General features: G+C 66.9%; 105 protein-coding genes, 2 tRNA genes and 6 pseudogenes (1 of these 113 only partly in view). 61 read left to right on the top strand and 52 right to left on the bottom strand.

Annotated elements, in window-relative coordinates; all coding sequences use genetic code 11:
• Positions 1-137: 137 nt before the first annotated feature.
• Positions 138-779, bottom strand: a complete 642-nt coding sequence (locus tag ACFJGT_RS09920) for a protein-L-isoaspartate O-methyltransferase (protein ID WP_377848360.1) — start codon at positions 777-779, stop codon at positions 138-140.
• 192 nt (positions 780-971) lie between these two features.
• Positions 972-1,046: transfer RNA gene (locus ACFJGT_RS09915), tRNA-Asn, on the bottom strand.
• A gap of 170 nt (positions 1,047-1,216) precedes the next feature.
• Here ACFJGT_RS09915 and ACFJGT_RS09910 point away from each other — a divergent pair.
• Positions 1,217-1,290: transfer RNA gene (locus ACFJGT_RS09910), tRNA-Cys, on the top strand.
• A gap of 265 nt (positions 1,291-1,555) precedes the next feature.
• Here the strand turns inward: ACFJGT_RS09910 and ACFJGT_RS09905 are convergent.
• Positions 1,556-1,759 (bottom strand): hypothetical protein, encoded by a 204-nt coding sequence (locus ACFJGT_RS09905; protein WP_377848359.1) that lies wholly within the window; start codon positions 1,757-1,759, stop codon positions 1,556-1,558.
• A 98-nt stretch (positions 1,760-1,857) separates the two neighbouring features.
• On the opposite strand from ACFJGT_RS09905, the gene ACFJGT_RS09900 reads away from it, so the two are divergent.
• Complete coding sequence (locus ACFJGT_RS09900) at positions 1,858-2,007, top strand: hypothetical protein (RefSeq protein WP_377848358.1); 150 nt, start codon at positions 1,858-1,860, stop codon at positions 2,005-2,007.
• A 441-nt stretch (positions 2,008-2,448) separates the two neighbouring features.
• Positions 2,449-3,903 (top strand): cryptochrome/photolyase family protein, encoded by a 1,455-nt coding sequence (locus ACFJGT_RS09895; RefSeq protein ID WP_377848357.1) that lies wholly within the window; start codon positions 2,449-2,451, stop codon positions 3,901-3,903.
• Positions 3,904-3,912: 9 nt separating this feature from the next.
• Here the strand turns inward: ACFJGT_RS09895 and ACFJGT_RS09890 are convergent, their stop codons facing one another.
• Entirely contained in the window at positions 3,913-4,695 is a 783-nt protein-coding gene (locus ACFJGT_RS09890) for an SDR family NAD(P)-dependent oxidoreductase (protein ID WP_377848356.1), read from the bottom strand.
• Between the two features lie 168 nt (positions 4,696-4,863).
• Here ACFJGT_RS09890 and ACFJGT_RS09885 point away from each other — a divergent pair, with 168 nt between their 5' ends.
• The 10 genes and pseudogenes from ACFJGT_RS09885 (at position 4,864) to ACFJGT_RS09840 (ending at position 15,241) form a co-directional block, all read left to right on the top strand.
• Positions 4,864-5,580 (top strand): alanyl-tRNA editing protein, encoded by a 717-nt coding sequence (locus ACFJGT_RS09885; protein ID WP_377848355.1) that lies wholly within the window; start codon positions 4,864-4,866, stop codon positions 5,578-5,580.
• Positions 5,581-5,694: 114 nt separating this feature from the next.
• Positions 5,695-6,552 carry a 3-mercaptopyruvate sulfurtransferase gene (gene sseA, locus ACFJGT_RS09880; RefSeq protein ID WP_377848354.1) on the top strand — a complete coding sequence of 286 codons (858 nt, stop codon included), beginning with the start codon at positions 5,695-5,697 and terminating at the stop codon, positions 6,550-6,552.
• Between the two features lie 12 nt (positions 6,553-6,564).
• Positions 6,565-7,074, top strand: coding sequence for a cupin domain-containing protein (locus ACFJGT_RS09875; protein WP_377848353.1), 510 nt, complete (start codon positions 6,565-6,567; stop codon positions 7,072-7,074).
• Positions 7,075-7,173: 99 nt separating this feature from the next.
• Positions 7,174-7,977, top strand: coding sequence for a molybdate ABC transporter substrate-binding protein (gene modA / locus ACFJGT_RS09870; protein WP_377848352.1), 804 nt, complete (start codon positions 7,174-7,176; stop codon positions 7,975-7,977).
• Positions 7,974-8,678 carry a molybdate ABC transporter permease subunit gene (gene modB, locus ACFJGT_RS09865; RefSeq protein WP_377848351.1) on the top strand — a complete coding sequence of 235 codons (705 nt, stop codon included), beginning with the start codon at positions 7,974-7,976 and terminating at the stop codon, positions 8,676-8,678. The genes modA and modB overlap by 4 nt, the downstream gene beginning before the upstream one ends.
• The gene (modC, locus tag ACFJGT_RS09860; protein ID WP_377848350.1) at positions 8,675-9,769 is read left to right on the top strand and encodes a molybdenum ABC transporter ATP-binding protein; all 1,095 of its coding nucleotides are present in this window, start codon (positions 8,675-8,677) and stop codon (positions 9,767-9,769) included. Before modB ends, modC begins: the two co-directional genes overlap by 4 nt.
• Positions 9,770-9,995: 226 nt before the next feature.
• Positions 9,996-12,482, top strand: a complete 2,487-nt coding sequence (locus tag ACFJGT_RS09855; RefSeq protein WP_377848349.1) for a heavy metal translocating P-type ATPase — start codon at positions 9,996-9,998, stop codon at positions 12,480-12,482.
• 1 nt (position 12,483) lies between these two features.
• Positions 12,484-12,894 (top strand): Cu(I)-responsive transcriptional regulator, encoded by a 411-nt coding sequence (cueR, locus tag ACFJGT_RS09850; RefSeq protein ID WP_377848348.1) that lies wholly within the window; start codon positions 12,484-12,486, stop codon positions 12,892-12,894.
• Positions 12,895-13,060: 166 nt separating this feature from the next.
• Positions 13,061-14,480, top strand: a pseudogene (locus ACFJGT_RS09845) (M20 family metallopeptidase).
• 209 nt (positions 14,481-14,689) lie between these two features.
• Positions 14,690-15,241: a MarR family winged helix-turn-helix transcriptional regulator gene (locus ACFJGT_RS09840; RefSeq protein ID WP_377848347.1), complete on the top strand. Its 552-nt coding sequence runs from the start codon at positions 14,690-14,692 to the stop codon at positions 15,239-15,241.
• On the opposite strand, the gene ACFJGT_RS09835 is transcribed toward ACFJGT_RS09840, so the two are convergent.
• The 10 genes and pseudogenes from ACFJGT_RS09835 to ACFJGT_RS09790 all read right to left on the bottom strand — a co-directional run bounded on the left by ACFJGT_RS09835 (position 15,204) and on the right by ACFJGT_RS09790 (position 24,180).
• On the bottom strand, positions 15,204-15,914 hold the full coding sequence (locus ACFJGT_RS09835) for an ABC transporter ATP-binding protein (RefSeq protein WP_377848346.1): 711 nt from the start codon (positions 15,912-15,914) through the stop codon (positions 15,204-15,206). The genes ACFJGT_RS09840 and ACFJGT_RS09835 overlap by 38 nt on opposite strands.
• A complete protein-coding gene (locus ACFJGT_RS09830) occupies positions 15,914-16,687 on the bottom strand; it encodes an ABC transporter ATP-binding protein (protein WP_377848345.1) in 774 nt (257 codons plus the stop codon). The genes ACFJGT_RS09835 and ACFJGT_RS09830 overlap by 1 nt, the downstream gene beginning before the upstream one ends.
• Positions 16,684-18,552, bottom strand: coding sequence for an ABC transporter permease (locus ACFJGT_RS09825; RefSeq protein WP_377848344.1), 1,869 nt, complete (start codon positions 18,550-18,552; stop codon positions 16,684-16,686). The genes ACFJGT_RS09830 and ACFJGT_RS09825 overlap by 4 nt, the downstream gene beginning before the upstream one ends.
• 157 nt (positions 18,553-18,709) lie before the next feature.
• Entirely contained in the window at positions 18,710-19,915 is a 1,206-nt protein-coding gene (locus tag ACFJGT_RS09820; protein WP_199090422.1) for an ABC transporter substrate-binding protein, read from the bottom strand.
• 393 nt (positions 19,916-20,308) lie between these two features.
• Entirely contained in the window at positions 20,309-20,557 is a 249-nt protein-coding gene (locus tag ACFJGT_RS09815) for a hypothetical protein (protein ID WP_377848343.1), read from the bottom strand.
• Positions 20,558-20,621: 64 nt separating this feature from the next.
• The gene (locus ACFJGT_RS09810) at positions 20,622-21,485 is read right to left on the bottom strand and encodes an energy transducer TonB (RefSeq protein ID WP_377848342.1); all 864 of its coding nucleotides are present in this window, start codon (positions 21,483-21,485) and stop codon (positions 20,622-20,624) included.
• A complete protein-coding gene (gene exbD / locus ACFJGT_RS09805) occupies positions 21,482-21,931 on the bottom strand; it encodes a TonB system transport protein ExbD (protein WP_377848341.1) in 450 nt (149 codons plus the stop codon). Before exbD ends, ACFJGT_RS09810 begins: the two co-directional genes overlap by 4 nt.
• Positions 21,932-21,934: 3 nt before the next feature.
• Complete coding sequence (gene exbB, locus ACFJGT_RS09800) at positions 21,935-22,957, bottom strand: tonB-system energizer ExbB (protein ID WP_377848340.1); 1,023 nt, start codon at positions 22,955-22,957, stop codon at positions 21,935-21,937.
• 345 nt (positions 22,958-23,302) lie between these two features.
• Positions 23,303-23,654, bottom strand: a pseudogene (locus tag ACFJGT_RS09795) (winged helix-turn-helix domain-containing protein).
• A gap of 7 nt (positions 23,655-23,661) precedes the next feature.
• Positions 23,662-24,180, bottom strand: coding sequence for a GAF domain-containing protein (locus ACFJGT_RS09790; protein ID WP_377848339.1), 519 nt, complete (start codon positions 24,178-24,180; stop codon positions 23,662-23,664).
• 146 nt (positions 24,181-24,326) lie between these two features.
• Here ACFJGT_RS09790 and ACFJGT_RS09785 point away from each other — a divergent pair, with 146 nt between their 5' ends.
• The gene (locus tag ACFJGT_RS09785) at positions 24,327-24,752 is read left to right on the top strand and encodes an NUDIX domain-containing protein (protein WP_377848338.1); all 426 of its coding nucleotides are present in this window, start codon (positions 24,327-24,329) and stop codon (positions 24,750-24,752) included.
• Positions 24,749-25,540: a class I SAM-dependent methyltransferase gene (locus ACFJGT_RS09780; protein ID WP_377848337.1), complete on the top strand. Its 792-nt coding sequence runs from the start codon at positions 24,749-24,751 to the stop codon at positions 25,538-25,540. The genes ACFJGT_RS09785 and ACFJGT_RS09780 overlap by 4 nt, the downstream gene beginning before the upstream one ends.
• Positions 25,541-25,819: 279 nt before the next feature.
• Here ACFJGT_RS09780 and ssb read toward each other — a convergent pair whose 3' ends face one another.
• From ssb to ACFJGT_RS09760, 4 genes are all read right to left on the bottom strand, one after another.
• The gene (gene ssb / locus ACFJGT_RS09775; RefSeq protein WP_377848336.1) at positions 25,820-26,383 is read right to left on the bottom strand and encodes a single-stranded DNA-binding protein; all 564 of its coding nucleotides are present in this window, start codon (positions 26,381-26,383) and stop codon (positions 25,820-25,822) included.
• A gap of 146 nt (positions 26,384-26,529) precedes the next feature.
• Positions 26,530-27,387 (bottom strand): ABC transporter permease, encoded by an 858-nt coding sequence (locus ACFJGT_RS09770; protein WP_377848335.1) that lies wholly within the window; start codon positions 27,385-27,387, stop codon positions 26,530-26,532.
• A complete protein-coding gene (locus ACFJGT_RS09765) occupies positions 27,384-28,379 on the bottom strand; it encodes an ABC transporter substrate-binding protein (protein ID WP_377848334.1) in 996 nt (331 codons plus the stop codon). Before ACFJGT_RS09765 ends, ACFJGT_RS09770 begins: the two co-directional genes overlap by 4 nt.
• A gap of 195 nt (positions 28,380-28,574) precedes the next feature.
• Positions 28,575-29,099: a phospholipase D family protein gene (locus ACFJGT_RS09760; protein WP_377848333.1), complete on the bottom strand. Its 525-nt coding sequence runs from the start codon at positions 29,097-29,099 to the stop codon at positions 28,575-28,577.
• 115 nt (positions 29,100-29,214) lie between these two features.
• Between ACFJGT_RS09760 and rpiB the strand changes: the two genes are divergently transcribed.
• The gene (gene rpiB, locus ACFJGT_RS09755) at positions 29,215-29,664 is read left to right on the top strand and encodes a ribose 5-phosphate isomerase B (RefSeq protein ID WP_377848332.1); all 450 of its coding nucleotides are present in this window, start codon (positions 29,215-29,217) and stop codon (positions 29,662-29,664) included.
• A 57-nt stretch (positions 29,665-29,721) separates the two neighbouring features.
• Complete coding sequence (locus tag ACFJGT_RS09750; RefSeq protein ID WP_377848331.1) at positions 29,722-30,063, top strand: hypothetical protein; 342 nt, start codon at positions 29,722-29,724, stop codon at positions 30,061-30,063.
• Between the two features lie 12 nt (positions 30,064-30,075).
• On the opposite strand, the gene argC is transcribed toward ACFJGT_RS09750, so the two are convergent.
• Positions 30,076-31,050, bottom strand: a complete 975-nt coding sequence (gene argC / locus ACFJGT_RS09745; protein ID WP_377848330.1) for an N-acetyl-gamma-glutamyl-phosphate reductase — start codon at positions 31,048-31,050, stop codon at positions 30,076-30,078.
• Between the two features lie 552 nt (positions 31,051-31,602).
• On the opposite strand from argC, the gene ACFJGT_RS09740 reads away from it, so the two are divergent.
• Together ACFJGT_RS09740 and ACFJGT_RS09735 are read left to right on the top strand one after the other, a co-directional pair.
• Positions 31,603-32,166, top strand: coding sequence for a PilZ domain-containing protein (locus ACFJGT_RS09740; RefSeq protein WP_377848329.1), 564 nt, complete (start codon positions 31,603-31,605; stop codon positions 32,164-32,166).
• 161 nt (positions 32,167-32,327) lie between these two features.
• On the top strand, positions 32,328-32,489 hold the full coding sequence (locus ACFJGT_RS09735; RefSeq protein ID WP_377848328.1) for a hypothetical protein: 162 nt from the start codon (positions 32,328-32,330) through the stop codon (positions 32,487-32,489).
• Positions 32,490-32,602: 113 nt separating this feature from the next.
• Here the strand turns inward: ACFJGT_RS09735 and ACFJGT_RS09730 are convergent, their stop codons facing one another.
• Complete coding sequence (locus tag ACFJGT_RS09730; RefSeq protein ID WP_377848327.1) at positions 32,603-33,169, bottom strand: biotin transporter BioY; 567 nt, start codon at positions 33,167-33,169, stop codon at positions 32,603-32,605.
• 296 nt (positions 33,170-33,465) lie between these two features.
• A complete protein-coding gene (locus ACFJGT_RS09725; protein ID WP_377848326.1) occupies positions 33,466-34,134 on the bottom strand; it encodes a GntR family transcriptional regulator in 669 nt (222 codons plus the stop codon).
• A gap of 210 nt (positions 34,135-34,344) precedes the next feature.
• Here ACFJGT_RS09725 and uvrA point away from each other — a divergent pair, with 210 nt between their 5' ends.
• From uvrA to ACFJGT_RS09710, 3 genes are all read left to right on the top strand, one after another.
• Positions 34,345-37,317 carry an excinuclease ABC subunit UvrA gene (uvrA, locus tag ACFJGT_RS09720; protein ID WP_377848325.1) on the top strand — a complete coding sequence of 991 codons (2,973 nt, stop codon included), beginning with the start codon at positions 34,345-34,347 and terminating at the stop codon, positions 37,315-37,317.
• A gap of 546 nt (positions 37,318-37,863) precedes the next feature.
• A complete protein-coding gene (locus ACFJGT_RS09715) occupies positions 37,864-39,429 on the top strand; it encodes a hypothetical protein (RefSeq protein WP_377848324.1) in 1,566 nt (521 codons plus the stop codon).
• Between the two features lie 714 nt (positions 39,430-40,143).
• Positions 40,144-40,470, top strand: a complete 327-nt coding sequence (locus ACFJGT_RS09710; protein ID WP_377848323.1) for a hypothetical protein — start codon at positions 40,144-40,146, stop codon at positions 40,468-40,470.
• 252 nt (positions 40,471-40,722) lie between these two features.
• On the opposite strand, the gene ACFJGT_RS09705 is transcribed toward ACFJGT_RS09710, so the two are convergent.
• The gene (locus ACFJGT_RS09705; RefSeq protein ID WP_377848322.1) at positions 40,723-41,763 is read right to left on the bottom strand and encodes a zinc-dependent alcohol dehydrogenase family protein; all 1,041 of its coding nucleotides are present in this window, start codon (positions 41,761-41,763) and stop codon (positions 40,723-40,725) included.
• Positions 41,764-41,929: 166 nt separating this feature from the next.
• On the opposite strand from ACFJGT_RS09705, the gene ACFJGT_RS09700 reads away from it, so the two are divergent.
• The gene (locus tag ACFJGT_RS09700) at positions 41,930-43,243 is read left to right on the top strand and encodes an O-antigen ligase family protein (protein ID WP_377848321.1); all 1,314 of its coding nucleotides are present in this window, start codon (positions 41,930-41,932) and stop codon (positions 43,241-43,243) included.
• A gap of 9 nt (positions 43,244-43,252) precedes the next feature.
• Here the strand turns inward: ACFJGT_RS09700 and ACFJGT_RS09695 are convergent, their stop codons facing one another.
• Positions 43,253-43,927, bottom strand: a complete 675-nt coding sequence (locus ACFJGT_RS09695) for an acyltransferase family protein (RefSeq protein WP_377848320.1) — start codon at positions 43,925-43,927, stop codon at positions 43,253-43,255.
• Here ACFJGT_RS09695 and ACFJGT_RS09690 point away from each other — a divergent pair.
• The 15 genes from ACFJGT_RS09690 (at position 43,914) to rimO (ending at position 57,284) form a co-directional block, all read left to right on the top strand.
• A complete protein-coding gene (locus tag ACFJGT_RS09690; RefSeq protein WP_377848319.1) occupies positions 43,914-44,441 on the top strand; it encodes a hypothetical protein in 528 nt (175 codons plus the stop codon). The two genes, ACFJGT_RS09695 and ACFJGT_RS09690, sit on opposite strands and share 14 nt — an antisense overlap.
• 88 nt (positions 44,442-44,529) lie before the next feature.
• Positions 44,530-45,504 carry a Gfo/Idh/MocA family protein gene (locus ACFJGT_RS09685; protein ID WP_377848318.1) on the top strand — a complete coding sequence of 325 codons (975 nt, stop codon included), beginning with the start codon at positions 44,530-44,532 and terminating at the stop codon, positions 45,502-45,504.
• A 216-nt stretch (positions 45,505-45,720) separates the two neighbouring features.
• A complete protein-coding gene (locus ACFJGT_RS09680; RefSeq protein WP_349237221.1) occupies positions 45,721-46,035 on the top strand; it encodes a 2Fe-2S iron-sulfur cluster-binding protein in 315 nt (104 codons plus the stop codon).
• Entirely contained in the window at positions 46,035-46,391 is a 357-nt protein-coding gene (locus tag ACFJGT_RS09675; protein ID WP_377848317.1) for a DUF2849 domain-containing protein, read from the top strand. Before ACFJGT_RS09680 ends, ACFJGT_RS09675 begins: the two co-directional genes overlap by 1 nt.
• A 4-nt stretch (positions 46,392-46,395) precedes the next feature.
• Complete coding sequence (locus tag ACFJGT_RS09670) at positions 46,396-48,066, top strand: nitrite/sulfite reductase (RefSeq protein WP_377848316.1); 1,671 nt, start codon at positions 46,396-46,398, stop codon at positions 48,064-48,066.
• Positions 48,053-48,577, top strand: a complete 525-nt coding sequence (locus ACFJGT_RS09665) for a DUF934 domain-containing protein (RefSeq protein WP_377848315.1) — start codon at positions 48,053-48,055, stop codon at positions 48,575-48,577. Before ACFJGT_RS09670 ends, ACFJGT_RS09665 begins: the two co-directional genes overlap by 14 nt.
• Before the next feature lie 2 nt (positions 48,578-48,579).
• The gene (locus ACFJGT_RS09660) at positions 48,580-48,819 is read left to right on the top strand and encodes a hypothetical protein (protein ID WP_377848314.1); all 240 of its coding nucleotides are present in this window, start codon (positions 48,580-48,582) and stop codon (positions 48,817-48,819) included.
• A complete protein-coding gene (gene cysG, locus ACFJGT_RS09655; protein WP_377848313.1) occupies positions 48,816-50,273 on the top strand; it encodes a siroheme synthase CysG in 1,458 nt (485 codons plus the stop codon). The genes ACFJGT_RS09660 and cysG overlap by 4 nt, the downstream gene beginning before the upstream one ends.
• A gap of 188 nt (positions 50,274-50,461) precedes the next feature.
• Positions 50,462-51,502, top strand: coding sequence for a sulfate ABC transporter substrate-binding protein (locus ACFJGT_RS09650; protein ID WP_377848312.1), 1,041 nt, complete (start codon positions 50,462-50,464; stop codon positions 51,500-51,502).
• Between the two features lie 10 nt (positions 51,503-51,512).
• The gene (locus ACFJGT_RS09645; protein WP_377848311.1) at positions 51,513-52,409 is read left to right on the top strand and encodes a sulfate ABC transporter permease subunit CysT; all 897 of its coding nucleotides are present in this window, start codon (positions 51,513-51,515) and stop codon (positions 52,407-52,409) included.
• A complete protein-coding gene (gene cysW / locus ACFJGT_RS09640; RefSeq protein ID WP_377848310.1) occupies positions 52,402-53,292 on the top strand; it encodes a sulfate ABC transporter permease subunit CysW in 891 nt (296 codons plus the stop codon). Before ACFJGT_RS09645 ends, cysW begins: the two co-directional genes overlap by 8 nt.
• Positions 53,293-53,316: 24 nt before the next feature.
• A complete protein-coding gene (locus tag ACFJGT_RS09635) occupies positions 53,317-54,363 on the top strand; it encodes a sulfate/molybdate ABC transporter ATP-binding protein (protein ID WP_377848309.1) in 1,047 nt (348 codons plus the stop codon).
• 203 nt (positions 54,364-54,566) lie between these two features.
• Positions 54,567-55,004 carry an OsmC family protein gene (locus ACFJGT_RS09630; protein ID WP_377848308.1) on the top strand — a complete coding sequence of 146 codons (438 nt, stop codon included), beginning with the start codon at positions 54,567-54,569 and terminating at the stop codon, positions 55,002-55,004.
• On the top strand, positions 55,001-55,861 hold the full coding sequence (locus ACFJGT_RS09625) for a sulfurtransferase (RefSeq protein WP_377848307.1): 861 nt from the start codon (positions 55,001-55,003) through the stop codon (positions 55,859-55,861). The genes ACFJGT_RS09630 and ACFJGT_RS09625 overlap by 4 nt, the downstream gene beginning before the upstream one ends.
• A 103-nt stretch (positions 55,862-55,964) precedes the next feature.
• Entirely contained in the window at positions 55,965-57,284 is a 1,320-nt protein-coding gene (gene rimO, locus ACFJGT_RS09620) for a 30S ribosomal protein S12 methylthiotransferase RimO (protein ID WP_377848304.1), read from the top strand.
• A 156-nt stretch (positions 57,285-57,440) separates the two neighbouring features.
• On the opposite strand, the gene ACFJGT_RS09615 is transcribed toward rimO, so the two are convergent.
• A complete protein-coding gene (locus ACFJGT_RS09615; protein ID WP_377848301.1) occupies positions 57,441-57,767 on the bottom strand; it encodes a hypothetical protein in 327 nt (108 codons plus the stop codon).
• Positions 57,768-58,044: 277 nt separating this feature from the next.
• A complete protein-coding gene (locus ACFJGT_RS09610; RefSeq protein WP_377848299.1) occupies positions 58,045-59,019 on the bottom strand; it encodes a quinone oxidoreductase family protein in 975 nt (324 codons plus the stop codon).
• 134 nt (positions 59,020-59,153) lie between these two features.
• On the opposite strand from ACFJGT_RS09610, the gene ACFJGT_RS09605 reads away from it, so the two are divergent.
• Positions 59,154-60,332 carry a UbiH/UbiF family hydroxylase gene (locus ACFJGT_RS09605; protein WP_377848297.1) on the top strand — a complete coding sequence of 393 codons (1,179 nt, stop codon included), beginning with the start codon at positions 59,154-59,156 and terminating at the stop codon, positions 60,330-60,332.
• Positions 60,333-60,469: 137 nt separating this feature from the next.
• Here the strand turns inward: ACFJGT_RS09605 and ACFJGT_RS09600 are convergent, their stop codons facing one another.
• Both ACFJGT_RS09600 and ACFJGT_RS09595 read right to left on the bottom strand, forming a co-directional pair.
• On the bottom strand, positions 60,470-61,630 hold the full coding sequence (locus tag ACFJGT_RS09600) for a CaiB/BaiF CoA transferase family protein (RefSeq protein ID WP_377848295.1): 1,161 nt from the start codon (positions 61,628-61,630) through the stop codon (positions 60,470-60,472).
• 9 nt (positions 61,631-61,639) lie between these two features.
• The gene (locus ACFJGT_RS09595; RefSeq protein ID WP_377848292.1) at positions 61,640-62,611 is read right to left on the bottom strand and encodes an AEC family transporter; all 972 of its coding nucleotides are present in this window, start codon (positions 62,609-62,611) and stop codon (positions 61,640-61,642) included.
• A 273-nt stretch (positions 62,612-62,884) separates the two neighbouring features.
• On the opposite strand from ACFJGT_RS09595, the gene ACFJGT_RS09590 reads away from it, so the two are divergent.
• Positions 62,885-63,934: an HpcH/HpaI aldolase/citrate lyase family protein gene (locus ACFJGT_RS09590; protein WP_377848290.1), complete on the top strand. Its 1,050-nt coding sequence runs from the start codon at positions 62,885-62,887 to the stop codon at positions 63,932-63,934.
• Between the two features lie 111 nt (positions 63,935-64,045).
• Positions 64,046-64,375, top strand: coding sequence for a heat shock protein HspQ (gene hspQ / locus ACFJGT_RS09585; protein WP_047578680.1), 330 nt, complete (start codon positions 64,046-64,048; stop codon positions 64,373-64,375).
• A gap of 235 nt (positions 64,376-64,610) precedes the next feature.
• Here hspQ and ACFJGT_RS09580 read toward each other — a convergent pair whose 3' ends face one another.
• Positions 64,611-65,396 (bottom strand): invasion associated locus B family protein, encoded by a 786-nt coding sequence (locus tag ACFJGT_RS09580; RefSeq protein ID WP_377848287.1) that lies wholly within the window; start codon positions 65,394-65,396, stop codon positions 64,611-64,613.
• A 269-nt stretch (positions 65,397-65,665) separates the two neighbouring features.
• Here ACFJGT_RS09580 and ACFJGT_RS09575 point away from each other — a divergent pair, with 269 nt between their 5' ends.
• The 3 genes from ACFJGT_RS09575 (at position 65,666) to ACFJGT_RS09565 (ending at position 68,921) form a co-directional block, all read left to right on the top strand.
• Entirely contained in the window at positions 65,666-67,492 is a 1,827-nt protein-coding gene (locus tag ACFJGT_RS09575; protein WP_377848285.1) for an ABC transporter substrate-binding protein, read from the top strand.
• Between the two features lie 319 nt (positions 67,493-67,811).
• Complete coding sequence (locus tag ACFJGT_RS09570; RefSeq protein ID WP_377848283.1) at positions 67,812-68,519, top strand: hypothetical protein; 708 nt, start codon at positions 67,812-67,814, stop codon at positions 68,517-68,519.
• A 90-nt stretch (positions 68,520-68,609) separates the two neighbouring features.
• Entirely contained in the window at positions 68,610-68,921 is a 312-nt protein-coding gene (locus tag ACFJGT_RS09565) for a hypothetical protein (protein ID WP_377848281.1), read from the top strand.
• On the opposite strand, the gene ACFJGT_RS09560 is transcribed toward ACFJGT_RS09565, so the two are convergent.
• Positions 68,893-69,570: a ceramidase domain-containing protein gene (locus tag ACFJGT_RS09560; RefSeq protein WP_377848279.1), complete on the bottom strand. Its 678-nt coding sequence runs from the start codon at positions 69,568-69,570 to the stop codon at positions 68,893-68,895. The genes ACFJGT_RS09565 and ACFJGT_RS09560 overlap by 29 nt on opposite strands.
• 137 nt (positions 69,571-69,707) lie before the next feature.
• Between ACFJGT_RS09560 and ACFJGT_RS09555 the strand changes: the two genes are divergently transcribed.
• The 9 genes from ACFJGT_RS09555 (at position 69,708) to lexA (ending at position 77,774) form a co-directional block, all read left to right on the top strand.
• A complete protein-coding gene (locus ACFJGT_RS09555; RefSeq protein ID WP_377848277.1) occupies positions 69,708-69,989 on the top strand; it encodes a YARHG domain-containing protein in 282 nt (93 codons plus the stop codon).
• Positions 69,990-70,101: 112 nt separating this feature from the next.
• On the top strand, positions 70,102-71,613 hold the full coding sequence (locus tag ACFJGT_RS09550; protein ID WP_377848275.1) for a helicase HerA domain-containing protein: 1,512 nt from the start codon (positions 70,102-70,104) through the stop codon (positions 71,611-71,613).
• A gap of 110 nt (positions 71,614-71,723) precedes the next feature.
• Positions 71,724-72,758: an aldo/keto reductase gene (locus ACFJGT_RS09545; protein ID WP_377848272.1), complete on the top strand. Its 1,035-nt coding sequence runs from the start codon at positions 71,724-71,726 to the stop codon at positions 72,756-72,758.
• 77 nt (positions 72,759-72,835) lie between these two features.
• A complete protein-coding gene (locus ACFJGT_RS09540; protein ID WP_377848270.1) occupies positions 72,836-73,453 on the top strand; it encodes an anthranilate synthase component II in 618 nt (205 codons plus the stop codon).
• A gap of 15 nt (positions 73,454-73,468) precedes the next feature.
• Positions 73,469-74,482 carry an anthranilate phosphoribosyltransferase gene (gene trpD / locus ACFJGT_RS09535; RefSeq protein WP_377848268.1) on the top strand — a complete coding sequence of 338 codons (1,014 nt, stop codon included), beginning with the start codon at positions 73,469-73,471 and terminating at the stop codon, positions 74,480-74,482.
• Between the two features lie 7 nt (positions 74,483-74,489).
• Complete coding sequence (trpC, locus tag ACFJGT_RS09530; protein WP_377848265.1) at positions 74,490-75,296, top strand: indole-3-glycerol phosphate synthase TrpC; 807 nt, start codon at positions 74,490-74,492, stop codon at positions 75,294-75,296.
• A complete protein-coding gene (gene moaC / locus ACFJGT_RS09525; protein ID WP_377848262.1) occupies positions 75,293-75,775 on the top strand; it encodes a cyclic pyranopterin monophosphate synthase MoaC in 483 nt (160 codons plus the stop codon). Before trpC ends, moaC begins: the two co-directional genes overlap by 4 nt.
• The gene (gene glp / locus ACFJGT_RS09520) at positions 75,775-76,986 is read left to right on the top strand and encodes a gephyrin-like molybdotransferase Glp (RefSeq protein WP_377848258.1); all 1,212 of its coding nucleotides are present in this window, start codon (positions 75,775-75,777) and stop codon (positions 76,984-76,986) included. Before moaC ends, glp begins: the two co-directional genes overlap by 1 nt.
• Before the next feature lie 80 nt (positions 76,987-77,066).
• Positions 77,067-77,774 (top strand): transcriptional repressor LexA, encoded by a 708-nt coding sequence (lexA, locus tag ACFJGT_RS09515; protein WP_377848256.1) that lies wholly within the window; start codon positions 77,067-77,069, stop codon positions 77,772-77,774.
• Here lexA and ACFJGT_RS09510 read toward each other — a convergent pair.
• Positions 77,768-80,059, bottom strand: a complete 2,292-nt coding sequence (locus tag ACFJGT_RS09510) for a ComEC/Rec2 family competence protein (protein ID WP_377848253.1) — start codon at positions 80,057-80,059, stop codon at positions 77,768-77,770. The genes lexA and ACFJGT_RS09510 overlap by 7 nt on opposite strands.
• A 59-nt stretch (positions 80,060-80,118) precedes the next feature.
• On the opposite strand from ACFJGT_RS09510, the pseudogene ACFJGT_RS09505 reads away from it, so the two are divergent.
• From ACFJGT_RS09505 to ACFJGT_RS09485, 5 genes and pseudogenes are all read left to right on the top strand, one after another.
• Positions 80,119-80,676 (top strand): annotated as a pseudogene (locus ACFJGT_RS09505) (glutamate--tRNA ligase); the annotation flags it as partial.
• Between the two features lie 22 nt (positions 80,677-80,698).
• A pseudogene (locus ACFJGT_RS09500) lies at positions 80,699-81,094 on the top strand (glutamate--tRNA ligase); the annotation flags it as partial.
• A 189-nt stretch (positions 81,095-81,283) separates the two neighbouring features.
• Positions 81,284-81,655: pseudogene (locus ACFJGT_RS09495) on the top strand (glutamate--tRNA ligase); the annotation flags it as partial.
• Between the two features lie 615 nt (positions 81,656-82,270).
• Complete coding sequence (gene gltA, locus ACFJGT_RS09490; RefSeq protein WP_377848250.1) at positions 82,271-83,560, top strand: citrate synthase; 1,290 nt, start codon at positions 82,271-82,273, stop codon at positions 83,558-83,560.
• 140 nt (positions 83,561-83,700) lie between these two features.
• Complete coding sequence (locus ACFJGT_RS09485) at positions 83,701-84,690, top strand: Bug family tripartite tricarboxylate transporter substrate binding protein (protein WP_377848247.1); 990 nt, start codon at positions 83,701-83,703, stop codon at positions 84,688-84,690.
• A 6-nt stretch (positions 84,691-84,696) separates the two neighbouring features.
• Here the strand turns inward: ACFJGT_RS09485 and lpxB are convergent, their stop codons facing one another.
• From lpxB to frr, 11 genes are all read right to left on the bottom strand, one after another.
• The gene (gene lpxB / locus ACFJGT_RS09480; protein ID WP_377848245.1) at positions 84,697-85,884 is read right to left on the bottom strand and encodes a lipid-A-disaccharide synthase; all 1,188 of its coding nucleotides are present in this window, start codon (positions 85,882-85,884) and stop codon (positions 84,697-84,699) included.
• Positions 85,881-86,753 carry an LpxI family protein gene (locus tag ACFJGT_RS09475; protein ID WP_377848243.1) on the bottom strand — a complete coding sequence of 291 codons (873 nt, stop codon included), beginning with the start codon at positions 86,751-86,753 and terminating at the stop codon, positions 85,881-85,883. Before ACFJGT_RS09475 ends, lpxB begins: the two co-directional genes overlap by 4 nt.
• Positions 86,750-87,559, bottom strand: a complete 810-nt coding sequence (gene lpxA / locus ACFJGT_RS09470) for an acyl-ACP--UDP-N-acetylglucosamine O-acyltransferase (protein ID WP_377848241.1) — start codon at positions 87,557-87,559, stop codon at positions 86,750-86,752. Before lpxA ends, ACFJGT_RS09475 begins: the two co-directional genes overlap by 4 nt.
• 35 nt (positions 87,560-87,594) lie before the next feature.
• Entirely contained in the window at positions 87,595-88,053 is a 459-nt protein-coding gene (gene fabZ, locus ACFJGT_RS09465; RefSeq protein WP_336814670.1) for a 3-hydroxyacyl-ACP dehydratase FabZ, read from the bottom strand.
• 193 nt (positions 88,054-88,246) lie between these two features.
• Positions 88,247-89,308 carry a UDP-3-O-(3-hydroxymyristoyl)glucosamine N-acyltransferase gene (gene lpxD, locus ACFJGT_RS09460; protein WP_377848237.1) on the bottom strand — a complete coding sequence of 354 codons (1,062 nt, stop codon included), beginning with the start codon at positions 89,306-89,308 and terminating at the stop codon, positions 88,247-88,249.
• A gap of 128 nt (positions 89,309-89,436) precedes the next feature.
• A complete protein-coding gene (gene bamA / locus ACFJGT_RS09455; protein ID WP_377848235.1) occupies positions 89,437-91,947 on the bottom strand; it encodes an outer membrane protein assembly factor BamA in 2,511 nt (836 codons plus the stop codon).
• A 217-nt stretch (positions 91,948-92,164) separates the two neighbouring features.
• The gene (gene rseP / locus ACFJGT_RS09450; RefSeq protein ID WP_377848233.1) at positions 92,165-93,313 is read right to left on the bottom strand and encodes an RIP metalloprotease RseP; all 1,149 of its coding nucleotides are present in this window, start codon (positions 93,311-93,313) and stop codon (positions 92,165-92,167) included.
• A 31-nt stretch (positions 93,314-93,344) separates the two neighbouring features.
• Entirely contained in the window at positions 93,345-94,526 is a 1,182-nt protein-coding gene (dxr, locus tag ACFJGT_RS09445) for a 1-deoxy-D-xylulose-5-phosphate reductoisomerase (protein WP_377848230.1), read from the bottom strand.
• Between the two features lie 4 nt (positions 94,527-94,530).
• Complete coding sequence (locus ACFJGT_RS09440; protein ID WP_377848226.1) at positions 94,531-95,358, bottom strand: phosphatidate cytidylyltransferase; 828 nt, start codon at positions 95,356-95,358, stop codon at positions 94,531-94,533.
• Positions 95,355-96,113: an isoprenyl transferase gene (locus ACFJGT_RS09435; protein ID WP_377848223.1), complete on the bottom strand. Its 759-nt coding sequence runs from the start codon at positions 96,111-96,113 to the stop codon at positions 95,355-95,357. Before ACFJGT_RS09435 ends, ACFJGT_RS09440 begins: the two co-directional genes overlap by 4 nt.
• A gap of 75 nt (positions 96,114-96,188) precedes the next feature.
• Positions 96,189-96,752, bottom strand: coding sequence for a ribosome recycling factor (gene frr / locus ACFJGT_RS09430; protein ID WP_377848220.1), 564 nt, complete (start codon positions 96,750-96,752; stop codon positions 96,189-96,191).
• A 248-nt stretch (positions 96,753-97,000) separates the two neighbouring features.
• Here frr and ACFJGT_RS09425 point away from each other — a divergent pair, with 248 nt between their 5' ends.
• Entirely contained in the window at positions 97,001-97,414 is a 414-nt protein-coding gene (locus tag ACFJGT_RS09425) for a VOC family protein (protein WP_377848218.1), read from the top strand.
• Positions 97,415-97,576: 162 nt separating this feature from the next.
• Here the strand turns inward: ACFJGT_RS09425 and pyrH are convergent, their stop codons facing one another.
• The 4 genes from pyrH to ACFJGT_RS09405 all read right to left on the bottom strand — a co-directional run bounded on the left by pyrH (position 97,577) and on the right by ACFJGT_RS09405 (position 101,253).
• Positions 97,577-98,284, bottom strand: coding sequence for a UMP kinase (gene pyrH / locus ACFJGT_RS09420; RefSeq protein ID WP_377848214.1), 708 nt, complete (start codon positions 98,282-98,284; stop codon positions 97,577-97,579).
• Between the two features lie 109 nt (positions 98,285-98,393).
• On the bottom strand, positions 98,394-99,317 hold the full coding sequence (gene tsf, locus ACFJGT_RS09415; protein WP_377848211.1) for a translation elongation factor Ts: 924 nt from the start codon (positions 99,315-99,317) through the stop codon (positions 98,394-98,396).
• A 194-nt stretch (positions 99,318-99,511) separates the two neighbouring features.
• Positions 99,512-100,504 carry a 30S ribosomal protein S2 gene (locus ACFJGT_RS09410; protein ID WP_377848208.1) on the bottom strand — a complete coding sequence of 331 codons (993 nt, stop codon included), beginning with the start codon at positions 100,502-100,504 and terminating at the stop codon, positions 99,512-99,514.
• A 356-nt stretch (positions 100,505-100,860) separates the two neighbouring features.
• A complete protein-coding gene (locus ACFJGT_RS09405; protein WP_377848206.1) occupies positions 100,861-101,253 on the bottom strand; it encodes a pore-forming ESAT-6 family protein in 393 nt (130 codons plus the stop codon).
• 205 nt (positions 101,254-101,458) lie between these two features.
• On the opposite strand from ACFJGT_RS09405, the gene ACFJGT_RS09400 reads away from it, so the two are divergent.
• On the top strand, positions 101,459-102,613 hold the full coding sequence (locus ACFJGT_RS09400; protein WP_377848204.1) for a diguanylate cyclase: 1,155 nt from the start codon (positions 101,459-101,461) through the stop codon (positions 102,611-102,613).
• Positions 102,614-102,627: 14 nt separating this feature from the next.
• Here the strand turns inward: ACFJGT_RS09400 and pncA are convergent, their stop codons facing one another.
• The 7 genes and pseudogenes from pncA to ACFJGT_RS09365 form a co-directional block, all read right to left on the bottom strand.
• Positions 102,628-103,254 (bottom strand): bifunctional nicotinamidase/pyrazinamidase, encoded by a 627-nt coding sequence (pncA, locus tag ACFJGT_RS09395; protein ID WP_377848202.1) that lies wholly within the window; start codon positions 103,252-103,254, stop codon positions 102,628-102,630.
• A gap of 11 nt (positions 103,255-103,265) precedes the next feature.
• Positions 103,266-106,740: pseudogene (dnaE, locus tag ACFJGT_RS09390) on the bottom strand (DNA polymerase III subunit alpha).
• Between the two features lie 696 nt (positions 106,741-107,436).
• Positions 107,437-108,123 (bottom strand): ABC transporter ATP-binding protein, encoded by a 687-nt coding sequence (locus tag ACFJGT_RS09385; protein ID WP_377848200.1) that lies wholly within the window; start codon positions 108,121-108,123, stop codon positions 107,437-107,439.
• 4 nt (positions 108,124-108,127) lie between these two features.
• On the bottom strand, positions 108,128-109,420 hold the full coding sequence (locus ACFJGT_RS09380) for a lipoprotein-releasing ABC transporter permease subunit (protein WP_377848198.1): 1,293 nt from the start codon (positions 109,418-109,420) through the stop codon (positions 108,128-108,130).
• 43 nt (positions 109,421-109,463) lie between these two features.
• The gene (gene proS / locus ACFJGT_RS09375; RefSeq protein ID WP_377848195.1) at positions 109,464-110,795 is read right to left on the bottom strand and encodes a proline--tRNA ligase; all 1,332 of its coding nucleotides are present in this window, start codon (positions 110,793-110,795) and stop codon (positions 109,464-109,466) included.
• 164 nt (positions 110,796-110,959) lie between these two features.
• Positions 110,960-111,460 carry a pantetheine-phosphate adenylyltransferase gene (gene coaD / locus ACFJGT_RS09370; RefSeq protein ID WP_377848193.1) on the bottom strand — a complete coding sequence of 167 codons (501 nt, stop codon included), beginning with the start codon at positions 111,458-111,460 and terminating at the stop codon, positions 110,960-110,962.
• Between the two features lie 59 nt (positions 111,461-111,519).
• The gene (locus ACFJGT_RS09365; protein WP_377848191.1) at positions 111,520-111,819 is read right to left on the bottom strand and encodes a hypothetical protein; all 300 of its coding nucleotides are present in this window, start codon (positions 111,817-111,819) and stop codon (positions 111,520-111,522) included.
• Here ACFJGT_RS09365 and ACFJGT_RS09360 point away from each other — a divergent pair.
• Positions 111,800-111,924, top strand: the beginning of a protein-coding gene (locus ACFJGT_RS09360) for an ABC-F family ATP-binding cassette domain-containing protein (protein ID WP_377848189.1). The gene runs 1,747 nt beyond the window's last position; 125 of the gene's 1,872 nt are visible here — the first part of the coding sequence; it begins with the start codon at positions 111,800-111,802; its stop codon lies off the right edge, out of view. The genes ACFJGT_RS09365 and ACFJGT_RS09360 overlap by 20 nt on opposite strands.

The raw sequence follows: 111,924 nt of genomic DNA, 5'->3' as shown, positions 1-111,924 counted from the left end.
TGAAAGTCGCGCCCAGGCATCGCCCCAGCCTCGGCAGAGTTGCAATTCATACCCGTTTCGGCACCTCCCGCCAACGGACGGAGGGGGCCGGAACGGTTTCGCTCGTGCAGTGCCGTAAAAATGCGACACTGCCGATCTCAGAAAACGAAGGCCGCCGGGCGGCGAAACTCCGAAACGGCAGGCGCCGCCGCATCGAAGACCGGCCGGCCGGACACGACGTCGCTGGACTTCAGATAGAGCTTGACCCGCGCGGCGCGGCCGATGCCCTCGACCACGATGAGCCGGCCTTCCGGCCGCAGCAGCGGGAAGAGCGATTCGGGCGTGATCTCGCAGGACCCGCTGACGAGAATGGCATCGAAGCTGGCGGGGCCGGGTTGCGCGGCGGTCACGGTCACGCCCGGCGCACCGGCGCGGCCCAATGCCGCTTCGGCAAGCGCGCGGGCCGCCGTGTCAGGCTCCCAGAGCGTGGCTTTCGCGCCCATCTGGTTCATCAGCGCCGCGCCGTAGCCGGAACCGCCGGCATATTCGAGGACGTCCTCGCCCGGCTGCGGATCGAGCACCTGGATCATCCGCACGGCGACCATCGGGGTCATCAGCGCACGACCGGTGCCCGGCAGCGCGATGGACTGGTCGAGATAGGCGAGATGGGACAGGCTTTCGGGGACGAAGGCTTCGCGCGGCACGGCATCCGCAGCCGCGAGCGCCGCCCGGTCGGTGATGTCATAGGTGCGCAACTGGCAATCGACCATATTGCGCCGCAGCGAGGTGAAATCGTCCATGACCGAACTCTCCGTCCACGACGCCGGGGCTGCAACGCGCGGCTGACGATCTGGAAGCCGCCGCGAACCGGTGCAGCGATCGCGCCGTTCTTCGGCAGCTTTCTGTTCGACGCCCGCGCAAAAGGCAAGCACTGCCTCGCCGCAGGCATGAACCAGCGGGGGGAAGCGGTCCGTCGATGTTGAGGAGGAGGCTGGCTCCCGGAGCAGGATTCGAACCTGCGACCAATCGATTAACAGTCGATTGCTCTACCGCTGAGCTATCCGGGAACAACGTGGCGGGGTCTTAGCGGCGCTATCCGGATAGCGCAAGCCCCCTTGCGAGCCGACCAAGCAGATTTGTCGTCGTCGCTGTGGAAGATGCGATGCCGGGTTGCGGCGCGGCGCGGCTTGTGGTTATTGCGCTCTCGCTGAAGCGGCCATGGCCGTTTTCGCAGGAAGGCCTCGTGGCGGAGTGGTTACGCAGAGGACTGCAAATCCTTGCACCCCGGTTCGATTCCGGGCGAGGCCTCCAAAATCTCATAGCGCTGATATCGCAGCGCTTTTTCCAGGCTTCATCGCGATTGCGGCCTTTGTCGGCCAACGGGGCCGGATGCTCTCCTGCGTTCGCGGAACCAATCGCCCTGCGCGATGTTCTCCCTGCGGATTTTCAAGTGGTGCCCGCCGGCGGCGGCTAGGCAGGCGAGGGCTTAAAGCCCAGAAGAGCCCCATCGGCGCAGCCGGTGGGGCTCTTTCTTTGGAGCCTGCCTGCTTCGGATCGATTCTCGCATCGACCCCCTTCATTGGGTCGCAGGGCGGGGCTGAAACGAATCCGGCGCGACCCGCTCGGGAAATGTCAGGGACGACACGGCAACGATGATCGTCAGACCGATAACGGCGAGCCAAAGCCAGAAGTCCAGAGGCGGCTTTTTCGGATTTGTCATCATGAAAGGGACGCCCGAGCTGTCGCCAGGTTCCCAATCGTCAGCGATAAAGCTCGCCATTCCCGCTTTTCGGGAAGCCTTCAGCCCTTGAGAACGGCGCCGACGGCTGAAGCCGGAGGAGCTTTCCGCGCCCCCTCGCCTCGCGGCGGACCCGAACCGTGCTTGATCGCCAGGGAGAGAATCGTCCGGCCGACGGCTTCCGGCAGGTCGGCGTCGAGGATCACGCGCAGGCGACCGGCGCCGGCTTCGACGGCCGAGACCTCGAATCCCGCCGGATTGCGGTCATGTCGGGCTCGCGGACGGCGTGAAGCGAACAGGGTGTCCAGCTTCCGGCCGATCTCTCCGAGCTCGAGATCGAGTCCTGCTTCCTCCAATGCATCCATCTTTCAACAGCCGTCCATCTGGAGCCATCGTTCAGGCTGTGATTCGCCTTAAGGATTTCGTTTACAGATCGTTAAAATTTTAGTTAGTGGCAGCCGCCTGTTCGGGGCGGAGTAGCGTCATGGTCGAAGCCATTCTGATAGCGGTCCTCATGGCGGGGACGGCAGGCCTGTCCTGGCTGATCGCCGATTTCCTGCATCTGCCGCTCGAAATCTGAGCCGGCGATCGCAGATTCGGCTGAGACCGGCTTCTCCCCGGTCCTGTCGGGCGACACCCTCCAAAAATCTCTGTTTCCCTCCGAGACCGATCCAGCCCGGCCGCGTTGCTCGGAGATTGCGATCTGTCCGGATCGCGGCTGGGGAGAGACGATGACTGAACGCGCCCTGCACTGGTTCCGCAACGATCTGAGGCTGGCGGACAATCCTGCGCTCGCCGCCGCGGTCGAAGCCGGGCCGGTCTTATGCCTTTACATCCTCGATACCGGTCCCGACCGCCGCCCTCTCGGCGGCGCCTCGCGCTGGTGGCTGTCGCGCTCGCTCGCTGCGCTGGGCGAAGCGCTCGCGTCGGCGGGCGGACGGCTCGTGCTGATGGAAGGCGATCCGGCCGTATTGCTGCCCCGCGTCGTGGCAGAGGCCGGCATCACGCGCGTGACCTGGAACCGGCGCTACGCCGCGGCCGAGATCGCGCTCGACCGCAAGCTCAAGGAGGCGCTCTCCGGAAACGGAATCGATATCCGCAGCTTCAACGGCCAGCTCCTCAACGAGCCCTGGCAAGTGACCACGACGACGGGTCAGCCGATGAAGGTGTTCACGCCCTATTGGCGTGCCGCCCGTCAGAAGGGCGAGCCGGCGGCCCCGATTCCCGCTCCGCCGCGAATCCCTGCGCTCCCCCTGCCCGCTACGATCGAGGCGCTGGCGGTTTCGCTCGATGATCTCGGCCTCAAGCCCCGGAAGCCGGATTGGGCCGGCGGTCTGCGTGAGGCATGGACGCCGGGGGAAGCGGGCGCTGCGGAGCGCCTCGACGATTTTCTCGGCAGCGGGCTTGCCGGCTATGCCGAGGATCGCGACCGGCCGGACCGGGCCGCGACGTCGCGGTTGTCGCCGCATCTGCATTTCGGCGAGATCGGGCCGCGTCAGATCTGGCACGCGCTGCATCATGCGCGTGCGACGGGCGAGGCCGCCGGCTCTGAGCGCGATGCGGAGAAGTTTCTTTCGGAAATCGGCTGGCGCGAGTTCTCCCACCACCTGCTGTTCCACAATCCTGATCTGGCGACGCGCAACTACGATTCGCGCTTCGATGCGTTTCCCTGGCAGCCGGACGAAACCGCACTCAACCGCTGGCAGCGCGGGCAGACCGGCATTCCGCTCGTCGATGCCGGCATGCGCGAGCTCTGGACGACCGGCTGGATGCATAATCGCGTGCGGATGGTCGTCGCCTCCTTCCTGATCAAGCACCTGCTGCAGGATTGGCGGGCCGGCGAAGCCTGGTTCTGGGACACGCTGGTCGATGCCGATGCGGCCAACAACGCCGCGAGCTGGCAATGGGTCGCGGGCTCGGGCGCCGACGCCTCGCCCTATTTCCGCATCTTCAACCCGGTGACGCAGGGCGAAACCCACGATCCCCACGGAGCTTATGTCCGCCAATGGGTTCCCGAGCTTGCTGGACTTTCCGATGGCGATATCCACCAGCCCTGGAAGGCCTCGGAAAAGGCGCTGCGCGAGGCGGGGGTGCGAATCGGCGAGACCTACCCTGCCCCGCTGGTCGACCTTGCCGCCGGGCGCCAGCGGGCGCTCGACGCCTTCGCCACGATCCGCAACCGCTGACGCGCGTTTTCAGCCGTTCCGCTCGGCGAATCGGCTCATCAGCGCGAAATAGACCGGATAGGGCAGAAGGCGCGCGACCTTCAGGATCCAGGCGAGGCGGCGCGGCACCGTGACCTCGAAGCCGCCGCGCTCGAAGCCATCGACGATTCGCCTCGCGCCATCCTCCACCGTCAGCAGGAACGGCATCGGGAAGCGGCGGCCTTCCGTCATCGGCGTCTCGATGAAGCCGGGATTGACCAGTTGCAGGCGGATGCCGGCGGCCTCGCAGTCGAAGCGCATCGACTCGCAGAAATAGATCGCGCCCGCCTTGGCCGCGCCATAGGCGGCCGCGCCCGGCAATCCGCGATAGCCAACGAGCGATGCGTTGACCGCGATCTGCCCCACGCCGCGCGCGACCATCCGCGGTTGCACGGCGAAGAAGCTCTTGGCGACGCCGAGCAGGTTCACTCCGATCACGGCCTCGACCGTCTCGACATCGATCGCCCTGCCCTGGCCGGAGGCGACCCCGGCATTGAGGAAAGCGAGCGCGATCGGCCCGTGGATGCTCTCGATCGCATCGGTGACATCCCGCATGCCCTGCGCATCGGTCACGTCGCCGGCATGGGCGACGATACGGCCGGGCAGTTTCTCGGCACTGCGCGCGAGGCGCTCCAGCGCCTCCAGCCGCCGGGCCGTGACCGCAACCGTCCAGCCGCGAGCGGCCAGTTCGAGCGCGACCGCGGCCCCGATGCCGGAGCTGGCACCGGTAATCCAGGCGACGCCGTCCTGCGGCTTCATGCGGGGCAAGGCCATGGCGGCTCCGGGTTGGCGGGACAGTCATCTAGGCACTGAATCGCCCAGCCGGAAGCCATGCGGGCGAAATCATCCCCGCTATCCCGCCAACGCGGTGGCACCCCGGCGGCAATCGGTGCAGTCTGCGCCGCGAAGGCGCGCTCGCGCCGCCAGCGAAACGACGAGACCATGCCGACCGAACTGCTCTTCCGCCAGGATGCCTATCTCAAGGAAACGCCCGCGACGGTCGAAGCCGTGAACGAGCGCGGCGGCATCATCCTCGACCGCACGAATTTCTACGCGACCGGCGGCGGCCAGCCGGGCGATGCCGGGCATCTGCGCCGCGCCGACGGCAGCCTGATCGCCATCGCCACCACGATCTACGATCCCGAGGACAAGAGCCGGGTCATCCATGTCCCAGCCGAAGGACAGCCCCTGCCCGCGCCCGGCGAGGCGGTGACGGTCGTGCTCGACTGGGAGCGCCGCTTCAAGCGCATGCGCATCCACACCGCGCTCCACCTGCTCAGCGTCGTGCTCGCCTTCCCGGTCACCGGCGGATCGATCGGCGATGGCGACGGGCGGCTCGACTTCGACATTCCCGAAGGCGGGCTCGACAAAGCCGAGATTTCAGAGAAGCTCAATGCGCTGGTCGCGCGCAACGCCGATGTCACCGAGCGCTGGATCACCGACGAGGAGCTCGACGCCAATCCGGGGCTGGTCAAGACGATGTCGGTGAAGCCGCCGCGCGGCTCGGGCCGGGTCCGGCTCGTCGCCATCGGCGATATCGACCTGCAGCCCTGCGGTGGCACCCATGTCCGCAACACCGCCGAAATCGGCGCGGTCGCGGTCACCGATATCGAGAAGAAGGGCAAGCAGAACCGGCGTGTCCGGATCGCGCTCGCCTGAGATGGTTTTCGACGGAACCTCGTCGTCATTCCGGACAAGCGGCGAAGCCGCGCCGATCCGGAATGACCGCGTGGTTCCGGTGATCAGATAAGATCTGCCCAGAGGATATTGCCTATGTCCCGTGAAGACGTCTTCGTTTCGACCGAGTGGCTGGCCGAGCGCCTGAATGCACCGGATATCGTGGTGGTCGACGCCTCCTGGTACCTGCCGGCGCAGAAGCGCGATGGCGCGGCGGAGTATGCGGCGCGGCGCATTCCGGGCGCGGTCCATTTCGATATCGACAAGATCAAGGACACCCGCTCGTCCCTGCCCCATATGCTGCCCTCGGCGCCGGAATTCGCGGCGGCCGTCGGCGCGCTCGGTATCGGCGACGGCATGCGTATCGTCGTCTATGACGGGCTCGGCTTCTTCTCGGCTCCGCGCGTGCGCTGGACCTTCAAGGTGTTCGGCGCGCGCGATGTCGTCATCCTCGATGGCGGCTTCCCGAAATGGCTCGCCGAGGGACGCCCCGTCGAGGAGGACAGCCCGAAGGCACGCCAGCCCCGCGTCTTCACCGCCCGGCTCGACAACAGCGCCGTCGCCAATGCGGATGATGTGGCGCGCGCCACCGCGTCGCAGGCGATCCAGGTGGTCGATGCCCGCGCCGCCGACCGCTTCCGCGGCGAGGCGCCGGAGCCGCGGCCGGGCCTGGCCTCCGGCCATATCCCCGGCTCGCTCAACCTGCCGTCGTCGCAGCTCACCAGCGATGGCCGGCTGAAATCCCCGGAAGAGATCGTCACGTTGTTCCGGGATGCCGGCGTCGATCTCGACAAGCCCTCGATCATGACCTGCGGCTCGGGCGTCTCGGCCGTGATCCTGTCGACGGCGCTCGAGACCGTCGGCAAGCCGGCCAAGGCGATCTATGACGGCTCATGGTCTGAATGGGGCATGGGCGAGCGGCCTGTCGCGACAGGCCCGGCGAAGCAGGACTGATTGGAGACTGCCATGGGCCACGACCACGACCACCCGCACGATCACGCGCATGACGGCGAGCCGCGCTGGAAGCATGACGGCGTGCGCGTCATCACCGGCGACAAGCTCGATCCGAACACGGCGCAGACGCCCGGCATGTTCCGGCAGGCGGCGATCAACCATGCCCGCGTCGGCGCGCAGAAGATCTGGGCCGGCACGGTCGCGATCGAGCCCAATGCCAAGACCGGCGTGCACCATCATGGCGCGCTCGAAAGCGTGATCTATGTGGTGAGCGGCAAGGCGCGGATGCGCTGGGGCGAGCGGCTGGAATTCGTCGCCGAGGCCGGGCCCGGCGACTTCATCTACGTCCCGCCCTTCGTGCCGCATCAGGAGATCAATGCCGATCCCGACAACCCGCTGCAATGCGTGCTGGTGCGCTCCGACAACGAGGCGGTGGTGGTCAACATCACCGATGTCGACCCGGTCGAGAAGCCGGAGGAGGTCTACTGGGTCGACCCGATCCACAAGCACCCGCACGGGTGAGCATGGCCGCAAGGGGCGCCGCTTCTTGACTCGCCGGCGAGGCGCTGCGAGCATCGTTATATTCAATTGGATACAGCGATAAGCGCAGCGAGGAACAGCATGTTGAAGCGTCGTACCCTGCTGGGCATGGGCCTCGCCCTTGCCGTGAGTTTCGCCCCGGCCTTCGACGCCGCGCAGGCGCAGACGAAGGATCTCGTCATCTTCGCCGCCGCCAGCATGAAGAACGCGCTCGACGAGGCCGCCGCCAATTGGGTCAAGGAGAGCGGCAAGCCGGCGCCGAAGATCTCCTATGCCGCCAGCAACACGCTGGCGAAGCAGCTTGAGAACGGCGCCCCGGCCGATCTCTTCGTCTCGGCCGATCTCGACTGGATGGATTATGCGGCAAGCAAGAACCTGATCAGGCCCGACACCCGCGTCAGCCTGCTCGCCAACCGGATCGTGCTCGTCGCCGGCAAGGATTCGACCGCCACGCTCGATCTCAAGCCCGGCGTCGATGTCGCGGGCGCGGTCGGAGCCGGCCGCCTCGCCATGGGCAATGTCGATTCCGTCCCGGCCGGCAAATACGGCAAGGCCGCGCTGGAGAAGCTGGGTAGCTGGGACAAGGTGAAGGACAAGATCGCGCAGGCCGACAATGTCCGTGCCGCGCTGCTGCTGGTCTCGCGCGGCGAGGCGCCGCTCGGCATCGTCTACGCGACCGACGCCGCCGCCGACAGCCAGGTCAAGGTCGTCGCGACCTTCCCCGAGGATTCGCACCCGCCGATCGTCTATCCGGTCGCGGTCACCAAGGATTCGGCCAACCCGGACGCGCAGGCCTTCCTGACCTATCTGCGCAGCCCCGCCGCCAAGCCCGTCTTCGAGAAGCAGGGCTTCACGGTTCTGAACAAGGCCGCCAGCTCTTCGTGACCGACTGGCTGACGCTTTCGCCTGACGAATGGACGGCGGTGAGGCTGAGCCTCATCGTCGCGACGACTGCCATGCTCGCGAGCCTGCCCCTGGGGCTCGCGGTTGGCTTGCTGCTGGCGCGCGGGCGCTTCTGGGGCAAGTCCCTGCTCGACGCCATCGTCCATATGCCGCTGATCCTGCCCCCGGTGGTGACGGGTTATCTGCTGCTCGTCGGCTTCGGCCGGCGCGGGCCGATCGGGCAGTTTCTCTATGACTGGTTCGGGATCGTGCTGTCCTTCCGCTGGACCGGTGCGGCGCTGGCCTGCGCGGTGATGGGCTTCCCCCTGATGGTCCGCGCCATCCGCCTCTCGATCGAGGCGGTCGATCGCAAGCTCGAATCTGCCGCCGGCACGCTGGGCGCGAGCCCGATCTGGGTCTTCCTTGTCGTCACGCTTCCGCTCTGCCTGCCCGGCATCATCGCCGGCATGATCCTGTGCTTCGCCAAGGCGATGGGCGAGTTCGGCGCGACGATCACCTTCGTCTCCAACATCCCCGGCGAGACCCAGACCCTGCCCTCCGCGATCTACACCTTCACGCAGGTTCCGGGCGGCGATGCCGGCGCGATGCGCCTCACGCTGATCTCTATCGTGATCTCCGTCGCCGCGCTTTTCCTCTCGGAAGTGATGGCGCGCATCGTCGGCCGCCGGATCGCCGTCGAATGACTGATGTTCTCGACATCGCCATCCGTCACAGGCTCGGCGACTTCACGCTCGACGCCGCCTTCGCCTCCGACGGGCGCCTGACGGCGCTGTTCGGCAGCTCGGGCTCGGGCAAGACCTCGCTGGTCAATGTCATCGGCGGACTGATCCACCCCGATTCCGGCCATGTCCGCGTCGATGGCGAGACGCTGGTCGATACCGAGCGCGGCATCTTCCTGCCGAAGCATCGGCGCCGCATCGGCTATGTCTTCCAGGAGGCACGGCTCTTCCCGCATCTCACCGTGCGGCAGAACCTGTTGTTCGGGCACTGGTTCGTGCCGCGTGCCCAGCGCAGGCCGGCCGAGCTCGACAAGGTGCTGGACCTGCTCGGCATCGGCCATCTGCTGGGGCGGCGACCGGGCGCGCTCTCCGGCGGCGAGAAACAGCGCGTCGCCATCGGCCGCGCGCTGCTGGCGCAACCGCGCCTTCTCTTGATGGACGAGCCGCTGGCGGCGCTCGACGAAGCCCGCAAAGCCGAAATCCTGCCGCATATCGAGCGCCTGCGCGACGAGGCCGGCATCCCCATCGTCTATGTCTCGCATGCGCTGGCGGAGGTCGCGCGCCTCGCCACCACCGTCGCCATGGTCGAGAACGGGCGTGTCGCGGCTTGCGGGCCGACCGCCGACATCCTGTCCCGGCCCGATCTCGCCGCGCGGCCGGGCGCGCCGGAGGCGAGCACCTTGCTGTCCGCCGAGGTTACCGGCTTCGAGGAGGCCTTCGGGTTGGCGCGGCTGAATACGCCGGCCGGTCCCTTGACCATCGCGCGGGGCGCGCTGCGGCAGGGCCAGCGGATCAAGATCCGCATCCTCGCCAGCGACGTCATGCTCAGTCTCGGCCAGCCAGCCGAGATCAGCGCGCTCAACATTCTGCCCGGAAAGGTGGCCGAGATCGGCGAGCGCAGCGGCGCGGGGGGCAGCACCATGCATCTGCTGATCGCTTGCGGTGAGGCGAAGCTGGCGGCGCGTCTCACGGCGAAATCCGTCGCCCTGTTGGGCCTGGCGCCCGGCAAGCCGGTGCATGCGGTGATCAAGAGCGTCTCGGTCGAGATGCCTTGAACCGGCCTCCCCGCCGCAACCACGCCGTCATTCTCGGGCGGAGCGAAGCGCAGACCCGAGAATCTCAGGCAAGGTGAGGTAAAAGGAGCCTACTTCGGCATGAGATGCTCGGGTCAAGCCCGAGCATGACGGCCAAGCCGACAATGGGCTTTCGAAACCCCGCCCCCTTGACCTTCCCATGATGGGAAGCCCCATATGACTCGTCATCACCAAGAAGGAGACGGCGATGACGGTCATCGACAGAAGCAGGAACGACCTCGAAACCCTCGATCTGGGGGTCGAGGGCATGACCTGCGCGAGCTGCGTCGCCCATGTCGAGCGCGCCATCGCGGCGGTGCCAGGCGTCGATGCGGTCTCGGTCAATCTCGCGACCGAGCGGGCTCACATCAGCTTCACCAAAAGCGGCACCGATCTCGGCCAGATCGAGGCGGCGGTCCGCAAGAGCGGCTACACTCCGGTCGAGAACACGATCGAATTGTCGGTTTCCGGCATGACCTGCGCCTCGTGCGTCGGCCATGTCGAGAAAGCCCTGCGCGCCGTGCCCGGCGTGGTCGAGGCGACCGTGAACCTCGCGACCGAGCGCGCCAGCGTGAAGACGCTCTCCGGCGATGAGATCGTCCCTGCCCTCGTCAAGGCTGTGGCCGGCGCCGGCTATGAGGCGAGCCCGGTCGTGGCCGCCGATGGCGATTCTACGGCTCGGCAGCAGGCTGCCAAGGACGAGGAACAGAGCAAGCTGCTGCGCTCCGTCATCCTCGCCGGCTTGCTGACGCTGCCATTGCTCGTCGTCGAGATGGGCAGCCACATGGTCCCCTCTCTGCACCACTGGCTCGCCGGCACCTTCGGCGAGGGAAACCTGCGCGTCTTCTCCTTTGTGCTGGCGACCATCGTCCAGTTCGGGCCAGGTCTCGTCTTCCTGCGCAAGGGTTTCCCGGCGCTGCTGCGGCTGGCGCCCGACATGAACTCGCTGGTCATGCTCGGCACCGGCGCGGCCTATCTCTATTCGAGCGTCGCGACCTTCCTGCCGGACCTGATGCCGGCCGGCACGGACGGCACCTATTTCGAATCCGGCGCGGTGATCGTGACGCTGATCCTGCTCGGGCGCTGGTTCGAGACCCGTGCCAAGGGCCGCACCGGCGCCGCCATCCGCAGCCTGATCGCGCTCCAGCCCAAGACAGCCCGCGTGCTGCGCGACGGCGCCGAGAGCGATGTCGCGGTCGACAGCGTGCGTCCCGGCGATATCGTGATCCTGCGGCCAGGCGAGCGCGTCCCGGTCGATGGCGAGGTCACGGACGGCAGCTCCTTCGTCGATGAATCGATGATCACCGGTGAGCCCGCCCCCGTCCGCAAGGAAGCCGGCAGCACCGTCACCGGCGGCACCGTCAACGGCTCCGGCGCGCTACGCTTCACCGCGCAAAAGGTCGGCGCCGACACGCTGCTCGCCCAGATCGTGCGGACGGTTCAGGCCGCACAAGGCGCCAAGCTGCCGATCCAGGCGCTGGTCGACCGCGTCACACTCTGGTTCGTGCCGGTCGTGATCGTGCTGGCGCTGATCACCTTCGCCGTCTGGCTGAGCTTCGGTCCGAGCCCCGCCCTGTCGCATGCGCTCGTCAACGCTGTCGCGCTGCTCATCATCGCCTGCCCCTGCGCCATGGGTCTGGCGACGCCGACCTCGATCATGGTCGGCACCGGCCGGGGTGCCGAGCTCGGCATCCTGTTCCGTCAGGGCGACGCCCTGCAGGCGCTGAAGGACGTGCAGATCGTCGCGCTCGACAAGACGGGCACGCTGACCAAGGGCAAGCCCGAGCTCACCGATATCGAGCCGGCGAACGGCTTCGCGGCTGACGATGTGCTGCGGCTCGTCGGCTCGGCCGAGAATCTCTCGGAGCACCCGCTGGCGCAGGCGCTGGTCGCGGCGGCCAAGGCCCGCAATCTTGCGCTCGCCGAGCCGGCCGATTTCACCAGCGATCCGGGCCGCGGCGTCACCGCAACGGTCGAGGGCCGCAAGGTCGCGATCGGCGGCCACCGGCTGATGGAAGAGGCGAAGCTCGACATCGCGCCCTTCGCCGCCCGCGCCAAGGCGCTGGCCGAGGCCGGCAAGACGCCGCTCTATGCCGCGATCGACGGACGGATCGCCGCCATCATCGCCGTCGCCGACGCGGTGAAGGAGACCACACCCGCGGCCATCGCCGCCCTGCACAGGCTCGGCCTCAAGGTCGCGATGGTGACCGGCGACGACCGGCGCACGGCGGAAGCGGTCGCGCGCGGCCTCGGCATCGACGAGGTCTGGGCCGAGGTGCTGCCGACCGACAAGGCCGAGGTGGTGAAGCGCCTGCAGGGCCGCGGCGCGAAGGTCGCCTTCGTCGGCGACGGCATCAACGATGCGCCGGCGCTGGCCCAGGCCGATGTCGGCATCGCCATCGGCACCGGCACGGACATCGCGATCGAAAGCGCCGATGTCGTGCTGATGTCCGGCGACGTGATGGGCGTGCCGCGTGCGATCGCGCTGTCGAAGGCGGTGATTTCCAACATCCGCCAGAATCTCGCCTGGGCCTTCGGCTACAATGCCTTGCTGATCCCGGTTGCAGCCGGCGTGCTCTATCCGGCCTTCGGCATCTTGCTTTCGCCGGTCTTCGCCGGGCTCGCCATGGCATTGTCCAGCGTCAGCGTCGTCAGCAATGCGCTCAGGTTGAAGCGTTTCAAGGTGGAGGCCTGAGATGAATATCGGCGAAGCCGCAACCCGCTCCGGCGTCAGCGCCAAGATGATCCGCTATTACGAGAGCATCGGCCTGATCACCGCGCCGGCCCGCACGGCCGCGCAATACCGGGTCTATGCCGCCGAAGACGTGCATACGCTGCGCTTCGTGCGCCGCTCGCGCGATCTCGGCTTCTCGCTGGAGGAGACGCGCGAACTGCTCGCGCTCTGGCGCGACAAGAGCCGGGCCAGCGCCGATGTGAAGAACCTCGCCATGGCGCATGTGCGCGAGCTCGAAGAAAAGGCGGCCGAACTCAAGGCGATGGCCGACACACTGCGGCATCTGGCGACGCATTGCCATGGCGACCACCGCCCGGATTGCCCGATCCTCGCCGATTTCGCAGCTACCACGCCGACGCAAGGCAAAGCCTGAGACGCTGCTCCGCCATGCGCTGAATGTCTGGACGGAGCGGCGCGGGATTGCTCATATGCCGCTGCCCACCAGAGGCGGGTCCGGCCCGGCCACATCGGCCCAGTCGGGGAATCCGCCTCTCAACAAAAGACGGGGAACGCCCATGCGGTCCCCAGGCGGAACGACAATGGACAATCGAAACGATCTCTGGCGGCATGTCGATGCGAATAAGGAGCGCCTGATCGCGCTCTCCGACCGGGTCTGGGGCATGCCGGAGGTGTGCTACACCGAGAAGCGCTCCGTCGCCGAGCATATCGCGGAGCTGAAGCATCAGGGCTTCAGGATCACCGAGAGTGTCGCCGACATCCCGACCGCCGTGATCGGCGAGGCCGGCGAAGGCGGCCCGGTCATCGCCTTCCTCGGCGAGTACGACGCCCTGCCCGGCTTGTCGCAGGAAGCCGGCGCTTCCGAGCACAAGGAAATCGAGGCTAACGGCCATGGCCATGGCTGCGGCCATAACCTGCTCGGCTCGGCCGCGATGCTCGCCGCCGTGGCGATGAAGGAATGGCTCGCCGAGAACAAGATCCCCGGCCGCGTCCGCTATTACGGCTGCCCGGCTGAGGAAGGCGGCGCCGCCAAAGCCTTCATGGTTCGCGCCGGCGCGTTCGACGACGCCGATGTCGCGATCTCGTGGCACCCGTCGAGCTTCTGGGAAGTCGCTCCGGCCCTCGCCTTGGCCAACACCCGCGCCGATTTCGTCTTCACCGGCCGCGCCTCGCATGCCGCTGCCGCGCCGCATCTCGGCCGCTCGGCGCTCGATGCCGTCGAGCTGATGAATGTCGGCGTCAACTATATGCGCGAGCACATGCCGTCCGACGCCCGCGTCCATTACGCCCTGCTCGACACCGGCGGCATCGCGCCGAACGTCGTCCAGGCCCATGCCCGCGTCCGTTACTCCATCCGTGCGCGTGACCTCCGCGGCATGCTGGAGCTCGTCCAGCGCGTGAAGAAGATCGCCGAAGGCGCCGCGCTGATGACGGAAACCAAGATGGAGATGCGCATCGTCAGCGCCGTTTCCGATCTCGTCGCCAACACGCCGCTCGAAGAAGCGATGCACAAGGTGATGGGCGAACTCGGCGCGCCGCATTTCGACGATGCGGACAAGGCCTATGCCGAGAAGATCCGCGAGACGCTCTCCCCGCAGGAGATCGCCTCGATCTGGCGCACCATCGGCATGCCCGATACCGGCGTCCCGCTCGCCGACTTCCTGGTGCCGCGCGACGCCAAGCGCAACCCGGCGATCGGCTCGACCGATATCGGCGATGTGAGCTGGGCGGTGCCGACCGTGCAGGCCCATGCGCCGACGGTCGCGATGGGCACGCCGTTCCACACCTGGCAGGTGGTGGCGCAGGGCAAGTCCCCCCGCCGCGCACAAGGCGATGGTCCATGTCGCCAAGGCGATGGCCGCGACCGGCGCCGCTGTGCTGAGCGACCCGGCCCTGATGGAAGCCGCCAAGGCCGACCACAAGGCGCGGCTGGGCAAGGAAGGCTACACCTCGCCGCTGCCGCCCGAAGTGAAGCCGCCGCTGACGATGTCGCTGGGCTGATCGCGTCTGACCTGCGGTCATTCTCGGGCGCCGCGCAGCGGCGACCCGAGAATTTCGCGCCGGTCGAAGCGCCCTTCCTTTACGAGATGCTCGGGTCAAGCCCGAGCATGACGGCTGTGGCTGCGTTGCCTTGCCGATTGAACGAACACATATGATCCGGAAGAATGGCCACCTGCCGCACGCCGGCAGAATCGCCACCCGGAGCTAGCATGGATCGCGCAGAGGAAACGGAGGACGGGCTCGGCCGGCATCACCGCACGGCCAGCGGCCAGGCCGATTCCGCGATGCCTGAACCCGTTGATCTCGCCGGCTATGTGCTGGACGAGCAGTTCGGCTTCCTGCTGCGGCAGATGCAGCAGCGCTATGTCGCCATGTTCATGGAGATGATGGGTGCGGACGGGCCGACACCGCCGCAATTCGCGGTGCTGTGCCGGCTCGCCGTCGACGGGCGGATTTCCCAGAACCAGCTCGGCCGCATGACGGCGATGGACCCGGCCACGATCCGGGGCGTGGTGACGCGGCTGGCCGAGCGCGGGCTGGTCGAGCGCCTGCACGATCCCGACGACAAGCGCCGCGTGCTGGTGCAGCTCGGCCAGCGCGGCCGCGAATTGCTCCCGGACTATGTCGAACGCGCCAAGGCGATCACCGTCGCGGCGCTGGACCCGATGGCCGAGCCCGAAGTCGAGCCGCTGCTCGACGTGATGCGGCGCCTGCTTTCTGGCTTCAAACCGCCAGATACTGGCTCCGCGCCGCCTCGTTAGCCTTGAGCGCCGCCATCGTATCGTCGAACCGGATCAGGCCCTTCTCGATGATCACGGCACGGTCGGCGATGCTGCCGGCGAAATGCAGGTTCTGCTCGGAGAGCAGGACCGACAGCCCCTCGCCCTTCAGCACGCGGATGGTCTGCGCCATCGCCTCGACGATCACCGGCGCCAGCCCTTCCGAGGGTTCGTCGAGCAGGAGCAGGCGCGGATTGCCCATCAGCGTGCGGGCGATGGTCAGCATCTGCTGCTCGCCGCCGGACATGGCGCCACCAGGCCGGTCGCGCATGCGGCCGAGATTGGGGAAGAGCTCGAACAGCCGCTCCGGCGTCCAGTGCGGCGCGCCGGTCCGTGGCGGCTGGCGGCCGACCTCGAGGTTCTCCATCACGGTCAAATCCGAGAAGACCCGCCGGTCTTCCGGGACATAGCCGATGCCGAGCCGGGCGATGGCGAAGGGCTCGCGGCCGGCGATCTCCTTGCCTTCGAAGCGGATCGAGCCTTGCGGCTCGGGCACCAGCCCCATCACCGTCTTCATCGTCGTGGACTTGCCGGCGCCGTTGCGGCCCATCAGCGCGACGACTTCGCCAGCCCTGACCGCAAAGCCGACACCGTGCAGGATCTTGGCGCGGCCATACCAGGCCTCGACGCCCGCCAGTTCGAGGAGCGTCGCCATCAATGCCCTCCCGAGGTCGCGCCGGAGCCGAGATAGACCGCGCGCACCTGCGGGTCGTTGCGCACCTCGGCGCTGGTTCCGGAGGCGATCAGGCGGCCGCGATCCAGCACCAGCACGCGGTCGGCATGGGCGAAGACGACATCCATGTCGTGCTCGGTGAAGAGCACGGCGATGCCGCGCTGCCTGGCGATGCGGGCGGTCAATGCCATCAGGGCGATGCGCTCCTGCGGCGCCATGCCGGCGGTGGGTTCGTCCATCAGCAGCAGCTTCGGCTCGTTGGCGAGCGCGACCGCAAGCTCGACGCGCTTCAGATCGCCATAGGCGAGCACGCCACAGGCGCGCTTGGCTTGCCCGGTCATGCCAACCTGCTCGAGCAGCGCATTCGCAGGTTCGAGGCGGCGCTGGTCGGCGCGACCGAACAGGCGCCAGGTCTTCCCGGCATGGGAGATCAGCGCCATCTGGACGTTCTCGCGCACGGTCATCGAGGCGAAGGTCGCGGTGATCTGGAAGGTGCGGCCGACGCCGAGCCGCCAGATTTTGCGCGGCTCTAGCCCAGTGATCGGCTTGCCGGCCAGAAGCACCTCGCCGCGATCGGGCTTGAGCTGGCCGTTCAGCATGTTGAAGCAGGTCGTCTTGCCGGCGCCGTTCGGGCCGATCAGGGCGACCAGTCGGCCGGCTTCGACCGCGAAGGAGACGCCGTCGACCGCCTTCACGCCGCCGAAGGATTTTGCGAGGTCGCGGGCTTCCAGAACAGGGGGCACGGGCGCGTTCATGCGGTTGCCGTTGCTTGCGCGGCGCTCTCGCGCCGGGCGCGCCAGTAAAGCCATGTGCCGACGAGGCCGCGTGGGAACAGCACCACCAGCAGCACGATCGAGAGACCAAGCGCGAAGCGCCAATAGGCTGTCATCTTCGCGAGCTGCTCGTTCAAGCCCATATAGGCGAAGGCACCGACAACCGGCCCCGCCACCGTCTGCACGCCGCCGAGCAGCACCATCAGCAAGGCATCGACCGAGCGCGGGATCGCCATATAGGTCGGGAAGACCGAGCCCTTCGAGAAGGCGAAGAGCCCGCCGGCAATGCCCGCCGCGATCGCGGCGATGACGAAAGCCGCCCATTGCAGGCGCCCGACATCGAGCCCGATCGCCTCGGCCCGCAGGGGGCTGTCGCGGCCGGCACGCAAGGCATAGCCGAAGGGCGCGAAGATGATCACGCGCAGGGCAACGATCACGATCACGGCGGTGGTGAGCGCGAGGTAGTAGAACACCGTCTTGGGCACCGCCCAGGCCGAGGGCCAGACGCCGAGGATGCCGTTATCGCCGCCGGTGAGGTCGACCCATTGGAAGGCGGTCGCCCAGGCGATCTGGGCGAAGGCCAGCGTCAGCATGGCCAGATAGACGCCTGAGAGCCGCACGCAGAACCAGCCGAAGATCGCGCCTGCGATGCCGGCCATCAAGGGCGCCAGCATCAGCGCCTCCTCCATCGGGCTGCCCAGCCATTTCACCGCCAGCGCCGCGCCATAGGCGCCGAGCCCGAAATAGGCGGCATGGCCGAAGGAGATGATGCCGCCCGGCCCCAGCAGCAGGTGCAGCGAAGCGGCGAAGATCGCGAAGATCACGAGATCGGTCAGGGTCAGGATAAGATGATCCGGCACGACCAGAGGTGCAAGCACCAGCAGCCCGAGCGCGACGGCTCCGAACAGCTTGGCAGCGCCATCGGCCGGGCGCAGCAGGAAGAGCTGGCCGGCATGGCCGCGCGGCTCGATGCCGGCCTTGCCGAGCAGGCCATGCGGCCGGACGATCAGCACCGCCGCCATCACCAGGAAGACGAGGACCAGCGTGATCTTGGGCAGGATCAGGATGCCGAAGGCGTGGAGCACGCCGATCAGCACGGCGGCGAGATAGGCCCCCGTCACGCTGCCGAGCCCGCCGACAACCACGACCACGAAGGCCTCGGCGATCATCGACAGGTCCATGTGCAGGTTGATCGCCTCGCGTGGGAGCTGGAGCGCGCCGCCGAGCCCCGCCAGTGCCGCGCCGAAGGCGAAGACCGAGGTAAAGAGCAGGCGCTGGTTGACGCCGAGCGCGCTGACCATCTCGCGATCCTGCGTCGCCGCCCGGATCAGCACGCCCCAGCGCGTCCGGTGGAACAAGAGCCAGATCAGGCCGAGCACGAGCGGCCCGACCGCGATCAGGAAGAGATCGTAGCTCGGGAAGCGGTTGTCGAACAGGATGACGAAGCTGCGGAAGCCCGGCGCGCGCGGGCCGAGCTTATCCTCCGGCCCCCAGGTCGCCAACGCGATATCCTGCAGCATCAGCACGACGCCGAAGGTCGCGAGCAATTGGAACAGCTCCGGCGCCTGATAGATCCGCCGGAGGATCAGCATCTCGACCAGCACGCCGACGAGGCCGGTAAGGAGCACGGAGAGGACGATGCTGCCCCAGAAGCCGAGCGGATCGGCCGGGCCAAGCCAGGTCACCAGCGTGAAGGCCAGATAGCCGCCCAGCATGTAGAGCGAGCCATGGGCGAAGTTCACGATGCGCGTGACGCCGAAGATGATCGACAGCCCGCACGCCACCAGAAACAGCGACGATGCCGAGGCCAGCCCGTTCAGGGTCTGGGTGAGGACGAGATCAAGCATGTCGTCTTGGAGCAAGGCGCCTGGCTGGGTACAAACCTGACCGTCATTCCGGGCAAGCGGCTGAAAGCTGCGCCGATCCGGAATCCATCGTAGAACGCGACACCCTACGATGGATTCCGGGGCAAGCCCGGAATGACGGCGTTGTTCCGTTGGAGGCTCAAACAGCCGGACGCAGCTTGCGGACCTCGTCGTCGCTGGGCAGGTATTTGGCGCCGTCGCGATAGCTCCAGTCGACCATCACGCCCTTGCCGTTCTTCTGCGCGCTCTTGCCGACATAGGCGCCAAGCGTCGACTGGTGGTCGATCTTGCGGAATTCGATCGGGCCGAAGGCCGAGCCGAATGTCAGCCCCTCGAAGGCATCGACCAGCTTCTCGTTGTCGGTGGAGGCGGCCTTCGTCAGCGCCGCCGCGATGGCCTGCACCGTCTCGTAGCCGACGACCGAGCCGAGCCGCGGATAGTCGTTGTACTTCGCCTTGTAGGCGTCGCGGAACTTGACGTGCTCCGGGGTCTGCAGATCGGCATGCGGATAGCCGGTGATGATCCAGCCTTCCGGCGTCTCGGCGCCGAGCGTGTCGAGATATTCCGGCTCGCCGGTCAGCATCGAGACGACCTGGCGCCCCTCGAACAGGCCGCGCGTGTTGCCGGCGCGGACGAAATTGGCGAGGTCGACCGCGAAGGTGACGTTGAAGATCGCCTCGGGCTTAGCGGCCTCCAGCGCCTGGACGGTGGCGCCGGCATCGATGCGGCCGAGCGCCGGGAACTGCTCGGCGACGAAGGTCACGTCGGGGCGCGCCTTCAGCAGCAATTCCTTGAACCATTTCACTGCCGACTGGCCGTATTCGTAGTTCGGCGCGACGATCGCCCATTTCTTCGCCGGGAGCTTGGCCGCTTCCTCGACCAGCATGGCGGCCTGCATGTAGGTCGAAGGCCGCAGGCGGAAAGTGTAGCGGTTGCCCTTCGACCAGACGAGCGCATCGGCCAGCGGCTCGGAGGCGACATAGAGCCGCTTGTTCTGGTTGGCATAGTCGGCGAGCGCGAGGCCGACATTGGAGAGGAAGCCGCCGGCGATGATGTCGACCTTCTCGGCGGTCGCGAGATCGGCGGCATGGCGCACCGCGTCCTCCGGCTTGCCGGCATCATCGCGGAAGACGGTCTCGAGCTTGCGGCCGAGCACGCCGCCGGCCGCGTTGATCTGCTCCTGCGCCAGTTCCCAGGCCTGCCGATAGGGTTTCAGGAAAGCGGGCTGCGCGGTATAGGAGTTGATCTCGCCGATGCGGATCGGCCCGGCGCCCTGGGCGCGCGCGAGCGAGGGGACGCCGAGGGCGAGCGTGCCCGCGACGAAACTGCGACGATCGATCTGCATGAGGGGTAGTCCTTCGCCTCGCTGCGGCTGCAATCCGCGCCGATACCGCTCGCACCGGATCGGGCGAAGCGGATTTCATATGCATACATATGAGTTAGCAAATCCTGACGCTTGTCAATCTGCCATTCTTGCAATGCAGCAGATGAGCAGACGACTGGCGGCAGCTCGCGCAGCCTTACGCGAATCGGCCCAAAATAGTTGATTTCATTGGAGAAACAGGCCGCCTAAAAATAAGTCAGCGATGCTGCCCTTTTGCTCTTGCGAACTGGCCGGAGCTTCCTTAACTAGATTGCAGCGCAGCAGAGATGTTGCGCCGCCCTCCTTGGGCGTTTCCTCCCTAGACTTGGGCTGCGCTTCCGGCGTGGCCCTTTTTTCTTGTCGGGAGTCGGGCGTTCACCAGCGCCGGCCGTAGCCCCATGGCCCGCCAAAGGAGGCGTCGAAGCGGTCGAAGCGATAGCGCCGCTCGGCCGCGCGATCGAGGTCGAGCTGCAGCAGGCAGTTCGAGAAGGCCTCGCCCGGCGCGCGGAAACCGAAGGAGCGGCAGCGCTGCTCGTCCATGGCCCGGTACTCGGCCTCCGTTGTGACGCAGCCGCCCAATGCGAGGGCCAGCATCGCGCCGGCGGCAAGCCTGATGATCGTCACCGTGCTTCTCCTCTCGCTCATGACCGTTCTACGCGCGGACGATAGCTCCGGTTCCCGTGCCAGCCTAGCGCGAGAACTTGATCGGCACGCTCAGCGAAATCGCTCCGCCGCCGAGACCGTCCGGCGGAGCCGGGACCGGGCTGGCGCGACGGATCATCGAGACCGCCTCCTCGTCCAGCGCCGCATCGCCCGAACCGCGGACGAGCCGGGCCGAGAGCACGCGACCGCCGCGATCGATGCTGAAGGCGACCTGGACCGTGCCGGGGCTGGCGCCGCCGGGGAAGCGCTTGTAGCGGTTCAGATGCGCCATCAGCGAGCCGCGCCAGCTCGCCGTCGCGGCCGGTGACGGCGAGGACGCGCCGGAATTCGGAGCAGCCGCGCGTGGAGCCGTCTGCGCCTGTGCCACCGGCGCCGAGGTCTGCTCGGCTTTCGGCTTGTCCGGGCGGATCGGCTTCTTCTTCTCGGCGACCTTGGGTTTCGGCTTCGGCTTGGGCTTCTCCGGCGGAGGCGGCTTCGGCACCTCCTTCGGCGGAGGCGTCAGGATGGCCGCGGCATCCGGCAGCGGCGGCAATTCGGGGATCTTGATCTCGGGCTCAGGGATCGCGACAGGCTCCGGTTCCGGGGGAGGCGGCTCGATCTCCTTGGGCTGCTCGACCGGCTCGGGCGGCGGCGGTTCGGGCTCCGGCTGCGCCTCGGCCATCTCGGGCCCGGGCGCGACCTCCTGCGGAGGCGCTTCCGGCGCGACGGCGAGCGGCGCGAGCTCGATCATCACCGCGGCGGGGGGCGAACCCATCGCCGCCTCGGCGCGCTGCCAGTTCGCGATGACCCAGCCGGCCGTGCCGTGGGCGCTCGCGACGACGAGCGCGGCGAGGCTCCAGCGCAGGGCCGCCGGTGCGAAACGGGAAAGCGACGGGCGCTCCAGGCTCATGGCTTCGGCCCCGCAGCAGCCCCCTGCCCGGTATCCTCCAGACCGACCAGCGCGATCTTGAGATAGCCGGCGTTGCGCAGCAGGTTCATCACATTCATCAGCTCGCTATAGGCAACGCTACCATCGGCGCGCAGGAAGACCCGCTGCTCGCGGTCGCGGTTCGTCTTCTGGTCGAGCGCCGTCTGCAGGGCCTCGCGCGGCACGGGATCATTGCCGAGCGCGAGCGTGAGATCGCCCTTCACGGTCAGGAACATCGGCGTGTCCGGCCGCGGCTGCGGCTGGGCGTTCGAGACCGGCAGGTCGACGGCGACATCGACGGTCGAGAGCGGCGCCGCCACCATGAAGATGATCAGCAGGACGAGAATGACGTCGATGAACGGCGTGACGTTGATGTCGCTGACCTCGCCAAGGTCGCCGTCCTGCGGCTCCTTGAGGGAAACGCCCATGGCTCACTCCGCCGGAACGAGCGGCGCAGAGACCGCGCTTGCAGCCGAAGCCGAGGATGCCGAGGCCGAACGCGGAGCCGGCGCTACGGCGCGCTGGCGGCGCTCCAGATCGCGCGAGAGATGGCGCAGGATCTCGCCCGAGGCATCGGAGAGCGTGGCGCGGTAGCCGGTGATCGCGCGGGCGAAGACGTTGTAGATGATGACGGCGGGGATGGCGGCGACGAGGCCGATCGCGGTTGCCAGCAGCGCCTCGGCGATGCCCGGCGCGACGACGGCGAGATTGGTCGTCTTGGCCTGGCTGATGCCGATGAAGGAATTCATGATGCCCCAGACCGTCCCGAACAGGCCGACGAAGGGGGCGGTCGAGCCGATCGTGGCGAGCAGGCCGGTGCCGCGCGCCATCGAGCGGCCGGCGCGCGCCTCGATCCGCGAGAGCGCGATGGCGACGCGCTCCTTGATGCCGTCCTCGCCGAGATCGGCCGAGCGGCGGGTTTCGGCAAGCGCGGCCGAGAGTAACTGGCCGACGGCGCCGCGCAGCTTGCCGTTCTTGCCGGCAGCGGCGCCGGCGGCCGCGCTCAAGTTCTCGGCGGCCTCGATGCGCCGCAGCGCCCGGCCGGCGGAGCGCTTGGCGGCCGCGAGTTCCATCGCCTTGGCCAGCCAGATCGTCCAGGTCACCAGCGAGGCGAAGGCGAGCCCGAGCATCACGCCCTTCACGACGATGTCGGCCGCCATGAACATGCCCCAGGGCGACAGGTCATGCGGCAGGGTCGCGGTCGCGGCCGGAGCGGGAACCACAGGCGTCGCCGGGGTGCCGGACGTCAGCGGCGGATGGGCGGCGCTCGGCGGGTTGATGCCGAGCTGGGGCAGAGCCGGCGGCAGCGGATTGGTCGGAGTTGTGGGCAGGGTCGGAGAAGCCTGCTGACCGGGGGCGGCTTGCTGTGTCGGCGCTGCGGGCTGAGCCTGCGCCGTCGGCGAAGCGGTGTCGGCCGGCGCCTGCGCCTGCGCCACCACCACGGACAGGCTCATCGCAACAAGAGCCAGACGGAACGCACACATCATCACCAATCAGCCTTCTCTGGAGGAGTGCCACGCCCGGCTTTCGCCGGCTCAACGGCCTGCCGCCCGGCACCTGGGAGCCGGCAGCTTCCTCATTGGAATCATTACAAAAAAAGACTTGCAGCACCGATGCTGCATATGCGATACGCCTGTTCGAATCGTGCGGGCATGTCAAGAAAAAGCGGCTCGCCGGGCATGGCCCCGAATGAGCTTCTGCCGCGCGAAATCAGGCCTGCCCGCGTTCCCGGGTGGCCCTCACATATCCGCTATTCGATGGATGCAGGGCGCCGCCGCCGCGGCGACCGGGTGCGACCGTCAGCCCTGCTCGGGCCGGTCGATCTCGGCCTGCAAGGCAGCGAGATGCGTCGCGGCGGCCTCAGTCGCAGCCTGCTCGACCGCGCGGAAGCGCAGGATGAGCGCTTCGCCGAGTGGGGTGAGTTGCGCGCCGCCACCGTTGCGACCGCCGACCTGGCGCTCGACCACCGGCTTGCCGAAGAGCACGTTCAGCTCCTCGACCAACTCCCAGGCGCGCCGGTAGGACATCTCCATCGCCCGGCCGGCGGCCGAGATCGAGCCATGAGTTCGCGATATTCTCGAGCAGCGCGATCTTGCCGGGGCCGATCCTGCCCTCGGGGTCGAGCTGGATGCGCAGGCTCAGCGAGGGCACCGCGGCCTCAGGAGGCTTTGGCGAGGGTCGCCTGCCCGCCTTCGCCGCAGGCGGCGAGCCAAATCGCGGCGATGCGCTCGATACCGGCCTGGTCGTCGGCGTCGAATCGCGCCGGCGACGGGCTGTCGAGATCGATCACGCCGATGACGCCGTCTCGGCCATGCAGCGGCACCACAAGTTCCGAGCGCGAAGCCGCATCACAGGCGATATGGCCGGGGAAGGCATGGACATCCTCGACCAGCATCGATTTCCCCTGCGCGACCGCCGCACCGCAGACGCCCTTGCCGACGGGAATGCGGACGCAGGCCGGCTTGCCCTGGAACGGGCCGAGCACCAGCTCGCCACCGCGCATGATGTAGAAGCCGGCCCAGTTCAGGTTCGGCATCATCTGGAACAGCAGCGCGGAGGTGTTGGCCGCGTTGGCGATCGGGTCGCTCTCGCCGGTGAGCAGGGCTTCGAGCTGCCCGGCGAGCTCGCGATAGAAGTCCGGCTTGCTGCCGGCGGCGATGCTGCGTGCCTCGAACATGATCCTGACGCCTCGCTCGCGTTCGCTCTCGAAATCCAGCGCCGGTTCCTACCACCATCCTCCCGGCCGCGCCATCGAAGAGGCTCCTTCCCCACCCCCGGCGGATTGTGCCAATCCTCCCCGCGCCAGCCTGAAAGGAATCGGTCTTGAGCGAGGGTCTCCGGCGAATCCGCATCGCAGCCGCCCTGCTGATCGACGCGCGCCAGCGGCTGCTGCTCGTCCGCAAACGCGGCACCGCCTGGTTCATGCAGCCGGGCGGGAAGATCGAGCCCGGCGAAGAGCCCTTCGATGCCCTGCGCCGCGAGTTGCAGGAAGAGCTTGGTCTGGAGGTTCCGCCAAGGGCTGCGCGCCATTGCGGACGCTTCGCAGCTCCGGCCGCCAACGAACCCGGCTTTATCGTCGAGGCCGAGCTCTTCACCCTGCCGCTCGACAGCGAACCGAAGCCCGCGGCGGAAATCGCCGAGATCGCCTGGCTCGAACCCGATACGGCCGCGACGCTTCCCCTCGCCCCACTGACGCGCGATCACGCCCTGCCGCTCTGGCGCTCCATGCTCACGGAGACATCCCGATGAACGACCTGACTTCGAGCCCGCGCCGCGCCGATGGCAGCGCCGGCGATGCCGATTACGGCCGCATCGGGCAGGGCTATGCCTCCTATCGCCAGCCCGAGCCCGCCATCGCCGCGTTGATCGAGGCGGCGCTCGGCCCGGCTCGCCGTATCCTCAATGTCGGCGCGGGCGCCGGGTCCTACGAGCCGCGCGGCCGCGACATGACCGCGGTCGAGCCCTCCGCCGCGATGCGGGCGCAGCGCCCGGCCGATATCGTCCCGGCGATCGATGCCACGGCGGAGGCCCTGCCCTTCCCCGACGGCCATTTCGACGCGAGCATGGCGACCTTCACCGTGCATCAATGGCAGAATCTCGATGCAGGTTTGCGCGAGATGCGCCGCGTGACGCGCGGGCCGGTCGCGATCCTGTCCTGCGATCCCGAGCTGGTGCAGGCCTTCTGGCTCGACCATTACGCGCCGGATGTGCTGGCGACCGAAGCGCGACGCTATCCCTCGCTCGGCCATATCGGCACGGTGCTCGGCGGCGAGGTCGAGATCGTCGCGGTGCCGATCCCGCTTGCCTGCCGCGACGGCTTCAACGAGGCGTATTACGGCCGGCCCGAATTCTTCCTCGATCCCGGTGCGCGCTCGGCCTGCTCGGCCTGGAGCTTCGTCGACGCGGCGCGGAACGCCGCCTCGATCGAGACATTGCGCCAGGACCTGGAAACCGGCGCCTGGGATTCCTGCTACGGCTTCCTGCGGCAGCAGCCGAGCTTCGACGGCTCGCTGAGGCTCGTCATCGCGCGGCCCTGAGCCCGCCGACTTTACACCAAACCACGCCGTCATCCCGGGCCTGGCCCGGGATCCATCGTCAAGCGCCGGGCCTCATGATGGATCCCGGATCGGCGCCGCTTCGCGGCTTGTCCGGGATGACGGTGTGTTTCCGTGAGAAACCGTCATGCTCCTGGCCAACAGCAGAAGGGCCGGGTCTCCTGCGAGAACCGGCCCTTCGAAACGAACTTCCCTCGCTCCGGCATGGATCCCGGGTCACGCCCGGGATGACAGCGCGGTTCCGAGAGGAATTCCCGGGGCCTAGAACGGGATATCGTCGTCCAGATGGCTGGAGGACGAGCGCCCGCCACCGCCGCTGCCGCCGCCCGACATAGCCGGCTGGCGCGAACCGCCGCCACCGCCGCTGCCCATCGCGCTGGAGCGGCCGAACGAGCCTCCGCCACCGCCCGAGCGCTCCTCGCCATAGCCGCCGCTGCTGCCACCGCCCTCGCTATACTCGTCGCCGCCGCCCTGGCGGCTGTCGAGGATGGTGAGCTCGCCGCGGAAACGCTGCAGCACGATCTCGGTGGTGTATTTCTCGACGCCGGACTGATCCTGCCATTTCCGGGTCTGAAGCTGGCCCTCGATATAGATCTTCGAGCCCTTCTTCAGGTATTGCTCGGCGACCTTCGCCAGGTTCTCGTTGAAGATCACCACCGAGTGCCACTCGGTGCGCTCCTTGCGCTCGCCGCTCTGCTTGTCGCGCCAGGTCTCGGAGGTGGCGATACGCAGATTGACGACAGGCTCGCCGCTGCCGAGTCGGCGCACTTCGGGATCGCGCCCGAGATTGCCGACCAGAATGACCTTGTTGACGCTACCAGCCATGACAGGCTCCATTTCCTGCGCACTTCACACAAACCGGCCTCTTGACCGGAGCCGAACCCTATCGGCCGATTGAGGCATTATCAATGATGTTCTTGTTTTGTTCAAGGGTCTGATTCGAGGTTGTCCCCCGCTGATTCGGCCACGCTTCAGCGATGAGGGTGTCGGGCGCCGAGGGTCGCCTGCGCCATCCGGTCGAGCAGCACCGCGAGCAGGACGATGCCGAGCCCGCCGACGAAGCCGAGGCCGGGATCGGCCCGCTGCAGGCCGAGCAGCACGACCTCGCCCAGCCCCTTCGCGCCGATCATCGAGGCGACCACGACCATCGCCAGCGCCATCATGATCGCCTGGTTCAGCCCCTGCAGGATGGTCGGCCGGGCGAGCGGCAGTTCGATCAGCCAGAAGGCCTGCCTCGGCCGGAGGCCCAGCGCCCGCGAGGCCTCGACCAGCCCGGCATCGACGCCGCGCAGGCCGAGCTCGGTCAAGCGCGCGAAGGGCGGCAGCGCGTAGATGAGCGTCGCGACGAGGGCCGGCGCGCGCCCGAGCCCGAGCAGCATCGCGACCGGGATCAGGTAGACGAAGCTCGGGATGGTCTGCATGAGGTCGTAGAGCGGCGCGAGCGCCCTCCCCAGCCGCGGGCTGCGCGCCGCCGCGACGCCGAGCGGCAGGCCCAGCAGCACGACGAAGAGCACGGCGACGGTCACAAGCGCGAGCGACTGCATCGCCTCGCCCCAGACGCCAAGCCCCGCCAAGGCCAGTGGCAGAACCGCCATCGCCAGAGTGAAGCCGATCCGCCGCGTCGCGAGCCAGGCTCCGGCCGCGATGGCCAGCACGAAGGCCGGGACCGGGACATGCTGAAGCAGCGTCTCGACGAGGCGAACAGGCGCCGTCAGCGCCGCACCGACGCCGTCGAGCCTGTCGCCATAGCCCGTGACGAGGGCATCGACCGCCCGATTGACGGCACCTTGCAGCGCCTTGCCGAGATCCGGCACCAAAGCGGTCGTCACAGGCTCGCGGCGACCTTGCTGGCGATGTCGGCCGGCAACCACTTCTTCCAGATATCGCCCTGCGTCTTCAGAAAGACCAGCGCCTGCTGCTCGGGCGTGACGCCCTTCTCGCGCGCCTCGGCGAGCATCTTCGAGGTGACGTCGCTGGTCGTGCCATAGCTCTTGAAGAAACTCGCGAGTTGCGGCGCCTTCTTCGCCAGATCGATATTCGCGCCGATCACGACCTTGCTCGTCGGATAGGCGGTGGCGCGCTTGGGATTGTCGCTGGCCTTGAGCTCGGCCCAGACGCTCGCATCGAAGGGTGCTTCCTCCAGCTTGACGAGATCATAGGCGCCGAGCACCCAGCTCGGCCCCCAGTAATAGAACACGACCGGGCGCTTGCGCTTGAGCGCGGCCTCGATCGCGGCGACCAGCGCCTCGCCCGAGCCGCCGCGCGTATTGGTGAAATCCTCGGCGAGCCCATAGACCGCGAGCTTCTTGGTGTTGATGCCCTCGCAGACCCAGCCGGCGACGCAATTGTAGAAACGCCCCTTTCCCGGCTCCTCGGGATCGGCGAACAACGCCTTGTAGCGCTTGAGGTCCTGCGGCGTCTTCAGGTCCGGCGCCTTGGCATCGGGCCCCGAGACCAGATAACGCGGCACGAACCAGCCCTCGCTCGCATCGGGGAACGTCGTGCCGAGCGGCTCGACCTTGCCGGCCTCGGCCGCCTTCACCCAGGCATCGACCGGGTTGGCCATCCAGATCTCCATGACGATGTCGACATCGCCGCGCGCCAGCCCATTGACCAGCGGGGCGACCACGCCCGGAACGCGCTCGACCTTGCAGCCGAAACCACGCTCGGCGATCGCGCTGGCTACGGCAGTGTGGAAAGCCGCGGAATCATAGTCGAGCCCGGCCATCTTCAAGGGCCGGTCGAGTTCGCAGGCCATGGCCGGCGCGCCGAGGCCGAGGCCGAGCGCGAGGGTTGCTGCTCCAAGAAGGGCTTTCATCATCGTTGCTCCCCCGATCTTTCATGGCTGGCGCCGCCGGGCCGGTGGCGCGGGCGGTTCGCGCTGAAACGCAGAACCGGGCGAATTGATCCGCGATCCCGGCCGCTCGCGATCGAGCATCGCGCATCCGAGGCGGCGAGGCGATGCCGGCCCCTGTCAGGGGCCGTCAGGACCGTGCGGGCCGCCACGCCCTGCTGGCTATCGGCCGCGGTAAGGCACGCCGCCCTCCCACCGGGACTGCCAGTGCGACATAAACCGCGCCGCGATATCCGGCATGTCGCGGATGACGACGACATTCTCCGAGTTCTTCGTCTCGGCGGATGGGGCATAGTTGAACGATCCGGTCTGGACCGTGCCGCCGTCGACGATGATCGTCTTGTCGTGATGGAGGTGGAAGCGGTCGTTCGTGCGCAGTTCCACGCCGTGACGCGCCACGAAATCCATCGCGGCCCTGCTGGCCTTGCCCTTGTTCCGATCCCGGTCGACGACCACGCGAACCGCAACCCCGCGTTTCTTCGCCGCCACCAGAGCATCCATGACGTCTTGCGCCTGGAAGGCATAGGCGAGCACCTGAACACTGCGCCTAGCCTCGCCGATCACCTTCAGTACCAGTTCGCGCGCCGACCCGTCCGGTGAAAAGCCGACCTCCACACCGGGCGCGGCCTGAGCTGCCGGAGAGAAGACCAGCATCGCCGCCAGGCCGAAGATGCGGATCGTTTTCATGACGGCCTCGCTTTCCGATTGCCGTCCCATGGAAAGCGAAACGCATCGACGGTACAAGACGGGCCCGGTCCGACAGGACCAAGCCGCCGATCTTGTGCAACAGGACGCTCCCGCCGTGACTGCCGATAACCGCCTCGTCCTCTCCAGCGACCACGCCGCCATCCCGCTCCGGCAGGCCATCGCCAGGCATGTGGCGGCCCTGGGCTGGGACGTGGTCGATATCGGCCCGACGACGCCTGAGAGCACGCCCTATCCGAAGCACGGCGAAGCCGCGGCGCGCATTGTCGCCTCCGGCGATTGTCGGCTCGGCATCATCCTGTGCGGCACAGGCCAGGGCATCATGATGGCCGCGAACAAGGTCAGGGGCATCCGCTGCGGCGTCTGCTCGGACACCTTCTCGGCCCGGATGATCCGGGAGCACAACGACGCCAACATGCTCTCGCTCGGCGCCCGCGTGGTCGGCGAAGGGCTGGCGCTGGCGATCGTGGACGCGTTCCTCTCCGCCAAGTTCGAAGGCGGCCGGCATGCGACGCGGGTCGAGATGATTTCGGCGCTGGAAGGGTAGCTCTGCCAGCGCCGAACGCTGGCTGGACAGGCCCGCATGCGCGCCGCAAGATGGCGCATGCGGTTCACCAAATGGGACTACATCGCGTTCCCGTTCCTCGCTGCCCTCGGCATCGGGGTGTTCTACGGTGCCATCCGCCTCGTCGGCTATTTCGGGCTCGGCGTCGTGGGCCTCGTCATCGTCTTCATCGTTGTCCGCATGGACCTGGAAAAGGACGGTCCGAGCGGCGTCGATCCCTCGGTCATCGCCGAGCAGTTCAAGGCCCGCGACCGCATGTCGAGAGCCGAGAAGGCCGATCTGCTTGCGGCGCAGCGAACCCGGCTTCAACCGCAGTTCGTTGCGCTCGTCGTCGGCACCGCCTTCGTCATCCTCGGGTTCGGGATGCACTTCCTGCTTTAGGACTTGTCCTCGTCAGGGCCAGACGGGTGCGCCGTCCAGCCCCGCGGTTTCCGGCAGACCGCAGATCAGGTTCGCATTCTGCACCGCCTGCCCCGCCGCTCCCTTGCCGAGATTGTCGACCACGCCCATCGCGATCACCAGATCGCGCTCCGGATCGGCTGCATAGCTGACGAAGGCGAGGTTGGAACCGGTCGCCCATTTGGTCTGCGGCGGCTTGTCGGTGACGCGGACGAAGGCTCGCCCGGCATAGAAGCGTCGGGCCGCGTCCAGGCACTGCTCCGTGCTGGCGCGGCCGCGGCAGTAGATGGTGGCGAGGATGCCGCGGGTCATCGGCACCAGATGCGGCGTGAACACCAACCCGGCCGCGCTGCCGCCGCTCAATCGCTCGATCGTCCTGGCGATCTCGGGCATGTGGGTGTGCCGGAGCAGGCCGTAGGGGATCAGGTTCTCGTTGCTTTCGGCGTAGCCGAACTTGCTGTCGCCGCCCCGGCCGGCACCGGAGATCCCCGTCTTGACGTCGACCACGATATGGCCGGGTTCGATCAGCTTGTCGGCCAGCAGCGGCGCGAGTGCGGTCAGCGTCGCGGCGGGGAAGCAGCCGGGATTGGCGACGCGGCTCTGCCCCTCGATCCGGGCCGGCCAGATATCGGCGAGGCCATAGGCCCACCCCTCGACATAGCGGTGGTCGCCGCCGATATCGACGATCTTCACCTCCCTGGGAACGCGCGCGAGCGCCTCGGCCGAGGCGCCCGTCGGCAGCGATGCGAACAGCACGTCGAGCTGCGGCAGGGCCGCAGGGTCCCATTTCGCAATGACCAGATCCGCCAGCCTGGCCGGTACGCCGGGGAAGCGATCGACCAGACGGCTGCCGGCGCTGCTCTCGCCCGCGGCGTAGACCAGCTCGAAAGACGGGTGGCTCGCGATCAGGCGCAGCGCCTCGCCGCCGCCGAAACCGCTGATGCCGACAATGCCGACGCGAATGCTCATGGTGATGTCCCTCTGGGTTCAGGAAACAGAAAACCCCCGGAGCCGAGGGCTGCGGGGGTTCAGGAACGCGGGTCGGGGCCGCTCCGGCGGTGGGACCTACAATGAGAAAGTCACCGCACGGAAGCACACTGATCGACGCGCAGCCCGAAGAGCCGCCGCTTGGATGCAGCGACGTCGGCGTCGATAAAGGTTCCGGTTAACGAGCATGACCGCAACATTGTCGCGACTGCCCTTCAATCGTCAACCGAGGTGACCGCTTTTGTGTCCGCAGTTGCGGCAATTATCGAGACACGCCCGACGCCTCACTCCTGAGGGCCGGTGATGTAAAAGCCGAAGGCCGAAGCGCAGGCCAGAACGACACTGATCTCGAGCAAGCCCATTGTTCCCTCCTCACTCATGACGGGAGCAGAACTGTTCGACGTTCGATGTTGTTCCTCGGTATGTGGAACCGCCCCTCAAGCTCGATCGGGCGCTTCGAGGCAAACGGCCCTTGGCCAGCTTACCTTGCGTTAACTGATGCCACCTCACAATTCCCTACAAGGAGGGTGCGACATGCCAGAACGGCGAAAGCATCATCGGGTTTCGGTCCGGTTGAACGCGCGATTTTTGCTCCAGGATGGCAGCGAGCATTCTGCGGAAACGATCGACGCCTCTTTGAGCGGCATCAGCTTCCGATCGCGCGCGGTGCCATATCGAGGCCAGCGCGTGGTGGCCTATGTCTCGGATCTCGGCCGCATCGAGGGAACCGCAACCCGGGTCTCCAAGGAAGGTTTTGCGATCTCCGTCTCGGGGACCCGTTATCGTAAAGACAAGATCGCCGGCGCGCTGACCTGGGCAAAGCTGGAACAACTCGGCGGGCGCAGTGCAGACCGGGTTGTGCCGACGGTCAAGGAAGGACGGCTGTTCACGAACAACGCCCTTCACTCGGTCGAGATTCTGAATGTTTCAACAGGCGGAGCCGCAGTGAGATCGGCTGCCTTCCTGCCGCTGGGGACCACTGTGCGCCTTGGCGACCAGCCTGCGATCGTGCTGCGGGTGGAGAACGGCACTTACGCCCTTGCGTTCGAGAAGGAGCTCGATCCAGCCGCCGTCAACGTCGACATTCGCTTCGATTGAACGCCTTGCCGTGGCCGTTTGGGCGAGCGGCGAGGACACTGCGGCACAGCACCTTGACACGCGATGATGCGCAGGCGTCACAATCGTGGGAGACCTTGGCTGCAAGCGGAGCCGTTGGAAGACGCGCCGTGCGCTTTCGGGGTGCAACGAGGGAATTCGCCATGCTCAAACGCTATCTCGCCCTGGCATTCCTGCTTCTCGGACCGGTCGGCTGCGTCACGCAGGACAGCGTCCCCCGCGCCAGAGCCGATGGGCCGGCCTATATGCAGCCCGGCATCGGCGCCCCGACCCGCCAGACGGATTCGTTCGGCACGCTTCGCTAGGTGCCTGCCGGCGAACCGCAGCGTCGCGACCGGGGAATGCCCGTTCCCGAAGCCCAACAAAAAACCCGGCAGGCCAAGCCTGCCGGGTCATTGATTGCAAGCCGTCGTAAAGCTTAGCCGCGCGGCGCGAACGCCTTCAGCGTGGCGGCAGCCAGAGCCGACTTCAGGACGGCGCCGAGGATGAAGGGCACCGCGCCGAGCGCGATCGCCTTGGGCAGGCCGATCAGCACGGCGAGCCAGGCCACGCCGATCACCAGGCAGAGCACGTTGCCGGCGAGCATCGCGGCAAAGGCGAGGCCGATGCGGCTGCCGTTCCAGCCCTGCTGCGCCAGCCAGCCGGTCAGGGCCGCGGCGAAGGGGAAGGCGAGCAGGTAGCCGCCGGTCGGGCCGGCGAAATAGGCCGCGCCGCCGACGGCGCCGGCGAAGACGGGCAGGCCCATGGCGCCCTGCGCCAGCCAGGCGATGACAGTGACCGCGCCGAGGCGCCAGCCATAGAGCGCGCCGACCAGCGTGACCGCGAAGGTCTGCATCGTCATCGGCACCGGATACATCGGCACCTTGATCTGCGAGGACAGCGCCAACAGCAGGCTGCCGACGATCACGGCGCCGGCCTGCCAGGCAAGCGAGCGGCTTTCCAGCCGCAGCGGGCTGAACGGGCGGCTGAGGGCAAGATCGGTCATGGTCACTCCTGGGTCGCGATCAAAATTATCTATAATTTCGATCTTTGATCTATGATGGAGTCCATATCCCGGCGAAAAAGGCAAGCGCGCTTCGTTGCGGTGTCCCCGTTGGCCCAAAATCACGTATCAGGGCAGTGCGTCATTCTCGGGCGTAGCGGAGCGAAGACCCGAGAATCTCTTGCCGGAAGAAGCATGGGGAGCCCTCTTCGGCAGGAGATGCTCGGGTCAAGCCCGAGCATGACGGCCATGGCATGTGCATGTTTACGGAACCCGCATTCGCAGCTTTGGCGCGCCCCTCAGCCGACGATGGCGAAGGCCCCGCGCGTCGCGCCCGACGCGGTGCGAACCGGCCGCTCGCCGATCCACTGGGCGTGCCGCGCCAACGTCGCGATCGCGGTTTCCAGATCGCCATTGCGCAGGGCGTTGAGGATGGCGCGATGGTCGTGGTCCGTGCGAGCCTCCCATTCCGAGCGCCAGGCCGAGAACAGGAAGCGCGCGCTGGCGGCATGGAGATCGTCGATCGTCGCGAGCAGGCGCTTCATGCCGCAGGGCGCGACCAGCGTGCGGTGAAAGCGGCGATTCGCCTCCTCCCAGGTCCGGACATCGGTGGCGGCGTCGCAATCGCGCCGCGCCTGCTCGGCCTTGTCGAGGATGGCGGCGGTGAGATGCGGCGCGGCATGGCGCAAGGCCAGCACCTCCAGCGCCGCGCGCATCGCCGCGACCTCCTTCACCTCCGAGAGGTCGAAGGAGGCGACGCGGACGCCGCGGCGCGGCTCGCCGATCGCCAGCCCCTGCGCCTCCAGCCGGCGGAAAGCCTCGCGCACCGGGACATGGCTGGTCTCGAATTCCGCGGCGATATGATCCTGCCGCAACCGCGTGCCGGGCTCGATCGTTCCGGCGATGATCCGCTCGGCCAGGGCTCTGGCGATGCGGACGGCGATGGTGTCTTCGGCAGGCTTCGTCATGATTTATAGATAATTCGAGCGCACGGCGGAGTCGATTGCGATCGGCCGGATCATCCCCATATCGAGCCCTCGCCGATCCTGACATTTCCTGTCAGGAAGACGGCAGCAGCCGGGACGGCTGCGTGCTATTCATGCCGGGCAGATTGCCGCGAGGCTGGAAAGGCCCGGCATTTGCCTTACATCTAGCGCTTCACCGCAACGGACGCCCCGATGGCCCGCAAGACCGAATCCGCCGCTGCCCAGGCCGCTGCGCTGGAAGACATGTTCGACCGCAACCGCGCGGCCGATCCGAACAGCCGCGCCATCACCGTGCGCGGCGCGCGTGAGCACAATCTCAAGAATGTCGACCTCGCCATTCCCAGAGACAAGCTCGTGGTGTTCACCGGCCTCTCCGGTTCGGGCAAGTCCTCGCTCGCCTTCGACACGATCTATGCGGAAGGCCAGCGCCGCTATGTCGAGTCGCTCTCGGCCTATGCCCGCCAGTTCCTCGAGATGATGCAGAAGCCCGATGTCGACCAGATCGACGGGCTCTCGCCGGCGATCTCGATCGAGCAGAAGACGACCTCGAAGAACCCGCGCTCGACCGTCGGCACGGTCACCGAGATCCACGACTATATGCGCCTGCTCTGGGCGCGCACCGGCATCCCCTATTCGCCCGCGACCGGCCTGCCGATCGAGAGCCAGACCGTCCAGCAGATGGTCGACCGCATGACCGAGCTGCCGGAGAAGACGCGCGGCTACCTGCTCGCGCCCGTCGTGCGCGGCCGCAAGGGCGAGTTCCGCAAGGAGATGGCCGACTGGCTGAAGCGCGGCTTCCAGCGCGTCAAGGTCAATGGCGAGTTCTACGAGATTCCGGACGCGCCGCCGCTCGACAAGAAATTCAAGCACGACATCGACGTCGTCGTGGACCGCATCGTGATCCGGCCCGATCTCGGCGCCCGCCTCGCCGACTCGCTGGAGCAGGCGCTCGAGCTGACCGACGGCATCGCCGTCTTCGAATATGCCGACGAGAAGGAGGAGAACGGCGAGGCGAAGCGCGTCACCTTCTCCTCGAAATTCGCCTGCCCGGTCTCCGGCTTCACCATTCCCGAGATCGAGCCCCGGCTGTTCTCGTTCAACAACCCGTTCGGCGCCTGCCCGGTCTGCGACGGGCTCGGCCACGAGATGCGGATCGATCCGGACATGATCGTGCCGGATCACTCCCTCACCTTGAAGAAGGGCGCGATCGCGCCCTGGGCCAAGTCGACCTCACCCTATTACGGCCAGACGCTGGAAGCGCTCGCCAGGCATTTCGGCTTCTCGATGACCAAGCCCTGGTCGGAACTGCCGGAGAGCGCGCGCAAGGCGATCCTGTTCGGCACCGGCAGCGAGCCCGTTCGGATGGCCTATAACGACGGCCTGCGCAGCTATGAGGTGAAGAAGCCCTTCGAGGGCGTCATCACCAATATGGAGCGGCGCTGGAAGGAGACGGAGTCGGACTGGGCGCGCGAGGAGATCGGCCGCTTCATGTCCGAGACGCCCTGCGCCGCCTGCAACGGCTATCGCCTGAAGCCCGAGGCGCTGGCGGTGAAGATCGACATGCGCCATATCGGCGAGGTCTCGAAGCTCTCGGTCAAGGACGCGCTGGACTGGGTCACCAACCTGCCGTCGCGGCTGTCGAAGAAGCAGAACGAGATCGCCCCGCGCATCCTCAAGGAAATCCGCGACCGGCTGACCTTCCTGCTCGATGTCGGCCTGGAATATCTGACGCTCGCCCGCGCCTCCGGCACGCTCTCCGGCGGCGAGAGCCAGCGCATCCGGCTGGCGTCGCAGATCGGCTCGGGGCTGACCGGCGTGCTCTATGTGCTGGACGAGCCCTCGATCGGCCTGCACCAGCGCGACAACGAGCGCCTGCTCGGCACGCTGCGCCGGCTGCGCGACCTCGGCAACACCGTGATCGTGGTCGAGCATGACGAGGACGCGATCCTGACGGCGGATTACGTCGTCGATGTCGGCCCCGGCGCCGGCATCCATGGCGGCGAGATCGTCGCCAAGGGTACGCCGCAGGACATTCTCGACGATCCCAATTCGCTCACCGGCAAATACCTCACCGGCGAGATGTCGGTCGCGGTGCCGGCCAAGCGCCGCAAGGCCACGAAGGGCCGCAGTCTCAAGATCGTCGGCGCGCGCGGCAACAACCTCCGCAATGTCGATGTCGAGATTCCGCTGGGGATGTTCACCTGCATCACCGGCGTCTCCGGCGGCGGCAAGTCGACGCTGGTGATCGACACGCTCTACAAGGCGGTGGCGCGCAAGCTGAACGGCGCGATCGACCACCCGGCCCCGCATGACCGGATCGAGGGCATCGAGCATCTCGACAAGGTCATCGACATCGACCAGTCGCCGATCGGCCGCACGCCGCGCTCGAACCCGGCGACCTATACCGGCGCCTTCACGCCGATCCGCGAATGGTTCGCCGGCCTGCCGGAGGCGAAGGCGCGCGGCTATCAGGCCGGGCGCTTCTCGTTCAACGTCAAGGGCGGCCGCTGCGAGGCCTGCCAGGGCGACGGCCTCATCAAGATCGAGATGCACTTCCTGCCGGATGTCTACGTCACCTGCGACGTCTGCAAGGGCAAGCGCTACGACCGCGAGACGCTGGAGGTGAAATACCGCGACAAGTCGATCGCCGACGTGCTCGACATGTCGGTCGAGGAGGCGAAGGGCCTGTTCAAGGCGGTGCCCTCGATCCGTGACAAGATGGAGACGCTGGCGCGCGTCGGCCTCGACTATGTCAAGGTCGGCCAGCAGGCGACGACGCTCTCGGGCGGCGAGGCGCAGCGCGTCAAGCTCTCCAAGGAACTGTCGAAGCGCGCCACCGGCCGCACGCTCTACATCCTCGACGAGCCGACCACGGGCTTACATTTCCACGACGTCGCCAAGCTCATGGAGGTGCTGCACGAGCTGGTCGACCAGGGCAATTCGGTGGTGGTGATCGAGCACAATCTCGAGGTGGTGAAGACCGCCGACTGGGTGATCGACTTAGGCCCCGAAGGCGGCGACGGCGGCGGCCAGGTGGTGGCCGAAGGCACGCCGGAGGACATCGTCCGCATCGGCAAGGGCCACACCGCGCGGTTCTTGAAGGAAGTGCTGGAGCGCCGGCCGATCAAGAAGGGCAAGACGGTCGCGAGGCAGGCGGCGGAGTAGAGGAGAAAAAAGCGAACTCCATTGCCCACGCTAACAACACACCGGGCTCTACTTCCAATTGCAAACGCGCGCCCACTGTGCAGAACTTCGCGGCAAATAAAACGCGTGGGGGCGGAATCAAGTGCGGCAGATCGAAGTAACGGTTGAAAACGATCATATTCAGCGGATCACGTCTGCCAAGCCTCTCGCGGCAATCTCCGAATTAATTTGGAATGCGTACGATGCAGACGCGAAATTGGTAACTGTGGAGCTTGAAGAGGGAAACCTCACTAGCTTGGTGTAATTCGTATCACAGATGACGGGACAGGCATTCCCGCAGATCACGTCGAAACATTTTTTCAGTCCCTTGGAGGGTCATGGAAATCGCAGGCAGCCAAGACGAATGGCGGCCGGACTATCCACGGTGAGAAAGGCCAAGGTAGGTTCAAAGCCTTTGCACTGGGTGAGAGAGTTTCGTGGATCTCCCGCAATGGCGGCGTATCGTTCTCGATTACTGGAAACAAAGAAAATCTGAAGCGATTTGCGCTTTCAGATTCAGTACCAACTTTGAAAAGTGGATGCACGGTAGAAATCGAAAACGTCATCCGTGACTTCGAGATTTGGTCAAAGGATGGATTTTCTGAACATATTCGTGATGCTTTCGCACTGCAACTTTATGAAGATTCAGATTTCAGAATTACATACGATGGAACCGTTATCGATGCCCGAGACGCCATCGAAAATGTAACTCAGCATCAAATTGAAGCCACCCTCGATGGGGGACATAAAATTCAAGCCACCCTCGATGTCATCGAGTGGAAAAAGAAGGTCGATAGGAAACTGATGCTATGCCTGCCCGGCCGGTTCAGTTTCCATACAATGGCGGCTGGGATACGCGCTCGCGGCTTCGAGTTTACTGCCTATTTAACAGCGGACCATTTTCAAGAGCTAGCGGACCAAAACACTGAAGGCTTGGTTGAGCTCGATCCAGCTTCGATGGCGCTTGTAGAGGCCGCGAAGAATAAGCTTAGAGAACACTTCCGGGAACGTGAATCGGAACGATCACGAAGCAAGATTGAAGAGTGGAAAGAGGCGAAGATATACCCTTACGAGGGAATGGCTTCTGGACACATCGAAATCAATGAACGACAGGTATTTGATGTAGTTGCGCTCAATCTCTCTGACTATAGCTCAGATTTTGAAAAATCAAATCTCAAACATAAGAAATTTATACTTCAGCTTATAAAAGCAGCGGTCGAAAACGGCCCCAGCATCCTGCCATCGATATTAGAAAAATTTGTTGAGCTTCCAAAAGATAAACAGGAAGAGCTCGCCGAATTATTGCGAAAAACCTCACTAACTGCTGTAATTAATGCTGCAAAAGCCGTTACAGATCGACTTGATTTTATCCGAGCCCTTCAGATTCTGATTTTTGAACCAAAGTCAAAACGTCAACTCCTTGAACGCTCACAGCTTCATCGTATCTTGGCGCAAGAAACATGGATTTTCGGAGAGCAGTTCAACTTGATGAATGACGATGAGGATCTTACGGCGGTATTACAGAGTCATATTAAACTCATGGACGAGAACCGCTGCGAGTTGGCGCCTCTCGAACCAGCGTTTGACGCTGACGGCAAAGTGGCGATCGTCGACTTAATGCTATCGTGCAGGATGCCCACGCCAACGGACAATGAACGCAAACATTTGGTGATCGAATTAAAACGGCCGATCCAACCCATCAACGAGGACGTGATCAATCAGATCAGGAAATACGCGAAGGCCGTCGCCCTTGATGACCGGTTTAAGCATCCGGATGTCGAATGGGATTTCGTCGCTATCTCGAATCGATTCACGAAAGATGCTGAACTCGAAGCGCGACAATCGGGCAAGCCGCGCGGCCTTGTACTTGAACTTTCAGACCCTATCAAAATTAGAGTTTGGGCCAAGACATGGGGAGAGATAATTCAAGAAGCAGAGGGTCGACTTACCTTTTATAAGCGCCGCCTCGAATACCAAGCCAACGATAAGGAAGCCCTCCGGTATCTACGCGCAATTAACGCTAATTACCTCAGCGAGGAAGTTAAAGAAAGAATTTCATCCTTGGAATCCGAGGAAACACAAGTAAATCAATAAAAGTTGTGCGATTACGATGCAGGCGCGCGTAGCGCTACTGGTTCTCACCATCGCCTGAATGGGAGGTGGCGGGATGACGCACGACCGCCGCTCGTTTGAGCGCAACCACACTGCCTCGCCTTCCATTGCAGCGGTACACCCTCATCAGGCCCTCTGGGATACTTTCTCCCCTCTGGGAAAAGGAAAGAAGTCGCGGCTCTCGCGCCTTTCCTCCTGACAGCCAACTTATCCCCGCCCCTTCTCCCCCGCCCTATCCTGCCCTCGCCCATCACCCAAACGGGGCGGCCGTCCGGAGGTATGCTGGAGGTTGGGTGAGGGTCGGCGCCTGCGGGCGGGGGTTACGCCCTGCTCCCGGGAGGCTTCGGGGCACCGCCCTGGGGACACTACGGTCCCTGTGCGAGGAGCTCGCTGGAAGGCTCGGCCGGTGACGGACGGGCATGGCGACGGCGCGACGACCCGCTGAGGGAAACTGGCGCCGAAACCGGCCCATCCTGAACCGCCTTTGCCCGATAAGCGCGGCCCGGAGCCAAAAGTCGCCGGAGGCGGAGCGCCACGGGGCGTGCGACGGGTGGCTCAATCCCGCCGCGCCGCAGCCTGGCTTAACGGTTGCGGATATCCCTCGCGCCTCGCGGCGCTCCGCCAGCCCCGCTCGCTCCCGCCGCGCATCCGCGCGGGCGGATGATCCTGCGTGCCTGACCCCTAGGGAGACCCGCCATGCCGAAACGCCAGAACACCCCCGCCGCCATCCCGCCGATCACCGATTTCGAGAGCTGCCAGAGGGCGCGGCCGCTGATCCTGCGCCGCTTCGCCGACATTCTCGGCGTCTGGGAGGTTTGCGCGAACAAGGCCTGCAGCCGGGCGCGCAGCTGCCAGGGCCAGGACACGGCCTGCCTGCGCGCCTTCATGCAGGCGATTCCGGACGATGATCGCCGGGAGATCCGCTACGCGCTGGACAACCGCGCGGCCGGGCTCTCTCCCGGCGAGGCGATGGAGCAGGCGCAGGCCCGCGTCGCCGGGGAGATCGCGCGGCAGGGGGAGTAACGCCACCGCGTTGCCATTAAAACGCGGGTCATCCCGGACGGAGCGAAGCGGAGATCCGGGATCCATGCCTGAGCCTTGATCGGATAGGCCCAGGCATGGATCCCGGGTCAAGCCCGGGTGACCGCGTGAGTTCGGAGGCCGGCCGGCATCGGAGACGCCGGAGCCTCCTTGTCATGAGATGCTCGGGTCAAGCCCGAGCATGACGCGCGTGGGGGCCGTCGCGACGCTGGCTTACGCCCCTCGCCGCCCTCCTCAGAACCGGTCGATGATCGTCACGCCCGTGCCCTCGAAGCGGTCCATCGCCATCAGGGCGGGGATCGATTCGGCGAGGTCGATGCGGCGGCCGACGAGCTGCTGCGGCGTGAGCTTGCCGGCGCTGATCATGTCGAGCATCGCGCCATAGCGATGCGCCTGCATGCCGTGGCTGCCGAGGATTTCGAGTTCGTGAGCGATGACCTGCGCCATCGGGATCGGCGGCGTCGCCTGCTCCGCCAGCAGCAGCCCGACCTGGATATGCTTTCCGCGCTTGCGCAGGTTCGCCACCGAGTTGAAGCAGGTCTGGGGGTGGCCGAGCGCATCCAGCGAGACATGGGCGCCGCCGCCGGTGACGTCGCGCACGGCGGCGACGACGTCGGCTTCCGTCTTCGCGTTGATCGTCACCGCGGCGCCGACCTCGCGGGCGAGCTTCAGCTTGTCGTCGGAGATATCGACGGCGACCACGTTGGCGCCGAGCGCATTGGCGATCATGATCGCGGAGAGGCCGACGCCGCCGCAGCCATGCACCGCGACCCATTGCCCGCCCGAGACTTGGCCCTGGTCGACCACGGCGCGGAACGAGGTCACGAAGCGGCAGCCGAGGCTGGCGGCCGTGGCGAAATCGATCTCCTCGGGCAGGCGCACGAGGTTGAAATCGGCCCGGTCGATCCGGACATATTCGGCGAACGAGCCCCAATGGGTGAAGCCGGGCTGGAACTGGTCGTCGCAGACCTGCTGGTTGCCGGAATGGCATTGCGGGCAGGAGCCGCAGCCCGCGACGAAGGGCACGGTGACGCGGTCGCCCTCGCGGAAGCGCACGACGCTGCGGCCGACCGCGGCGATGATTCCGGCCAGCTCATGGCCCGGCACATGCGGCAGACGGATATCGGGATCGTGGCCGACCCAGCCATGCCAGTCGCTGCGGCACAGGCCCGTCGCCTCGACCTTGATGATGACGCTGTGCGGCTCCGGGGTCGGGTCCGGCAGGATGCGCAGTTCGGGGGCCTGCCCGAAGGCTTCGTAGACGACGGCTTTCATGGGGCGGGCCCTCCTTGGTCAATCGCCCGTGTCATGGGGCAGCGCAGCGGGAGCGTCAACCGCGACGCGCTGCGGCGGTGAGACGCCCTTAAATTCCGCGCCTAGGGTGCATTCGCGTTCGGCCCGCCCTGCCGGCGGGCTTTTCGAAGACGGCCGCGAACCATCCATGAGCGACAGCGTCCACGGCGCGACGATCAGCGACACGACCCGAGCCGCGGCCGAGCCCGGCATGCTCGGCGGCGTCCTCGCCGGCTGCGGGCTGTTCGTCCTGATGCTGTCGCTGCAGCCCTTCGCCGGCGTGCCGGAGCAGACGACGCCGGGCGAATCGACCGGCAATATCGTCAACCAGATCGGCTGGTTCGGGCTGGGCCTCGTCTTCCTCGTGGCGATTCTCGGGCTGACCCAGCGCGACGTGCTGGCCCGGCTCGGATTCGGCCGCTGGGCCGTCGTCTTCGGCATCGCAGCGCTCTCGATCGCGCAATCGCTTGATCCGACCGCCTCGCTGCGCGGCTTGCTGCTCACCGCGATCGTGATGATCGTCGTCGCGGGCGTGCTCGTCCTGCCCCGTGACGAGCGCAGTTTTGCCGTAGCGGCGGTCAATGCCTGCCTCGTATTGCTGCTGCTGGTCTACGCCATGCTGATCGTGGCGCCGCATCTGGTCGTCCACAGCTCGGAGGGCGCCGAGGGCGTGCATGCCGGCGACTGGCGCGGGCATCTCTCACACAAGAACTTCGCCGCGCCGGTCTTCTCGATCGTGGCAATGATCGGGATCTATGGCTGGCGCAGCGGCCTGCGCTGGCGCGGCGCCATCGTCATCGCGCTGGGCCTGCTCTTCGTCCTCAACAGCGGGTCCAAGACCACGATGGGCTTCCTGCCGCTCGCCATCGGCGTGGTCACGCTGGCCCGCATGACCGGCCGGCCTGGGCTCGCGGTCATGATCCATGTCGTGCTGGTGGCGCTGATCGCGGCGCTGACCATCGGCTCGGTGATGTCGTCGACACTCAACGCCATGCTCAAGGCGGTGATCTCGGACCCGACCTTCACCGGCCGCGACGAGATCTGGAAATTCGCCCTCCAACGCATCGCCGAGAAGCCGTGGTTCGGCTACGGCTATGCCAGCTTCTGGCAGACGCCGGCCGTGACCGGCTTCGAGGAGAACTACGAGGCGAGCTGGGACATCCGCGGCATCGGCTCCGGCCATAACAGCTATCTCGACGCGGCACTGACCTTCGGCGTTCCCGGCGCGGTGCTGGCGATCTGGCTGCTGATGGGCCGGCCGCTGATCGACTACATGCGTAGCCGGCAGATCCCGGCGAATCGGAACCTTGCCGACCTCTTCGCCATGATCCTGGTCTTCATGACCTATGTCGGGATGCTCGAGACCTTTCCGCTCAACCGCGCCGACCCGCTCTGGGTGCTGTTCGCCATGGCGGTGATGGGGCTCGGCCTCACAGCGCGGATGCGGGCGAAAGGCTCCTGACGCCGCGCCTCACTCCGCCGGGGCGAGACGGGGCGCCTTGCCCTTGCGCCACTGCTTCTGGCCGAGCACGTAGGGCTTCACCTTGAGGAAGGGCTTCTCGATCCAGAGCCACGACACCAGCGCGAAGGCGATGACGATCGGCGCCGAGATGGCGAAGAGCAATGGCCCGTTGCCATGGGCGAAATCGGTCTGGCTGACGATCGCCTGCTGGATCGGGAAGCCGTACAGATAGATGCCATAGGAGACGTCGAGCTTCTTGATCCGCGCCGGCAGGTGCAGCGGCAGCAGGCCGAGATAGACCACGCAATAGGTCAGGAAGGGCGGCACGAAGAAGGCGTATTGGCGCGGCGCGGCCATCAGGGCGACCGAGGCCAGGAGCGCCGCAACGAAGAGCAGCCAGTGCATCTTCACATGCTCGCGCCACTGGAAAAACAGGCAGCCGACCAGGAAATAGAAGACCACGACGGTCCAGTGGTAATTGCCCTCGGTGACGCCGAATCCGACCTTGAACGCTGCAACGGTGGCGCCGAGGATGACCGCCAGCGTCAGCGCGGCGAAGGCGAGCCGGCGGTGCAGGATGCCGACCGCGATCATGATCGCCATCAGGATGTAGCAGTAGAATTCCGGCTTCAGCGTCCAGAGGTTCTGGTTGACCACGCCGGCGACGGGGTTGCTCTCGAACACGCCCGGCAATTCGAAAACGGATGCGCCCGACGATATTGCCGAAATACTCCCAGAAACGGATATCGGCGACATAGTCGCGCAGAAGCCAGGTGGTCAGCAGCGGGCCGAGCACCAGCGCAGACAGCGTGATCTCGACGAAGAGGGCCGGCACGATGCGGATGGCGCGCAGCGTGATGAAAGGTCGGACCGCATCGGTGCGCAGGGCGCTGCCGGTGACCAGGAAGCCGCTCAGCGCGAAGAAGGCCGGCACCAGGCTCATCAGGAAGATGCCGTGCAGCCCTTCCCAGTCCCGGCTCGTATCGGCGCCCGCGACCCAGCCCGAATGTACCGCCAGGATGGTCAGGGACAGGATCAGGCGCATCGCATTGAAGCCGGGGCCTTCACCGCCGTTCCGGTTCAGGATATCGGCAGCGCTCGGAAGGGAACGGTAGTGCCGGATCATGCTTCACCTGGATGCGGAACTGCATCATGCGCAGGCGTCGATATGGACCGGCGACCGGGCCGCTTTCAATAAATGCCGGCAGTTAATCTTAACCCATGACTGACCGGATCTTCGAAAAGGGCCAGCGCAAGCGGCCCGGCTTCTGGCGAGTGAGTGACCTATGAGCCCAACCCCGATTTCCCTTGGCCTGATCGGCGCCGGCATCATGGGCGAGCGCATGTTGCGCGCGGCGCTCGACCAGCCGGCGACGGCGCTGCGCGTCTCCGGCATCTGGGACCCTTCCGCAGAGGCGATGGCACGGATCGGAGCCGTGCTGCCCTCGGTGGCGCATAAGCCGGACGCCGCGGCCCTGATCGCGGCGAGCGATTGCGTCTATATCGCTTCGCCGCCCTCCTCCCATCTCGGCCATGCCCGTGCGGCGCTTGCTGCCGGCAAGGCCGTGTTCTGCGAGAAGCCGCTGGCCGTCGATGTCGAGGACGCCCGCGCGTTCGTGAGCGAGGCCGGTGACCGCGGCGCGGTGAACTTCCCCTTCGCGTCCTCGCCTGCCGTCGCGCGGCTGCGGGAGTGGATCGAGTCCGGGGCGGTGGGCACGCCGCAGCGCGTGTCGATCGATGTTGCCTTCGCGAACTGGCCACGCTCCTGGCAGGTCGATGCCGCCGGCTGGCTCGACCGCACGGCGCAGGGCGGGTTTACCCGCGAGGTCGTCTCGCATTTCCTGTTCCTGACCCGCCGCATCGCCGGGCCCTTCAGCGGGCTTGCCGCCAAGGCCGCCTATCCCGAGGCCGGCAAGAGCGAACGCCGGATCGAGGCGACGCTGAGCGCAGGCGCCCTGCCCGTCAGCCTGAGCGGCAGCGTCGGCACGACCACGAAGGACGACCATAACGTCTGGACGCTGGAAGGGGATAAGGGAGCCATCCGGCTCTGCGACTGGTCGCGCGCCGAGCGTCGCCTCGCGGATGGGAGCTGGCAGCCCGACCCGGAAGCGCTCTCCCAGAACGAGGCGCGCCCGCTAGCGCTGCGCCGCCAGCTCGAAGGCGTGGCCAAGCTGACCCGCGGCGAGCCGCATCATCTCGCGACCTTGCGTGAAGCGTTCGATGTGCAGGACATCGTCGAGACGATCCTGAAAAGCGCCTGAGGCGCGAACGGCATCCGAGCGGCCTTACCGCGCGAGGCGCAAGGCCGCTCGAATGGCACAAATTTGCTCAGATCGGCCGAGAATCCCTTCCCTGGGATAATTCTACTCTACTGCGCAGATAATTCGAAAAAACCGACTACCTGATGTGAATTGAGCCGCACCCCGCCCATAGCGTAAAACCTCTGTTCGAAAGACCGAACGGGGATGGGCGTTATCGTGGCAGTTCTGAACGTCATCGATCGACAGGGCCGGAGCCATGAACTCGAAGCCGTCGAAGGCTGGCGGGTCATGGAAATCCTGCGCGACTACAAGGTCGGCATCGAGGGCGTCTGCGGCGGTTCCTGCGATTGCGGCACCTGCCATGTCATCGTCGCGCAGGAATGGGCCGAGAAATTGCCCGAGCCGCGCGACGAGGAGATCGACGCGCTCGACGAATTGCCATTGATCGAGGCGACCAGCCGCCTCTCCTGCCAGATCATCTGGGCTGACGATCTCGACGGGCTGACGCTGACGCTGGCGGAGGCCGCGTGATGGCTGCTCAAGCGAAACGCGTTCCCCTGCCGGCGATCCTGCTCGCCAACGACCTGCTCGACGGCGATGTCGTCTTCGCCTTCGCCGACGGCGCCGGCCCTCTGGCCTGGACGCGGGACCCGGCGCTCGCGCTCGTCGCGGCTGACGACGCGGCCGCCGACCGGCTCGAAGCCTTCGCTGCCGCCGAGCTCCGCGGCAACAAGGTCGTCGACGCCTATCTCGTCGATGTCGCCATCGAAAGCGGCAGCCCGGTTCCGCGCCATTTCCGCGAGCGCTTCAAGACGCTCGGCCCCAGCAATCGTCTCGATCTCGGCAAGCAGGCCGGAGACGGCATCGCCTCCGCGCCGAAGGGCTGATTTCATGTATCGTTACGATGAATTCGACGAGCGTTTCGTCCGGGAGCGGGTGGCCCAGTTCACCGACCAGGTGGCGCGCCGGCTCGACGGCTCGCTGACCGAGGACGAGTTCAAGCCGCTGCGCCTCAAGAACGGCGTCTATCTCCAGCTCCACGCCTATATGCTGCGGATCGCCGTGCCCTATGGCACGCTGAACTCACGGCAATTGCGCCAGCTCGCCCTGATCGGCGAGAAATACGACCGCGGCTACGGCCATTTCACCACGCGCCAGAACCTGCAGTTCAACTGGCCGAAGCTGCGCGACGTGCCTGAAATCCTCGGGCTGCTCGCCGATGTCGAGATGCATTGCATTCAGACCTCCGGCAACTGCATCCGCAACGTCACGGCCGACCATTTCGCCGGCGTCGCGCAGGATGAGATCGAGGACCCGCGCCCGACCGCCGAACTGATCCGGCAATGGTCCTCGGCCCATCCCGAATTCAGCTACCTGCCGCGCAAGTTCAAGATCGCTGTGACGGGTGCCGAGGCCGACCGCGCCGTGATCAAGGCGCACGATATCGGCCTGCGCCTGCGCCGCCATCCCGACACGCACGAGACCTGCTACGAGATCAGCGTCGGCGGCGGCCTCGGCCGCACGCCGATGATCGGCAAGGTCGTCCGCGACTTCCTGCCCAAGAAGGACCTGCTCGCCTATCTCGAGGCGATCATGCGGGTCTATAATCTCGAGGGCCGGCGCGACAACAAGTACAAGGCCCGCGTCAAGATCCTCGTCCACGAGATCGGCGCCGAGGAATTCACCCGCCGCGTCGAGGCTGAATTCGCGCAGCTCGACGGCCCCTCGATCAATGCCGATCCGGAAGAGGTCGCGCGCATCGCCGCCTATTTCGCGCCGCCGGCCTATGAGACGCTCTCGGCCATCAGCAATACGCTGGAGGCGGCCAAGGCCGCGAACCCCGCCTTCGCCCGCTGGGTCGAGGTCAATACGGCGCCGCACAAGGCGCCGGGCTATACGGCGCTGACGATCTCGCTGAAGCCGCAGGGACAGGCGCCGGGTGATGCGACCAGCGAGCATATGCGCCGCGTCGCCGATCTGGCCCAGCGCTATTCCTTCGACGAATTGCGCGTGACCCATGCCCAGAACCTCGTGCTGCCGCATGTGCGCCAGCGCGACCTTTTCACGATCTGGCAGCAGCTCGGCGAGGCGGGCTTGGCCACGGCCAATGTCGGGCTTGTCACCGACATCATCGCCTGCCCCGGCCTCGACTACTGCGCGCTGGCGACGGCGCGCTCGATCCCGATCGCGCAGGCGATCCAGAGCCGCTTCGCCGACGAGGCGCGCCAGCGCGAGATCGGGCCGCTCGGCATCAAGATCTCCGGCTGCATCAATGCCTGCGGCCATCACCATGTCGGCCATATCGGCATTCTCGGCCTGGAGAAGCGCGGCATCGAATCCTACCAGATCACGCTCGGCGGCGATGCCACCGAGAACGCAGCGATCGGCGAGATCCTGGGACCCGGCCTCGCCGCCGAAGAAGTGCCGGACGCGATCGAACGGATCGTCGGCGTCTATCTGGCCGCCCGCGCCGAAGGCGAGAGCTTCATCGACACTATCCGCCGCATCGGCCTCGCGCCGTTCAAGGCCGCCTTCCAGGAGACTGCCCGTGCCGCTGCTTGACCGGACCGGAAGCGCCGAAGACCGCTGGACGCGCAGCGAGGGCGCGGCGATCGGGAATATCCCGGCCGCGCTCGTGCCCTGGGAGGTGCTGGTCGAGGCGCTCGATGCGCAGGAGTCCGAGCAGGTGATCGGCGTGATCCTGCCGAATTCCGTGCCCTTCTCTCCTCTGGCCCCCTTCCTGCCGCGGCTGGCGCTCGTCGCCATCACCTTTCCCGCCTATGCGGACGGGCGCGGCTTCAGCCTTGCCCGCCAGATTCGGCGCGCCGGTTTCGCGGGCGAGATCCGCGCCAGCGGTCCGCTGATCGCCGACCAGTTCGCCTATGCGCTGTCCTGCGGCTTCGACACGATCGAACTGCCGGAGGCGAACGCCGCCCGCCAGCCGGTGCCGCAATGGCTGCATGCCAGGGATTCGTTCAGCGCGACCTACCAGCGCGGCTATGGCGAGACCGGTCGCAACATCCTCGACCAGCGCCGGGCGGCGAGAACCGTAGCCCCCATCGCAGCGGAGTGAGCATGACGATCTCGACCGCGACCCATGGTTCCATCGAGCGCTCCCGCCCCTCCGTGGGCGTCGATGAAGATGGCCCGGACGATGCCTTCGAGATTCTGCCTGCAAGCGAGGCACGCGGGCGCTGGTTCGATCTCGGCTTTCGCCTTATCATCCTGGCACTGGCCGCGCTGTGGCTGCTGATGCCGCCGGCCGGCGGCGGGCACCGCGCGGCAGACGAGAAGGCCGTAGCGACGACCCGATGACCGACAGACAGCCCCAATCCACCGCGGCGCGGATCGAGCCGCTGGCGACGCTGCCGCTCTTCCACAAGCTGGGCGGGCGCAAGGTCGTGCTCGCCGGTGGAACCGAGGGCGCGCTGTGGAAGGCTGAATTGCTCGCGGCGACCGGGGCCGAGCTTCATGTCTTCGCCGCTGGCGAAGAGGCGCTGTTCGCAGGGCTGGCCCAGGGCGAGATCGGCCATCGCGTGCATATCCATGCCCGCGCCTGGCAGGCCGACGATCTCACCGATGCGGCGATCGCGGTTGCCGATCTCGACGATGCCGATGCGATCCGGGCCTTTGTCGCGGCGGCGCGGCAGGCCGGCGTGCCGGTCAATATCGTCGACAAGCCCGAGCATTGCGATTTCGCCTTCGGTGCGCTGGTCAACCGCTCGCCGCTGATCGTCGCGATCTCGACCGATGGTGCCGCGCCGGTCTTCGGCCAGGCGATCCGCACCAAGATCGAGGCGCTGCTGCCGCCCGGGCTGAAGAACTGGGCACAAGCGGCCGCCGACTGGCGCCCGGCAGTCCAGGCGCGCGAACTGCCCTTCGCCCTGAGACGCGCCTTCTGGGAACTCTTCGCCGGCAAGGCCATGGCCGAGCCGGAGCGCGCTCCGAACCGCGATGACGAGGCCGAGCTGTTCGCGAAGCTCTCGAAGATCGAGGCCGCGCATGACGGCAAGGGCCGCGTCACGCTGGTCGGTGCCGGCCCCGGCGATCCGGAATTGCTGACGCTGAAGGCGATCCGCGCCCTGCAGAGCGCCGACATCATCCTCTATGACGATCTCGTCTCGCCGGGCGTGCTGGAGCTGGCGCGGCGCGAGGCCAAGCGCATGCTGGTCGGCAAGACCGGCTACGGCCCCTCGGTGAAGCAGGGCGACATCAACGCGCTGATCGTCTCGCTGGCCTCGCAAGGCAAGCATGTCGTGCGCCTCAAGGGCGGCGATCCCGGCATCTTCGGCCGCGCCGGCGAGGAGATCGAGGCCTGCCACGCCGCAGGCATCCCGGTCGCGATCGTGCCGGGCATTTCGGCGGCGCAGGGGGCTGCCGCCTCGCTTGGCCTGTCGCTGACCCATCGCGACCATGCGCGGCGCCTGCAATTCGTCACCGGCCATTCGCGCAAGGGCGATTTGCCCGAGGATCTCGACTGGCGCGCCATGGCGGACCCCGCCGCCTCGACCGTGATCTACATGGCGCGGGCCACCCTGCCCGGCTTCCGCGAGCGCGCCATCGCCGCGGGTCTCGACCCGCAGACCCCGGCCGTCGCCGTGCTTGCTGCGACGCGGCCGGACGAGAAGCGGGTCGCCGCGACGATCGCGGACCTGCCGGAGCGGCTCGGCGAATTGCCGGCGAGCGGCCCCGTCCTCGTCCTGCTCGGGCATGCCTTTGGCCCGGCGCTTGCTGCCGCCAACCTGACCGAAGATCGCCGCCGGGCCTGATCGCGCCCGGCGTCGCCGCCGGGTGGAACGCCATCGCCGGAGATGCGTTTTCTCCTCCGGCGCCCGAATTTGGAAGGCGCCCATTGCGTTAGGTCATTGAGACAAGGACGACAATTCAGTACGTTTCGTTTGTTTTTCAGAACGGATCGAGGTTTCGAGCCTCGCCGTGAACGCAACGGAGCCCTGACATGACGCGACCCGTGTTTCCCCGCCTTCTCCGGGCCGGCCTTGTTCTGGGGGCCTTCATGCTCTGCTTCGGCGTCGTCGCCGGAGCGCGCGCCCAGACCGAGCTCCTCAACGTCTCCTACGACCCGACCCGCGAGCTCTATCGCGACATCAACGCGGCCTTCATCGCCGAGTGGAACGCGAAGAACCCGGACAAGAAGATCAGCACCATCCGCCAGTCGCATGGCGGCTCGGGCGCGCAGGCCCGCACCGTGATCGACGGGCTCAATGCCGATGTCGTGACGCTGGCGCTGGCTGGCGATATCGACGCCGTCGCCGAGCGCTCGAAGAAGCTGCCGCTCGACTGGCAGAAGCGCCTGCCGCATAATTCCTCGCCCTATACCTCGACGATCGTCTTCCTCGTCCGCAAGGGCAATCCGAAGGCGATCAAGGACTGGGGTGATCTCGTGAAGCCGGGCGTGCAGATCATCACGCCGAATCCTAAGACCTCGGGCGGAGCCCGCTGGAACTATCTCGCCGCCTGGGCCTATGCCGAGAAAGCCTTCAACAAGGACGAGGCGAAGGTGCGCGACTATATCGGCAAGCTGCTCGCCAATGTCCCGGTGCTCGACACCGGCGCGCGCGGCGCGACCACGACCTTCACCCAGCGCGGTATCGGCGACGTCTTCCTGTCCTGGGAGAACGAGGCCTTCCTCGCGCTGAAGGAATTCGGCGCCGACAAGTTCGACATCGTGGTGCCGAGCCTGTCGATCCTGGCCGAGCCACCGGTCGCGCTGGTCGATGCCAATGTCGACGCCAAGAAGACTCGCGAGCAGGCGCAGGCCTATCTCGAGTTCCTCTACACGCCGAAGGGGCAGGCGATCATCGCCCGCAATTTCTACCGCCCCCGCAATCCCGAAGCCGCCGACGCCAAGGACATCGCCAATTTCCCGAAGGTCGATCTGGTGACGATCGACGACGTCTTCGGCGGCTGGAAGAAGGCGCAGCCGACCCATTTCGGCGATGGCGGCACCTTCGACCAACTCTACAAGCCGGCACGCTGAGGACCTGTCCATGACGGCGGCGACGACCACCTTCCGCTGGCGCGAGCCGAGCATCCTGCCCGGCTTCGGCCTGGCGCTCGGCATCACCGTGACGGCGCTGTCGCTGATCGTGCTCATTCCGCTGGCGGCGCTTTTCCTGAAGGCCGCCAGCGCCGGCCCCGCCGATATCTGGGCTGTGGCGAGTTCGCCGCGCACGCTCGCCGCGCTCAAGCTCTCCTTTACGGCGGCCCTGTTTGCGGCGCTGGTCAACGCCGTGTTCGGGCTGATCCTGGCCTGGGTTCTGGTGCGCTACGATTTCCCGGGCCGGCGCCTGATCGACGCCGCTGTCGACCTGCCCTTCGCGCTGCCGACCGCGGTCGCCGGCATCTCGCTCGCGGCGATCTACGCGCCGAACGGCTGGGTCGGCTCCCTGCTGGCGCCGCTTGCCTTCAAGATATCCATCCCCTTCACCGATCTCTCCTTCGGCTTCGACGGCAAGGTCGCCTATACCCCGCTCGGCGTGATGGTGGCGCTGATCTTCATCGGCCTGCCCTTCGTCGTGCGCACCGTACAGCCGGTGCTGGAAGAGCTGCAGAGCGATGTCGAGGAAGCAGCGGCGCTGCTCGGCGCCAGCCGCTCCCGCACGATCTTCCGGGTCGTGCTGCCGCAGGTCCTGCCGGCCCTGATGACCGGTTCCATCCTCGCTTTCGCGCGGGCCGTCGGCGAATACGGTTCGGTGATCTTCATCGCCGGTAATGTGCCGATGGTCTCGGAGATCGCGCCATTGCTGATCGTGATCCGGCTGGAGCAGTTCGACTATGCCGGCGCCGCCGTGGTCGCCACGATGATGCTGCTGATTTCGTTCACGCTGATCCTAGCCGGCAACCTGATCCAGGCCCGTGCCCGCCGGAGGTTCGGCGATGTCTGACGCGACCTTGCCCTCCGCCTCCGCCCCGACGAAGCGTTCCGGCACCAGCCGCGCGCGCGGCGAAAGCCCTGCCGTGCAGATCGTGCTGATCGCGGTTTCGCTCGCCTTCCTGCTGCTGTTCCTGTTGCTGCCGCTGGTCACGGTCTTCGTCGAGGCCGCCGCCAAGGGCTGGGAGGCCTATCGCGCCGCGATCACCGAGCCCGATGCGCAAGCCGCGATCCGTCTTACATTGCTGGTCGCGGCGATCGCGGTGCCGTTCAACGTCGTCGTCGGTATTGCCGCCGCCTGGGCCATCGCCAAGTTCGAATTCCGGGGCAAGGATCTGCTCATCAGCCTGATCGACCTGCCCTTCTCGGTTTCGCCGGTGATCTCGGGCCTCGTCTTCGTGCTGCTCTTCGGCGCCCAAGGTTATTTCGGGCCGTGGCTCCAGGCCAACGACCTCAAGATCGTCTTTGCCCTGCCCGGCCTGATCCTGGCCACGGTCTTCGTCACCTTCCCCTTCGTGGCGCGCGAGCTGATCCCGCATATGCAGTCGCTCGGCTCCTCCGACGAGGAGGCGGCGCTGACGCTCGGCGCCTCGCCCTGGCGCGTCTTCTTCTCGGTGACGCTGCCGAACGTGAAATGGAGCCTGTTCTACGGCGTGCTGCTCTGCAACGCCCGCGCGATGGGCGAGTTCGGCGCGGTCGCGGTGGTCTCGGGCAAGATCCGCGGCCTGACCAACACGATGCCGCTGCATATCGAGATTCTCTACAACGAGTACATGGGCGCGGCCGCCTTCGCGGTGGCCTCGCTGCTGGCGGGGCTGGCGCTGGTCACCCTCGTGCTCAAGACCCTGCTCGAATGGCACTATGGCGATGTGATCGCCGCCAGCCGCCGCCACTGACCCACAGACGAAGGATTTCTCGCCATGTCGGTCGCCGTCACCATCGAGACCATCGAAAAGCGCTTCGAGAATTTCCCGGCGCTGCGGGGCGTCTCGCTCGATATCCAGCCGGGGGAACTAGTCGCGCTGCTTGGCCCGTCCGGCTCGGGCAAGACCACGCTGCTGCGCCTCATCGCCGGGCTGGAGGAGGCCGATCGCGGCCGCGTGCTGTTCGGCGAGACCGATACGCGCGAGCTCTCGCTGCGCGACCGCCGCATCGGCTTCGTCTTCCAGCAATACGCGCTGTTCAAGACGATGAACGTGGCCGAGAATATCGGCTTCGGCTTGAAGTCCCGGCCGCGGCACGAGCGCCCGAGCAAGGACGAAATCCGCAAGCGCGTCAGCGGTTTGCTCGAACTCGTTCAGTTGCCGGGACTGGAAAAGCGCTATCCGAGCCAGCTCTCCGGCGGCCAGCGCCAGCGCGTCGCGCTCGCCCGCGCGCTCGCCATCGAGCCGCGCGTGCTGCTGCTCGACGAGCCCTTCGGCGCGCTCGACGCCAAGGTCCGCAAGGACCTTCGGGCCTGGCTGCGCGAACTGCACGGCCGTACCGGCCACACCACCGTCTTCGTCACGCATGACCAGGAGGAAGCGCTGGAGCTGGCCGACCGCGTCGCGATCCTCAACGAAGGGCGCATCGAGCAGGTCGGATCGGCCGACGACGTCTACGACCACCCGGCGACGCCCTTCATCTGCGAGTTCCTGGGCGAGGTGAACAAGCTGCCGGTCAAGGTCGTCGGCAGCCAGGCCTTCTTCGGCGACCGGCCGGTGCTCGGCGGATTGTCGCAGAACCAGGGCGGCCCGGCCTCGCTCTATGTCCGGCCGCAGCACCTGCGCATCGTCGACGAGACGCCCCTCGCCTTGCCCGGTACGGTCGAGCATCTGCGCCGGAACGGGCCGATGCGCCGGGCGGAGGTGGCTGTCGAGGGGCTCAAGAAGCGGCTCGAGGTCGATCTCGCCAGCCAGGTCGCCCCGGCGATCGGAGAGCGGATTCGGTTGCGCATCACCCATGGAAATTTGTTCGCGGCGGCGTGAGGGGATCGCCGTCATGCTCGGGCTTGACCCGAGCATCTCAGGACGGAGGGGCGCCTCTTCCTGCACGAGATTCTCGGGTCTGCACTTCGCTTCGCCCGAGAATGACGCCCGGCATCTGGGCAGCGTCATGAAGCCGCCCTCGCCTCGGCAGACCCGTCAGGCTATGCCTGTCGCACCACGGATCACGCCGACAGGAGATCGCGATGAAAGCACGCGCGAAATGGGTTGATGGGATGGCCTTCATGGGCGAATCCGGCAGCGGGCACGCCATGATCATGGACGGAGCACCGGAATATGGCGGGCGCAATCTCGGCATCCGGCCGATGGAGATGCTGCTGATCGGGCTCGCCGGCTGCACGGCTTTCGATGTCGTGGGGATGATCAAGAAGGGCCGCGAAAACATCACCGGCTGCGAGGTCGATGTGGAGGCCGAGCGCGCCACGACCGATCCCAAGGTCTTCACCAAGATCCACCTCGCCTACCGTATCACCGGCAAGGGCCTGTCCCGGGCCAAGGCGGAGCGGGCCGTCACATTGTCGAAGGAAAAATACTGTTCGGCTTCGATCATGCTCGGGGCGACCGCAGAGATGAGCTACAGCCTCGAAGTGATCGACGAACTACAGAAGGAGGCTGCTGAATGAGCCGCACTGAATTCGCCGGATTGATCACGCCGGAGGCGCTGGCCGAAAAGCTCGGTGCCGAGAACCTCGTCATCATCGATATCCGTACCGCCGCCGACGGCGCGAAGACCGCCTTCGAGGCTGGGCATATTCCCGGCGCGGTCCATTCCGACTATGCCGCCGATGGCTGGCGCGCGAAGATCGGCAATGCGCCGGGCATGCTGCCGCCGCTCGATCATCTCGCCGCGCTGGCCGGACGTCTCGGCATCAAGCCGCATGACGATGTGGTCATCGTCCCGGCCGGCACGGCCGCGACCGATTTCGCCGCGGCGGCGCGGGTCTACTGGACGCTGAAATTCATCGGCCATGGCCAGCAGGCCATTCTCGACGGCGGCTTCAAGGCGTGGACGGCCGATCCGAAGCGCCCGGTCGAGACCGGCGCCTCCAAGCCGAAGAGCGCAGACCCCTATCCGGTCGTGGCGCAACAGGCCTTGCGCAGCACGGCGGATTCGACGCTCGTCGCTGCCAGAAGCAAGCAGGCGAGCCTCGTCGATGCGCGAGGCCCCAGCTATTTCGAGGGCCACGAGAAATCGGCGGAGGCCGCGCGCGCCGGCCATATCCCCGGCGCGATCCGGCGCGACTATGCCGGCGCATTCGAAGGCGGCAAGCTCAAGGCGCAGGGCGAGCTGGAGAAGCTCTACGCGGCCGTGCCGCAGGGTCCGGTGATCTCCTACTGCAATACCGGCCATTCCGCCGCAGCGAACTGGTTCGTGCTGTCGGAGGTTCTGGGCCGCGACGAGGTCGCGCTCTACGACGGCTCGATGACCGACTGGACGCAGGACCCCGACCGTCCCGTAGCGACCGGCAAGGCGGCCTGAACCGCTTTCGATTGCAAATCAGGCTAAAAAGGTTCAAAGGAAGCGCCGATCGCGTGCCACGCGCGCGGCGCTTCCTGACATTCTGGACATAAGCCATCAGCCGATGAACGCCGTCGCGCCGAAAATCTCCTTCGTTTCGCTGGGCTGCCCCAAGGCGCTCGTCGATTCCGAACGGATCATCACCTCGTTGCGCTCGGAGGGCTACGAGCTCTCCAAGAGCCATGCCGGGGCCGACCTCGTCATCGTCAACACCTGCGGCTTCCTCGACTCGGCCAAGGCGGAATCGCTGGAGGCGATCGGCTCGGCCATGGCCGAGAACGGCAAGGTCATCGTCACCGGCTGCATGGGCGCCGAGCCCGAGCAGATCCGCGACGCCTTCCCGAACGTGCTCGCGATCACCGGCCCGCAGGCCTATGAGAGCGTCGTCTCGGCCGTGCACCAGGCGGTGCCCCCCAAGCACGACCCCTTCCTCGATCTCGTGCCCGACCAGGGCGTGAAGCTGACGCCGCGGCACTACGCCTATCTCAAGATTTCAGAGGGCTGCAACAATCGCTGCACCTTCTGCATCATCCCGAAGCTGCGCGGCGACCTGGTCTCGCGGCCAATCGGCGACGTGCTGCGCGAGGCCGAGAAACTGGCCAAGGCCGGCGTCAAGGAATTGCTGGTGATCTCGCAGGACACCAGCGCCTACGGGCTCGACATCAAGTATGCGCCCTCGATGTTCAAGGATCGCGAGATCCGCACCCGCTTCTTCGAGCTCGCCCGCGAGCTCGGCCAGATGGGGATGTGGGTGCGCCTGCACTATGTCTATCCCTATCCGCATGTCGACGAGGTCATCCCGCTGATGCAGGAGGGGCTGGTGCTGCCCTATCTCGACATCCCGTTCCAGCACGCTTCGCCGAACGTCCTGAAGGCGATGAAGCGCCCGGCCCATCAGGACCGCACGCTCGACCGCATCCGGAAATGGCGCGACATCTGCCCCGATCTCGCTATCCGCTCGACTTTCATCGTCGGCTTCCCCGGCGAGACCGAAGAGGACATGGACATCCTCGTCGACTGGCTGAAGGAAGCGAAGCTGGAGCGCGTCGGTGCGTTCAAGTACGAGCCGGTGAAGGGCGCGCCCGCCAATGATCTCGGCCTCGATCTCGTTCCAGAGGACGTGAAGGAAGCGCGTTGGCATCGTTTCATGAAGGCGCAGGCCGAGATTTCGACCCGCCTCGTCAAGCGCCGCGTCGGCAAGCGCATCCAGGTGATCATCGACGAGGCCGGCCCGACGGTCGCCAAGGGCCGCTCGAAATGGGACGCGCCGGAGATCGACGGCAATGTCTATGTCGCGAGCCGCCGCCCGCTCAGGGCCGGCGACATCGTCACCGTGAAGATCGAGCGCGCCGACGCCTACGACCTGCACGGCGTCGCGGTCTGAGCTGAACTGATCTCGCGGGTAAACACGCCGTCATCCCGGGCAGGCGGCGAAGCCGTGCCGATCCGGGATCCATCGTAGAGCGCCGAGCCCTCCGATGGATCCCGGCGCTCCGGCCGGGATGACGGCCTGTTTACCCGATGAGATGCCCGAACGCCCTCAGTTGAAGGTGCAGAGCCGGCGGATGGCGCGGCCGTTGCGGTCGCGCGCCGTGCCGAGGCTGCTGCAAGAATCGCTCGCCGTGACGGGTTCGGCCTGCTCCATGTGCCGGGGCGGCTCGCTGCAGATGCCGCTCGTGCAGCCGGTCTGGGCATAGCGAAGACGCACCGGACCCGGAACGCGCACCCGCCCCTGCTCGGCACCCTTCAGGATCGCTTCGGTCGGGGTGGCTGCTCCGCCGATTCCCCTTGCCTGCTGGGCCAACGCGACGCCCGAAAGGGCGATGACGGCGACGAGGAAAGCGGCGGTCTGAAACTTGGACGACATGAGCGTCGGGTCCCGAATGGTCGCCAGCATGCGCTGACATCCATTCGTCGCGGCGCTGTCCCTGCGGGTTCATGCCTTCCTGAAAAATGCGCCGGACGATCCACCGTGTGAAGCGGCCGCCTCTAGCCGAACTGAGCAAGACAGATACCGCGGTCATCCCGGACGCAGCGAAGCGGAGATCCGGGATCCATGCGTGAAGCTCATTCGGAAAGGCTCCGGCATGGATCCCGGGTCAAGCCCGGGATGACCGCGTGTTTCCGCGTAAAATCGGCGCGTTCTAAGGAATCAACACCGTCGAGCCCGTGGTTCCACGCGACTCGAGCGCCCGGTGCGCGTCCGCCGCATCCTTCAGCGGGAAGGTTGCGTTGACCGGCACCTTGACCTTGCCGCTCATCACCGTCTCGAACAGGTTCTTCGCCATGGCGACCATTGTCTCGCGCTTGGCCGTGTGCGTGTTGAGCGTCGGGCGGGTGACGTAGAGCGAGCCCTTGGCGGCGAGGATGCCGAGGTTGAAGGCCTCGACCGCGCCCGAGGCATTGCCGAAGCTCGCCAACAGGCCGAAGGGCTTCAGCGTGTCCAGCGACTTCATAAATGTGTCCTTGCCGACGCCGTCATAGACCACGTCGCAGAGCGCCCCACCGGTGATCTCCTTCACCCGCGCCGCGAAATCCTCCTCGCGGTAGTTGATGACATGGTCGGCGCCGTGCGCCTTGGCCAGCTGCGCCTTCTCCTTCGAGCCGACGGTGCCGATCACGGTCGCGCCCAGCGCCTTGCCCCATTGGCAGAGGATGAGGCCGGTGGCGCCGGCGGCGGCATGGACGAGGATCGTGTCGCCCGGCTTCACCTTGTAGGTCCGGTGCAGCAGGTATTCGGCCGTCAGCCCCTTCAGGAGCATGCTGGCGGCGGCCTCGTAGGAAATGCCCTCGGGCAGCGCGACGACGGCAGCCGCCGGCACGATGCGCTCCTCGGCATAGGCGCCGAGGCCTGCGACCACCGCGACGCGGTCGCCCGGCTTGAATTCGGTGACGTTCGGGCCGACGGCGAGCACGTCGCCGGCGCTCTCGTTGCCCAGCGTGAACGGCATCTGCGGCGCCGGGTAGAGGCCCGAGCGGAAATAGGTATCGATGAAATTCAGGCCGATCGCCCGGTTCCGGATCAGGATTTCGCCGGGGCCGGGCTGCGGCAGGGTGACGTCCTCGAACTGCAGGACCTCGGGGCCGCCGGTCTTGTGGGCGCGAATGGCTTTGACCATGAAAGGCATCTCCTGGGGATAGATGCCCCGACCATAGTTCATCGCGCGGGAAAGGCATCCGTGCCCAATGCAGAACGCACCTTGCGACTTTGCGGCCCGTGGCCAAAGCAGGGCGCATCGGCTAGCCAAGAACGATGAACACGGACACTGCCGATCAGGTCGATATCGCCATCGTGGGCGCAGGCGCCGTCGGGCTGGCAGCCGCTCTCGCGCTGAGCCGCGAGGGACGCCGCGTCGCGCTGCTCGGCCCGGTCGCGACGCCCCGCGACGGCCGCACGGTCGCGCTGCTCGACGGCTCCTGGCGGATGCTGGCCGATCTCGGCGTGCAGGACGCCTTGCTGGAAAAGGCTGCCCCGCTGGAAGTGATGCGCCTCGTCGACGACAGCGGCAGCCTGTTCCGCCAGCCGCCGGTCGAGTTCCGGGCCTCCGAGATCGGGCTGGAGGCCTTTGGCTGGAATATCGAGAATGCCGACCTGACCGGGATTCTCGCCGAGAAGGCCGCTGCGTTGTCCAGCCTGCGCATGATCCCCGGCCTCGTCCGGGCGATCGAACCTGAGGCGGACGGCGTGCGACTCTCCGGCGACGGCTTCGCCCCGCTGAAGGCCCGGCTCGTCGTCGGTGCGGACGGGCGCAATTCGCAGGTGCGTGCGGCAGCGGGCATCGAAAGCCGCGACTGGCGGTATCCGCAGATCGCGCTGACCGCGATCTTCGAGCACCGCCGCGACCATCAAGAAACCTCGACCGAGTTCCATACGCGGAAAGGCCCGTGCACCCTGGTGCCCCTGCCCGGCCGGCGCTCCTCGCTGGTCTGGCTGCTCGCCCCGGAAGAGGCGCAAGCCGTCGCCGCGCTGGACGACGCCGCCTTCGCCCGACGCGTCGAGCGGCAGGTGCAATCGCTGCTTGGCGCGATGACCGTCTCGGGACCGCGCGGTAGGGTGCCGATGGGCGGGCTCTCGGTCGAGCGCTTCGGTGCCGGCCGCATGGCGCTGATCGGCGAGGCCGCGCATGTCTTCCCGCCGATCGGCGCGCAAGGGCTCAATCTCGGCCTGCGCGATGTCGCGGCGCTGAGCGAGGCGCTGGCAGGAGCGGCGGATGCCGGCGCGCCCAGCGTCATCGCCGATTACGACAGGGCGCGGCAGGCCGATGTACGCCTGCGCACGGGCGCGGTCGACGTGCTGAACCGCACGCTGCTGACCGATCTGCTACCGGCCGACCTGATGCGCGGCGCCGGCCTGCTGGCGCTATCGCGGATCGGCCCGCTGCGTAGGCTCGTGATGCGGCAGGGACTGGCCGGCGGCGCGGCTACCTCCTGACCTGTCTACGGAAACAGCCCGTCATTCCGGGGCTTCGCGTTAGCGAAGAGCCCGGAACCCAGAACCGATGCCGCCATTCGCTGGGGAATCCTTTCCGCGCGCCTCCGAAGAACCGCATCGGTTCTCGGGTTCCGGGCTCATGCCTTCGGCATGCCCCGGAATGACGTCGCGGTTTCTTTACCTTCCCCCAAAACCGTCCGCGTATCCGCCCCGCTCGCCGCGACCTTGCGCAAGCTCGCCGCCTGCTCGCGGAAGATGGGCGCCAGTGGCAACGGCGTCGAGACGAGGCGGCGACCACCCGGCTCCTCGACCTGCGCGTCCAGCAGGCCGCGCGCCGACATCTGCGGATCGGACACCGCCTCCTCCAGCGTGCGCACCACCGTGCAGCAGCAATCGAGCGGCTCGACCAGCGCGCGCCAATAGGCGGCGCTTTCGCTGGAGACGATGGCGGCGATGGCTGCCCGCGTCGCCTCCGGGTCGCGGCGTTCGTCGCGCAGGCGTTCGTCGAGGCCGATGCCCTCGCAGAACCCCTGCCAGAATTTCGGCTCTATCGCGCCGACCGCCAGGAACCAGCCATCGGCCGTCGCATAGAGCCCGTAGCGCGGGCTGGCGCCGGTCAGCAGGCCCTCGCCGCCATCGGGAAAGGAGCCGGTGACCTGCCCCTGAGCCAGCCCGTACCAGGCGAAGGTCGGCATCGCGTCGGCCATGGCGATGTCGAGATGGCAGCCCTGGCCGGTACGGTCGCGCTGGCGCAGGGCCAGCAGCATGTTGAGAACGGCCGGCATGGTGCCGCCGGCAATGTCGGCGACGAGCGGCGGCGGCAGGGGCGGCGCCTCGCCGCGCTTCAGCGACTGGCCGAGCAGCCCGCCGAGCGCCTGATAGTTGATGTCGTGCCCGGCCTCCTGCGCGCGCGGGCCGTGCTGGCCGTAACCGCTGATCGAGCAATAGATCAGGCGCGGGTTGATGGCTTTCAGCGCCTCATGACCGAAGCCGAGCCGCTCCATCACACCCGGCCGGAACTGCTCGATCAGGATGTCGGCCTTCGCGATCAACGGGGTGAGCCTCGCCAGTGCGTCCGGCGCCTTGAGATCGATCTCGACCGAATCCTTGCCGCGGTTCAGCACCGCGAAGGGCGCGGCCGTCTCACCGAAGCGCGGCGGGAAGCCGCGCATGTCCTCGCCGCCCGGCCGCTCGATCTTGATGACGCGCGCGCCGGCCTCCGACAGGAAGAGGCTCGCCAGCGGCCCGGGCAGGAGCGTCGAGAAATCGAGGACCAGCAGGTCGTCCAGCGGCAGCATCAGGCATCCTCAGTGAAAGAGGTCAGCCGCTATCCTGCCCGTCTTCACCAACCACAGGAAGCCCGACAGCGTGACCATCGACACGATGGTACCGACGAGGATGCAGGCCGAGGCGCGCTCGATCCCGACCTTGTACTGGGTCGAGATGACGAAGATGTTCAAGGCCGGCGGCAGCGCCGCCATGATGATCGCGGCATAGATCCAGTTGGTCGGGATGCCGCCGATGGCCGAGAGCAGCACCCAGACCAGGAGCGGATGCAGCAGCAGCTTGATGAAGACCAGCGCCGGTACGCCAGCCGGCATCCGCTTCATCGGCCTCAGCGCCACGGTGACGCCGAGCAGGAAGAGCGCGCAGGGCGCTGCCGCCTGCGACAGCCACAGCACCATCCGGTCGAGCGCCACCGGCAGTTCGAACTTGAGATAGCTCGCGAGCACGCCGGCCAGCGTCGCGACGTTGAAGGGATGGGTGATGACCCGCCAGGCGACCTCACCGGCGGTCGCGAGCAGGCTCTTCTTCTCGACGCCGGCGACCGCCATCAGCAGCGGCACGAGCGAAAACAGCAGGACGCTGTCGAAAACGAAGATCAGCACCACGGGCGCGCTCGCCTCCGGCCCGAGCGCCGCCAGGATCAGCGGCGGCCCCATATAGCCGATATTCGAATAGGCTCCGGCGACGCCCTGCATCACCGCCTGCGGCAGGTCGCCCTTGGCGGCCTTCAACCCGATCGCCAGCGACAGGCTGAAGGCGCAGAAGGTGGCGAAGGTCGTGCCCGCGATGAACTTCCAATTGGCGAGTTCGCTCAGCGGCTTGTCGGCGATCAGGCGGTAGAACAGCGGCGGCAGCGCGACATAGATCAGGAAGAACTGCAGCCAGGCGAGCCCCTCTTCCGGCAGCCGCTTGTAGCGACCGATGGCGAAGCCGAGCAGGATCAGCCCGAAGAACGGCGCGACCAGATTGAAGATGCTGAGAAGATCGGCCATCGGTGGCGTTTTCGTCCTGCAGTGAAGGCGCCCGCTTGCGATCCGAACCCGGCGGACATCTGCATCTAGCGCATGCCTAAGCGGCAGCAAGGGCTTTTGGAGCGTGTGCGCCCTCGGCCAGCGCAATGAAGGGATATCATACCTAGGATAAATTACCCATTGAACTCATCAGGAATAATAACCTAGGTCTATTGGCCTATTCGCCACCGAAAGAACCATGGACGGCGTGCATGGTCTCGGCCACAGTCGCTGCATTGCAGCATGGAGCCGCCGATGACGACCAGGACGCCGCGCCAGTTCTTCCGCCCGCTCGCGATCGGCGCGCCGGAGCCCTTCCGCGAATTGCCGCTGCGGCTCGAGCGGATGATCCATTTCGTGCCGCCGCATTTGGAGAAGGTCCGCGCCAAGGTCGGCGAACTCGCCGGACAGGTCGATATCGTGCTCGGCAATCTCGAGGATGCGATTCCCGTCGAGGCCAAGCAGGCGGCGCGCGAGGGCTTCATCACCATGGGCAAGGCGGTCGATTTCGGCAAGACCGGCCTGTGGACACGCGTCAATGCGCTGAATTCGCCGTGGTTCCTCGACGATATCACCGCGATCATGGCCGAGATCGGCGGCAAGCTCGACGTCGTGATGGTGCCGAAGGTCGAGGGTCCCTGGGACATCCATTACGTCGACCAGCTCCTGGCGCAGTTCGAGGCGCGGCACCAGCTGCGCAAGCCGATCCTGATCCACGCCATCCTGGAGACGGCCGAGGGCGTCAAGAATGTCGAGGCGATCGCGACAGCCTCGCCGCGCATGCACGGGATGAGCCTCGGTCCGGCCGACCTCGCCGCCTCGCGCGCCATGAAGACGACCCGCGTCGGCGGCGGCCACCCCGAATACAAGGTGATCGCCGACCCCTCCCCCGATGGCGGGCCGCGCGCGATCGCGCAGCAGGATCTCTGGCACTACACGCTCGCTAAGATGGTCGATGCCTGCGCCGCGGCCGGGATCAAGCCGTTCTATGGACCCTTCGGCGATTTCAGCGATGAAGCGGCCTGCGAGGCGCAGTTCCGCAACGCCTTCCTGCTCGGCTGCGCCGGCGCCTGGACGCTACACCCCTCGCAGATCGCCATCGCCAAGCGCGTCTTCAGCCCCGATCCGGCCGAAGTCGCCTTTGCCAAGCGCATCCTGGAGGCGATGCCGGACGGCTCCGGCGCCGTGATGATCGATGGCAAGATGCAGGACGATGCAACCTGGAAACAGGCGAAGGTCATCGTCGATCTCGCCGTCCAGGTCGCCGCGCGGGATCCGGATCTGGCCGAGCGCTACGGAATGTGATGGGACGGCTGGTCCCGATCGATTGATTTCGACGCATTTACGACGCATTGCTTGCGCAAGGCGGCAAGACCTAAGCTGGCGGCGCATCGGCCGGCTCACGATGGATCTGTTATGGAAGCGCGTTCGGCCAAGTTCAGGATCGGGCAGGTGGTCAAGCACCGCATCTACCCGTTCCGCGGCGTGATCTTCGACGTCGACCCGGTCTTCTCGAATACCGAGGAGTGGTGGATGGCGATTCCGGAGGCCATGCGCCCGTCGAAGGACCAGCCCTTCTACCACCTCTTCGCCGAGAACGAGGAGGCGGAATACGTCGCCTATGTCTCCGAGCAGAACCTCGTCGACGACGATTCCGGCGAGCCCGTGCGCCATCCGCGCGCCAAGGAATTCTTCCGGCGCGACCGCAAGGGCCGCTACAAGCTGGACCGCGCCGACCTGAACTGAGGCTCGGCGGCTTTTTGAAGCCCCCCGGTTGTCATTCCGGGGCTTCGCGCAGCGAAGAACCCGGAACCCACGACCGGGCGAACCGCTGGCAACGATCTATCGAGTGTTCCACCCAGTCGTGGGTTCCGGGCTCGCGCCTGCGGCACGCCCCGGAATGACAACCGTGAAGCCCCAAGCAAAAAGGCCGGCCCCGCGAGGGACCGGCCTTTTCTGTTTCAGGCGATCGCGCCGCCGATCAGGGCTTCGGCGGGGTCGCGGGCGCGGCGCCCGGGGCCGGCGCGGCGCCGGGCGCCGGAGCGGCAGCGCCGCCGGCGCCAAGGCGCTGGCGCAGCTCTTCCTGGCGCTTGGCCAGCTCGTCCTGGAGCTGCTTCTGCTGGTCCTCGAGCACCTTCGGGTCGATGGCGGCGCCGTCGAAGCCCTTGGCGAAATCGGCCAGCGGGATGGTGAAGGTCAATTCGCGGGCGCCCTGGTTCTGGACGCTGACGTTCAGGTTGGTGCCCTTCTTCATCGAATTGATGAAGTCGTCCTTGACCTGCGCCTCGGCGAAGCAGCCGTTCGGGAAGCAGATGGCGTAGCGGCCGCCGGTGGGCTGCGCGTTGTCGACGCCGAAGCGGATGCCGGGCTGCAGCAGGAGGCCGAGCGGCATCAGGAAGCGCACGATCTTGTTGGCGTCGCCCTTCACGTCATAGACGGCGACGGCCAGAACCGGCTGTCCCTGGTCCGAGACGAAGTCGCGGGTGGTGTAGCAGATTTCCTTGTTGGCGCCCTGGTCCTTGCCGCAGACCTTGGTCCAGCTCGTCTGCGAGGGCTCGGGCTTGACCTGGACGACGGTCGGGCCGGCAGCAGCGGCAGCGCCGGGCTGGGCCGGAGCGGCAGGCTGGGCCGGAGCCGGGGCGGCCGGGCGGGCCGGAGCCGGACGCTGCGCCGGAGCCTGGGCGAAGGCCGCGACGGGCGCGAAGCCGATGGCCGCGCTGAGCACGAGGCCCAGAGCAGATGATGACAGGCGATACGAAGCGGACATTCCTTGTCTTTCCTTATCAAGCGAACTCGGGATCACGACTTCGCAAGCCGCGCGCGTCACCGCTGATGGCCCAATCGCATAGGGCGCAGGCCATCGCAAGCCGTGCACATCAAGGCTGATTGAGGCGTTTGAATGACACCCTGCTCTCGCCTTTAGCGAGTTCGCACCGAGGATTCCAGCCCGAATAGCTGCGTGACCCTGCTGCTCCCATGCTATTCTTGCGCAGGGAATCAGGTCGCACGATGGAATTTCTACGATTGCCCCAGGCGATGAGCCGCCGCGGGGTCAACCTTATGCTGGCTTTGGCTCCGTTCGCCGTCCTGGCGCGCGGCCGCGCCGCCTTGGCCGATTCGGCCCCGCTGCGGCATGCCATCGCGATGCACGGGCAGCCGGCGCTCCCGCCCGATTTCGCGCATCTGCCCTATGCCGATCCCAAGGCGCCCAAGGGCGGGCGCATCGTCATGGGCATCCAGGGCACTTTCGACAGCCTCAATCCCCTCGTCGTGCTCGGCGTCGCGCCCGATGCCGTGCCGAAATATGTCCAGCAGAGCCTGCTTTACCGCTCGGCGGACGAGCCCTTCACCGCCTATGGCCTGCTCGCCTCCGGTATCGCGCTCGATGCGGACCGCAGGCAGCTCGCCTTCGAGATCGACGAAAGGGCGCGGTTCTCCGACGGCAGGCCCGTCACGGCCGAGGACGTGATCTTCACCTTCGAGATGCTGAAGGCGAAGGGCAAGCCGTTCCACCGCTCCAGCCTCGGCCGGGTGACAAAGGTCACGGCGCCCTCGCCGCGGCGCGTGGAGTTCGAGCTCGGCGACGGCTCCAACCGCGAATTGCCGCTGGTGATCGGAGCTCTGCCGATCTTCGCCAAGCACGCGACCAATATGGAGACCTTCGGCGAGACCAGCTTCAAGCCGGCGCTCGGCTCCGGCCCCTATGCCGTCGAGGAGGTTCGCCCCGGCGAATCGCTGGTGCTGCGGCGGCGCAAGGATTTCTGGGCCGAGGACCATCCGCTGACGCGCGGGCTCTATAACGCCGACGAGATCCGCTACGATTTCTACCGGGATTCGAACGCGCTGTTCGAGGCGTTCAAGGCCGGGCTCTACGATGTCCGCATCGAGGGCGACCCGACGCGCTGGATGACCGGCTACGACGTGCCGGCCGTGCATGACGGACGCATCCGGCGGGAAACGCTGCATTTCGACACGCCCAAGGGCATGACCGGTCTGGTCTTCAACACGCGCCGGCCGATCTTCTCGGATATCCGGGTGCGCGAGGCGCTCGGGCTGCTGTTCGATTTCGAATGGGTCAACCGCAACCTGTTCCACGGCGTCTACCGCCGGGCCGGCAGCTTCTTCTCCGATTCGGACCTCTCGGCGCTCGGCATTCCCGCCGATAGCCGCGAGAAGGCCCTGCTCGCCGCCTTCCCCGGCGCGGTGCGCGAGGACATCCTCGCCGGCAGTTGGCGACCGTCCGAGACCGACGGTTCCGGCCGCGACCGCGAGCAGGCACGGCGGGCGTTCGACCTGCTGAAGGCTGCCGGCTATGCGCTCCAGGGCGGCGTGCTGCGCAACGGCAAGGACGAGCCCTTCGCCTTCGAGATCACCGTCACCAGCCGGCCGCAGGAGCGGCTCGCCCTCAACTATGCGCAGTCGCTTTCCCGGCTCGGCATCGCCGTCTCGGTGCGCCTGATCGACGACGTGCAGTACTGGCGGCGTCTGTCGGCCTTCGATTTCGACATGATCCAGTGGACCTGGCCGGCCTCGGCCTCGCCGGGCAACGAGCAGATCGGACGCTGGGGCTCGGCCAATGCCGCCCGCAACGGGGCGCTGAACTATGCAGGCGTGAAATCGCCTGCGGTCGATGCGGTGCTGCAGGCCCTGCTTGGCGCCCGCGAGCGCGAAGATTTCGTCGCGGCGGTGCGGGCGCTCGACCGCTTGTTGATCTCCGGCTTCTACGTCGTGCCGCTATATTATCTCCCGGACACCTGGATCGCGCTGGCGCGCGGGGTGGTCATGGCGGGGCGGCAGCCGGCCTATTTCCTCTCCAACGAGCTGCTGGCCCGCCTCCCGGCGGCCTCGGCCCCCGCGAACTAGGGTTTGTCGATGCGGGCAGAACAGGACGAAGCCTCAGCCTTGCTCGACGGTCTCGATCTCGACACTTTGCTCGCGGCCCTGACCCGCAACCGCGGCTATGATGCGGCCCTGCGCGATCCGCCGGGCCGGCGCGGCTGGAGCGACGTCACTCCCGGGTCGATCAATTTCCTCGATCTCGACGAGCGCATCGACCGGCTGGCGCGCCTGCTCGCCATCAACAAGGGCACGCCGGGCGCAAGCGTCGCGATCCTGGCGCCGCTGGGGCCGGAGGCGATCGTCTCGATCCTGGCCAGCCTGCGCGCCGGCCTCTCCCCCCCTGATGCTGCCGCTGCATGGCAACGAGCTCGAACTGCTCAAGCTGATCGAGGCCTCCGGCGCGGTGATGGCGCTCGGCGTCAGCCGCGTCGGGCCGCTCAGACCGCTGCTGATGCTGCGCAATCTCGCGATGCGGGCCTTCGGCACACGCTTCGTCGGCGGCTTCGGCCCGGATGTGCCTGATGGCGTCGCTCCGCTCGACATGCTGATGGCCAGCCCGACGCTGCATCCGCTGCCGCAACTTCCCGAGCGGCCGGTGCTGCAGATCGCCGACGGCGTCTCGCTGCAAGGACCGATCGCGCTGCCGGAGCGGGAATTGCTCGGCAAGGCGCTCGAGATCTCGCGGGCTCTGAAGCCGACCGTCTCCTCGCGCATCGTCACGACGCTGGTCGGCGGCGATCTCGCCGCGCTGGCGAGCGGGCCGGGTGTAGCGATGCTGAGCGGGCTCGAACTGCTGCCGCTCGGCCTGTTCAATCTCGGCGATCTCCAGGCCTGCATCGAGGGCGGGCGCAGCGTCCATTTGGTGCTGCCTGGCGCGATGGAGCCGGCGCTGGCGCATTCGCGACTGGCCGAGCATCCGGCGCTGGCGAGTCTCGTCTTCGTGCATCGTGCGGCCGAGGCGCGCAGCCTCCCGGCCATCGACCGGCCGGATGTCGCGATCGTCGATATCGAGGCGCATTCGGCCAGCGATATCAGCGTCAGCAAGCGATAGGGGCCTCTGGTCGCCTGACGGCGCCTTGAAAGGGAACTCCGAGAGTCGTCTCGCGTTGATCGACGGGGCGCCTTCCTCGGAGTTCCGGCCATGCTTGCCGCCAGTCTCGTCCTTCTCTCACTTTCCGCAAACCCCGCCGCCGGCAACGTCGTCCCTGTCGCGGATTCGCCGCCACGTTTCGATATCGTCGCGTCGTGCCGCGATGTCGGCAAATCCGGCGTCGATGTCGGCCGACCGGCGAGTGCCTGCCGGGACGACGAGGAGCGGGCCCGCGATACGCTCACCGCACGCTGGGCGCAGTTCCAGCCGGCCGCCCGTACGACCTGCGTCGAGGGCGCGACCTCTGGCGGTCCACCGAGCTATGTCGAGGTGCTCACCTGCCTCGAGATGAAGAAGCCATGACGGCGGGGTGCTCGCCGATCGCAGCAGCGCGCAGGAGCAGATAGAGCACCGACGCGTTGAGCAGGTGCCAGAGCCAATGCGTGCCGAGCGGCAGGCTGCCGCAGAGCGCGTTGTCGATGCTGCGCATGGTCAGGGAGACGGCGAAAGCCCCCGCCGCGAGCGCCAGCAACTGGCCTTGGTGACGCAAGGCCGGCCTGCGCGTCAGCGCGAGCGCTACGCCGATCAACCCGGGCAGGAAGGCGGCGTAGCCGGCGGAGCCGGCCATGCCAACGGGCAGGACCGCGCGCCCGGCTGCCGACAGGCCCAAGGCGAGGCCGAGGAAGACGAGCGTCGCGAAAGCCGTGATCGCCCCGGGCAATCCGAGGAAGCGTTTCAGCGCGAAGGCGAAATAGCCGAAGGCGAAGAACTGGATCGGCACGACATCGGCCAGCAGCGTCCAGCGATTCGGGATGGTGTGGAACAGGAACGAGCCGATGCCGATGGCGAAGACCAGCCCGATCAGGACGAGTATGACGCGTTCTCTGCCGGTTTGGCGGCGCCACAGCCAGAACGCCGCCACGGCCGCCGCGAGAAAGGCGGCATTGGTCATCGCGTTCAGGGGCTCGGCCCAGAAACCGTCATCGATCCGCTCGCAATAACCGAACTGCATCGCCCTGCCCGTCAGTCTCCAGCGCCAGCGAACCCGCCTGTTGCGACGGCATCATGTCACGAGTGTTGCCTTCCCCGGCCTGCTCCGCAAAGCTCCCGACTCAATCGCAGGAGAGATCTTGCGCAGGAGACATCTTGATGCGCAGCCTTTGCTTCCCCCTTCTCGCGACCGCCCTGCTTGCCGGCGGGATCGCGACGCCGGCACGCGCCAATCCGCAAGCCTGCGCTGATCTCTGGACCCAGCGCAACGAGATCTACAAGGCTCAGGGCTATTGCTTCCGGACCAAGCGCGCGATCGCGGCATTCGGCAATGCCGGCTGCCAATACGACGATGTCGAGGACCTGCCGCTCTCGGCCAATGACCATCGGGTGATCGCCGACATCGTCCGGCAGGAGCGCGCGCTGCGCTGCCCGCGCTGAATCCGATTGCCTGTGGAAGGCAGAGCTGCCCTGCGCCCAGCGAGGGGAAGGCCGTGCTAGAAGCGCCGGCCGCACATCCGCGCCCGATCCAACCCGACGATTCATCGCCCGCATGACCACTGCAATCGAGATGGGAACGACAAGGACCGGCGAGCCCGGTCTGATCGATCTCGCCGAATTGCTGGCGACGCGCCTGCTGGTGCAAGGCAATTCGGGCTCGGGCAAGTCGCACCTGCTGCGCCGCCTGCTGGAGCAGAGCGCGCCGCTGGTGCAGCAGGCGATCATCGATCCCGAGGGCGATTTCGTCTCGCTCGCCGACCAGTTCGGCCATGTCGTCGTCGATGCCGAATGCGGCGAGGCCGAGTTGCAGCGCGTGGCGCTACGCGTGCGCCAGCATCGCGTCTCGGTGGTGCTGAACCTCGAAAATCTCGAAGCCGACGAGCAGTTGCGCGCCACCGCCGCCTTCCTCGGCGGCCTCTTCGATGTCGACCGCTCGCTCTGGTTCCCGATGCTGATCGTGGTCGACGAGGCGCAGCTCTTCGCGCCGGTGATGGCGGGCGAGGCCTCCGACGAGGCGCGCCGGCTGTCGCTCGGCGCCATGACCAATCTGATGTGCCGCGGCCGCAAGCGCGGGCTTGCCGGCGTGATCGCGACGCAGCGCCTCGCCAAGCTCGCCAAGAACGTCGCGGCGGAAGCCTCGAACTTCCTGATGGGCCGCACCTTCCTCGACATCGACATGCAGCGCGCCGCCGACCTGCTCGGCATGGATCGCCGTCAGGCCGAGATGTTCCGCGACCTCGAACGCGGCCAGTTCGTCGCGCTCGGCCCCGCCCTGTCGAAGCGGCCGCTGCCGATCCGGATCGGCACGGTCTCCTCGGTCGATCGCGGCAGCGCGCCGGGGCTGATGCCGCTCCCCGAGCAGGCGCCGGAAGAGGCCGGCAAGCTGATCTTCACGCGCGGCGAGGACGAGCCTCTGCCGATGGCCCGGCCGATGCGCCCGGCGCCGCGGCCCAAACCCGATCCGACCGAGGTTCTGCGCCGGATCGAGAATTACCGCCCTGCCCCACAGGCGGAGCCGGAACCCGAGATCGAGCTGGAGCCGGCCGAGCGCGAAGCGATCATGGTCGATATCCTCCGCGAACTGATGGCCGATCCCGAGGCGCGCTCGCGCCAGGTCGCCGTGCTCTACCAGGATTTCACCGTGCGCTGCCGGATGCGCCGGCTCGGCCGCACGCATCTGAGTCTCGAAGAATTCCGCCGCAGGCTCGCCGTGGCACGCGCCGGCGTCAGCGACAGCGTCGCGACGAGCGAGGGCTGGCAGGCGGCGGTGGAAGCCTCCGGCACGCTGCCGGAAGATCTGCAGAGCCTCTTCCTCTACATCGCCCGCACCGCAATCGAAGGCCGCCCCTGCCCGAGCGATGCCGAGCTCGCCGAAGTCTATGGCAGCGCTTCGCCGAGCCGGGCGCGGCGCGTGCTCAGCTATATCGAGGAGCGCGGGCTGATCGTCTGCCATGTCGATTTCCGCGGCCAGCGCACGCTGGCGCTCCCGACGCTCGGCGTCGAGACCGCACCGGGGCTGGCCCAGCCGCGCACGGCAGGGATGCCGCGCAGCGCGCGAGGCTAGCCGCCCTCGCCGGCTCGATGACTTGAACTCACGAATGCTGTTCCGGCTGACGGGCTAATCGCGCCGGCTTCGCACCGCCATCTTCCAGCCTCCACAGGAGATATTGGATCATGGAATATCGGCGTTTGGGCCATTCGGGACTGATGGTCCCCGCCCTGAGCTTCGGCGCAGGCACCTTTGGCGGAACCGGGCCGCTGTTCAGCGCATGGGGCACCACCGACGCCCGGGAAGCGCGCCGCCTGATCGATATCTGCCTCGAAGCGGGGCTCAACCTCTTCGACACCGCCGATGTCTATTCGAACGGCGCTTCTGAGGAAGTGCTCGGCGAGGCGATCAAGGGCCGGCGCGACAAGGTGCTGATCTCGACCAAGACCACGCTGCCGATGGGTGACGGCCCCAACGATGCGGGTTCCTCACGCGGCCGCCTGATCAAGGCGACCGAGGACGCGTTGCGCCGCCTCGGCACCGACCATATCGACCTGCTGCAATTGCACGCATTCGATGCCGGCACGCCGGTCGAGGAGGTGCTCTCGACGCTCGACATGCTCGTCCGCGCCGGAAAGCTGCGCCATGTCGGCGTCTCGAACTTTGCCGGCTGGGAACTGATGAAGTCCCTCGCGGCGGCCGAGCGCCATGGCTGGCCGCGCTATGTCGCGCATCAGGTCTATTACTCGCTGGTCGGGCGCGATTACGAATGGGAGCTGATGCCGCTCGGCCGCGACCAGGGCGTCGGCGCGCTGGTCTGGAGCCCGCTCGGCTGGGGCCGCCTCACCGGCAAGATCCGGCGCGGCCAGCCGCTGCCTGCCGGCAGCCGCCTGCACGAGACCGCCGAATTCGGCCCGCCGGTCGAGGATGAGCAGCTCTACGCCATCGTCGATGTGCTCGATGCCATCTCCGGGGAGACCGGCAAGAGCGTGCCGCAGGTCGCGATCAACTGGCTGCTGCAGCGCCCGACCGTATCCTCCGTCATCATCGGCGCCCGCAACGAGCAGCAATTGCGCGACAATCTCGGCGCGGTCGGCTGGAACCTGACGGCCGAGCAGGTCGCGCGCCTCGACGCCGCAAGCGTCCGCACCGCGCCCTATCCGTATTTCCCCTATCGGCGGCAGGCCGGTTTCGCGCGGTTGAATCCGCCGGTGGTCTGATCCGCGCAGCCCGCGCGAAACTTGACCACCCCGCCCCCGAACGTGCATGACCTCAACCCGCATTCACGGGTTCGGCCATGCGCGTTCTGTTGATCGACAACTACGACAGCTTCACCTGGAACCTGGTCCATCTCATCGGTGGGCTGGGCGCCGAGGTCGATGTCTGGCGTAACGATGCGCTCACCGTCGAGGCAGCGCTCGCCGGCGATCACGACGCGATCGTTCTCTCGCCCGGCCCCTGCACGCCGAACGAGGCCGGAATCTGCCTCGACCTGATCCGCGAAGGCGCGGGCAAGAAGCCGATCTTCGGCGTCTGCCTCGGCCTGCAGGCGATGGGCCAGGCCTTCGGCGGGCAGGTCGTGCGCGCGCCCCTTCCCATGCATGGCAAGGTCTCGCCGATCCGCCACAAGGCGCGTGGCCTGTTCCGCGGCATCAACGGGCCGTTGCAGGCGACGCGCTATCACTCGCTCGTGGTCGAGCGCGCCTCCTGCCCCGCTGTCTTTGACATCGAGGCCGAGAGCGATGACGGCCTGATCATGGCGCTCTCGCATCGGGAGCTGCCGGTCCACGGCGTCCAGTTCCATCCGGAGAGCATCGCCTCCGAGCATGGCGCGACGATCCTGCGGAATTTCCTCGACCTCGCGGAGCGATGGCAGAGCGAACGCGAAGCCTCCGCCCTGACCCTTTCAGCCTGATTCCGCAGAGTTCCCATGGACGATTTCAAACCCTTCATCGCCAAGGTCGCGACCGGCGCGACGCTCTCCCGCGAGGAAGCGCGCGACGCCTTCGACACCATCCTTTCGGGCGAAGTGACGAACGCTCAATCGGCCGCCTTCCTGATGGCGCTGCGCGTGCGCGGCGAGACGATCGACGAGATCGCCGGCGCCGTCGGCGCCATGCGCGGCAAGATGCTGCCGGTGAAGGCGCCGGCCGAGGCGATCGACATCGTCGGCACCGGCGGCGATTCCTCCGGCTCCTACAATGTCTCGACGCTGGCCTCGATCATCACTGCGGCTTGCGGCGTGCCGGTCGCCAAGCACGGCAACCGCGCGGCGTCCTCGCGCTCCGGCGCGGCCGACGTTCTGACCGCGCTCGGCGTCAAGGTCGGGCTCGATCCTGCTGCGACCGAGCATTGCATCCGCGAGGCCGGTGTCGGCTTCATGTTCGCGCCGACGCATCACGCCTCGATGCGCCATGTCGCGCCGGTGCGCACCGAGCTCGGCACGCGCACGATCTTCAACCTGCTCGGCCCGCTCTCCAACCCGGCCGGGGCCAAGCGCCAGCTGATCGGCGCCTTCTCCGAGACCTGGCTGGAGCCGATGGTCAAGGTGCTCGCCTCCTTCGGCTCGACCCGTGTCTGGGCCGTGCATGGCTCCGACGGGCTCGACGAAATCACCACCACCGGCCCAACCCGCGTCGTCTCGCTGGAGAACGGCAAGATCGAAAGCTTCTCGATCAGCCCGGCCGATGTCGGTCTCGAGCCGGCCAAGCCCGAGGTGCTGCGCGGCGGCACGCCGGAAGAGAATGCGGCGGCGCTGAACGCCGCGCTCGCCGGAGAGAAGACCGGATTCCGCGATATCGCCGCCTTCAATGCGGCTGCGGCGCTGCTCATCGCCGGCAAGGCCGGGGATCTGAAGGACGGCTTCGCCCAGGCGACGGCCGCGCTCGATTCGGGCAAGGCCAGGGCGACGCTCGCCGCGCTCGTCAAAGCCTCGAACGCGTGAGGCCGGCATGACCGATATCCTCGCGAAGATCGAAGCCTATAAGCGGCGGGAGATCGCGGCTGCGAAAGCCGCGGTGCCGCAGGCCGAAATCGAACGCCGGGCCCACGCGGCTTCCAAGCCGCGCGGCTTTGCCGATGCGCTTGCCAGCAAGCTCGCACAGGGCTCACCCGCGCTGATCGCCGAAATCAAGAAGGCGAGCCCCTCCAAGGGCCTGATCCGCGCCGATTTCGACCCGCCCTCGCTCGCCCGCGCCTATGCGGCCGGCGGCGCGGCCTGTCTCTCCGTCCTGACCGACGCGCCCTCCTTCCAGGGCCAGCCGGACTTCCTGACGCAGGCGCGCGAGGCCGCCGGCCTGCCGGCGCTGCGCAAGGATTTCCTCTACGAGCCCTATCAGGTCTACGAGGCCCGCGCCTGGGGCGCCGACTGCATCCTGATCATCATGGCCGGCGTCGACGACGCTACCGCCAGGGCGCTGAACGAGACCGCGCAAGAGCTCGGCATGGACGTGCTCGTCGAGGTCCATGACGATGCCGAGCTCGACCGGGCGCTCAAGCTCGAAAGCCGCCTGCTCGGCATCAACAACCGCGACCTGCGCAGCTTCAATGTCGATCTCGCGGTGACCGAGCGGCTGGCGCCGCGCGTACCGGCTGACCGGATCGTGATCAGCGAGAGCGGCATCTTCACCCATGCCGACATCGCCCGACTCAACACGATCGGCGTCAACAGCTTCCTCGTCGGCGAAAGCCTAATGCGGCAGGCCGACGTCACCGCCGCGACGCAGGCGCTGCTCACGGGCAAGGCCGTCGCGGCGTGAGCAAGCTCAGCCATCTCGACGCCCAAGGCCAGGCGCATATGGTCGATGTCGGCGACAAGGCCGAGACGACCCGCATGGCAATCGCCGAAGGCCAAGTGGTGATGGCGCCGGAGACGATCGCGATCGTGCGCGAGGGCAATGCCAAGAAGGGCGACGTGCTCGGCACCGCGCGCCTCGCCGGCATCATGGCGGCGAAGCGCACGCATGAACTGATCCCGCTCTGCCACCCGCTGCTGCTGAGCAAGATCGCCGTCGACCTGGAGATCGACGAGGCCTTGCCGGGCGTGCGCGTGCGCGCCGAGGTCAAGATGAAAGGCCAGACCGGGGTCGAGATGGAAGCGCTGACCGCCGTCTCGGTCGCCTGTCTGACGGTCTATGACATGGTCAAGGCCGTCGACCGGGCGATGCGGATCGAGAACATCCGCCTGCTGCACAAGTCCGGCGGCCAGTCCGGCGATTACGAGGCTAAGCAGGTCTGATGGCGCTCACCCCGGTCCCCGTCGCGCGCAAGGCGCTGCTCGACAGCATTCCGGGGCCGACCGGGGCGGAAACCCAGCCGCTGGCGCAATGCGCCTGGCGGGTGCTGGCCAATGAGGTCAAGGCGCTGCGCACGCATCCGCCCTTCGCGAACTCGGCCATGGACGGCTATGCCGTGCGTGGCGACGAGATGGCGGAAGGCGTCTCGCTGACAGTCATCGGCGAATCCGCCGCCGGCCGGGCCTATGAAGGCACGGTCGGGCCGGGACAGGCGGTGCGCATCTTCACGGGCGCGCCGATGCCGGAGGGCGCCGACACGATCCTGATGCAGGAAGATGCGGACGGTGTCGGCAGCCCTGTGATCCGCGTGCGTGTGCCGCCGGCCAAGGGCAAGTTCCTGCGTGCCGCCGGGCTCGATTTCCACGAAGGCGACGTGCTGCTGCAAGCCGGGCGCGTGCTCGACAGCGCAGCGCTCGGGCTTGCCGCCGCGATGGGGCATCCGAACCTGCCCGTCCGGCGCAAGCCGCGCGTCGCGATCCTCGCCACCGGCGACGAGCTGGTGGCGCCGGGCGAGCCCGTCGGCCGCGACCAGATCGTCGCCTCGAATTCGTTCTCGCTCGCCGCTCTGGTCGAGAAAGCCGGCGGCACCGTGCTCGATCTCGGCATCGCTCGCGACGACCATGCCGACCTTGCTGCGAAAATCGAACAAGCCCGCGCCGCCGATGCCGATGTGCTGATCACGCTGGGCGGCGCCTCGGTCGGCGCGCATGACCTCGTGCAGGAAGCCCTGACGCGGGCCGGCATGGCGCTCGGCTTCTGGAAGATCGCGATGCGGCCGGGCAAGCCGATGATGACCGGGCGGCTCGGCCGCATGGTCGTGGTAGGCTTACCCGGTAATCCGGTGTCCTCGATCGTCTGCGGCCATCTCTTCGTGCTGCCCTTGATCGAGGCGCTGCTCGGCATCACTGAGGCCGATCGCGACCGCAGCGTCCCCGCCATTCTCGGCCGCGACATGCCCGGCAATGACGAGCGCGAGGACTATCTGCGTTCGGAGCTGGCGCTGACGCCGGAAGGCTGGGTGGCGACACCCTTCGATCGCCAGGATTCCTCGATGCTCGGCACATTGGCCCGGGCGCAGGCCCTGACGATCCGCCCGGCCCATGCCGCTCCGGCCAGGAAGGGCGCCCCCTGCCGGATCCTGCCCTTGCGGTAGCGGCTTGCGGAACACAAGCAGAACGCGTATGGTGTTCGTGCTTTGTTTCGAATCTGCGCATTGAGGGGCTGGCGGCGACCATGCTGACACGCAAGCAACATGAACTCCTGCGCTTCATTCAGGAACGCTTGCGCGAAAGTGGCGTGCCGCCCTCTTTCGACGAGATGAAGGACGCGCTCGACCTGCGCTCGAAATCCGGCATTCACCGCCTGATCATGGCGCTGGAAGAGCGCGGCTTCATCCGCCGCCTGCCGAACCGGGCACGCGCGCTCGAGGTCATCAAGATGCCGGACGGGCTCGGCGCGCCGCAGGCTCGCCCCCGTTTCAGCCCGGCCATCGTCCAGGGCGGCCTCGGCTCACAGCCGAGCGTCGCCAAGCCGCGCCCTGTCGAGGATGACAACCGGCATTCCATCGCCATTCCGGTCATGGGCCGGATCGCGGCGGGCACGCCGATCGCGGCGATCCAGAGCCGCAGTCATACCGTCTCGCTGCCGCCGGACATGCTCGGCTCCGGCGAGCATTACGCACTGGAAGTGCGCGGCGATTCGATGGTCGAGGCCGGCATTCTCGACGGCGACACCGTCGTCATCCGCAAACAGGACACCGCCAATACCGGCGATATCGTCGTGGCGCTGATCGACGACGAGGAAGCGACCTTGAAGCGCCTGCGCAAGCGCGGCTCCTCGATCGCGCTCGAGGCCGCGAACCCGGCCTACGAGACCCGCGTGCTCGGCCCGGACCGGGTCAAGATCCAGGGGCGCCTCGTCAACCTGATGCGGCGTTACTGAAGGCGCTCGGTATCGGCCTCGGCTTCGGTATCGACGGCCGGTGCCGGCGGCGCGATGGCAGGCTGATTGGCGGGGCGCGTCGTTGGCTCGGCCGGACGGCGTTCGCGCCGGCGGGTCCACGGGCGGTCGGCCGCGTTCGGCTCGGAGACATGGCTGCTCCAGCCCGATGCCGTGCGGTAGAGCGAGGTTGCGCCGTCGCGCGTGAGCGCCATGCGCTCGACGAGCCGGGCCTTGCAGGCCCCGCTCCAGGGGATGGCGGTAACGACGAGATCGGCCCGCTGGCAATCCTCGATGATGGCCAGGCGCTCTCGCGTATAGGAGACCGTGCGCTTGTCGGCGGTCTGCGCGACGCAAGCCAGCCGGTCGCAGGCGATGCCGGTGCGCAATGTCGGATCATCGGGCGAGCGGCTGTCGCCATCGGCGGCGAGCCATTGCTGCAGGACGAAACGGCTGGGCTTGCCCGCCACAACGAGGCGCCCGTCCGGGCCGCGTACCGCCAGCCCCGAGCCGTCGCGCTCGATCAGGATTTCCGGTCGCTCCGGCTTGCCGGCAATGGCCACGCCGCCGATCAAGGGCAAGACGGCCAGCCAGCGCCAGGCCGTGGTCCAGAGCGTCAGCCAGAGCAAGGTCACCGCGAAGCAGCCCAGCACGCCTGAGCCGAAGGCCGCGACCGTCACGGTGGAGTGGTCGATGGTCGCAACCCAGTGCGCGACCTTCAGTACGACGTCGGAGGCCAGCCCCATCAAGGCCCAGGCGGGCCAGTCCAGCCCGAACGGGTAGGCGAGCACGCCGAACACCGCCGCCGGCATCACGAAGAGCGAGACGAAGGGCAGCGCCATGGCGTTGCCGAGCAGGCCGAACGGATTGAAGATCTGGAAGTGGTAGGCGCCGAATGGCGCGGTCGCGGCCGTCGCCAGCATCGTGGTGACGAGGATGCCGAGCGCCGCCGTCCAGATCGGCCCGAGCGGCCAGGGCAATGCCGACGGCGGCTCGCTGCGGTCTCGCCTCTCCCAGCGCTCGGCGAAGGCGATCAAGGCAGCGACTGCGCCGAAGGACATCTGGAAACTCGGCCCGAGCAGCGCCTCCGGCTCGCGCAGCAGCACGATGATGGCGGCGAGCGCGAGATTGCGCATGCTGAGCGCGGCGCGATCGACCAGGATCGCGCCGAGCATGACCAGCGTCATGATCAGCGAGCGCTCCGTCGCGACATCGCTGCCCGAGAAGATGCAATAGCCTGTCGCGCCGATCATGGCGGCCACCGCCGCGATCTTCTTGACCGGCCAATGCAGCGCGACCGTCTGCGAGAGGGCCAAAAGTGCGCGGACAAGCCAGAAGATCGTGCCGGCGGCGAGCACCATGTGCAGGCCGGAGATCGAGACGATGTGGTAGATGCCGGCGGCGCGCAGGTCGTTGTTCGTGGCTTCGGTGATCAGGCCGCGCTTGCCGGTGACGAGCGCGGCGGCGACCGCACCGCCCTGCCCGCCGCCGACCTCAGCGATGCGTTTGGTCAAGGCATTGCGGGCGCGATCGATCATCACGTCGATCGCGAGGCGCGTCGGCATCGGAAAGGGCGCCGGCGCAAGCGCGATCTTGCCGGAGATGCTGCCGACCGCGCCGATCCCGCGGAAGAAGGCGTCGCGGCCGAAATCGTAACCGCCCGCCCGCGCTGGTCCGGGCGGCGGCAGCAGGCGCGCGGTCGCGACGATATGATCGCCCGGCGCCACCGAGCCCTGCCGGATATTGACCCGGACCCGCTTCGGCCTTTCGCCGGCCGGAACATTGGCGAGATCGGTCACCAGCAGCACGAGCCGCGCGCCCTTGTCGCGGGCTTCGACGCTCTCGACGAAGCCCGTCACCTTGCCGATACGAGGCCGCTCCAGCATGGGGGCGCCGATATCGGCCGTGCGCCAGACCCCGGCAGCGAAGCCCGCGAAGGCGGCGGCCGCAGCGAGGCAGGCCATCGATGCGACCGGGCGCATCCGCATGACGAAGGCCGCCGTGCCGCTCAGGGCAAGGCCGAGCAGCGGCGCCCACAATGCCGGCTCACGATCGGCCGTGAAATAAAGCAAGATGCCGACGCCCATCGCGATCGGCAGCCAGAGGAAGGGGCGGCGCCGCTCCACCTCCAGCGCGAAGCCCCGCTGGAGATGCAGCCAAAGCTGCCGAAGATGGGGCTGAAGGCTTCCGGCCAGCGGCACCAGAACACCGAAGCGAGCCGGCAAGGCATCGGCGCGGGCGCCGCGCCGGCCTCGTCCCAGCTCTTGCCCCGGCGGTGCCGGCTGCATCGCCCCCTGCTCCCCCTGCCGGCGCTGCGATTTGACCGCTTAACCTTTCCGGCCAAGCCATGTTACAGGGCGCGCGCCGGTTGTCATGTCACGACTTGTGTCATGTCAGAACTTGGCACCTTTCCCTGTCTTGCCCCGGACGGCCCCGTGCCGCCCGGTCGGAGTTTCCTCCCATGAGCAACGCCGTCGTCACGCGCTTTGCGCCCTCGCCCACCGGATTCCTGCATATCGGCGGAGCCCGGACCGCGCTGTTCAACTGGCTCTATGCCCGCCGGCAAGGCGGCAAGATGCTGCTGCGGATCGAGGATACCGACCGGGAACGCTCGACCGATGCGGCGATCGCGGCGATCCTCGACGGGCTGGAATGGCTCGGCCTCGATTGGGACGGCCAGACCGTCTACCAGTTCCAGCGCGTCGCGCGGCATCGCGAGGTGGCCGAGCAGATGCTCGCGGCCGGCAAGGCCTATCACTGCTACGCGACCCAGGCCGAGCTCGAGGAAATGCGCGAGAAGGCGCGCGCCGAGGGCAAGCCGCTGCGCTATGACGGGCGCTGGCGCGACCGCGACCCGGCGACCGCGCCTGCCGGCGCCAAGCCGGTGATCCGCCTCAAGGCGCCGCAGACCGGCGAGACCGTGGTCAATGACGAGGTCCAGGGCCGCGTTGTCTGGCAGAACGAGAAATCTCGACGACCTCGTGCTGCTGCGCTCGGACGGCACGCCGACCTATATGCTCGCCGTCGTGGTCGACGACCACGACATGGGCGTCACCCATATCATCCGCGGCGACGACCACCTGACCAATGCCGCCCGCCAGACGCAGATCTACGACGCGCTCGGCTGGGACGTGCCGAGCATGTCGCATATCCCGCTGATCCATGGGTCGGACGGCGCCAAGCTGTCGAAGCGCCATGGCGCGCTCGGCATCGATGCCTATCGCTCGATGGGCTACCTGCCTGCGGCCCTGCGGAACTACCTGGTGCGGCTGGGCTGGAGCCATGGCGACCAGGAGGTCTTCTCGACGCAGGAGATGATCGACGCCTTCAATCTCTCCTCGATCGGCCGCTCCCCGGCGCGCTTCGACTACGCCAAGCTGGAGAATCTCAACGGGCTGTACATGCGCCAGTCCGATGACGCCGACCTTCTCGCGGCGCTCAAGGTCATCCTGCCGGAGATCGGGCCGGCGCGCGGGCTCGATGCCACGCTGTCGCCGGAGCTGGAGGCGAAGTTCCTCGCCGCGATGCCCGGCCTCAAGGAACGTGCCAAGACGCTGATCGAACTGCTCGACAGCGCCTTCTACCTCTATGCCCAGCGCCCGCTGCAGCTCGACGACAAGGCCAAGGGCCTGCTCGACGAAGCCGCCCGCCAGCGCCTGCCGCAGATCGCGGCGAAGCTTGCCGCCGTCGACGACTGGGCGCCGGCCCCGCTGGAAGCGACGGTTCGCGCCTATGTCGAGGAGACCGGGCTCAAGCTCGGCCAGGCGGCGCAGCCGCTGCGCGCCGCGCTGACCGGCCGGGCGATGTCGCCGGGCCTGTTCGACGTCATGGCCGTCCTGGGCCGTGAGGAGACGCTGGCCCGGCTTGCCGACCAGGCGGCGTAAGCAGGCGCGAGCAAGGCCACCTTGTCATTCCGGCGCGCGCCGTCGGCGCGAAGCCGGAATCCATGGGCACAGCCTTTATCGTCATGGTCGGGCTTGTCCCGACCATCCACGCCTTCCTTCGAGCCATGCGGTGTTCAAGACGTGGATGCTCGCCACAAGGGCGAGCATGACGAACTCGAGCAGCCGCGTGTTCATGCGCTTCGGGTTCGCGCCTGCGTCGCGCCCCGGAATGACATGGGTGGAGCCTGAAGTCTCTGGGGCCGGATTCGCGGCTCCTTCAACCACCGCCAGGCTGGGAAAATCGCAGGGTCCGAAACGGCTCCGGCGCCCCCGAACCACCCGCTCGCGCAGATATGAGCGCAACGCGGCTCCAACCGCCTTTTGGCTCGGTTGAATGCACTGCGCAAATGGTCTAGTGACGCGCAAGTGCATCGCAACGCGGCAGCGCGGCGGGCACGAATATTGCTTGCAAATCAGTCACATGGACCACCTCCCCGTCTCCCTCCGACATCTGCCCGTCATATCGCGGCCTTCGGATGAGAGATGCCCGGCGCGAAAGCGCGGAGAGGCGAAACCGGGGCTGAACAGCAGCGAGCCTTGAAAGGATCGGTATCGATGAGCGGAAATACCAGCCAGCTCCACGTCGGCGACCAGACCGTCGACATGGCGATCAAGGAGGGGTCGGTCGGCCCCGCCGTCATCGACATCGCCAAGCTCTACGCCCAGACAGGCATGTTCACCTACGACCCCGGCTTCACCTCGACGGCGAGCTGCGAGTCGCAGATCACCTATATCGACGGCGACAAGGGCGTGCTGCTCTATCGCGGCTACCCGATCGAACAGCTCGCCGAGCATGGCGACTTCCTCGAGACCTGCTATCTGCTGCTCGAGGGTGAGCTCCCGACGGCCGCCCAGAAGGCCGATTTCGACTATCGCATCACGCGCCACACCATGGTGCACGAGCAGATGGCCCGCTTCTTCCAGGGCTTCCGCCGCGACGCGCACCCGATGGCGGTGATGGTCGCCTCGATCGGCGCGATGTCGGCGTTCTATCACGACTCGACCGATATCTCGGATCCGCATCAGCGCATGATCGCCTCGATGCGCATGATCGCGAAGGTGCCGACGCTCGCCGCGATGGCCTACAAGTACACCATCGGCCAGCCCTTCGTGTACCCGCTGAACTCGCTCGACTACACCTCGAACTTCCTGCGGATGTGCTTCGCGGTGCCGGCCGAGGAGTACAAGGTCAATCCGGTGCTGTCGCGCGCGCTCGACCGCATCTTCATCCTGCATGCCGACCACGAGCAGAACGCCTCGACCTCGACGGTCCGCCTCGCGGGCTCGTCGGGCGCCAATCCCTTCGCCTGCATCGCCGCCGGCACGGCCTGCCTGTGGGGGCCCGCCCATGGCGGCGCCAACGAGGCGGCGCTCAAGATGCTCGAGGAGATCGGCTCGGTCGACAACATCCCGAAATACATCGCCAAGGCGAAGGACAAGAACGATCCGTTCCGCCTGATGGGCTTCGGCCACCGGGTCTACAAGAACTATGACCCGCGCGCGAAGATCATGCAGAAGACCACGCATGAGGTGCTGAACGAGCTCGGGATCAAGGACGATCCGCTGCTCGACGTCGCCGTCGAGCTGGAACGCATCGCGCTGTCGGACGAGTACTTCATCGAGAAGAAGCTCTATCCGAACATCGACTTCTATTCGGGCATCACCCTGAAGGCGATGGGCTTCCCGACCTCGATGTTCACGGTGCTCTTCGCGGTCGCTCGTACGGTCGGCTGGATCGCGCAGTGGAAGGAAATGATCGAGGACCCGTCCCAGAAGATCGGCCGCCCGCGCCAGCTCTATACCGGCTCGCCGCAGCGCGACTATCCGCCGATCGGCCGCCGCTGATCGCAGGCTAAAGCTCGAATCCCGATCAGGGCGCGGTGGTCTCCACCGCGCCCTTATTGTTTCAGATGATTGATCAAAGCGGTGGGAGTGATCCACAGGCGGGTCCGTTTCATGATGCGACATCCAACGGAGACCCGTTCATGACCGAAAGCCGCTTCCTCGACCGCCGCTCCTTCCTGATCGCGGCCGGCGCCGCCGGCCTTGCCGGTACGCAGGCACGCGCGCAGGCCAGTTTCCCCAGCCGCCCGATCAACCTGATCGTCCCCTTCGCCGCCGGCGGCTCGACCGATATCGTCGCCCGGCTGGTCGGCCAGAAGATGGGTGAGATCCTCGGCCAGAGCGTGGTGATCGAGAACCGGGCCGGTGCCGGCGGCAATATCGGCTCCACGGCCGTCGCGCGCGCGCAAGCTGACGGCTATACGCTCCTGCTCGGCACGATCTCGACGCATGCGCTCAACCCGGCGATCCTGAAGACGGTGACCTTCGACGCCGTGAAGGATTTCACCCCGATTTCGCTGCTGGCGATCGTGCCGAACGTGATGGTCGTGCATCCGGATTTCCCGGCCAAGACGGTCAAGGAGGTGATCGAGGTGCTGAAGGCCAATCCGGGCAAGTACTCCTATGCCTCCTCCGGCGTCGGCACCCCGCTGCATCTCTCGGGCGAATTGTTCAAGTCGCTCGGCGGCGTGCAGATGAACCATGTGCCATATCGCGGCGCGGGCCCCGCCCTGAACGATGTAGTCGCAGGCGCGGTGCCGATCATGTTCGACAACCTGCCCTCGTCGGCCGGCTTCATCCGTAACGGCCAGTTGCGGGCGATCGGCGTCACCACCAAGGAGCGCGTCTCATCCTTCCCGGACCTGCCGACGATCGCCGAAGGCGGTCTTGCCGGCTACGAGACCTACACCTGGAACGCCCTGTTCGGCCCGGCCAACATGCCGCGCCCGGTCGTCGAGAAGATCAACCAGGCCGCGAACCAGGCCCTGAAGGACGAGAACGTCAAGAAGAAGCTCAACGATGTCAGCGCCGATATCGTCGGCTCGACGCCCGAGCAGCTCGGCGAACACGTCAAGGTCGAGCTCGCCAAATGGGCGCCGATCGCCAAGGCCTCGGGCGCCGTCGTCGAGTAAGCCTGCTCAGGCCGGCGTCGCCTCGCGGCCGCTCCGCGAGGCGACCAGTTCGAGAGCCGCCGTGACCGCATTGGCGGCCGGGCTCGGCCCGGCCGAGCGCATGATCGTCTCGACCTCGGCGAAACCGTCGAGCTGCTCCCGGCGCTTTTCACCCTCGGCCATGGCGGCGAGCAAGTGGCTGCTCAACGCATCGGCGGTCGCCTCTTCCTGAATGAACTCGGGGACGACGCTCCTGCCAAGGATCAGGTTGGGCAGGATCACGCTCGGCAGCTTGACGAGGCGCCGGGCCAGGAGGGCCTCCCAGCCGGCACCGCGATAGGCCGCGACGGTCGGAATCTGTGACAGGGCGAGCTCCAGCGTGACAGTCCCGGACGCAGCCAGCGCGGCGCGAGCCTCGCGGAAGGCTGCGAGCTTGGCCGCCTCGCCCGTGACGATCTCCGGTTTGACGGACCAAAGTGCCGTTGCTTCGGCGATCATCGGTTGGAGCCGCTGCACTGCGGGCAGGACGAAGCGCGCGCCCGGCACCGCTGCCGCAACCTTTGCCACCGCCTTGCCGAAGACCGGCATCAGATGGTGGATCTCGGAGCGCCGGCTGCCGGGAAGGACGAGCACAAGCGGCTGCGCCGCGTCGTCGCGTCGACGCTGCTCCGCGGCATCGGGGCGCATTTCGGCGAGCCGCTCCATCAGCGGGTGACCGACATAGATGGTCTGCGGACCCTGCAAACGAGCGAGCGCAGCGGGCTCGAACGGCAGCAGGGCGAGGATGCGGTCGATATGCGGCACCATCCGCCTTGCGCGGCCGGAACGCCAGGCCCAGACGCTGGGGCAGACCCAATGCACGATCGGAATGGAAGGCGCGCGCGCCCTCACCTTCTTGGCGACGCGCAGGCAGAAATCTGGGCTGTCGATCGTCAGCAGCAGATCGGGCTGGAACGCCGCGATGCCGCGCGCCGCATCCTCCATCCGCCGCAAAAGCAGCGGCAGGCGCGCGATCACCGGGCCGAAGCCCATCACCGCGATATCGGCCTGAGGAAACAACGATCTGAGCCCGGCCTCCGGCAGGCCGTGATCGCCGACGCCGCAAAGCTCGATCGGGCGATCGCCCAGCCGCTCGCGCAGCGCGGCGAGGAAGCGCAGGGCCAGGGCATCGCCCGAGGCCTCGCCGGCGATGAGCGCCAGGCGGAACGGCCTCATCCGGGAAACCCCTCGACGAAGAGGCCGAGCTGATCGGCCTTGCGCCCAAGCGCCGCACGATCGCCGACCAGCACCGCGCCGGCGCGGACGCCGATGCCGGAGAGCCCGGCTTCAGCCATGTTCCGCAGCGTGTCCGGCCCGATCGCCGGCATGTCGACGCGCAGGTCCTGCCCGGTCTTCGGAACCTTGACGAGGAAGCCGTCGCCCTTGCCGATCTTGAGCCGCCCGCGTGCGACCAGATCGGCGACCCGCCGGATCATCGCATCCGTGCCCTCGGCCGCTTCGATCGCGACGACGCGATGATCGGCGAGGATCGCCGCCTGCCCGACATCGAAGGGCGACAGCGCCGCCAGCAAGGCAAAGCCGCGTTCGAGTTCGGTGCGCTGCTCCGGCGAAGCCTGCCTGCGGCCCAGCGCCCCGCGCGGCGCGGTCATCTCGGGAGCGATCTCCGCGGGCCCATGGACGCGAAACCCCTGCAGCTCAAAGAAGCGGACGACGCCGCGCAGCAGGTGGTCGTCTCCGCCCAGAAAGGCCTTGGCGAAATGAGGCATGTATTTCAGCGTCGAGACTTCAGGGCGCAGCGAGCTGAAGCTCGGCCGCGGCAAGGCCCCGAGCATGACGATATCGGCGATGCCACGCCGACGCAGCTCTTCGAGCAGGCTGCCGAGCTGGCCCAGGCGATAGGTTCTGAGATCCGCGGCGTCACCGAAGGCCGCGGGATCGGCTGCACCGTCGAGCGCCGCGATGTAAGGGCGCTCGCCATGGGCCGCAAGGATGCCGGCAAGCTGCGGCGGGAAGTCGCCACCGCCCGCGATCATCACGAGCGGCCCGCGCGTGGCGGCTGCGTCGGTCGGGTGGCCGGCGTTCACCGCTCCGCGACGGTGGCGTCCCGCGGCGTGCAGAGCGCCTTGTCGCCGCCTTCCCTGATGAAATTCAGGATCTCATGGACCAGAGGGTCCTCGCTGAACTCGGCCGCGACATCCTCGACACGCTCGGTCAAGGTTCCCTCGGCCGCGAAAAGCGACCGATAGGCACGGCGCAGCTCGTGAATCTGCTCGCGCGTGAAGCCGCGCCGCTTCAGGCCGATGAGATTCAACCCGACAAGATGGGCGGGGTTGTCACGAATGGTACCGAAGGGAATGACATCGCTCAGCACGCCGGCTCCGCCGCCGATGAAGGCATGGTCGCCGATACGGATGAACTGCTGCAAGCCGGCACCGCCACCGACGATGACGTAGTTCCCGATGGTGACATGACCGGCGCACATCACATTGTTCGAGAAGATGATGTTGTTGCCGAGGCGGCTGTCGTGGCCGACATGCGAATTGGCCAGGAAAAAGCAGCGATCACCGACACTGGTGATCATGCCGCCGCCTTCCGTGCCCGGATTCATGGTGACGCCCTCGCGGATCTGGCAATCCGCTCCGATCGTCAGCGTCGAGGGCTCGCCCCGATACTTCACGTCCTGCGGCGGATGGCCGATCGAGGCGAAGGGGTAGATTCGCGTGCGCGGGCCGATCGTGGTGCGGCCGGCTACCACGACATGGCTGACGAGCTCGACGCCCTCGCCGAGCACGACATCGGGACCGACTGTGCAGAACGGGCCTATCGTCACGCCGGCGCCGAGTTGCGCCTTGGGATCGACCAGCGACATGGGATGGATGGTGACGCTCATCGAGACGCTGCCCTGATCCTGAACCGATGCAACGCTCAAACGACCATCGCCGAAATTTCGGCTTCGGCCACGAGAACCCCGTCGACGCGCGCCTCTCCGCGATAGAAGAAGATATTGCGCTTGCGGGCGAGCTTGGTGAGGTGGAACCGGATCTGGTCGCCGGGCGTCACCGGCTTGCGGAACTTCGCCTTGTCGATCGTGGTGAAGAGAACGGTCTGGACCGCCTTCTCGTCCGGGCCACGCGCGTTCACGACCAGTACCCCGGCCGTCTGCGCCATCGCCTCGATCATCAGAACGCCCGGGAACACCGGACGCTCCGGGAAATGGCCGGTGAACTGCGGCTCGTTGACCGTGACGTTCTTGATGCCCACGCCGGACGTATCGCCATCGATCTCGACCACCCGATCGACCAGAAGAAACGGATAACGGTGAGGAATGCTGGCCATGATCTTCTGGATGTCGATCACACCCAGTGCCGTCGTCGCCTCGCTCATGGTCTGTCTTCTCCCGCGTGCCTTCGACGGGCAGCGTCTTGCATTCACGTCAGCGACCGGGAGCAGGCAACGCTCCTGCAACCGGCCACGATTTCAAAGCCTGCCGCCGCTTTGCCGGAAAGGGAGCGGGTTGGGCAACAAAATTCTCAGCATTCGACCCAGAAAATGCCGGTTCGGCAGCGGAAACGCCGGCCTAATCCTGGGCTGGGCCCGGCTTCTTGCCGCGATTGGCCACCAGCGTTTTGAGCAGCGCGGCTTCTCGCGCCCAGCCGAGCGCGGGCTGGGCTGGATAGCCGCCATAGCGCGCACCGCGCGGAACATCGCCGGCGACACCGCTCTGTGCCGCGATTTGCGCACCGGCGCCGATAACGAGGTGACCGGCGAGCCCGACCTGGCCGCCAAGCACGACAAAGTCCTCAAGCGTCGAGGAGCCGGCGAGGCCCGTCTGGGCGCAGATCACGCAATGACGCCCGATGACGCAGTTATGGCCGATCTGGACGAGGTTATCGATCTTGGTGCCCTCGCCGATCACCGTGTCGCGGCTCGCGCCGCGATCGATCGTGGTGTTGGCGCCGATCTCGACATCGTCCTGGATGATGACCCGGCCGACCTGCGGCACCTTCATGTGCCCCTTGGGGCTCATCGCGAAGCCGAAGCCGTCCTGCCCGATCCGCGCACCCGGGTGGATGATGACGCGGTTGCCGATCAGGGACGCCTGGATCGTGCTGCCCGCCCCGATCGCGCAATTGCGCCCGATCCGGACCTGCGGGCCGATGACTGCATGCGAGGCCACGATGGTGCCGGCACCGATTTCGGCCCCCGGGCCGATCACGGCGCCCGGATCGACGGTGACACCGGCTTCCAGGACAGCGGTGGCATGAACGATGGCGCCAGGCGCGACGCCCTGCGAGGCGAAGATCGATTCAGGTCTCAGCGCGTTCGGGAAGCAGCGCGCCATCACCTTCGCGAAGGCGTGGTAAGGCGCCGGTGACACGAGGGCCACGGTTCCCGCCGGCACACGGTCGGCGAAACGCGGCGAGACGAGGCACAGGCCCGCCTTGGTCGCCGCCAGGGCCTCCGTGTATTTCGGATTGTCCATATAAGCGAGATCGGCCGGGCCGGCGTTCTCAAGCGCGGCGATGCCGTCGAGCTTACGGGCCGGCTCCACGCCGTCCGGCAAGGTAGCGCCCGAAATGCTTGCGACCTCGCCGAAGTCCAGCGAGGTCGCGAACGGAAAGAAAACTGGCTCTGCCATGATCAGGTCCAGAGCGGGATCGCCACACGCCCATCGGACACGAGGCCGGCGATCCACGCCGTTGTTATCGCATCGGCTTCTTCCGGGACGTGGAAGCCACGTCCCGGTCGATGCTTAGCCCCGTTGCGTCAGAAGCGGGTGCCGCCGGAGAAGCGGAAGGCCTGCAGACGATCGCCGCCATACTTGCCCACAAGACCGGTCTGCGGGTTGATCCCCATCTGGCCCTCGTCCTTGGTCAGGGCGTAGGCATAGTCGAACCGGATCGGGCCGAGCGGCGACTGCCACAGCAAGCTCACGCCAACCGACGAACGCAGGGTGTTCTTGTCGCGGATACAGCCGATATTCGACTGGGCGCCACCGGTGACGACATTGTACTGGCGCGCGCTTGAGCCCGCCGGGCAGGCATAGGCCACCGACTTCGAGCCGCCGTCATAGTTGAACAGCGTACCCGCGTCGGCAAACACCGCGCCGCGCAGGCCGAGGTCACGCGGCAAGCCGAAGAGCGGGAACTGCACCTCGACCGTACCGCCGAAATACGTCGTACCGCCGACCGCGTTCGCCGTCGGATCGTTCAGCACGTCGCGCGGGCCGATGCCGGACGGTGCGAAACCACGCACCAGCGACGGTCCGAGGAAGTAGTGATCGATCATGCGCAGGTTGCCGCTGGTCGCCTGGACGTGACCGCCCTGGACGCGCAGGAAGCCGACCACGTCGTCGAAGATTTCGCGGTAGTAGCGAGCATCGGCCGAGATGCGCAGGAACTTCGAATCGCCGCCGAGGCCGGCGAATTCGGGCTTCAGCTCGGCCGTGAAGCCGTTGCGCGGATTCTGGACGCTGTCGAGCGAGTTGTAGTTGAAGTTCAGGCCGACGAGCGAGGTCAGGGTGTTGCCCTGGGCCTCCTTGACCGCCACCGTCGCCTCGCCGTTGGTCACGCAGTTGTACGTGGAATCAGAGGCGATTGCCCCTGCAGTACCGGGCGTGATGCCAGCAATCGGATAGGTACAGTCGTTATAGGGACGGCTGATCTCGTTCGGAATGTCGATCTGGGTCTGGTAGAGCGAGTAACGCGGCGTGACCGAGAATTCTTCCGTGATCGGGAAGGTGAAACGCACCTGCCCGCCGGTCACGCGGCTTTCGAAGCGCCCGGTGTTGTAGTTGTCGTTGAACTTCGAGAACAGGTCGATACCCGCCGCGACGCGATAGCCCAGGAAATAGGGCTCCGTGAACGAGAAATCGATACCCTGCGTCCGCTGGCCGAGCGTACCGGCGATGCGGACGAACTGGCCGCGGCCGAGGAAGTTCGATTCCGACAGCGAGATTTCGCCGATCACGCCGTCCGAAGTCGAGTAACCGCCGGCAACCGAGAAGGAGCCGGTCGCCTTGTCTTCGACGTCGATATTGACGACCACGCGATCTGGAGCCGAGCCCGGCTCGTTGGTGATGCGGACCTTGGTGAAGAAGCCGAGATTGTTCAGGCGACGCTCGGCGCGGTCGACCATCACCTTGTTGTAGGCGTCGCCCTCGCCGAGATCGAGCTCGCGGCGGACGACATAGTCGCGGGTACGGGTGTTGCCGCGCACGTTGATGCGCTCGACATAGACCCGCGGACCTTCGTCCACGACATAGGTGATGCCGATCAAGCGACCCGAGGGATCACGATCGCCGCGCGGGCGGACCTGAGCGAAGGCATGGCCGCGGCGCGCCACTTCCGTGGTGAGCGCAACCAGGGACTTCTCGACCGCCTCGGCATTGTAGGTATCGCCCGCCGAGGTCGCGACGTAGCGCTGCAGGGCAGCGGCGTCGACATCGCGCAGCGAGGAATCGACGGTGACATTGCCGACCTGATAGCGCTGACCCTCTTCGACCTGAATGTCGACGACCCAGCCGCCTGCCGCCTCGTCGAAGCGGGCACCGCTGTTGACGATCTGGAAATCGGCATAGCCGTTCTTCAGGTAGAAGCGGCGGATCAGATCAAGATCCGAATTGATCCGATCGGGATCATAGACGTCGGAGGTCTTGACCCAGCTCAGGAAGTTGGATTCCGTCGAGGTCATCAGGCCGCGCAGGCGCCCGGCCGAATAGGCCTGGTTACCGGCGAAGTTGATCGACTTGATGCCGGTCTTGCCGCTCTCGTTGATGGTGTAGACGACGTCCTGGCGACCATTCGGCAACGGCGCGATGCGGGCGCTGACCGAGGACAGTCCGTAACCAGCCCGGCGATAAGCCTCACGCAGACGCTCGACATCGGAGTCCATCAGCGCCTGGCTGACCGGGCCGCCGGCGCGCGACTGCACGATCTGCGAGAGCTGCTCGCCCTTCAGCTTGCGATTACCCTCGAAGGCGACGCGATTGACCGTACCGCCCTGCTCCTGGACCGACACGACGACCTGCGCGCCACGACGGCTGACCTGCACATTGCTGAACAGACCGGTTGCCAGCAGGCTCTCGCGGATTTCCTGGGGATTTTCGCGACCGACGGCGTAGGAGCGGATCGTCTCCGCATCGACGCGTCGATTGCCGTGGACGACCACAGCCTGCGCGAAAGCCACACCACCACTCACGGCCAGCATCAAAGCCGAAAGTCCGATCGATCGAGAGAGCCGCGTCTTGATCGTCCGGCTCTGTTGGGTCGACGTCATCGGGTCGCCTATTCCATATCTCTGGTCACCACCCCAAACGGGGACCACCATCAACCGATGGCAGCACGGGGACATTGCGGTTCAAACGCTTCTACAAAGTTTCCGGCAGGGTGCAAACCGCGATCATCGTTAATAAAGCGTTTTTAGAAATCCCGTTGCGGACGGGCCACGCGAGGCGCCGCTTTTTCGCCGCAAAGCACAGGCCGAGCGTGCTTTTTCAGAGCATTCCGCGGACGTGGACGATGTCGTTCCAGGTCACGAAAAGCATCAGCATCAGCACGAGCGCCAGACCCAGCCGGAAACCGATCTCCTGGGCTCGCGGGCTCAGCGGCCGGCCGCGCAGGGCCTCGTAGAGATAGAACAGCAGGTGCCCGCCATCGAGCATGGGAACCGGCACCAGATTCATCAGGCCGATCGAGACCGACAGGATGGCCGCGAGGTTGATCAGCCCGAGCAGGCCGCCATTCGAGGCGACGATGCCGGAGACCTGCGCGATCCGAATCGGGCCGGACAACTGATCGGTGGATTCGCGCCCCGTCACCAGCTTGGCGACGTAGTCATAGGTCCGGGTCACGACGAACCAGGTCTCGACGAAACCGGTCTTCGCGGAATCCAGCAATCCGAATCGCTGGACCTTCCAATCCTCCGGTCGCGGCGAGGCCTTGACGCCGATCACGCCGATGCGCTGCGTGCCGAGCTGGGTCTTCATCTCGGTGAGCGCGGGCGTCACGGGCAGCGTAACCAGGCCGCCGTCGCGCTCGACCGAAACCTCCAGGCGTTCCTCGGGCCGGATCGAGACGATGCGCTGCATGTCCGAGAAGCTGGCGACCTTCTGACCGTCGATGGCGATCACGATGTCGCCCGCCTTCAGCCCCGCCTTCTCCGCAGCACTGCCGGCGATGACGGCGTCCACTCGCGGGATCAACACCTGCTTGCCGAAGAAGAAGGCCGAGCCGGCGAAGATCAGGATCGCCAGCAGAAAATTCGCGATCGGCCCGGCGGCGACGATCGCAGCCCGCTCGCCGAGGGATTGCGCCGGGAACGAGCGCGCGCGCTCCTGCGCGGACATGCGGCCGACCGCGTCGTCGTCGGGCGCGCTGGAGGCGTCGGCATCGCCCGAGAACTTGACGTAGCCGCCAAGTGGGATCACCGCGAAGCGCCAGCGCGTGCCATGCCGGTCGTTGAAGCCGAAAAGCTCGCGGCCGAAGCCGATCGAGAAGGTCTTGACGTCGACTCCGCACCAGCGGCCGACGAGGAAATGCCCGAGCTCATGGACGAAGACGACGATGGTGAGGACGAACAGGAACGGCAGCAGATAGCCGAGCACGAATTGCCCGGCATTCCAGAGCGACGCTGCGAATTCCATGAACCTATTCCCCCAAGGGTGCCTGTCAGCCTTAGGTGACAGTGAACCTTGCTTGCGACAAGAGCGAGGCAGCTCGCCGTCTCGATTCTTGGTCAATGGCGAGCGCGGCCGCGACATCGCACGGAGCCTCCGATCCCGCCGAAGAAGCCGCGCAGACCGTTTCCACCAATGCCGCAATGTCGGGAAAGCGGAGCTTGCCCTCCAGGAAGGCGGCGACGGCGACCTCGTTGGCCGCGTTGAGTACGGCGGGCATCGCTCCGCCCTCACGCAACGCGGCCATGGCGAGGCCGAGCGCCGGGAACCGGACGAAGTCAGGCCGCTCGAAGCTGAGCGGCGCCGCCAGCGCCAGATCGAGAAAACGCGGCGGCGGCGCGTCGAGGCGACCATCGATGCCGAGGCAATGCGCGGCCGCGACCCGCATGTCCGGCACCGCCATGCCGGCGCTGACCGAGCCGTCGCGGAAGGTGACGAGGCCGTGGACGATCTGCTGGGGATGGAAGAGCACATCGAGCTGGTCCGGCTGCAGATCGAACAGGAAGCGGGCCTCGATCAGTTCGAGCCCCTTGTTCATCATGCTGGCGGAGTCGATCGTGATCTTGGCGCCCATCGCATAGTTCGGGTGCTTCAGCGCCTGATCCGGGGTCGCCGCCGCAATGCGCTCGGCACTCCAGGTGCGGAACGGCCCGCCGGAAGCCGTCAACGTCATGCTGCGGACCGATGCGAGGGGCTCGGCGCCAAGCACCTGGAACAGCGCGTTGTGCTCGGAATCGAGCGGCAGCAAGCGGGCGCCGACCGCGACCGCCCGCGCCATCACGGCTTCGCCGGCGCAGACCAGGCTTTCCTTGTTGGCGAGTGCGATCGTCCGTCCAGGCAGGAGCGCCGCGAAGGTCGCCTCCAGTCCGGCCGCGCCGGAAATCGCGCTGACCACGATATCGGCAGGACGGTCGACCGCCTCCAGCACGGCGGAACGCCCTGCCCCGCTGACGATGCCTGTGCCGGAGAGTGCCTGCTTCAGCGCCTCTCCGCCGGCAGCATCGGCCAGGGCGGCGAAGGACGCCCCCACTTCGATGGCGGTCCGGGCCAATGCTTCGGCGTCACGGCCGCCGACGACGGTCGCTATCGACAGCCGATCCGGGTTCTCGGCGACGACGTCGCGGACCGAACGTCCAACGGAGCCGGTCGCTCCCAGAAGCGTGACGCTGCGCAGGGGCATCGGATCAGACGTTGAGATGCAGGGCGAAGAGCGCGAAGCCGGCGAGCACCAGCACCGCCCAGTAGCCATCGAGCCGGTCGAGGAAGCCGCCATGGCCGGGGATGAGCTTGCTCGAATCCTCGGCATCGAAGCGGCGCTTGAGCGCGGATTCGAACAGGTCGCCCGCCTGGCTGACGATCGAACCGGCGAGTGAGGCGGCGACGACCGGCCCGGCTGCCGTCATGCCCTGCAGCGCCGGCACCAGCCGCCAGACGAGATAGCCGCCGACCATTCCAGCGACGGCGCCGCCGATCGCGCCCGACCAGGTCTTCTTCGGGCTGACCGCCGGCATCAGCTTGGGTCCGCCAAGCTTGCGGCCGGTGAAATAGGCGGCGATGTCGGTCAGCCAGACGACGGCGAAACTCCACAGGATCAGGGCAAGGCCGATCGCCGGGAGATCGCGCAGCGCCGGGGTGACCAGCGCGAAGGCAAGCGCATAGGCGACACCACAGAGCTCGAGCGCCAGGCGCGAGCGCACGAACGGCGTCGCGAGCGCGCCGAGCAGCGCCATGGCCGCGGCGGTGCCCGCAAGCGCTGCGGGGCTCGCGGGGGAAAAGGATAGCGCCAGGCCGGCGGCGACCACCGCGATGCCGGCGGGAATCGCATTGCCGCGGCCGATGATCGCGAGCCATTCATAGGCGACGAGCCCGGCGACGAGGATCCAGACCAGCCGGAAGGGCCAGCCGCCCCAGAGCGTGACCAGCAGGATCAGCGCACCGAGAACCAGCGCCGAGATGACCCTGAGCTTCAGCTCGGAGCCGGATCGCGGCGCAGAGGGGGCTGGCGCATTCACGCGACGCCCACGCTGCGGCCGGAGGAGGCGGCGAGGCCGCCGAAACGCCGCTCGCGCTGGCGATACTGGGCCAGGGCCTCCTCGAAGGCGGCCCGGTCGAAATCGGGCCACATCACCGGGGCGAAGATGAACTCGGCATAGGCCGCCTGCCAGAGCAGGAAGTTCGAGATCCGGGTCTCGCCCGAGGTCCGGATCACCAGCTCGGGATCGGGAAGGTCGTGGGTGTCGAGACGGCCGGCGATCGCGGACTCGTCGATCGCGGCCGGGTCGATCCGTCCTGCGACGGCATCGGCGGCGAGCCGGCGCGTCGCACGCATGATCTCGTCGCGGGAGCCGTAATTGAAGGCGATCACCAGCACGAGGCCGGTATTGCTGCTGGTGCTGGTTTCGGCATGCTCGACGAGGCGGCGCAGATCGGCCGCGAGATCGTCCCGGCTGCCGATGATGCGGACCCGGACATTGGCGGCCGAGAGCTCGGCCAGGTCCTTCTCGACGAAATGCTTGAGCAGCCCCATCAGGAAGGAGACTTCGGCATAGGGCCGGCGCCAGTTCTCGGTCGAGAAGCTGTAAAGCGTCAGGACCTGGATGCCGAGATCGCTGGCATTGCGCACGGTACGCCGCAGCGCCTCCAGCCCGCGGCGATGGCCCTCCTGCCGCGGCAGCCCGCGCATCTGCGCCCAGCGTCCGTTGCCGTCCATGATGATGGCGACATGGGCCGGGTTGGACACGCCTGCGTCGCGCTGACCGGATGACATGCGGATGAGCCTCGCTCGGCTGCGGCCGAAGAAGCGCGGGAGGTCCCCCGCGCGGGAGATCAAACGTCCAGGCTATCAGACGTGCAGGATTTCCTTTTCCTTCGTCGCGAGCGCCTGGTCGATCTCGGCGATGTGCTGGTCGGTCGCCTTCTGGACGAGGTCGGAATTGCGGGTGGCGTCGTCCTTGGTCATGTCGCCATCCTTCTCCAGCTTCTTGACGACGTCGATGCCATCGCGGCGGACATGGCGCACCGAGATCTTGGCCTCCTCGGCGTATTTATGCGCGACCTTGACCATCTCCTTGCGGCGCTGCTCGTTCAGCTCGGGGATGCGGATGCGCAGGACCTGGCCTTCCGTCTGCGGATTGAGGCCGAGATCGGATTCACGCACCGCCTTGTCGACGGCGTTGACCATCGAGCGGTCCCAGACCTGGACGCTGAGCAGGCGCGGCTCCGGCACGGAGACCGTGGCGAGCTGGCTCAGCGGGGTGCGGGCGCCATAGGCCTCGACCATGATGGGGTCGAGCATGTTGGCGGAGGCGCGGCCGGAGCGCAGCGAGGCGAGGTCGCCCTTGAAGGACTGCACCGCACCGGCCATGCGGCGCTTGATGTCGGCGAGGTCGAACGTCGTCTGGGCCATTTCAATCGGGACCTTGCAGGTAATTCAAAATCGGCGAGACCATGGCGGCGGGGCCGCGCAGGGTCAAGAATTACATGTTCGAACAGCATGTTCCCCCGAATTGGGCAAGGGAAAAGCGTCAATGCGGGCCGAACATGGCCGGGCTGCGATCCCGAACGCTGGTTTGCGGCCCGGGGATACCCATGTCCCCCAAGGGCTCGGCGCGGCCGCAGGTCTGCGCGGTCCGCAGGGAACTATGGAGAAAAGACGTGCCCCGCCTCAACCGCATCGTCGAGACCGCGCTCTATGTCGACGATCTCGACCGCGCCCGCATCTTCTACGAGGACAAGCTCGGCCTCGCGCCGCTGCTCAAGACGAAGACCCTCTTCGCCTACGATGTCGGCGGATCGACCGTGCTGCTGCTGTTCCAGCGCGGCGCCTCGCTGCAGACGCAGAGCGCAGCCGGCGGCACCATTCCCCCGCATGACGGCAGCGGGCCGCTCCACATCGCCTTCGCGATCGATCCCGACGAGCTCCCGGCCTGGGAGGCCAAGCTGGAGGAACTCGGCATTGCCGTGGAAGGGCGCATGCAATGGGAACGCGGCAGCACGAGCCTGTATTTCCGCGATCCGGACGGGCATCTCCTCGAACTGGCGACGCCCGGCCTGTGGCAGACTTATTGAATTGTCGCCGGTCGGGCTTTCGCCGTCATGCTCGGGCTTGACCCGAGCATCTCAGGCCGAAGGAGGCTCCAGCATCTCGCTTTCAGGAGATTCTCGGGTCAAGCCCGAGAATGACGCCCTGTCCTGCTCCGTCAGAAATCCCTGTACCCCGATACATGCCCCTCAGGGCGTGACGTAGGTCGCCCTGCCCTCGCCGCGCAGCACCGCTGCCAGCATGCCCGGCTCGGCGATCGAGAAGACGACGATGGTCAGGCTGGCGTCGCGGGCGAGCGCGAAGGCCGCGGTGTCCATCACCTTGAGGTCGCGCTTGATCGCGTCCTCATGGGTCAGCGTATCGTAGCGGGTCGCGGTCGGGTCCTTCTTCGGATCGGCGCTGTAGACGCCGTCGACCTGCGTCGCCTTGAGGAGATGGCTGCAGCCGAGCTCGGCCGCGCGCAGGGCCGCGCCGGTATCCGTGGTGAAATACGGGTTGCCGGTGCCGCCGCCGAGGATGACGACCTTGCCGTTGCTGAGATGGTCGAGCGCGCGCTTGCGGGCATAGCTCTCGCAGAGCGAGGGCATCGGCACCGCCGACATGGCGCGCGCCGGGGCACCGGCCGCCTCGATCGCATGCTCCAGCGCCAGCGCGTTCATCACCGTGCCGAGCATGCCGATCGAATCGGCGGTGGTGCGGTCGAGCCCCTTGTTGAGGCCCTGGACGCCGCGGAAGAAGTTGCCGCCGCCAACCACGATGCCGATCTCGACACCCTCGTGCGAGGCATGGGCGATATCGGCTGCGAGTGCCGTCAGGGTGATGCCGTCGAGGCCGTTTCCGACCGGACCGGCAAGGGCTTCACCGGAGAGCTTCACGAGAACGCGTTGGGGTCTCATCGATGTCTCTCCGTCGTGTTGGGGGCCGGCCGCGATTCGACGCAGCCCTATCTTCCTACAAAAAAGGCCGCGCGATGCGCGGCCTTTTTCCTGTTCGCAGGAGAGCGTGTCAGCCCGTGGTGCCGCCGGCGGCAGCGACCTCGGCCGCGAAGTCCTGCTCTTCCTTCTCGATGCCCTCGCCGAGCGCGAAGCGGGCGAAGCCGGTGAGCGCGACGGGAGCGCCGACCTTGCCCTCGATCTCCTTGAGAACCTGCGCGACCGACTTCGAGCCGTCATGGATATAGGCCTGCTCGAGCAGGCAGTATTCCTTGGCGTAGCTCTTCAGGCCGCTCTCGGTGATCTTGGCCAGGACATGCTCGGGCTTGCCGGCGTTCTTCTCGGCCAGGATCGCCTTCTCGCGCTCCAGGACGTCCGGGGCGACCGAAGCGAGGTCGAGCGCGACCGGGTTGGTCGCGGCGACATGCATGGCGAGCTGGCGGCCGAGCGCGGCGAGCTCATCCGACTTGCCGGTCGATTCCAGCGCGACGATGACGCCGATCTTGCCGAGGCCGTCGGCGATCGCGCCATGGACATAGGAACCGATCAGGCCCGAGGAGACCTTGAGCGCGGCGACGCGGCGCAGCGTCATGTTCTCGCCGATGGTGGCGATGGCATTGGCGATCGCGTCCTGGACGGAACCGCCGCCCGGATAATGATGGCCGAGCAGGGCCTCGACGTCGCCGCCACGCTCCAGCGCGACATCGGCGATGGTCTTGGCGAGCGCCTGGAACTCGGGGTTGCGCGCGACGAAATCGGTCTCGGAGTTGACCTCGACGACGACGCCCTCATTGCCTTGCACGGCGACGGCGACAAGGCCCTCGGCGGCGACGCGGCCAGCCTTCTTGGCGGCCTTCGACAGGCCCTTGGCGCGCAGCCAGTCGACGGCGGCCTCCATGTTGCCGTCGTTCGCCGAAAGGGCGGTCTTGCAGTCCATCATGCCCGCGCCGGTCTTGTCGCGGAGTTCCTTCACCATCGCGGCGGTGATCGCTGCCATCTGTCTTGTCCTTGCTGTCGTGCGGCGCAGGCCCTTAAGGCCGGCCACGGATCGGAATGATGCGGACGCCTGCATGGGGAAACGCCGACGCTCCGTTTCCGGCCGTCGGCGCGTCCTCTTAACGTCTAAAAGCCGGCGTCAATCGAGAGACGGGATTGCGACGCGCCGATGACGCGCCGCAATCGCCAACCGAATTACGCGTCGGCGAGTTCGCGAGCCTGGGCGACCCAGCCCTCACGGTCGATCTTGCCGCCGAGCTTCAGGTCGTGGTCGATCTTGGTCACGTCGGCCGGGGTCATCGCCGCGATCTGCCAGAAGTGGTAGATGCCGCCGTCATTCAGCTTCTGGACCGCATCGGGACCCATGCCCGAGAGCTTGGTCAGGTCGTCCGGAGCGCCACGCGGGGTGGTCAGCGTCTCGAAGGCGCCGCTGGCGGCCTCGAGAGCCTCCTCGACGACCGGCGCCTCGGCGGCGCCGACATCGATGCCCTGGTCGCCCGAGGCGCGGCCGATGCCGTCGATCGCCGAACGGGCAATCAGGTCGCAATAGAACTGGATGGCGCGGCCGGCGTCGTCATTGGCCGGGACCGGGAAGGTGATGCCGTCCGGATCCGAGTTCGAGTCGACGATCGCGGCGACCGGGATGCCGAGGCGCTGGGCCTCCTTGATCGCGAGCGCTTCCTTGTTGGTGTCGATCACGAAGATCATGTCCGGCGTGCCGCCCATGTCCTTGATGCCGCCCAGAGCCTTCTCGAGCTTGTCGCGCTCACGCGACAGCATCAGGCGCTCCTTCTTGGTGAGGCCCGAGCCGCCACCGTTGAGCAGCTCGTCGACCTTGCGCAGGCGCTGGATCGAAGCCGAAATGGTCTTCCAGTTGGTCAGCATGCCGCCGAGCCAGCGGGAGTTGACGTAGTACTGGGCCGAGCGCTTGGCGGCATCGGCGATGGCATCCTGCGCCTGGCGCTTGGTGCCGACGAAGAGGACGCGGCCGCCGCGGGCGACGGTGTCAGACACGGCCTGCAGGGCGCGGTGCAGCATCGGCACCGACTGCGACAGGTCGAGGATGTGGATGTTGTTGCGGACGCCGAAGATGTACGGGGACATCTTGGGGTTCCAGCGGTGCGACTGGTGGCCGAAATGGGCACCGGCCTCAAGGAGCTGGCGCATGGAGAAATCTGGCAGAGCCATGGTGTTCTAGTCCTTCCGGTTGAGCCTCTGGAGCGCGAATGAACAAGGCATGAGCTGCCACGTCACCGGAACGCCTCGGGACACCGAGGCGATGCGCTCCATGTGGGATAGGCTGCGCCTTACAGGGGATGGCGCCGCATTGCAAGCCGACACGGACGGGAAATTGCCGACCTCGCGGTAATTCCGCGGCCCCTGGATGGAAGCGCGCCGTCATCCCGGGCTTGACCCGGGATCCATCGAAAGGCGCATCGCTCTGCGATGGATCCCGGCGCTCCGCTTCGCTGCGTCCGGGATGACGGAGCATCATTTTTGAACGCAGCAGATGCGGCCCGGACAGTCGCCGGAGCCGCCTCGCCTCACTGCGGCAGCTTGGCGCCCATCTGCTTCACGAGGTCGCCGATCTGCTTGCAGAAGGTCGCAGGCGTGCCGTTCTGCGCCTTGGCGATGACCGCGATGTCCTGCTCCATGCCCATGGCCGAGATCGTACCCTTGCGACCGGCGGCTTCAGCGGCATCGCCGCCGCTGACATCGGCCGGGGCCGGAATCATCGCGACCAGCTTCTTCTGGACGTCGGCAGCGGCAGCGTCGGTGTACCCCTTGTCGGCGCAGTAGCCGAGGATGCCGAGCTGATTGCGGGCGGCCTGATAGGCGACCTTGAGCTGGTCTGCCTGCGTCTGGGCGAAAGATGGGGCGACCGAGCCCAAAAATGCGACCGCGGAGACGGCCATCAACGACTTATAAAAGTTCATGGGGAATATCCTCAAGCTATCATGTTCTCACGCATGCCAAGATGCGCATCCCCCCACCGCCACCTGCCTAGCGCGTGCAGCCGGGCCGGACAACCCGGAACGCAGGCGTATGCCCAGCAGCCTGGGCAGGCTTCGCGTTCGATGCGGGCTGACACAGCCTCAGGCGGGCCCCTCGCCGAAGCGATCGCGGAAGGCCGATAGCGGCGTGACCCTCGACCTGAGAACGATCTTCGTCACCGGCGCCCTGACCTGCTTCATCATCGGCGCGATGCAGTTGATGACCTTCGCGACCGGCCGCTTCACCCGCAGCCCGGTCTGGTGGGGCGTCAGCAGCCTGTGCATCGGGGCCGGCCTGCTCGGCGCGGGCTTCCGCGGCGCGATTCCCGATGTCGTCTCGATCGAATTCGCCAACACCATCATGCTCGCGGGCTGCCTGCTGCTGCTCTTCGGCATCCGTCATTTCGCGGGACGCGAGCTTAACTGGTTCGGCTTCGGCGTGGTGCTCCTGGGCATCTGGACCCTGCTCGCGCTGTCTCCGGGAATGGAAGGCTATTCGACGCGCGTCATGGTCGTGGCGACGGTCATGGCGCTCTGCGACGCGGCCATCGTCCGCGAAGCCGTCCGGCTCGGCCGGCAGGAGCAGCTGCGTTCGGCCTGGCTGCTGGCTGCATTGTTCGCGCCGACGGTGTTGATCTATGCCGGCCGCATCACGCTGGCGGCGCTCGACAAGGTCGGCACGACGCTGTTCCCGGTGGATTCGGGAGCGAGCGGCTGGCTCGCTGCGACCGGCGTCGCGTTCGTCATCCTGAGAGGCCAGGCGCTGCTGCTGCTCGCGGCCGAGCGCAGCAACCGGATGCTGGCGACCTTGGCCCGGCGCGATCCGCTGACCGGAGCCATGAACCGCTCCGGCCTCGAACAATGGCTGGGGCAGCAGTCGCATGGCGACAGGCGCGCCGCGCTCCTGCTCGTCGATATCGACCACTTCAAGAAACTGAATGACACCCTCGGCCACGCGGCCGGCGACCGGATCCTGCGCCTGTTCGCAGACTCTGTGCGGGAGCAACTGCGCAGCACCGACATCCTGGCCCGCCAGGGCGGCGACGAGTTCGCGATCATCTTGCCCGATGTCGCCGTCCGGGAAGCCGTCCGGGTGGCAGAGCGCATCCGCCATGCCTTCCGCGACAAGCTCGCCGATCTCGCCGAGATCAGGCTGCAGCCGACTCTCAGCATCGGCGTAGCGGAAGTCGAACTGGGCAGACGCGAACTCGACGACCTTCTGGTCGAGGCGGATGAGGCGCTCTACCGCGCCAAGCGACTGGGACGCGACCGCGTCCAGGCGCAGCTCAAGCCTGCCGCCTGAAGCCGGGTCGAAGCTCAGATCGCGAGGCTTGCAGCGTTGACGCGCTCGATCCCGGCCGACGCCATCTCAGCCCAGGCGCGGGCGAGCGAGCCGTCGAGATCGATCGCCCGACAGGCATCCTCGACCACGATGGTCTCGAAACCGGCGCGCGCGGCATCCTGCGCCGTCCAGCTCACGCAGAAATCGGTGGCGAGGCCGGCGATGACGACCTTCGCGATGCCGCGCTCGCGCAGATAGCCTGCGAGCCCCGTCGGCGTCCGGCGATCGGCCTCGATGAGGCCGGAATAGCTGTCGATGCCCTGACGGAATCCTTTCCGGATCACCGCCTCGGCATGGGGCAGGTCGAGCCCGGCATGGAAAGCCGCCCCGGCGGTGCCCTGCACGCAATGGTCAGGCCAGAGCACCTGCGGGCCATCGGCCAGCTCGACCGTCTCGAACGGCTTGCGGCCGGGATGGCTGGAGGCGAAGGACGTGTGGCCGGCCGGATGCCAGTCCTGCGTCAGCACGACATGGCGGAAACGGCGCCCGAGCGCGTTGACGACGGGCACGACCGCGTCGCCATCCGGCACGGCGAGACTGCCGCCGGGACAGAAATCGTTCTGGACGTCGACGACGATCAGGACTGTCCGGTCGTCGGCCATCGGCTCAGCTCCTATTGCAGTCTGACATCGACCACGCCGGGCGCGGCGCGCACGGCATTGGCGATCTGCTGGTTGACCGGGAACTTGCCGGGCAACTCGATCTCGACCTCCTGGGCGCCGTCGTCGATGATCATGATGATCGAGACCTTGCCCTCGGCGCGCGTCGCCTCCCGCGGGCGGATGCGCTCGGCGACGGATGCCACCGCCTTGTCGTCGCGCAGATAGACGACGAGATCCTGCTTCTGGCGCGCGGCGAGGCCGTCGAGCTCCTCGGCATCCTCGATGCGCGGACGCACCTCTTCGCCGTCGAGAACCGCCGACAGACGCAGCACCAGCGCCCTGCCCGGCTCGAGCAGGTCGCGGAGCTTCATCAGCCCTTCCGAGAACAGCACGGCCTCGAACTGGCCGCTCGGATCCGAGAGGTTGACGATGCCCATCTTGGAGCCGGATTTGGTGCGCCGCTCCGACTTGTCGATGACGGAGACGGCGACCTTGCCGACGCCGGTGCCGTTGGCGCGGACGGTCTGGGCGAAATCGGCATAGCGCTGCACGCGCAGGCGCTTGAGCACATGCTCGTAATCGTCGAGCGGATGGCCGGAGAGGAAAAAGCCGACCGCCTCGTGTTCGCGCTTGAGCTTCTCGGCCGGCGCCCAGGGCTCGACCTGCGGGATACGGAAAGCCTCCTGCACCACGCCGCCGCCGAGCAGATCGAACTGGCCGGCCGCCGCCTCGTCGCGGGTGCGGTTGGAGAGGGCGAGCATGCCGTCGAGCGCCGCGACGGCGCGTGCACGATCTGCCTCCAGCTCGTCGAGCGCGCCAGCCGCGATGAGCGCCTCCAGCGTACGGCGGTTGACCAGCCTGGTGTCGATGCGGCGGGCGAGATCGGCGAGATCGCGGAACGGGCCATTCGCCTGCCGCGCCGCCACCAGCGATTCCACGGCGGCCGTGCCGACGCCCTTGATCGCACCGAGCGCGTAGAAGATCTTGCCGTCGGCCACGTCGAACTCGACGCCGGACTGGTTGATCGCCGGCCGCTCGACCTTGATGCCGAGCCGCTCCGCATCGCGGCGGAACTCCGAGAGCTTGTCGGTATTGCCCATGTCGAGCGTCATCGACGCCGCCAGGAACTCGACCGGGTAATTCGCCTTCAGATAGGCGGTCTGGAAGGCGACGATGGCGTAAGCCGCGGCGTGGCTCTTGTTGAAGCCGTAATCGGCGAACTTGGCGAGCAGGTCGAAGATCTCGGAGGCGATGTCCTTCTTGATGCCGCCATCCACGGCGCCCTTCACGAAGCGGTCGCGCTGGGCGTCCATCTCCGCCTTGATCTTCTTGCCCATGGCGCGGCGCAGCAGGTCCGCTTCGCCGAGCGAATAGCCCGAGAGGGCCTGCGCCACCTGCATCACCTGTTCCTGGTAGACGATGATGCCGTGGGTCTCGCGCAGATAGGGCTCCATGCCGGGATGGAGATAGGTCGGGTCTTCCAGTCCGAGCTTGCGGCGGCAATAGGTCGGGATGTTGTCCATCGGGCCCGGCCGGTAGAGCGCCACCAGCGCGATCAGGTCCTCGATCCGGTCGGCCTTCATCTCGACCAGCGCCTTGCGCATGCCGACCGATTCCACCTGGAACACGCCGACCGTCTCGCCGCGGGCCAGCATGGCGTAGGTGGTCGGGTCGTCGAAGGGCAGATCGGCCAGATCGATGTCGATGTCGCGTTGCTTGATCAGCCTCACCGCCGTGGTCAGCGTGGTCAGCGTCTTCAGGCCGAGGAAGTCGAACTTCACCAGCCCGGCCTGCTCGACCCATTTCATGTTGAACTGGGTGACGCGCATGCCGGTGCGCGAAATCCACCGAGAGCGCGACGAGCTGTTCGAGCGGCCGATCGCCGATCACCACGCCTGCGGCATGAGTCGAAGCGTGGCGGTGAAGTCCTTCCAGCTTCTGGCCGATTTCGAGCAGCCGCGCGACGATCGGCTCCTCCTCGGCGGCCTGCTGCAGCTTCGGCTCGCCCTCGATCGCATCCTTCAGCGAGATCGGCTTGGCCGGGTTCTGGGGCACAAGCTTGGTCAGCTTGTCGACCTGGCCATAGGGCATTTCGAGCACGCGGCCGACGTCGCGCAGCACGCCGCGGGCGAGCAGCGTGCCGAAGGTGATGATCTGGGCGACGCGCTCCTGCCCGTAATGGTGCTTGACGTATTCGATCACCTCTTCACGCCGGTTCTGGCAGAAGTCGATGTCGAAGTCGGGCATCGAGACGCGGTCGGGATTGAGGAAGCGCTCGAAGAGCAGGCCGAAGCGCAGCGGATCGACGTCGGTGATGGTCAGCGCATAGGCGACGAGCGAGCCCGCGCCGGAGCCGCGGCCCGGGCCGACCGGAATGTCGTGGTTCTTCGCCCATTTGATGAAGTCCGCGACGATCAGGAAGTAGCCGGGAAACTGCATCCGGGTGATGATCGAGAGCTCGAATTCGAGCCGCTTCTCGTAGGTCTCGACGGTATAGCCCTCGGCCGGGCCATGCTTGGCGAGCCGGGCGGCAAGGCCGGCTCGCGCCTGCTCCTGAAGCTCCTCCGCCTCGTCGCGCCCCTCCTCGCCGAAGCGCGGCAGGATCGGCTTGCGGGTGGTGACGCGCCAGTGGCAGCGCATCGCGATCTCGACCGTATTCGCCAGCGCTTCCGGGAGATCGGCGAAGCGCTTCTTCATCTCGGCGCGCGAGGCGAAATAATGCTCTGGCGTGACGCGGCGGCGCGTGCCGTCCGAGACGAGGCGCCCCTCCGCCACCGCCAGCAGCGCGTCATGCGCGTCGAAATCGGCGGGCTTGGCGAAGAAGGGCTCGTTGGTCGCGACGATCGGCAGATCGGAATCATAGGCGAGGCGCAGGAGATGGGCCTCGCGGGCCGCCTCGCCATCGCCGCCATGGCGCTGGATCTCGACATAGAGCCGGTCGCCATAGATGCCGGCGAGCGTCGCCAGCCGCGAGGCTGCCTGCGGGAGCTGGCCGAGACGCAGGGCGACATCGACCGGCCCGCCTTGCCCGCCGGTCAGCGCGATCAGGCCGGTATGATAAGCGGCCAGGCGCTCGATCGTGGTGATCGGCTGGCCGGAGCCGCCGGTCGCCAATGCCGCCTCGCTGACGAGCTTCATCAGGTTGCCGTAGCCGCCCTCGTCCATGGCGAGCAGGACGATATGCGGCAGGCGCTGGAGCTGAGCCGGCTTGCGGCCGCCTTCGCCCTCGTCGGCGAAATCGACCGAGAGCTGCACGCCGACGATCGGCTGCAGGCCGGAGCCGGCCAGCTTCTCGGAGAATTCGAGGCCGCCGAAGAGATTGTCGGTATCGGTCAACGCCAAGGCCGGCTGGCCGTCGGCGGCGGCCATCTTGGCCAGCGTCGCGATCGTCATCGCGCCTTCGAGCAGCGAATAGCTCGAATGAACATGCAGGTGGACGAAGCCGATCTCCTGGAGAACGCGCGCCTCGCCAGCTTCCCTGCTCATGTCCCACTCCTGCCGCCGCAACCGGGCGACTCGTCGACCCTGTCCTCAAGCGCCTCTTATGCGTCCTGGGCGGGGCCGGCGTCGAGGCCTTGCGGCCGGGTCTGTGGATGGCTCCTGCCGTCCTCAGACATGCGGGCCGGAGAGGATGGCAGCCCAGAGCCAGATCATGCCGAGGAAGACGCCGAGCGAGGCGATCTCGGCAAGGCCGGCGGCGAATTTACGCGCTGCAGTCATAAGAACCTCCTGTGTTCGCGATAAGTTCAGTTTAGTTCACTATTTGTTCTCGTCAATGCCGATGCGGAAGCGCGGCTGGCGTTCCGGGCGAGGAGGTTAATGAGGCGTTACCGCCGCTCCGATGCAGGTCTTGGCGTTGATTGTCGCCACTCTCGAACTTGCACCCTCGTCATGGTCGGACTTATCCCGACCATCCCCGCCTTCTTGTCGACTTTGGCGGTGCTCAAGACGTGGATGCTCGCCGCAAGGGCGAGCATGACGCGGGGCGTTCCGGTCAGAAGCCGCCTTTGTCATTCCGGGGCGCGCCACAGGCGAGAACCCGGAATCCACGGCTGGATGAGCCGTCTGCAACCGGACGTGATACGTCTCACCCAGTCGTAGGTTTCGGGCTCTTCGCTACGCGAAGCCCCGGAATGACAAAGGTGGTTCGGATCGAGAACGAGCCGGCAGGCGCCCTGCCGCCTACAGCTTGACGACGAGCCCGTCGCGGATCGTGACCTGCCGGTCCATCTGGCGGGCGAGCTCGAGGTTATGCGTGGCGATCAGCGCCGCCAGCCCCGAAGCACGGGCCAGCGCCATCAGCGTGCCGAAGACATGCTGCGCGGTCTGCGGATCGAGATTGCCGGTCGGCTCGTCGGCCAGCAGCAGGCGCGGCCCATTGGCGACGGCGCGGCCGATGGCGACGCGCTGCTGCTCGCCGCCGGAGAGTTCGCCCGGCAGATGGTCCAGCCGCTCGCCGAGGCCGAGGAAGGTCAGCAGCTCCGAGGCGCGCTCTTCCGCTGTCTTGCGCGCAAGGCCACGGATGCGCTGCGGCAGCACCACGTTCTCCAGCGCCGTGAACTCGGGCAGAAGATGGTGGAACTGGTAGACGAAGCCGATCTCGGTGCGGCGCAGGCGCGTGCGGCCCTTGTCGTCGAGCTTGGTCGTCGCGAGCCCGCCGACGAAGACCTCGCCGGCATCGGGCTTCTCGAGCAGGCCGGCGACATGCAGCAGCGTCGACTTGCCGGTGCCGCTCGGCGCGACCAGGGCGACAACCTCGCCCGGCCAGAGCGCGAAATCGGCCTTGCGCAGCACTTCGAGCGGCGCGTCGCTCTGCGGGTAATAGCGTTCGACCTGGGAGAGGAAGAGCGCGGGCATCTCCTGTGCCATGTGCTCAGCCCATCCTCAGCGCTTCGACCGGATCGAGGCGCGCCGCCTTCCAGGCCGGATAGAGCGTCGCCAGCAGCGACAGGGTCAGCGCCATCAGCACGACGCTCACCACCTCGCGCCAATCCGTGACGGAGGGGATGTCGCTGAGGAAGCGCACGGTCGGGTCCCAGAGATTGGCGCCCGTGATCCAGTTCAGCACCGCCATGATCGACTTGATGTTCTTGGCGAAGGCGATGCCGAGAGCGAGCCCGGCGAGCGTACCGATCACGCCGATGGCGGCGCCGGTGATCAGGAAGATGCGCAGCACGGTGCCGCGCGTGCAGCCCATGGTGCGCATGATCGCGATGTCGGCCGTCTTGTCCTTCACCAGCATGATCAGGCCGGAGACGATGTTCAAAGCCGCGACCAGCACGATCAGCGTCAGGATGATGAACATCACGTTCCGCTCGACTTCCAGCGCATTGAAGAACGAGCGGTTGCGCTGGCGCCAGTCGGAGAGCACGAGCGGGCGCGGCGCATCGGCCTCGATCGCGTCGCGGACGGTCTGTGTCCGGTCGGGATTGTCGACGAAGATCTCGATGACGTTCACGTCGCCGTCGCGGTTGAAATAGGCCTGCGCCTCGCCGAGCGGCATATAGACGAAGGTGCCGTCGAACTCGGTCATGCCGATCTCGAAGATCGCCTTGACCGGATAGGCCTTGATGCGCGGCGCCGTGCCGAAGGGCGTCGAGGCACCCTGCGGCGAGACCAGCGTCATCATGTCGCCGGCCTGGATGCCCAGCGCATTGGCGAGGCGGCGGCCGATGGCGACGCCAGGCGTGCCGCCGTCGAAACCGTCGAGCGTGCCGGACTTGATGTTGCCGCCGATGAAGGGGATCGCCTTGATATCGTTCTCGCGGATGCCACGCACCAGCACGCCGTTATTGCCGGTCTGCGAGGAGGCGAGCGCCTGCCCCTCGACCAGCGGAATGGCGTGGCTGATGCCGGGGATCTTGGCGAGCCGTGCCGCGACGGTGTCATAGTCGTCGAGCGGGCGGTCGATCGGCGTCGCGAAGATATGGCCGTTCACGCCGACGATCTTGCTGAGCAATTCGATCCGGAAGCCGTTCATCACCGACATCACGATGATCAGCGTCGCGACGCCGAGCATGATGCCGAGGAACGAGAAGCCGGCGATGACCGAGACGAAGCCCTCGCGGCGGCGCGTGCGCAGATAGCGCCCGGCGAGCAGCCATTCGAAACCGGCGAAGGCCTTCGTCCCTGTCGGGACCTCGGCGCTGTCGGCGACGGCGCTCATGCGGCAGCTCCCACGATGTCCAGCTTCATGACGGTGCTCGCCGTCACGCCGCCCTGCCCTTGAAGCGGTCGAGCGCGGCCTCCAGCGAGACGAGTTCGCGCTCGCCGCCGGCGCGGCGCTTCAGCTCGACCTTACCCTCGGCCAGCCCCTTCGGGCCGACGATGATCTGCCAGGGCACGCCGATCAGGTCGGCGGTGGCGAACTTGGCGCCCGGCCGGTCGTCGGTATCGTCGAGCACGGCGTCGTAACCCTTGGCGAGCAGGTGCTGGTAGATCTGCTCGGCCGCGCCATCGGTCGCAGCGTCGCCGGCCTTGAGGTTGATGACCGCGACGTCGAAGGGCGCGATCTCGTCCGGCCAGACGATGCCGGCATCGTCATGGCCGGCCTCGATCAGCGCCGCGACGAGGCGGCTCGGGCCGATGCCGTAGGAGCCGCCATGCAGCAGCACCGGCTGGCCATCCGGACCGGCGACGGTCGCGCCCATCGGCTCGGAATATTTCGTGCCGAAATAGAAGATATGGCCGACCTCGATGCCGCGCGCCGAGACGCGCTTGTCTTCCGGCACCGCCTCGAAGGCGGCCTTGTCGTGCATCTCCTCGGTGGCGGCGTAGAGGCTCGTCCACTTGTCGAAGACGCCCTGCAGGCCGGCGACGCTGTCGAAATCGGTATCGGCCGCCGGCGTCTCGAAATTCAGGTAGTCGCTGTGGCAGAAGACCTCGCTTTCGCCAGTCGAGGCGAGCACGATGAACTCGTGGCTGAGATCGCCGCCGATCGGGCCGGTATCGGCCTTCATCGGGATCGCCTTCAGGCCGAGCCGCGCGAAGGTGCGCAGATAGGCCGTGAACATGCGGTTATAGGCGTGGCGCGCCGCGTCCTTGTCGAGATCGAAGGAATAGGCGTCCTTCATCAGGAATTCGCGGCCACGCATGACGCCGAAGCGCGGGCGGACCTCGTCGCGGAACTTCCACTGGATGTGGTAGAGATTGAGCGGCAGGTCCTTGTAGGACTTGACGTAGGAACGGACGATCTCGGTGACCATCTCCTCGTTGGTCGGCCCGTACAGCATGTCGCGATCATGCCGGTCCTTGATGCGCAGCATCTCCTTGCCATAGGCGTCGTAGCGCCCGCTCTCGCGCCAGAGATCGGCCGACTGGATGGTCGGCATCAGGATCTCGACAGCACCCGAGCGATTCTGCTCCTCGCGCACGACGTTGCTGATCTTGTTGAGCACGCGCAGGCCCAGCGGCAGCCAGGAATAGATGCCCGCCGATTGCTGGCGGATCATGCCGGCGCGCAACATCAGCCGGTGCGAGACGATCTCCGCTTCCTTGGGCGTATCGCGCAGAAGGGGCAGGAAATAGCGGGAAAGACGCATCGAAAAACCTGTCGGAGGGCCCTGCGCGCGGAATCGCGCCGGGTGATCGGAGAGCGAGTCGGCCTCGTTGAGAGACACCATCGCTCTGCGCAAAATGCAAACCAAAATCAGCAGGAAGCGGCGGAAGATGGCGAAGTTATGTGCCTTTCGCCGGGATCGCGCCGTCAGCCCTTGGCGAAGCGCGCCCTCAGCGCGGCGAGCACCGGGGCCGGCACGAAGGGCGAAACATCCCCGCCCATCGTCGCGATCTGGCGCACCAGGGTCGCCGTGATGTGACGCACGCCAGGCGAAGCCGGCAGGAAGACGGTCTGCACGTCCGGCGCCATGGCACCGTTCATCCCGGCCATGTGCATCTCATAGTCGAGATCGCTGCCGTCGCGCAGGCCGCGGATGATGATCGAGGCTCCTGCCCGGCGCGCCGCATCGACGGCGAGATCGTCGAAGGTCACGACGTCGAGCGCGGTGCCCTTTGCCGTCAGCAACGGCATAGCAACGGCGCGCAACAGCTCGGCGCGCTGCTCGACCGAGAGCAGCGGCGTCTTGCCGGGGTGGACTCCGACCGCCAGGACGAGCCTGTCGCAGAGGCCGGCGGCCGCGGCGATGACGTCGGCATGGCCGTTGGTCACGGGATCGAAGGAGCCGGTGTAGAAAGCGATGCGTGCCATGGCGCCAGCGTTAGCGGCTGGACCCGAAGACGACAAGCCTTCTCAGAGGGTTGGCGCCCTCAGGACAGCGGCACGAGCGCGGCCAGCGCTGCGGCGCTGCCGATGATGATCGAGACGAGAACCATGAGGGAAGCCGTAGCGGAAGCACGGCGGGAAGCGGCGTAGGACAGGCGGGCATCCATGAAGACAGCCTCGGCGAATCGGGTTTTATCCGGTTTCCCTTGGGTGATGGCCGGAGCGGGCCGTCCCAAGGCGAGATTTTGACCAAACGGTGACAACCGCCGCTTGTTCCGGCTTTCGATTGCCTTTTCGGGGCTCCCGGGCCTAAACGGGCGCGCCATGCTCACGATCAACGACATCACCTACCGCCTCGGCGAACGCCTGCTGCTCGACCATACCGGCGCCGCCATCCCCGATGGCGCACGCGTCGGCTTCGTCGGGCGCAACGGCACCGGCAAGACCAC

Source organism: Allobosea sp. UC22_33 (assembly GCF_042700715.1).
Classification (GTDB): Bacteria; Pseudomonadota; Alphaproteobacteria; order Rhizobiales; family Beijerinckiaceae; genus Allobosea.
This window is presented reverse-complemented; position numbering and strand designations above follow the sequence as displayed.

Bases quoted from the DNA above. Each gene is read 5' to 3' on its own strand.
- ACFJGT_RS09920 (WP_377848360.1), bottom strand. From the start codon at position 779: ATGGACGATTTCACCTCGCTGCGGCGCAATATGGTCGATTGCCAGTTG.
- ACFJGT_RS09905 (WP_377848359.1), bottom strand. From the start codon at position 1,759: ATGGCGAGCTTTATCGCTGACGATTGGGAACCTGGCGACAGCTCGGGC.
- ACFJGT_RS09895 (WP_377848357.1), top strand. From the start codon at position 2,449: ATGACTGAACGCGCCCTGCACTGGTTCCGCAACGATCTGAGGCTGGCG.
- ACFJGT_RS09890 (WP_377848356.1), bottom strand. From the start codon at position 4,695: ATGGCCTTGCCCCGCATGAAGCCGCAGGACGGCGTCGCCTGGATTACC.
- ACFJGT_RS09885 (WP_377848355.1), top strand. From the start codon at position 4,864: ATGCCGACCGAACTGCTCTTCCGCCAGGATGCCTATCTCAAGGAAACG.
- sseA (WP_377848354.1), top strand. From the start codon at position 5,695: ATGTCCCGTGAAGACGTCTTCGTTTCGACCGAGTGGCTGGCCGAGCGC.
- ACFJGT_RS09875 (WP_377848353.1), top strand. From the start codon at position 6,565: ATGGGCCACGACCACGACCACCCGCACGATCACGCGCATGACGGCGAG.
- modA (WP_377848352.1), top strand. From the start codon at position 7,174: ATGTTGAAGCGTCGTACCCTGCTGGGCATGGGCCTCGCCCTTGCCGTG.
- modC (WP_377848350.1), top strand. From the start codon at position 8,675: ATGACTGATGTTCTCGACATCGCCATCCGTCACAGGCTCGGCGACTTC.
- ACFJGT_RS09855 (WP_377848349.1), top strand. From the start codon at position 9,996: ATGACGGTCATCGACAGAAGCAGGAACGACCTCGAAACCCTCGATCTG.
- cueR (WP_377848348.1), top strand. From the start codon at position 12,484: ATGAATATCGGCGAAGCCGCAACCCGCTCCGGCGTCAGCGCCAAGATG.
- ACFJGT_RS09840 (WP_377848347.1), top strand. From the start codon at position 14,690: ATGGATCGCGCAGAGGAAACGGAGGACGGGCTCGGCCGGCATCACCGC.
- ACFJGT_RS09835 (WP_377848346.1), bottom strand. From the start codon at position 15,914: ATGGCGACGCTCCTCGAACTGGCGGGCGTCGAGGCCTGGTATGGCCGC.
- ACFJGT_RS09830 (WP_377848345.1), bottom strand. From the start codon at position 16,687: ATGAACGCGCCCGTGCCCCCTGTTCTGGAAGCCCGCGACCTCGCAAAA.
- ACFJGT_RS09825 (WP_377848344.1), bottom strand. From the start codon at position 18,552: ATGCTTGATCTCGTCCTCACCCAGACCCTGAACGGGCTGGCCTCGGCA.
- ACFJGT_RS09820 (WP_199090422.1), bottom strand. From the start codon at position 19,915: ATGCAGATCGATCGTCGCAGTTTCGTCGCGGGCACGCTCGCCCTCGGC.
- ACFJGT_RS09810 (WP_377848342.1), bottom strand. From the start codon at position 21,485: ATGAGCCTGGAGCGCCCGTCGCTTTCCCGTTTCGCACCGGCGGCCCTG.
- exbD (WP_377848341.1), bottom strand. From the start codon at position 21,931: ATGGGCGTTTCCCTCAAGGAGCCGCAGGACGGCGACCTTGGCGAGGTC.
- exbB (WP_377848340.1), bottom strand. From the start codon at position 22,957: ATGAGCCTGTCCGTGGTGGTGGCGCAGGCGCAGGCGCCGGCCGACACC.
- ACFJGT_RS09790 (WP_377848339.1), bottom strand. From the start codon at position 24,180: ATGTTCGAGGCACGCAGCATCGCCGCCGGCAGCAAGCCGGACTTCTAT.
- ACFJGT_RS09780 (WP_377848337.1), top strand. From the start codon at position 24,749: ATGAACGACCTGACTTCGAGCCCGCGCCGCGCCGATGGCAGCGCCGGC.
- ssb (WP_377848336.1), bottom strand. From the start codon at position 26,383: ATGGCTGGTAGCGTCAACAAGGTCATTCTGGTCGGCAATCTCGGGCGC.
- ACFJGT_RS09765 (WP_377848334.1), bottom strand. From the start codon at position 28,379: ATGATGAAAGCCCTTCTTGGAGCAGCAACCCTCGCGCTCGGCCTCGGC.
- ACFJGT_RS09760 (WP_377848333.1), bottom strand. From the start codon at position 29,099: ATGAAAACGATCCGCATCTTCGGCCTGGCGGCGATGCTGGTCTTCTCT.
- ACFJGT_RS09750 (WP_377848331.1), top strand. From the start codon at position 29,722: ATGCGGTTCACCAAATGGGACTACATCGCGTTCCCGTTCCTCGCTGCC.
- argC (WP_377848330.1), bottom strand. From the start codon at position 31,050: ATGAGCATTCGCGTCGGCATTGTCGGCATCAGCGGTTTCGGCGGCGGC.
- ACFJGT_RS09740 (WP_377848329.1), top strand. From the start codon at position 31,603: ATGCCAGAACGGCGAAAGCATCATCGGGTTTCGGTCCGGTTGAACGCG.
- ACFJGT_RS09735 (WP_377848328.1), top strand. From the start codon at position 32,328: ATGCTCAAACGCTATCTCGCCCTGGCATTCCTGCTTCTCGGACCGGTC.
- ACFJGT_RS09730 (WP_377848327.1), bottom strand. From the start codon at position 33,169: ATGACCGATCTTGCCCTCAGCCGCCCGTTCAGCCCGCTGCGGCTGGAA.
- ACFJGT_RS09725 (WP_377848326.1), bottom strand. From the start codon at position 34,134: ATGACGAAGCCTGCCGAAGACACCATCGCCGTCCGCATCGCCAGAGCC.
- uvrA (WP_377848325.1), top strand. From the start codon at position 34,345: ATGGCCCGCAAGACCGAATCCGCCGCTGCCCAGGCCGCTGCGCTGGAA.
- ACFJGT_RS09710 (WP_377848323.1), top strand. From the start codon at position 40,144: ATGCCGAAACGCCAGAACACCCCCGCCGCCATCCCGCCGATCACCGAT.
- ACFJGT_RS09705 (WP_377848322.1), bottom strand. From the start codon at position 41,763: ATGAAAGCCGTCGTCTACGAAGCCTTCGGGCAGGCCCCCGAACTGCGC.
- ACFJGT_RS09700 (WP_377848321.1), top strand. From the start codon at position 41,930: ATGAGCGACAGCGTCCACGGCGCGACGATCAGCGACACGACCCGAGCC.
- ACFJGT_RS09685 (WP_377848318.1), top strand. From the start codon at position 44,530: ATGAGCCCAACCCCGATTTCCCTTGGCCTGATCGGCGCCGGCATCATG.
- ACFJGT_RS09675 (WP_377848317.1), top strand. From the start codon at position 46,035: ATGGCTGCTCAAGCGAAACGCGTTCCCCTGCCGGCGATCCTGCTCGCC.
- ACFJGT_RS09670 (WP_377848316.1), top strand. From the start codon at position 46,396: ATGTATCGTTACGATGAATTCGACGAGCGTTTCGTCCGGGAGCGGGTG.
- ACFJGT_RS09660 (WP_377848314.1), top strand. From the start codon at position 48,580: ATGACGATCTCGACCGCGACCCATGGTTCCATCGAGCGCTCCCGCCCC.
- cysG (WP_377848313.1), top strand. From the start codon at position 48,816: ATGACCGACAGACAGCCCCAATCCACCGCGGCGCGGATCGAGCCGCTG.
- ACFJGT_RS09650 (WP_377848312.1), top strand. From the start codon at position 50,462: ATGACGCGACCCGTGTTTCCCCGCCTTCTCCGGGCCGGCCTTGTTCTG.
- ACFJGT_RS09645 (WP_377848311.1), top strand. From the start codon at position 51,513: ATGACGGCGGCGACGACCACCTTCCGCTGGCGCGAGCCGAGCATCCTG.
- cysW (WP_377848310.1), top strand. From the start codon at position 52,402: ATGTCTGACGCGACCTTGCCCTCCGCCTCCGCCCCGACGAAGCGTTCC.
- ACFJGT_RS09635 (WP_377848309.1), top strand. From the start codon at position 53,317: ATGTCGGTCGCCGTCACCATCGAGACCATCGAAAAGCGCTTCGAGAAT.
- ACFJGT_RS09630 (WP_377848308.1), top strand. From the start codon at position 54,567: ATGAAAGCACGCGCGAAATGGGTTGATGGGATGGCCTTCATGGGCGAA.
- ACFJGT_RS09625 (WP_377848307.1), top strand. From the start codon at position 55,001: ATGAGCCGCACTGAATTCGCCGGATTGATCACGCCGGAGGCGCTGGCC.
- rimO (WP_377848304.1), top strand. From the start codon at position 55,965: ATGAACGCCGTCGCGCCGAAAATCTCCTTCGTTTCGCTGGGCTGCCCC.
- ACFJGT_RS09615 (WP_377848301.1), bottom strand. From the start codon at position 57,767: ATGTCGTCCAAGTTTCAGACCGCCGCTTTCCTCGTCGCCGTCATCGCC.
- ACFJGT_RS09610 (WP_377848299.1), bottom strand. From the start codon at position 59,019: ATGGTCAAAGCCATTCGCGCCCACAAGACCGGCGGCCCCGAGGTCCTG.
- ACFJGT_RS09605 (WP_377848297.1), top strand. From the start codon at position 59,154: ATGAACACGGACACTGCCGATCAGGTCGATATCGCCATCGTGGGCGCA.
- ACFJGT_RS09600 (WP_377848295.1), bottom strand. From the start codon at position 61,630: ATGCTGCCGCTGGACGACCTGCTGGTCCTCGATTTCTCGACGCTCCTG.
- ACFJGT_RS09595 (WP_377848292.1), bottom strand. From the start codon at position 62,611: ATGGCCGATCTTCTCAGCATCTTCAATCTGGTCGCGCCGTTCTTCGGG.
- ACFJGT_RS09590 (WP_377848290.1), top strand. From the start codon at position 62,885: ATGACGACCAGGACGCCGCGCCAGTTCTTCCGCCCGCTCGCGATCGGC.
- hspQ (WP_047578680.1), top strand. From the start codon at position 64,046: ATGGAAGCGCGTTCGGCCAAGTTCAGGATCGGGCAGGTGGTCAAGCAC.
- ACFJGT_RS09580 (WP_377848287.1), bottom strand. From the start codon at position 65,396: ATGTCCGCTTCGTATCGCCTGTCATCATCTGCTCTGGGCCTCGTGCTC.
- ACFJGT_RS09575 (WP_377848285.1), top strand. From the start codon at position 65,666: ATGAGCCGCCGCGGGGTCAACCTTATGCTGGCTTTGGCTCCGTTCGCC.
- ACFJGT_RS09570 (WP_377848283.1), top strand. From the start codon at position 67,812: ATGCTGCCGCTGCATGGCAACGAGCTCGAACTGCTCAAGCTGATCGAG.
- ACFJGT_RS09565 (WP_377848281.1), top strand. From the start codon at position 68,610: ATGCTTGCCGCCAGTCTCGTCCTTCTCTCACTTTCCGCAAACCCCGCC.
- ACFJGT_RS09560 (WP_377848279.1), bottom strand. From the start codon at position 69,570: ATGCAGTTCGGTTATTGCGAGCGGATCGATGACGGTTTCTGGGCCGAG.
- ACFJGT_RS09555 (WP_377848277.1), top strand. From the start codon at position 69,708: ATGCGCAGCCTTTGCTTCCCCCTTCTCGCGACCGCCCTGCTTGCCGGC.
- ACFJGT_RS09550 (WP_377848275.1), top strand. From the start codon at position 70,102: ATGACCACTGCAATCGAGATGGGAACGACAAGGACCGGCGAGCCCGGT.
- ACFJGT_RS09545 (WP_377848272.1), top strand. From the start codon at position 71,724: ATGGAATATCGGCGTTTGGGCCATTCGGGACTGATGGTCCCCGCCCTG.
- ACFJGT_RS09540 (WP_377848270.1), top strand. From the start codon at position 72,836: ATGCGCGTTCTGTTGATCGACAACTACGACAGCTTCACCTGGAACCTG.
- trpD (WP_377848268.1), top strand. From the start codon at position 73,469: ATGGACGATTTCAAACCCTTCATCGCCAAGGTCGCGACCGGCGCGACG.
- trpC (WP_377848265.1), top strand. From the start codon at position 74,490: ATGACCGATATCCTCGCGAAGATCGAAGCCTATAAGCGGCGGGAGATC.
- glp (WP_377848258.1), top strand. From the start codon at position 75,775: ATGGCGCTCACCCCGGTCCCCGTCGCGCGCAAGGCGCTGCTCGACAGC.
- lexA (WP_377848256.1), top strand. From the start codon at position 77,067: ATGCTGACACGCAAGCAACATGAACTCCTGCGCTTCATTCAGGAACGC.
- ACFJGT_RS09510 (WP_377848253.1), bottom strand. From the start codon at position 80,059: ATGCAGCCGGCACCGCCGGGGCAAGAGCTGGGACGAGGCCGGCGCGGC.
- gltA (WP_377848250.1), top strand. From the start codon at position 82,271: ATGAGCGGAAATACCAGCCAGCTCCACGTCGGCGACCAGACCGTCGAC.
- ACFJGT_RS09485 (WP_377848247.1), top strand. From the start codon at position 83,701: ATGACCGAAAGCCGCTTCCTCGACCGCCGCTCCTTCCTGATCGCGGCC.
- lpxB (WP_377848245.1), bottom strand. From the start codon at position 85,884: ATGAGGCCGTTCCGCCTGGCGCTCATCGCCGGCGAGGCCTCGGGCGAT.
- lpxA (WP_377848241.1), bottom strand. From the start codon at position 87,559: ATGAGCGTCACCATCCATCCCATGTCGCTGGTCGATCCCAAGGCGCAA.
- fabZ (WP_336814670.1), bottom strand. From the start codon at position 88,053: ATGAGCGAGGCGACGACGGCACTGGGTGTGATCGACATCCAGAAGATC.
- lpxD (WP_377848237.1), bottom strand. From the start codon at position 89,308: ATGGCAGAGCCAGTTTTCTTTCCGTTCGCGACCTCGCTGGACTTCGGC.
- bamA (WP_377848235.1), bottom strand. From the start codon at position 91,947: ATGACGTCGACCCAACAGAGCCGGACGATCAAGACGCGGCTCTCTCGA.
- rseP (WP_377848233.1), bottom strand. From the start codon at position 93,313: ATGGAATTCGCAGCGTCGCTCTGGAATGCCGGGCAATTCGTGCTCGGC.
- dxr (WP_377848230.1), bottom strand. From the start codon at position 94,526: ATGCCCCTGCGCAGCGTCACGCTTCTGGGAGCGACCGGCTCCGTTGGA.
- ACFJGT_RS09435 (WP_377848223.1), bottom strand. From the start codon at position 96,113: ATGTCATCCGGTCAGCGCGACGCAGGCGTGTCCAACCCGGCCCATGTC.
- frr (WP_377848220.1), bottom strand. From the start codon at position 96,752: ATGGCCCAGACGACGTTCGACCTCGCCGACATCAAGCGCCGCATGGCC.
- pyrH (WP_377848214.1), bottom strand. From the start codon at position 98,284: ATGAGACCCCAACGCGTTCTCGTGAAGCTCTCCGGTGAAGCCCTTGCC.
- tsf (WP_377848211.1), bottom strand. From the start codon at position 99,317: ATGGCAGCGATCACCGCCGCGATGGTGAAGGAACTCCGCGACAAGACC.
- ACFJGT_RS09410 (WP_377848208.1), bottom strand. From the start codon at position 100,504: ATGGCTCTGCCAGATTTCTCCATGCGCCAGCTCCTTGAGGCCGGTGCC.
- ACFJGT_RS09405 (WP_377848206.1), bottom strand. From the start codon at position 101,253: ATGAACTTTTATAAGTCGTTGATGGCCGTCTCCGCGGTCGCATTTTTG.
- pncA (WP_377848202.1), bottom strand. From the start codon at position 103,254: ATGGCCGACGACCGGACAGTCCTGATCGTCGTCGACGTCCAGAACGAT.
- ACFJGT_RS09385 (WP_377848200.1), bottom strand. From the start codon at position 108,123: ATGGCACAGGAGATGCCCGCGCTCTTCCTCTCCCAGGTCGAACGCTAT.
- ACFJGT_RS09380 (WP_377848198.1), bottom strand. From the start codon at position 109,420: ATGAGCGCCGTCGCCGACAGCGCCGAGGTCCCGACAGGGACGAAGGCC.
- proS (WP_377848195.1), bottom strand. From the start codon at position 110,795: ATGCGTCTTTCCCGCTATTTCCTGCCCCTTCTGCGCGATACGCCCAAG.
- coaD (WP_377848193.1), bottom strand. From the start codon at position 111,460: ATGGCACGCATCGCTTTCTACACCGGCTCCTTCGATCCCGTGACCAAC.
- ACFJGT_RS09365 (WP_377848191.1), bottom strand. From the start codon at position 111,819: ATGTCGTTGATCGTGAGCATGGCGCGCCCGTTTAGGCCCGGGAGCCCC.